At 70.4% G+C, this 115,343-nt stretch carries 103 protein-coding genes (2 of these 103 running past the window's edge); 63 read left to right on the top strand and 40 right to left on the bottom strand.

Translation table 11 applies throughout. The features are described from left to right. Positions 1-1,092, top strand: the final stretch of a protein-coding gene (locus B0I29_RS24110) for a putative bifunctional diguanylate cyclase/phosphodiesterase (RefSeq protein ID WP_245972707.1). 1,194 nt of this gene lie to the left of the window's left edge; only the last 1,092 of its 2,286 coding nucleotides appear in the window; its start codon lies beyond the left edge, outside the window; its stop codon occupies positions 1,090-1,092. 44 nt (positions 1,093-1,136) lie between these two features. Further along, positions 1,137-2,474, top strand: coding sequence for an MFS transporter (locus B0I29_RS24105; protein WP_111651303.1), 1,338 nt, complete (start codon positions 1,137-1,139; stop codon positions 2,472-2,474). Between the two features lie 13 nt (positions 2,475-2,487). On the opposite strand, the gene gndA is transcribed toward B0I29_RS24105, so the two are convergent. Then, entirely contained in the window at positions 2,488-3,927 is a 1,440-nt protein-coding gene (gndA, locus tag B0I29_RS24100; protein ID WP_111651302.1) for an NADP-dependent phosphogluconate dehydrogenase, read from the bottom strand. A 152-nt stretch (positions 3,928-4,079) separates the two neighbouring features. Here gndA and B0I29_RS24095 point away from each other — a divergent pair, with 152 nt between their 5' ends. The 6 genes from B0I29_RS24095 (at position 4,080) to B0I29_RS24070 (ending at position 12,196) form a co-directional block, all read left to right on the top strand. Beyond that, the gene (locus B0I29_RS24095) at positions 4,080-5,486 is read left to right on the top strand and encodes a GGDEF domain-containing protein (protein ID WP_111651301.1); all 1,407 of its coding nucleotides are present in this window, start codon (positions 4,080-4,082) and stop codon (positions 5,484-5,486) included. A gap of 102 nt (positions 5,487-5,588) precedes the next feature. Continuing rightward, positions 5,589-5,903 carry a type II toxin-antitoxin system PemK/MazF family toxin gene (locus B0I29_RS24090; RefSeq protein ID WP_111651300.1) on the top strand — a complete coding sequence of 105 codons (315 nt, stop codon included), beginning with the start codon at positions 5,589-5,591 and terminating at the stop codon, positions 5,901-5,903. Positions 5,904-6,075: 172 nt separating this feature from the next. Further along, complete coding sequence (locus B0I29_RS24085) at positions 6,076-7,953, top strand: SpoIIE family protein phosphatase (RefSeq protein ID WP_245972706.1); 1,878 nt, start codon at positions 6,076-6,078, stop codon at positions 7,951-7,953. After that, positions 7,950-9,218: an erythromycin esterase family protein gene (locus B0I29_RS24080; RefSeq protein ID WP_111651299.1), complete on the top strand. Its 1,269-nt coding sequence runs from the start codon at positions 7,950-7,952 to the stop codon at positions 9,216-9,218. Before B0I29_RS24085 ends, B0I29_RS24080 begins: the two co-directional genes overlap by 4 nt. Positions 9,219-9,385: 167 nt before the next feature. After that, complete coding sequence (locus tag B0I29_RS24075) at positions 9,386-10,489, top strand: alpha/beta fold hydrolase (protein ID WP_111651298.1); 1,104 nt, start codon at positions 9,386-9,388, stop codon at positions 10,487-10,489. A gap of 102 nt (positions 10,490-10,591) precedes the next feature. Then, positions 10,592-12,196 (top strand): methyl-accepting chemotaxis protein, encoded by a 1,605-nt coding sequence (locus B0I29_RS24070; protein WP_245972716.1) that lies wholly within the window; start codon positions 10,592-10,594, stop codon positions 12,194-12,196. A 1-nt stretch (position 12,197) separates the two neighbouring features. On the opposite strand, the gene B0I29_RS24065 is transcribed toward B0I29_RS24070, so the two are convergent. Together B0I29_RS24065 and B0I29_RS24060 are read right to left on the bottom strand one after the other, a co-directional pair. Continuing rightward, entirely contained in the window at positions 12,198-13,256 is a 1,059-nt protein-coding gene (locus B0I29_RS24065) for a spore photoproduct lyase family protein (RefSeq protein ID WP_111651296.1), read from the bottom strand. A 57-nt stretch (positions 13,257-13,313) separates the two neighbouring features. Then, on the bottom strand, positions 13,314-14,660 hold the full coding sequence (locus B0I29_RS24060; RefSeq protein WP_111651349.1) for an MFS transporter: 1,347 nt from the start codon (positions 14,658-14,660) through the stop codon (positions 13,314-13,316). A gap of 134 nt (positions 14,661-14,794) precedes the next feature. On the opposite strand from B0I29_RS24060, the gene glgX reads away from it, so the two are divergent. Continuing rightward, a complete protein-coding gene (gene glgX, locus B0I29_RS24055; RefSeq protein WP_111651295.1) occupies positions 14,795-16,903 on the top strand; it encodes a glycogen debranching protein GlgX in 2,109 nt (702 codons plus the stop codon). A 6-nt stretch (positions 16,904-16,909) separates the two neighbouring features. Here the strand turns inward: glgX and B0I29_RS24050 are convergent, their stop codons facing one another. Both B0I29_RS24050 and B0I29_RS24045 read right to left on the bottom strand, forming a co-directional pair. Continuing rightward, positions 16,910-17,269, bottom strand: a complete 360-nt coding sequence (locus B0I29_RS24050) for a VOC family protein (RefSeq protein WP_245972705.1) — start codon at positions 17,267-17,269, stop codon at positions 16,910-16,912. After that, positions 17,242-17,604, bottom strand: a complete 363-nt coding sequence (locus tag B0I29_RS24045; RefSeq protein ID WP_111651347.1) for a MerR family transcriptional regulator — start codon at positions 17,602-17,604, stop codon at positions 17,242-17,244. Before B0I29_RS24045 ends, B0I29_RS24050 begins: the two co-directional genes overlap by 28 nt. A gap of 71 nt (positions 17,605-17,675) precedes the next feature. Here B0I29_RS24045 and B0I29_RS24040 point away from each other — a divergent pair, with 71 nt between their 5' ends. The 10 genes from B0I29_RS24040 (at position 17,676) to B0I29_RS23995 (ending at position 30,296) form a co-directional block, all read left to right on the top strand. Then, entirely contained in the window at positions 17,676-18,248 is a 573-nt protein-coding gene (locus B0I29_RS24040) for a hypothetical protein (RefSeq protein WP_111651294.1), read from the top strand. Between the two features lie 42 nt (positions 18,249-18,290). Next, positions 18,291-19,235 carry an aldo/keto reductase gene (locus tag B0I29_RS24035; protein ID WP_111651293.1) on the top strand — a complete coding sequence of 315 codons (945 nt, stop codon included), beginning with the start codon at positions 18,291-18,293 and terminating at the stop codon, positions 19,233-19,235. Between the two features lie 174 nt (positions 19,236-19,409). Next, on the top strand, positions 19,410-20,588 hold the full coding sequence (locus B0I29_RS24030; RefSeq protein WP_111651292.1) for a sensor histidine kinase: 1,179 nt from the start codon (positions 19,410-19,412) through the stop codon (positions 20,586-20,588). Then, positions 20,585-21,265, top strand: coding sequence for a response regulator (locus B0I29_RS24025; RefSeq protein WP_111651291.1), 681 nt, complete (start codon positions 20,585-20,587; stop codon positions 21,263-21,265). The genes B0I29_RS24030 and B0I29_RS24025 overlap by 4 nt, the downstream gene beginning before the upstream one ends. Before the next feature lie 123 nt (positions 21,266-21,388). Continuing rightward, positions 21,389-24,406, top strand: a complete 3,018-nt coding sequence (locus B0I29_RS24020; RefSeq protein ID WP_111651290.1) for an efflux RND transporter permease subunit — start codon at positions 21,389-21,391, stop codon at positions 24,404-24,406. A gap of 139 nt (positions 24,407-24,545) precedes the next feature. Continuing rightward, positions 24,546-27,470, top strand: coding sequence for a M36 family metallopeptidase (locus B0I29_RS24015; RefSeq protein WP_111651289.1), 2,925 nt, complete (start codon positions 24,546-24,548; stop codon positions 27,468-27,470). 51 nt (positions 27,471-27,521) lie between these two features. After that, positions 27,522-28,343 carry an SDR family oxidoreductase gene (locus B0I29_RS24010; protein ID WP_111651288.1) on the top strand — a complete coding sequence of 274 codons (822 nt, stop codon included), beginning with the start codon at positions 27,522-27,524 and terminating at the stop codon, positions 28,341-28,343. A gap of 45 nt (positions 28,344-28,388) precedes the next feature. Then, entirely contained in the window at positions 28,389-29,336 is a 948-nt protein-coding gene (locus B0I29_RS24005; RefSeq protein WP_111651287.1) for a glycoside hydrolase family 32 protein, read from the top strand. Positions 29,337-29,378: 42 nt separating this feature from the next. After that, positions 29,379-29,789, top strand: coding sequence for a DUF1810 domain-containing protein (locus tag B0I29_RS24000; protein WP_111651286.1), 411 nt, complete (start codon positions 29,379-29,381; stop codon positions 29,787-29,789). A gap of 9 nt (positions 29,790-29,798) precedes the next feature. Then, a complete protein-coding gene (locus tag B0I29_RS23995) occupies positions 29,799-30,296 on the top strand; it encodes a DUF1707 and DUF4190 domain-containing protein (RefSeq protein WP_111651285.1) in 498 nt (165 codons plus the stop codon). On the opposite strand, the gene B0I29_RS23990 is transcribed toward B0I29_RS23995, so the two are convergent. Further along, positions 30,273-31,118, bottom strand: a complete 846-nt coding sequence (locus tag B0I29_RS23990; RefSeq protein WP_111651284.1) for an NmrA family NAD(P)-binding protein — start codon at positions 31,116-31,118, stop codon at positions 30,273-30,275. The genes B0I29_RS23995 and B0I29_RS23990 overlap by 24 nt on opposite strands. An 82-nt stretch (positions 31,119-31,200) precedes the next feature. Here B0I29_RS23990 and B0I29_RS23985 point away from each other — a divergent pair, with 82 nt between their 5' ends. The 4 genes from B0I29_RS23985 to B0I29_RS23970 all read left to right on the top strand — a co-directional run bounded on the left by B0I29_RS23985 (position 31,201) and on the right by B0I29_RS23970 (position 34,712). Continuing rightward, the gene (locus B0I29_RS23985) at positions 31,201-32,145 is read left to right on the top strand and encodes an AraC family transcriptional regulator (RefSeq protein WP_111651283.1); all 945 of its coding nucleotides are present in this window, start codon (positions 31,201-31,203) and stop codon (positions 32,143-32,145) included. A gap of 257 nt (positions 32,146-32,402) precedes the next feature. Then, positions 32,403-33,443 carry a discoidin domain-containing protein gene (locus tag B0I29_RS23980; protein WP_181557954.1) on the top strand — a complete coding sequence of 347 codons (1,041 nt, stop codon included), beginning with the start codon at positions 32,403-32,405 and terminating at the stop codon, positions 33,441-33,443. 118 nt (positions 33,444-33,561) lie between these two features. Continuing rightward, positions 33,562-34,050, top strand: a complete 489-nt coding sequence (locus tag B0I29_RS23975; RefSeq protein WP_111651281.1) for a hypothetical protein — start codon at positions 33,562-33,564, stop codon at positions 34,048-34,050. Between the two features lie 41 nt (positions 34,051-34,091). Continuing rightward, positions 34,092-34,712, top strand: a complete 621-nt coding sequence (locus B0I29_RS23970; protein ID WP_111651280.1) for a 2'-5' RNA ligase family protein — start codon at positions 34,092-34,094, stop codon at positions 34,710-34,712. Between the two features lie 347 nt (positions 34,713-35,059). On the opposite strand, the gene B0I29_RS23965 is transcribed toward B0I29_RS23970, so the two are convergent. Next, positions 35,060-35,779, bottom strand: coding sequence for a GNAT family N-acetyltransferase (locus B0I29_RS23965; RefSeq protein ID WP_181557953.1), 720 nt, complete (start codon positions 35,777-35,779; stop codon positions 35,060-35,062). A gap of 176 nt (positions 35,780-35,955) precedes the next feature. On the opposite strand from B0I29_RS23965, the gene B0I29_RS23960 reads away from it, so the two are divergent. After that, on the top strand, positions 35,956-36,591 hold the full coding sequence (locus B0I29_RS23960; RefSeq protein ID WP_181557952.1) for an HNH endonuclease family protein: 636 nt from the start codon (positions 35,956-35,958) through the stop codon (positions 36,589-36,591). 258 nt (positions 36,592-36,849) lie between these two features. On the opposite strand, the gene B0I29_RS23955 is transcribed toward B0I29_RS23960, so the two are convergent. From B0I29_RS23955 to B0I29_RS23940, 4 genes are all read right to left on the bottom strand, one after another. Beyond that, positions 36,850-37,176, bottom strand: coding sequence for a hypothetical protein (locus B0I29_RS23955; RefSeq protein WP_111651278.1), 327 nt, complete (start codon positions 37,174-37,176; stop codon positions 36,850-36,852). Positions 37,177-37,274: 98 nt separating this feature from the next. Further along, positions 37,275-37,685: a VOC family protein gene (locus B0I29_RS23950; protein ID WP_111651345.1), complete on the bottom strand. Its 411-nt coding sequence runs from the start codon at positions 37,683-37,685 to the stop codon at positions 37,275-37,277. A gap of 10 nt (positions 37,686-37,695) precedes the next feature. Continuing rightward, positions 37,696-38,070, bottom strand: coding sequence for a helix-turn-helix transcriptional regulator (locus B0I29_RS23945; protein WP_245972715.1), 375 nt, complete (start codon positions 38,068-38,070; stop codon positions 37,696-37,698). A gap of 81 nt (positions 38,071-38,151) precedes the next feature. After that, positions 38,152-39,768, bottom strand: coding sequence for a GGDEF domain-containing protein (locus tag B0I29_RS23940; protein WP_111651276.1), 1,617 nt, complete (start codon positions 39,766-39,768; stop codon positions 38,152-38,154). 84 nt (positions 39,769-39,852) lie between these two features. Between B0I29_RS23940 and B0I29_RS23935 the strand changes: the two genes are divergently transcribed. Beyond that, positions 39,853-41,046, top strand: coding sequence for an MFS transporter (locus tag B0I29_RS23935; protein WP_111651275.1), 1,194 nt, complete (start codon positions 39,853-39,855; stop codon positions 41,044-41,046). A 94-nt stretch (positions 41,047-41,140) separates the two neighbouring features. Next, complete coding sequence (locus B0I29_RS23930; protein WP_111651274.1) at positions 41,141-42,214, top strand: endo-1,4-beta-xylanase; 1,074 nt, start codon at positions 41,141-41,143, stop codon at positions 42,212-42,214. Here the strand turns inward: B0I29_RS23930 and B0I29_RS23925 are convergent. Next, complete coding sequence (locus B0I29_RS23925) at positions 42,200-43,582, bottom strand: GGDEF domain-containing protein (RefSeq protein WP_111651273.1); 1,383 nt, start codon at positions 43,580-43,582, stop codon at positions 42,200-42,202. The two genes, B0I29_RS23930 and B0I29_RS23925, sit on opposite strands and share 15 nt — an antisense overlap. Before the next feature lies 1 nt (position 43,583). After that, positions 43,584-44,759: an FIST signal transduction protein gene (locus tag B0I29_RS23920; protein ID WP_181557951.1), complete on the bottom strand. Its 1,176-nt coding sequence runs from the start codon at positions 44,757-44,759 to the stop codon at positions 43,584-43,586. A gap of 81 nt (positions 44,760-44,840) precedes the next feature. Here B0I29_RS23920 and B0I29_RS23915 point away from each other — a divergent pair, with 81 nt between their 5' ends. From B0I29_RS23915 to B0I29_RS23905, 3 genes are all read left to right on the top strand, one after another. After that, entirely contained in the window at positions 44,841-45,491 is a 651-nt protein-coding gene (locus B0I29_RS23915; protein WP_245972704.1) for a uridine kinase family protein, read from the top strand. After that, on the top strand, positions 45,488-45,910 hold the full coding sequence (locus tag B0I29_RS23910; RefSeq protein WP_111651271.1) for a DUF4362 domain-containing protein: 423 nt from the start codon (positions 45,488-45,490) through the stop codon (positions 45,908-45,910). The genes B0I29_RS23915 and B0I29_RS23910 overlap by 4 nt, the downstream gene beginning before the upstream one ends. Before the next feature lie 151 nt (positions 45,911-46,061). Continuing rightward, positions 46,062-47,540, top strand: coding sequence for a hypothetical protein (locus B0I29_RS23905; protein ID WP_146616880.1), 1,479 nt, complete (start codon positions 46,062-46,064; stop codon positions 47,538-47,540). An 805-nt stretch (positions 47,541-48,345) separates the two neighbouring features. Here the strand turns inward: B0I29_RS23905 and B0I29_RS23900 are convergent. Together B0I29_RS23900 and B0I29_RS23895 are read right to left on the bottom strand one after the other, a co-directional pair. Next, positions 48,346-50,667 (bottom strand): rhamnogalacturonan lyase family protein, encoded by a 2,322-nt coding sequence (locus tag B0I29_RS23900; protein WP_220091401.1) that lies wholly within the window; start codon positions 50,665-50,667, stop codon positions 48,346-48,348. Between the two features lie 90 nt (positions 50,668-50,757). Beyond that, positions 50,758-52,215: a GGDEF domain-containing protein gene (locus tag B0I29_RS23895; RefSeq protein WP_111651342.1), complete on the bottom strand. Its 1,458-nt coding sequence runs from the start codon at positions 52,213-52,215 to the stop codon at positions 50,758-50,760. A 139-nt stretch (positions 52,216-52,354) separates the two neighbouring features. On the opposite strand from B0I29_RS23895, the gene B0I29_RS23890 reads away from it, so the two are divergent. Both B0I29_RS23890 and B0I29_RS23885 read left to right on the top strand, forming a co-directional pair. Beyond that, positions 52,355-53,521, top strand: coding sequence for an acyl-CoA dehydrogenase family protein (locus tag B0I29_RS23890; protein ID WP_111651269.1), 1,167 nt, complete (start codon positions 52,355-52,357; stop codon positions 53,519-53,521). Positions 53,522-54,632: 1,111 nt separating this feature from the next. After that, complete coding sequence (locus B0I29_RS23885) at positions 54,633-55,046, top strand: VOC family protein (protein WP_111651268.1); 414 nt, start codon at positions 54,633-54,635, stop codon at positions 55,044-55,046. A 286-nt stretch (positions 55,047-55,332) separates the two neighbouring features. On the opposite strand, the gene B0I29_RS23880 is transcribed toward B0I29_RS23885, so the two are convergent. The 5 genes from B0I29_RS23880 to B0I29_RS23860 all read right to left on the bottom strand — a co-directional run bounded on the left by B0I29_RS23880 (position 55,333) and on the right by B0I29_RS23860 (position 63,166). Beyond that, positions 55,333-56,001 (bottom strand): GNAT family N-acetyltransferase, encoded by a 669-nt coding sequence (locus B0I29_RS23880; protein ID WP_111651267.1) that lies wholly within the window; start codon positions 55,999-56,001, stop codon positions 55,333-55,335. 120 nt (positions 56,002-56,121) lie between these two features. After that, a complete protein-coding gene (locus B0I29_RS23875; protein WP_245972703.1) occupies positions 56,122-59,166 on the bottom strand; it encodes a putative bifunctional diguanylate cyclase/phosphodiesterase in 3,045 nt (1,014 codons plus the stop codon). A gap of 73 nt (positions 59,167-59,239) precedes the next feature. Beyond that, a complete protein-coding gene (locus tag B0I29_RS23870; protein WP_111651340.1) occupies positions 59,240-60,148 on the bottom strand; it encodes a 5'-3' exonuclease in 909 nt (302 codons plus the stop codon). A 10-nt stretch (positions 60,149-60,158) separates the two neighbouring features. Then, positions 60,159-62,477 (bottom strand): ABC transporter permease, encoded by a 2,319-nt coding sequence (locus tag B0I29_RS23865; RefSeq protein ID WP_245972702.1) that lies wholly within the window; start codon positions 62,475-62,477, stop codon positions 60,159-60,161. Next, entirely contained in the window at positions 62,474-63,166 is a 693-nt protein-coding gene (locus B0I29_RS23860; protein WP_111651266.1) for an ABC transporter ATP-binding protein, read from the bottom strand. The genes B0I29_RS23865 and B0I29_RS23860 overlap by 4 nt, the downstream gene beginning before the upstream one ends. Before the next feature lie 229 nt (positions 63,167-63,395). On the opposite strand from B0I29_RS23860, the gene B0I29_RS23855 reads away from it, so the two are divergent. The 4 genes from B0I29_RS23855 (at position 63,396) to B0I29_RS23835 (ending at position 66,555) form a co-directional block, all read left to right on the top strand. Continuing rightward, on the top strand, positions 63,396-64,175 hold the full coding sequence (locus B0I29_RS23855; RefSeq protein WP_111651265.1) for a sensor histidine kinase: 780 nt from the start codon (positions 63,396-63,398) through the stop codon (positions 64,173-64,175). Continuing rightward, positions 64,168-64,827 carry a response regulator gene (locus tag B0I29_RS23850; protein WP_111651264.1) on the top strand — a complete coding sequence of 220 codons (660 nt, stop codon included), beginning with the start codon at positions 64,168-64,170 and terminating at the stop codon, positions 64,825-64,827. The genes B0I29_RS23855 and B0I29_RS23850 overlap by 8 nt, the downstream gene beginning before the upstream one ends. 21 nt (positions 64,828-64,848) lie before the next feature. Further along, positions 64,849-65,988 (top strand): acyl-CoA dehydrogenase family protein, encoded by a 1,140-nt coding sequence (locus B0I29_RS23845; protein ID WP_111651263.1) that lies wholly within the window; start codon positions 64,849-64,851, stop codon positions 65,986-65,988. Between the two features lie 117 nt (positions 65,989-66,105). Beyond that, a complete protein-coding gene (locus tag B0I29_RS23835) occupies positions 66,106-66,555 on the top strand; it encodes an Lrp/AsnC family transcriptional regulator (RefSeq protein ID WP_111651262.1) in 450 nt (149 codons plus the stop codon). On the opposite strand, the gene B0I29_RS23830 is transcribed toward B0I29_RS23835, so the two are convergent. Beyond that, positions 66,552-67,481 carry a GNAT family N-acetyltransferase gene (locus B0I29_RS23830; protein WP_220091400.1) on the bottom strand — a complete coding sequence of 310 codons (930 nt, stop codon included), beginning with the start codon at positions 67,479-67,481 and terminating at the stop codon, positions 66,552-66,554. The two genes, B0I29_RS23835 and B0I29_RS23830, sit on opposite strands and share 4 nt — an antisense overlap. Before the next feature lie 988 nt (positions 67,482-68,469). Further along, the gene (locus tag B0I29_RS23825) at positions 68,470-69,321 is read right to left on the bottom strand and encodes a LysR family transcriptional regulator (RefSeq protein WP_111651261.1); all 852 of its coding nucleotides are present in this window, start codon (positions 69,319-69,321) and stop codon (positions 68,470-68,472) included. Between the two features lie 166 nt (positions 69,322-69,487). Between B0I29_RS23825 and B0I29_RS23820 the strand changes: the two genes are divergently transcribed. Then, the gene (locus B0I29_RS23820; protein ID WP_311733623.1) at positions 69,488-70,471 is read left to right on the top strand and encodes an EamA family transporter; all 984 of its coding nucleotides are present in this window, start codon (positions 69,488-69,490) and stop codon (positions 70,469-70,471) included. On the opposite strand, the gene B0I29_RS23815 is transcribed toward B0I29_RS23820, so the two are convergent. After that, positions 70,392-71,096, bottom strand: a complete 705-nt coding sequence (locus B0I29_RS23815; RefSeq protein ID WP_111651337.1) for a class I SAM-dependent methyltransferase — start codon at positions 71,094-71,096, stop codon at positions 70,392-70,394. The genes B0I29_RS23820 and B0I29_RS23815 overlap by 80 nt on opposite strands. 117 nt (positions 71,097-71,213) lie before the next feature. Here B0I29_RS23815 and B0I29_RS23810 point away from each other — a divergent pair, with 117 nt between their 5' ends. Continuing rightward, positions 71,214-71,405, top strand: a complete 192-nt coding sequence (locus B0I29_RS23810; RefSeq protein ID WP_111651259.1) for a CsbD family protein — start codon at positions 71,214-71,216, stop codon at positions 71,403-71,405. 46 nt (positions 71,406-71,451) lie between these two features. Here the strand turns inward: B0I29_RS23810 and B0I29_RS23805 are convergent, their stop codons facing one another. Then, entirely contained in the window at positions 71,452-72,807 is a 1,356-nt protein-coding gene (locus B0I29_RS23805) for a KamA family radical SAM protein (RefSeq protein ID WP_111651258.1), read from the bottom strand. A 138-nt stretch (positions 72,808-72,945) separates the two neighbouring features. Here B0I29_RS23805 and kdd point away from each other — a divergent pair, with 138 nt between their 5' ends. From kdd to B0I29_RS45270, 7 genes are all read left to right on the top strand, one after another. Further along, on the top strand, positions 72,946-73,965 hold the full coding sequence (kdd, locus tag B0I29_RS23800) for an L-erythro-3,5-diaminohexanoate dehydrogenase (protein WP_111651257.1): 1,020 nt from the start codon (positions 72,946-72,948) through the stop codon (positions 73,963-73,965). 5 nt (positions 73,966-73,970) lie between these two features. Beyond that, complete coding sequence (locus B0I29_RS23795) at positions 73,971-75,509, top strand: amidohydrolase (protein WP_111651256.1); 1,539 nt, start codon at positions 73,971-73,973, stop codon at positions 75,507-75,509. Positions 75,510-75,519: 10 nt separating this feature from the next. Further along, positions 75,520-77,076, top strand: coding sequence for a lysine 5,6-aminomutase subunit alpha (gene kamD, locus B0I29_RS23790; protein ID WP_111651336.1), 1,557 nt, complete (start codon positions 75,520-75,522; stop codon positions 77,074-77,076). Continuing rightward, a complete protein-coding gene (gene kamE, locus B0I29_RS23785; protein WP_111651255.1) occupies positions 77,073-77,813 on the top strand; it encodes a lysine 5,6-aminomutase subunit beta in 741 nt (246 codons plus the stop codon). Before kamD ends, kamE begins: the two co-directional genes overlap by 4 nt. Further along, positions 77,810-78,175 (top strand): 3-aminobutyryl-CoA ammonia lyase, encoded by a 366-nt coding sequence (gene kal / locus B0I29_RS23780; protein ID WP_111651254.1) that lies wholly within the window; start codon positions 77,810-77,812, stop codon positions 78,173-78,175. Before kamE ends, kal begins: the two co-directional genes overlap by 4 nt. Then, entirely contained in the window at positions 78,172-79,473 is a 1,302-nt protein-coding gene (locus B0I29_RS23775; protein WP_111651253.1) for a glutamate mutase L, read from the top strand. The genes kal and B0I29_RS23775 overlap by 4 nt, the downstream gene beginning before the upstream one ends. 438 nt (positions 79,474-79,911) lie before the next feature. After that, positions 79,912-80,151 carry a hypothetical protein gene (locus B0I29_RS45270; RefSeq protein WP_146616879.1) on the top strand — a complete coding sequence of 80 codons (240 nt, stop codon included), beginning with the start codon at positions 79,912-79,914 and terminating at the stop codon, positions 80,149-80,151. Positions 80,152-80,202: 51 nt separating this feature from the next. Here B0I29_RS45270 and B0I29_RS23765 read toward each other — a convergent pair whose 3' ends face one another. Further along, entirely contained in the window at positions 80,203-80,604 is a 402-nt protein-coding gene (locus tag B0I29_RS23765; protein WP_111651251.1) for a hypothetical protein, read from the bottom strand. A gap of 145 nt (positions 80,605-80,749) precedes the next feature. Continuing rightward, on the bottom strand, positions 80,750-80,932 hold the full coding sequence (locus tag B0I29_RS23760; RefSeq protein ID WP_111651250.1) for a hypothetical protein: 183 nt from the start codon (positions 80,930-80,932) through the stop codon (positions 80,750-80,752). Between the two features lie 236 nt (positions 80,933-81,168). Between B0I29_RS23760 and B0I29_RS23755 the strand changes: the two genes are divergently transcribed. From B0I29_RS23755 to B0I29_RS23735, 5 genes are all read left to right on the top strand, one after another. After that, a complete protein-coding gene (locus B0I29_RS23755; RefSeq protein WP_111651249.1) occupies positions 81,169-82,974 on the top strand; it encodes a hypothetical protein in 1,806 nt (601 codons plus the stop codon). A gap of 119 nt (positions 82,975-83,093) precedes the next feature. After that, complete coding sequence (gene helR, locus B0I29_RS23750; protein WP_111651248.1) at positions 83,094-85,208, top strand: RNA polymerase recycling motor ATPase HelR; 2,115 nt, start codon at positions 83,094-83,096, stop codon at positions 85,206-85,208. A gap of 429 nt (positions 85,209-85,637) precedes the next feature. After that, on the top strand, positions 85,638-87,257 hold the full coding sequence (lnt, locus tag B0I29_RS23745; RefSeq protein WP_111651247.1) for an apolipoprotein N-acyltransferase: 1,620 nt from the start codon (positions 85,638-85,640) through the stop codon (positions 87,255-87,257). Further along, complete coding sequence (locus B0I29_RS23740; protein ID WP_111651246.1) at positions 87,254-88,033, top strand: polyprenol monophosphomannose synthase; 780 nt, start codon at positions 87,254-87,256, stop codon at positions 88,031-88,033. The genes lnt and B0I29_RS23740 overlap by 4 nt, the downstream gene beginning before the upstream one ends. A 57-nt stretch (positions 88,034-88,090) precedes the next feature. Beyond that, on the top strand, positions 88,091-88,618 hold the full coding sequence (locus B0I29_RS23735; RefSeq protein ID WP_111651335.1) for an FxsA family protein: 528 nt from the start codon (positions 88,091-88,093) through the stop codon (positions 88,616-88,618). An 857-nt stretch (positions 88,619-89,475) separates the two neighbouring features. On the opposite strand, the gene B0I29_RS23730 is transcribed toward B0I29_RS23735, so the two are convergent. Beyond that, a complete protein-coding gene (locus B0I29_RS23730) occupies positions 89,476-89,814 on the bottom strand; it encodes an RNA polymerase-binding protein RbpA (protein ID WP_111651245.1) in 339 nt (112 codons plus the stop codon). Between the two features lie 407 nt (positions 89,815-90,221). Next, complete coding sequence (locus B0I29_RS23725) at positions 90,222-91,349, bottom strand: coiled-coil domain-containing protein (RefSeq protein WP_111651244.1); 1,128 nt, start codon at positions 91,347-91,349, stop codon at positions 90,222-90,224. A 144-nt stretch (positions 91,350-91,493) separates the two neighbouring features. Between B0I29_RS23725 and B0I29_RS23720 the strand changes: the two genes are divergently transcribed. After that, entirely contained in the window at positions 91,494-91,745 is a 252-nt protein-coding gene (locus tag B0I29_RS23720; protein WP_111651243.1) for a hypothetical protein, read from the top strand. On the opposite strand, the gene B0I29_RS23715 is transcribed toward B0I29_RS23720, so the two are convergent. Beyond that, entirely contained in the window at positions 91,742-91,960 is a 219-nt protein-coding gene (locus B0I29_RS23715) for a hypothetical protein (RefSeq protein WP_111651242.1), read from the bottom strand. The genes B0I29_RS23720 and B0I29_RS23715 overlap by 4 nt on opposite strands. A gap of 111 nt (positions 91,961-92,071) precedes the next feature. Here B0I29_RS23715 and B0I29_RS23710 point away from each other — a divergent pair, with 111 nt between their 5' ends. The 6 genes from B0I29_RS23710 to B0I29_RS23685 all read left to right on the top strand — a co-directional run bounded on the left by B0I29_RS23710 (position 92,072) and on the right by B0I29_RS23685 (position 99,246). Beyond that, a complete protein-coding gene (locus tag B0I29_RS23710; protein WP_111651241.1) occupies positions 92,072-92,422 on the top strand; it encodes a PadR family transcriptional regulator in 351 nt (116 codons plus the stop codon). After that, on the top strand, positions 92,419-93,561 hold the full coding sequence (locus B0I29_RS23705) for a hypothetical protein (RefSeq protein ID WP_111651240.1): 1,143 nt from the start codon (positions 92,419-92,421) through the stop codon (positions 93,559-93,561). Before B0I29_RS23710 ends, B0I29_RS23705 begins: the two co-directional genes overlap by 4 nt. Before the next feature lie 21 nt (positions 93,562-93,582). After that, positions 93,583-94,749, top strand: coding sequence for an ROK family transcriptional regulator (locus B0I29_RS23700; protein WP_111651239.1), 1,167 nt, complete (start codon positions 93,583-93,585; stop codon positions 94,747-94,749). Between the two features lie 105 nt (positions 94,750-94,854). After that, positions 94,855-95,940, top strand: a complete 1,086-nt coding sequence (locus tag B0I29_RS23695; protein WP_111651238.1) for a DUF3500 domain-containing protein — start codon at positions 94,855-94,857, stop codon at positions 95,938-95,940. Between the two features lie 14 nt (positions 95,941-95,954). Next, positions 95,955-97,454, top strand: coding sequence for a sulfite exporter TauE/SafE family protein (locus tag B0I29_RS23690; RefSeq protein WP_146616878.1), 1,500 nt, complete (start codon positions 95,955-95,957; stop codon positions 97,452-97,454). Between the two features lie 1,054 nt (positions 97,455-98,508). Further along, complete coding sequence (locus B0I29_RS23685; protein WP_111651236.1) at positions 98,509-99,246, top strand: dienelactone hydrolase family protein; 738 nt, start codon at positions 98,509-98,511, stop codon at positions 99,244-99,246. Between the two features lie 5 nt (positions 99,247-99,251). On the opposite strand, the gene B0I29_RS23680 is transcribed toward B0I29_RS23685, so the two are convergent. Further along, positions 99,252-100,103: a hypothetical protein gene (locus B0I29_RS23680; protein ID WP_146616877.1), complete on the bottom strand. Its 852-nt coding sequence runs from the start codon at positions 100,101-100,103 to the stop codon at positions 99,252-99,254. Then, on the bottom strand, positions 100,012-101,298 hold the full coding sequence (locus tag B0I29_RS23675) for an MFS transporter (protein ID WP_111651234.1): 1,287 nt from the start codon (positions 101,296-101,298) through the stop codon (positions 100,012-100,014). The genes B0I29_RS23680 and B0I29_RS23675 overlap by 92 nt, the downstream gene beginning before the upstream one ends. Positions 101,299-101,393: 95 nt before the next feature. On the opposite strand from B0I29_RS23675, the gene B0I29_RS23670 reads away from it, so the two are divergent. After that, positions 101,394-101,768 carry a BlaI/MecI/CopY family transcriptional regulator gene (locus tag B0I29_RS23670; protein WP_111651233.1) on the top strand — a complete coding sequence of 125 codons (375 nt, stop codon included), beginning with the start codon at positions 101,394-101,396 and terminating at the stop codon, positions 101,766-101,768. A 94-nt stretch (positions 101,769-101,862) separates the two neighbouring features. Here B0I29_RS23670 and B0I29_RS23660 read toward each other — a convergent pair whose 3' ends face one another. The 7 genes from B0I29_RS23660 to B0I29_RS47505 all read right to left on the bottom strand — a co-directional run bounded on the left by B0I29_RS23660 (position 101,863) and on the right by B0I29_RS47505 (position 109,744). Continuing rightward, entirely contained in the window at positions 101,863-102,789 is a 927-nt protein-coding gene (locus B0I29_RS23660; protein ID WP_111651232.1) for a M56 family metallopeptidase, read from the bottom strand. Between the two features lie 67 nt (positions 102,790-102,856). Beyond that, positions 102,857-104,848 (bottom strand): PAS domain-containing sensor histidine kinase, encoded by a 1,992-nt coding sequence (locus B0I29_RS23655; RefSeq protein WP_245972699.1) that lies wholly within the window; start codon positions 104,846-104,848, stop codon positions 102,857-102,859. 83 nt (positions 104,849-104,931) lie between these two features. Continuing rightward, entirely contained in the window at positions 104,932-106,146 is a 1,215-nt protein-coding gene (locus tag B0I29_RS23650) for an RNA polymerase sigma factor (protein ID WP_375790651.1), read from the bottom strand. Positions 106,147-106,148: 2 nt separating this feature from the next. After that, entirely contained in the window at positions 106,149-106,526 is a 378-nt protein-coding gene (locus B0I29_RS23645) for a YciI family protein (protein ID WP_111651231.1), read from the bottom strand. Positions 106,527-106,538: 12 nt separating this feature from the next. Further along, a complete protein-coding gene (locus tag B0I29_RS23640) occupies positions 106,539-107,156 on the bottom strand; it encodes a DUF998 domain-containing protein (protein ID WP_111651230.1) in 618 nt (205 codons plus the stop codon). 93 nt (positions 107,157-107,249) lie between these two features. Further along, positions 107,250-109,040, bottom strand: a complete 1,791-nt coding sequence (locus B0I29_RS23635; RefSeq protein ID WP_111651229.1) for a flavin-containing monooxygenase — start codon at positions 109,038-109,040, stop codon at positions 107,250-107,252. A gap of 68 nt (positions 109,041-109,108) precedes the next feature. Further along, positions 109,109-109,744, bottom strand: a complete 636-nt coding sequence (locus tag B0I29_RS47505; RefSeq protein WP_111651228.1) for a TetR/AcrR family transcriptional regulator — start codon at positions 109,742-109,744, stop codon at positions 109,109-109,111. Between the two features lie 195 nt (positions 109,745-109,939). Between B0I29_RS47505 and B0I29_RS23625 the strand changes: the two genes are divergently transcribed. Together B0I29_RS23625 and B0I29_RS23620 are read left to right on the top strand one after the other, a co-directional pair. After that, entirely contained in the window at positions 109,940-110,257 is a 318-nt protein-coding gene (locus B0I29_RS23625; RefSeq protein WP_111651227.1) for an ArsR/SmtB family transcription factor, read from the top strand. 77 nt (positions 110,258-110,334) lie between these two features. Then, positions 110,335-111,405: an alkene reductase gene (locus B0I29_RS23620; RefSeq protein ID WP_111651226.1), complete on the top strand. Its 1,071-nt coding sequence runs from the start codon at positions 110,335-110,337 to the stop codon at positions 111,403-111,405. A 19-nt stretch (positions 111,406-111,424) separates the two neighbouring features. On the opposite strand, the gene B0I29_RS23615 is transcribed toward B0I29_RS23620, so the two are convergent. Then, the gene (locus B0I29_RS23615) at positions 111,425-112,237 is read right to left on the bottom strand and encodes a DUF1963 domain-containing protein (protein WP_146616876.1); all 813 of its coding nucleotides are present in this window, start codon (positions 112,235-112,237) and stop codon (positions 111,425-111,427) included. 132 nt (positions 112,238-112,369) lie between these two features. On the opposite strand from B0I29_RS23615, the gene B0I29_RS45890 reads away from it, so the two are divergent. Both B0I29_RS45890 and B0I29_RS45265 read left to right on the top strand, forming a co-directional pair. Further along, positions 112,370-112,624: a three-helix bundle dimerization domain-containing protein gene (locus B0I29_RS45890; RefSeq protein ID WP_111651224.1), complete on the top strand. Its 255-nt coding sequence runs from the start codon at positions 112,370-112,372 to the stop codon at positions 112,622-112,624. A 36-nt stretch (positions 112,625-112,660) separates the two neighbouring features. Continuing rightward, entirely contained in the window at positions 112,661-113,176 is a 516-nt protein-coding gene (locus tag B0I29_RS45265; RefSeq protein ID WP_181557950.1) for a hypothetical protein, read from the top strand. Positions 113,177-113,542: 366 nt separating this feature from the next. Here the strand turns inward: B0I29_RS45265 and B0I29_RS23600 are convergent, their stop codons facing one another. Beyond that, complete coding sequence (locus B0I29_RS23600; protein ID WP_220091399.1) at positions 113,543-114,220, bottom strand: response regulator; 678 nt, start codon at positions 114,218-114,220, stop codon at positions 113,543-113,545. 133 nt (positions 114,221-114,353) lie between these two features. On the opposite strand from B0I29_RS23600, the gene B0I29_RS23595 reads away from it, so the two are divergent. Beyond that, positions 114,354-114,872 carry a hypothetical protein gene (locus B0I29_RS23595; protein WP_111651223.1) on the top strand — a complete coding sequence of 173 codons (519 nt, stop codon included), beginning with the start codon at positions 114,354-114,356 and terminating at the stop codon, positions 114,870-114,872. 28 nt (positions 114,873-114,900) lie between these two features. Continuing rightward, on the top strand, positions 114,901-115,343 hold the start of the coding sequence (locus B0I29_RS23590; protein ID WP_111651222.1) for a sensor histidine kinase. It continues 688 nt past the right edge of the window; 443 of the gene's 1,131 nt are visible here — the first part of the coding sequence; it begins with the start codon at positions 114,901-114,903; its stop codon lies beyond the right edge, outside the window.

The following is a 115,343-nucleotide window of genomic DNA, read 5'->3' as shown; positions in this document are numbered from 1 at the left end:
TGCCAGACCGGGGAACTGCCGGCCCGGCTCGGCGGCGACGAGTTCGCCGTGCTGCTGCCGCTCGACGATCCGGCGGCGGCCGAAGCCGCCGCGGGCCGGCTGCTGGCCGCGCTCGCCGACCCGTTCCACCTCGGTGACCAGCATCTGCTGCTGCACGCCAGCGCCGGCATCGCGATCGCCGACACCGGCGAGACGGCCGACGAGGTGCTGCGCAACGCCGACATCGCCATGTACGCCGCCAAGGAGGCCGGCAAGGCCTCCTGGATACGGTTCGAGCCGCAGATGCGCCAGGACATGGTCAGCCATGCCCGGGTCGCCAGCGAGCTGCGCAACGCCATCATCCGCGGCGAGCTGCGGCTGCTCTACCAGCCCGTCTTCGACCTGGTCACCGGCCGGCTGCACGGCGCCGAGGCGCTGGTCCGCTGGCAGCACCCGCAGCGCGGGTTCGTCTCGCCGGCCGAGTTCATCCCGGTCGCCGAACGCTCCGGCCTGATCGTGCCGCTCGGCGCGTGGGTGCTCCGGGAGGCCTGCGAGCAGCTCGCCCGCTGGCGTGCCGAGCACGGCGCCGGCGCGATCGAGGCGATCAACGTCAACGTCGCGGTCCGGCAGCTGCGCGAGGCCGGCCTGGTCGACGAGGTGGCGGCGGTGCTCAGCGAGACCGGGCTGACCCCGATCAACCTGATCCTGGAGGTCACCGAGTCGTCGGTGGTCGACGGCTGGCAGGTCCGGGAGACCCTGGAGCAGCTGCACGACATGGGTGTGCGGCTCGCGCTCGACGACTTCGGTACCGGGCAGTCGTCGCTGAGCCTGCTCCGGGCGTTCCCGGTCGACGTGCTGAAGCTGGACAAGTCGTTCGTCGACGGCATCGCCGACGGTGAGGATCGTGGCCGGCTCGCGGTGGCCGGCGCGGTCGCCCAGCTCGCCGAGCATCTGCAGCTCAAGGCGGTCGCCGAGGGCATCGAGAGCCAGGCGCAGATGGACCGGCTGCGGGCGCTGGGTTATCGGTACGGCCAGGGGTTCTTCATGGCCAAGCCGCTGCCGGCCGACGAGTGCGGCGCGCTGATGGCCGCCGATCCGGTGCGCGCTGCCTGAATTCGCTGGACCTCGACCGCCCTTGAGGTCGTACCTTGTCATGCATGACCGTCGTCCAGGGCCATGTGAAGACCTTCTACCAGATCCTCGTGAACACGCTGCTGGTGTCGGTCATGAACTTCACCGCCTGGTTCGCGGTGACGTTCTGGGTCTATCTGCAGACCAGGTCGGTCTTCGCCACCGGCGTGATCTCCGGGATCTTCCTGGTGCTCACCGCGGCGACCGGCATCTGGTTCGGCAGCATCGTGGACGGCCACCGCAAGAAGACCGCGCTGCAGGCCTCGGCGTTCGCGTCGCTGCTCTTCTACGCCGGCGCTCTCACGGTCTACCTGGTCACCCCGGCGGATGAATTCCACGATCCGGCGGGCGTCCAGCTGTGGGTGCTGATCCTGCTGATCATGTTCGGCGTGATCGCCGGCAACATCCGGACGATCGCGCTGCCCACCCTGGTCACGCTGCTGATCGAGGAGGACACCCGGGACCGGGCGAACGGCCTGGTGGGTACGGTCACCGGCACCACGTTCCTGACCACGTCGGTGATCAGTGGTGTGCTGGTGGCGTTCGACGGGATGCGCTCGGTGCTGATCCTGGGGATCGCGTCGCTCGTGCTGGCGATGGTGCACCTGTCGTTCGTGACGATCCCGGAGCGGGTGGTCGTTCCCGGCGAGACGCCGGACAAGGGCGGCGTCGACCTCCGCGGCACGCTGCGGATCATCGCGGGTGTTCCGGGGCTGACCGCGCTGATCCTGTTCAGCACGTTCAACAACTTCCTCGGCGGGGTGTTCATGGCCCTCGCCGACGCGTACGGACTGTCGCTCGTCTCGGTGCAGTCGTGGGGCCTGCTCTGGGGTGTGCTCAGCACCGGCATGATCGTCGGCGGGCTCGCGGTGTCGCGGACCGGGCTCGGCCGCCGACCGGTGCGCCTGCTCCTGCTGATCAACGTGGTGCTCTGGGCGATCATCATCGTGTTCCCGCTGCGCGCGTCGATCTGGTGGCTCGCCGTCGGGCTGTACCTGTACATGCTGCTGATGCCGTACGCGGAGGCCGCCGAGCAGACCATCCTGCAGAAGGTGGTGCCGTACGAGCGGCAGGGCCGGGTCTTCGGGCTGGCGCAGAGCGCCGAGCAGGCCGCGTCGCCGCTGACCGCGTTCCTGATCTCGCCGATCACCCAGTTCGTGTTCATCCCGTTCATGACCGACGGGTGGGGCGCGCGGGAGCTGGGGCCGTGGTTCGGCACCGGCGCGGACCGGGGGATCGCGCTGGTGTTCGTGCTGACCGGCATCATCGGGGTGATCGCGACGGGGCTCGCGCTGGTGAGCCGCCCCTATCGCCGGCTGAACAGCAGGGCGACGGCCGAACAGGCCGCCGCCCCAGTGAGCTGAATCAGTCAGCGAATCAGGCGTCGACCTCGGGGCGGTTCTCCGCTGCCCAGAGGGTGTGGAACGCGCCCGGCTTGTCCACCCGCTGGTAGGTGTGCGCGCCGAAGAAGTCCCGCTGGCCCTGGATCAGGGCGGCCGGCAGGCGCTTGGCCCGCAGGCCGTCGTAGTACGCCAGCGCCGACGAGAAACCGGGCGCCGGGATGCCCTGCTGCGCCGCCGTCACCACGACCCGCCGCCAGGCGTCCTGCGCACCCGAGACGGCGTCCAGGAAGTACTCGTCGACGAGCAGCGTCGGGAGTGCCGGCTGCTTGTCGTACGCCTGCTTGATGAAGTCCAGGAACTTGGCCCGGATGATGCAGCCGGCCCGCCAGATCTTCGCCATCGCGCCGGGGTCGATGTCCCAGCCGTACTCCGCGCTGGCCGCCTGGACCTGCTGGAAGCCCTGCGCGTACGCGACGATCTTGGAGGCGAACAGCGCCTGCTCGACGTCGGCGACCAGGTCACCGGCGTGCAGGCCGGCGCTGGCGCCCGGACCGGGGAGACCGGCCGAGGCGGCCGCGTCCCGCACGTCCGCGCCACCGGAGAGCGCCCGGGCGAAGACCGACTCGGCGATGCCGGAGACCGGGACACCGAGGTCGAGAGCCGCCTGTACGGTCCAGCGGCCGGTGCCCTTCTGCTCGGCCCGGTCCACCACGACGTCGACGAACGGCTTGCCGGTCGCCGCGTCGGTCTGCTTCAGCACCTCAGCGGTGATCTCGATGAGGTACGACCCGAGCCGCCCCTCGTTCCACCCCTGGAAGACCTCGGCGATCTCGGCCGGGGTGTGCCCGCCCACCTGGCGCAGCAGGTCGTACGCCTCGGCGATGAGCTGCATGTCGGCGTACTCGATGCCGTTGTGCACCATCTTCACGAAGTGGCCGGCGCCGTCCGGGCCGACGTGCACGCAGCACGGCTCGCCGTCCACCTTCGCCGAGATGTCCTCCAGCAGCGGGCCGAGCGCCTGGTACGACTCCTTCGAGCCGCCCGGCATGATGCTCGGGCCGTGCAGCGCGCCCTCCTCGCCGCCGGACACGCCGGTGCCGACGAAGTGCAGGCCCTGCTCCTTGAGCGCGGCCTCCCGCCGGCGGGTGTCCGCGAAGTGGGCGTTACCCGCGTCGATGAGCATGTCGCCCTCTTCGAGCAGCGGGGCGAACTCGTCGATCACGGCGTCGGTGGCGGGACCGGCCTTGACCATGATGACGACGCGACGGGGGCGCTCGAGGCTCGCGACGAACTGCTCGGCGGTCTCGGCCGGCAGGAACGTGCCCTCGTGACCGAACTCCTCGACCAGCTCCTTGGTGCGGCCGTAGGACCGGTTGTGCACCGCCACGGTGTGACCGTGCCGAGCGAAGTTACGAGCCAGGTTGCGGCCCATCACCGCCAGGCCGGTGACTCCGATCTGCGCCTTCTGCGACATCACTACGTCCTTCCTCGTTACCCGCGGTGTTACGGGTCCCGCGGTCATTCTTACGGGAACCGGGCCGCGGCGGTTCGATCACGTCCACGGGTTGAGCAGCAGTCTCAGGTCCAGCCCTCAGGTTGAGCCTTTCACAACCGATGGATGGGCTCGTGACCCGTTTCCCCGGCGTGTCCGTCTACCTTGCCGTGACGGGCGCGCTGACCGCAGCCATGCCACTGGCATCCCCGGCCGGGCGGCACCTGCTGATGCTGCTGGTCTCGGTGGTGGCCCTGGCGGCGGTTCTCGGTGTTCTGCCGCGGGTGGCGGGCGCCGAGCGGTACCCGTACCGATTCCTGGCTCTGGGTCTCGGCTGGCTGGTCGTCGCCAATGCGATAAGCCTGTCCACCGGGCACCCCCGTGGCGCGGTCGGCGACGTGCTGGTGGCGATCAGCCATGTGCATCTGCTGGTCGCGGCGGTCTCGCTGGTGCTGCGGCGCGGCCGCAACGACGTCGGCGGGCTGATCGACTCCAGCGTGGTGGCGATCGTGGTGGCCGCGCTCACCTGGACCGCGCTGCTGCAGCCCGGCTTGAACGCCGCGGAGATCGTGGTGGGCCGGCAGACCATCCTGCTCACCACGGTTCTGCTGCTCGCCGGCGTGCTCGGCGCGCTGCTCCGGCTCGTGCTCATGGTGCGGCGCCCGCCGCTGCCGCTGGTGCTGCTCACCGGCGCGATCGTGCTGGACCTGACCGGCACCACCGCGGCGGTCACCGCGACCGGCTCGATCACCGCGACGTCCTCGGCGTGGCGCGAGATGCTCTTCATGGTCTGCTACCTGCTGGTTGGCCTCGCCGCGATGCTGCCCAGTGCGCACCGGATGGCGCAGCCCGGCCCGACGCCGAAGGAACGCCCGTTCCGCAAGCGGGTGATCTTCCTGACCGCGGCGGTCACGGTCGTGCCGCTGGTCTCGGCGATCCGTGAGCTGCTCGGCGTGCGCGGTGACACCGCGCTGCTCACCGTCGGCAACCTGCTGATCGTCGTGCTGGTCGCGATCCGGGTCTCCCGGCTCGCCGACCAGCGTGAGCAGGCCGAGGCCCGGATGCGGCACCAGGCCACCCACGACCTGCTGACCGGCCTGCCGAACCGGGCCGAGCTGTGGACCCGCCTCGACGCCGCCCTGGCTCGGGAGCGCACGTCCGGCGGTCCCGAGGTGGTCCTGCTCTTCTGCGACCTCAACGGGTTCAAGGAGGTCAACGACCGGCTCGGTCACCTCGCCGGCGACCAGCTGCTCGCCGAGGTCGCGGACCGGCTGCGCGCGGGCCTCGCGCCCGGTGACACGGTGGCCCGTTACGGCGGCGACGAGTTCGTCCTGCTGTCCGCGGGCGAGGGCGCCGACCGGCGCCTGGAGGACCATGTCCGGGTCGCGCTGAGCGCTCCCGTCCCGGTCATGACCGAGTGGGTACGCGTCGGAGCAAGCGTCGGCACGGCCCGTTCCGGCGGCGGGCTGGACGCCGACGAGCTGATCCGCCGCGCCGATCAGGCGATGTACCGGGAGAAGGCGTCGAGTCGCGTGGCGTGAGCTTTCGACGCGCCCGGCGGGGTGACGTCTGCGGAGATCGGGGCGACGGTACGCTTCCAGCCATGCCGAGCCGGATAATCCTGACCTCAGGATTGTGCTGACGTGCGTCGCGGCGAGATCTGGACCATCGGCGACCGTTCCGACCTGCGATACCGCGTTCTCGTCCTCTCCGGCGACAGTTACAACGAGCGCGGCAACGCCTCCCCGTTCTGCGCGCCGATCGTGCGCCAGCGCGGTGTCACCGAGCTACCGCCGTACGCGGTGGCGCTCACCGAGCAGGACCCGATCACCGGTGTCGTGGTGATAAACCGGATGCGCCGGCTGCCCGCGTCGACCGGCGCCGAACGGATCGGCATGGTGACCGGGGCGAGCATGGTCCGCCTGACCGACGCGATGCGCTCCCTCTTCGAACTCTGACCGGCCCCTCGCAGGCTCTTTACGGCCCGCCGGTTTCCCCGAACGCCCGACGCCCGACCGGGTGACCCGTTATGCGCAATGCCGCAGGCGGGAGGCCTGCCCGGATGATCGGGGGATGCGGTGCGGGCGCGGCCTGGGTTAAGCAGGAACTCCGAGCGGGCGGAGGTCGCTGGTGGGTGGTCAGGCGTACGCGCAGGCGGTGAGCACGCTGCTCCCCGAGCCGGGTGACGAGTCAGCCGACGAGGTGCGGATCAGGGTGGAACGAGCCGTCGGGCTGCTCGCCGGCCGGGCACGCTGCCGGCTCGCCGAGGCGCACCGTCACCTCGTGAGGATGGCGGCCGAGCAGCACTGCGACCTGGCCGAGATGGCCGGCCGGGTGATCAGGCTGCTGGACACCGCGCAGGAGCTCACCGATCCGTCCCTTCCGGAGATCATCACGTCGCTGCCGCGGGCCGAGGCCGGTGGCCGCCGGTTCACGCCGTGGCTGACCACGGTGCAGGGTGTGCTCGACGCGCTGCCGGGCATGTCCGGTTACCTGCTGCCGGAACGGGACGACTCCGGCCGGCTGATCGACCTGACCTGGGCCGCGGCCAGCCCGGACGCGGTCGCCCCGGACGGCCGCCGCGGCGCCCAGCTGCTCGGCCAGCCGATCAGCCGGCATTACCCGCAGGTGATCGGCGAGGAGCGCTGGCAGCTGTACCAGCGGGTGCTGGACACCGGGGAGCCGGCCGACCTGGGGTCGCTGCTGGTGGGCGACGACGAGTTCACCGTGCGGGCCCGGCTGCTCGGGCCCGGGTTGCTGATGAGCTGGCAGCGCCGCGACGACCCGTTCCGGGGGCGCGACCGCCTCGACGGCATGGAGGAGCTCGGCAAGCTCGGCTGGGGCGAGTGGGACCTGGTCAGCGGTGAGATCTACTGGTCGCCGCAGATCTACCGGATCTACGACCGGGACCCGCGGCTCGGGCCGCTGAGCCAGGACGAGGCGCAGCGGGCCGCGGTCGCCGACGACCAGCCGCTGCGGCTCGCCGCGCTGGACGCGTTCCGCCGGTCGGAACGGGTCGACCTGATCACCCGGGTCCGGATCGGCGGCGTGGTCAAGCACGTGCGCACGGTCGCCGACGCGGTCCGCGACGCCGACGGCCGGCCGCTGCGGATCTTCGGCATCGTCCAGGACGTCACCGACCAGCAGGCCGGCGCCGCGCGGCTCGCCGAGGTGGAGAGCGAGCTGGACGAGCAGCGCCGGACCTTCGCGGCCGAGCACGACCTCGCCGCCCGCCTGCAGAAGATCATTCTGCCGATCCCGGACGAGCCGATCGAGCTGCCCGGGCTCAAGGCGGCGGTGCGTTATCTGCCGGCGACCGAGGAGACCATGGTCGGCGGCGACTGGTACCACGCGGCCGCGCTGCGCGACGGCTCGGTGCTGCTCGCGGTCGGCGACGTCGCCGGGCACGGCACCCAGGCCGCCACCACGATGGCGCAGCTGCGGCACGCGCTGCGCGCCCTCTCGGTGATCACCAGCGATCCCGGCGTCCTGCTCGGGTACCTCAACCAGCTCACCTGCGAGCTCGCGCAGCAGACCCCCGAGCTCGCGGCCACCGCGGTGATCGCCCGGTTCGACCCGGCCAGCGGCGAGCTGGTCTGGGCGCAGGCCGGGCATCCGCCGCCGATGCTGAACCGGGGTGGGCGGACCCGGACCCTCGCCCGCCCGCCCGGGTCGATGCTCGGGGTGGTCGACGGCGCCACCTATCCGGACGCGGTCACCGACTTCCTCCCCGACGACGTGCTGCTGCTCTACACCGACGGGCTGGTCGAGCACCGCGGGCAGAGCCTCGACGCCGGTCTGGACACGGTGATCGCCACTGTCGACGAGGCGGTCCGGGCCGCGCCGCTGCGCCCGCTCGCCGAGCTGGTGGCCCGATTACGCCGGGCCAACCCGGATGACGACACCTGCATCCTCGCGGCGCGGCCTGTCTGCTCGCCCTCCGCGACGGGTCCCGCTTCTAAAGTCGGATGTATGGGGCATCTCCCCCGGGGTACCGCATCAGGATGATCCGGTACGGCGATGACGTGGCGTCGATGGCCCGGCCGTTGCGTGACCCGGGCGACCTGGAGATCCTCCTGGATCGGGCGGCCGGCGCGCGCGTCGTGCAGATCGGCGAGGCCACCCACGGGACCCACGAGTTCTACGCCTGGCGGGCCGCGCTGACCCGCCGCCTGATCGAGGAACGTGGCTTCTCGTTCGTCGCGGTCGAAGGGGACTGGCCGGACTGCGACCGGGTCGACGCCGCGGTGCGGTGCGCGCCGGGCGCGCCGGACGACCCGCGGGCCGCGCTGGTCCGGTACGACCGTTGGCCCACCTGGATGTGGGCCAACGAGGAGACCGTCGACTTCACCCGCTGGCTGCGCGGCTTCAACGCCGGCCGGCCGGCGGACGACCGGGCCGGTTTCCACGGCCTCGACGTCTACTCGCTCTGGGAGTCGATGCACCAGATCCTGACCTGGCTGCGCGAGCACGACCCGGAGCTGGTGCCGGCGGCGCTCGATGCCTACCGGTGCTTCGAGCCGTACGCCGAGGACCCGAACGCGTACGCGTGGTCCACCCAGTTCGTGGCACCCGGCTGCGAGGACCGGGTGGCGCGGATGCTCGCCGAGCTGACGGACCGTGACTTCGGGGTGGGGCAGAACGCCGCGGTGGTGGCCGGCGCCGAGGGCTATTACCGGAACATGGTGAAGGGCGGGCCGGACGCCTGGAACATCCGGGACCGGCACATGGACCAGACTCTCGACCGGCTGCTGAACCGGTACGGGCCGACGTCGAAAGCCGTCGTCTGGGCGCACAACACGCACGTCGGCGACGCCCGCGCCACCGACCAGTCGATCTATGGCGAGGTCACCCTGGGCCAGCTCGCCCGCGAACGGTACGGCGACGACGAGGTGGTACTGGTCGGGTTCGGGACGTACCGGGGAACCGTGGTGGCCGGACCGTCCTGGGGTGGGCACATGGAGGTGATGGGCGTGCCGGAGGCGCGGCCGGGCTCCCTGGAGGACGTGCTGCACGCGACCGCGCCGGCCAGCGGGCTGCTCGTCTTCCCGGCCGGCTGGGAGGTCCCCGATCTGCTCGCGACCGATCTGGCCCATCGCGCCATCGGCGTGGTGTACGACCCGCGCAAGGAACGCCGGGCCAACTACGTCCCGACCATCCTCGGCAGCCGGTACGACGCGTTCCTCTGGTTCGACGAGACGCACGCGCTGCGGCCGCTGCACACCCTGCGGGTCGACACCCGGGAGCCGGAGACCTACCCGTCCGGCGTCTGAATTCGTGGCGTCGCTTAAATGGATCTTCGCTTTGCCGCAACCGCCGAGTCCACATCGGATAGGTGGTCAGGCATCTGTGTACCTGAATACGGATACGACTCGTGGTGATCGGTTTTAGGCTGGGCGCTCGATCACTACAGGGATCATTTCAGGGAACGGGGTCGTTCATGAAAACTGCGTCACGCGTGTTGCTGGCGGTGCTTCTCGCCGTCATCGGCACGGCCGCCGCGGCCGCCTCACCAGCGTCCGCGGCAACACTGCCCGGCCTGGTGCTGACCAACTCGGCCGCCACCCTGCCGGCCGAACTGACACCGCTGGCAACCGGTCGCCGCATTCAATATCTGACCACCTCGGTGACCGGAAGTGTCATCACCGCGACCGGGCTGGTGATCACTCCGAAAACCGGCAAGAACAACAAGATCGTCGCCTGGGGGCACGGCACGACCGGGCTCGCCGACATTTGCGCGCCCTCCAACAATCTTCCGGTCTTCTGGCCCGAGGCGCGGATCGCGATCGCCGAACTGCTCAGCCGCGGATGGACGGTCGCCGCTCCGGACTACCCCGGCCTGGGTACGCCCCAGGCCCACCCGTACCTCATCGGGGCGAGCGCCGGCCGCTCCCTGATCGACAGCGTCCGCGCGGCGCGCAGCCTGGACGGCACGCTCGGCCTGCAGTACGTCGTCGACGGGCACTCGCAGGGCGGGCAGGGCGCGCTCTTCGCGAGTCAGCTGGCGCCGTCGTACGACGGGACGCTGGTGCTCAAGGGGACGGCCAGCATCGCGCCGGTCTCCAACACCGAGGAGATCATTCCGTACATCGCCGGGACCGAGGGGCAGGGTTACCTGGTGATGGCGCTGTACGGGCTGGCGGCCGTGGAGCCGACGTTCCACCCGTACTCGGTGCTCGCCGCGCCGGCCGAGGCGAAGACCGGGGTGCTGAACACCGGATGCCTCTACCAGATCCTCAACACCTACAAGAACTTCACCGCGGCCCAGCTCGTCTCCGGCGGGACGGTCCCGACGTCGGTGGTCACCAAGCTGGCGTCGTACAACAACCCGGCGCAGACGGCGCCGAGCGCGCCGGTGCTGATCGTGCACGGCACCCTGGACGAGGCGGTCCCGTTCTCGCTCTCGTCCGAGCTGCTCGTCCCGAAGATCCAGGAGTACGGCGTCGCGACGACGTTCCTCGGCCTGGAAGGCGTCAACCATGACCAGGCGGTGATCGATTCCGCGGATTACGTGGCGGACTGGATCGCGGCCCGCTTCGCCTGATTCCACCCCTTGTTCCCCGGGAGCCCGGCGGTGACCCCGCCGGGCTCTTTCATGTTCCGTACGCGAGCGGGTGCGAGGCCATACGGTGAACCTGTGAGTTCGATGAGCGCGGGCACGCGGCGATGGTCTCTCGCGGACATCAGCGTGAAGATCAAGATTCTCGGCGCGGTCGGGGTGGCTGCCGTCGTGGCGCTGATCGTCGGTCTCGTCGGCCTCTCCGCGCTGAGCGAGATCAGCGACAAGGCGAAGATGATCTACGAGAGCAACGTGGCGAGCATCAAGGCCGTGGGGCAGATCAAGGCCACGGTGTTGCAGACCCGCTCGGACGTCGCGAACCAGGCGCTCTCGCCGGACCAGGCGTCGGTCACGAAATTCACCGAGGCGTATAAGACGGACGTCACGGCGTTCGCCGCGGCGATGACGGCGTATCGGGACAGCATGCCGGCCGGCAACCCGGACACCATCGACCACCTGCAGACGCAATGGGACAGCTACGTCGACATCGTGGAGACGAAGATGTTGCCCGCCGGCGCCGCGAACAAGCTGACCACGTGGTCCAAGATCCGGGATGAGGAGTCCATCCCGGTCCTGCAGACGATCTACGACGACATGACCGAGCTGGACACCAGCGAGACCGCCGACGCGGCCAGGAACGCGAAGGCCGCCACGGACGCCTACGAGACGAACCGCCTGGTGCAGATCATCACGATGGTGATCGGGGTCGGGCTGGCGCTCGCCCTGGGGTTCTACGTCGCTTCCCGGATCGTGCGGTCGCTCACCGCCGTACAGAAGGTCTGTGAAGGTCTTGAGGCTTTTGATCTGACCCGCCGGACCGGGCTCACCAGCAACGACGAGACCGGCCGGATGGGCCGATCGCTGGACGCCGCCACCGCCTCGCTGCGGGACGCGGTCTCGACGATCGAAGGCTCCGCCGCGTCCCTCGCGGGCGCCAGCGAGCAGATGACCAGCACAGCGGCGCAGATCGCCGGTTCGGCGCAGGAGACCTCGGATCAGTCGGCCGCGGTCTCCAGCGCCGCCGAGGAGATCTCCCGCAGCGTCGACACCGTCTCGGCCGGCAGCGAGGAGATGGGCGCGTCGATCCGGGAGATCTCGCAGAACGCCGCCGAGGCCGCCCAGGTCGCCGCCGAGGCGGTCGGCCTCGCCGCGGTCACCTCCAGCACCATGAACAAGCTGGGCGACTCGTCCGCCGAGATCGGCAACGTGATCAAGACGATCACCGCGATCGCGGAGCAGACGAACCTGCTCGCCCTGAACGCGACGATCGAGGCGGCGCGGGCCGGTGAGATGGGCAAGGGCTTCGCTGTGGTCGCGTCCGAGGTGAAGGATCTGGCGCAGGAGACCGCGCGGGCCACCGAGGACATCTCCCGCCGGGTCCAGGCCATTCAGGTCGACACCGAGGGCGCGGTCGAGGCCATCGAACGGATCTCCACGGTGATCGGCCGGATCAGCGACTTCCAGACGACGATCGCCTCGGCCGTGGAGGAGCAGACCGCGACGACGGCCGAGATGAACCGCAGCGTCTCCGAGGCGGCGTCCGGGACCGGCGAGATCTCGCGCAGCATCGTCGGGGTCGCGCAGGCGGCGCAGAGCACCAGCCACGGCGTCGCCGAGACCCAGCAGGCGATCGCGGAACTGGCCCGGATGTCCACCGACCTGAATTCGCTGGTGTCGCGTTTCCGGGTCTGACTCAGAATGCGTATCGGACTTTCAGGTAGGGCGTTCGTTGTGCGATCAGATCGGTGAGCGCCCGGACGTAGGCGCCTTTCTCGCCGGTGCGGTAACGGACGTTCAGATCGCCGTTCTGGGACCGTTTCACCTGTTGCAGATCGGGGCGCCAGAGCAGGTCCTCGGCTTTCGGGTGCCAGCCCAGGTTCACCTCGTGCAGGCCGCGATTGTGGGTCAGGAAGATGATTTCGGCGGCCAGCTGTTTCTTCGCGGCCGGGCCGATTCCGGCGTCCAGATGGTCGAGCAGATCACGCCAATCCTCCAGCCAGCCGTTGCGGACCACGACCGGGCTGAAATTGACGTGCACCTCGTACCCGGCGGCGACGAAATCGTCGATCGCGGCGATTCTCTCGCCGATTCCGCTGGTGCGGATGTCCAGGATCTTCGCGTCGGCCGGTGGCATCAGGGAGAAGCGGACCCGGGTCCGGCCGCGCGGATCCCAGTCCAGCAGGTCGCGGTTGACGTGCTTGGTGGCGAAACTGGCCTTTGCTGACGGCAGATCGCGGAACAGCGTGACCAGGTCGCGGACGTTGTCGCTGATCCGGGCGTCCAGCGCGCAGTCGGAATTCTCGCCGATGTCATAGACCCAGCTCACCGGGTCGCACTCATTCGCGTCCGGCTTGCTGCCCTGTTTCAGCACATGCTTTTTGGTGTACGCGAGAATGCGCTCGATGTTCGCGAAAACGGTGATCGGGTTGCTGTAGCCCTTGTGCCGGGGGACGTAACAATAGGCACAGGCCATGGCGCAGCCGTTCGCGGTGGACGGCGCGATGAAATCGGCGGAGCGCCCGTTCGGCCGGGCCGTCATCGTCTTCTTCACGCCGACGACGAGCGCCTCCTGTTTGATCCGGACCCAGCGCCGCACGTTCGTCTCGTCGCCGTACAGCTCCGGGATCCGCTGGTGACTCTCCACCTCGACGATCGTGGCGTCCGGGTAACGGTCGAGGATCTCCCGGCCACGGTAGAGGTCGGCGGCGGCGGGTTCGAGGTAGATGCGCCGGATGTCCAGGAGGTCGGTCACCGGTTCATTGTCGCTTTGCCATGCCCTTGCGAGCGGTGCGGCCGGCCGCGGTTCCGTTCATGCGGGGAGTTTTTCGGCGTACCCATGCTCGGCAGTGGCCTGCGCCCAACGGCCTGTGCTGAAGCGACCGAGAGTGAGCACCGCCAGGCCCAGCGCGAAGAGGATCCACCAGCCGGCGTGCCCTCCGGTGGGTGAGGCGGCGGAGGCGACCACCGCGCCGATGACGGCGACGCCGAGGGCACTGCCCACCTGGCGGCTGGTCGAGGCGATCGCGGCGGCGACGCCGGCCTGAGCGCGGGGCATGCCGGAGACGGCCGTGTTGGTGATCGGGGTGTTGACCATGCCGAAGCCGAAACCGAAGAGCAGGTAGCCGAGGAAGAGCGGCCAGACCGGGGTGTCCGCACCGGCCGTCGTCAGCGGGAGCATGCCGAGCGCCATCGCGGTGCCGGCGATCGTCAGCGGCAGGCGGGTGCCGCGGGCGGCGACCAGACGGCCGGAGAGCGGCGAGGCGATCACGGTCATCGCTGCCATCGGCAGGGTGTAGAGGCCGGCGTGCAGGGCGGACAGGCCGCGTTCGGTCTGCAGGTAGAGCGTGTTGAGGAAGAGAAAACCGCCGAGCGCGGCGAACGCGCAGACCGCGATCAGAGTGGCGCCGCTGAACGGCGCGCTGCGGAAGAATTTCAGCTCGATCAGCGGTTCGGCGCGGCGCGGCTCCCACCACAGCAGGCCGCCGAGGGCGGCAAGACCCAGCGCGAAGCAACTCACTGTCTGCGCGGACGTCCAGCCCGCGTCCGGTCCCTCGATGATGGCGTACGTGATACCGGCCAGCACGGTCAGCACCAGGACCTGACCGACCGGGTCGAGACGGCGCGGATGGTCCGCCCGGGACTCCGGGATGAATCGCCAGGCCAGCAGGAACGCCGCGATGCCGACCGGCACGTTGATCCAGAAGATGGACCGCCAGCCGAACGAGTGGACCAGCACACCGCCGGCGAGCGGTCCCAGCGCCATGCTGAAACCGGTCACCGCGCCCCAGACGCCGATGGCGCGGGCCCGCTCCTTCGGCTCGGTGAACGTGTTCGTGATGATCGACATGGCGACCGGGTTGAGCATCGAGCCGCCGACGGCCTGCAGCATCCGGAAGAAGATCAGCCAGCCCAATGACGGGGCGACGCTGCACAGCAGCGAACCGAGCGTGAACAGCGCCAGACCGGCCTGGAAGACCTTGCGCCGGCCGATCCGGTCGGCTGTCGAACCGGCCAGGACCAGCAGGCTCGCCAGGACCAGGGTGTACGCGTCGATGGTCCACTGCAGTCCGGAGAGCGGGGCGTCGAGCTCCTCGCCGATCGCGGGCAGGGCGATGTTCACGATCGTGACGTCCAGGCTGATGATCAGCAGACTCATGCAGCAGATCGCGAGGATGAGGTAGCGGCGTGGCACCCCTGAGTTCTACCCCTGGCCAGGGCATTCGATCCGCAGGACGTTGGTCACATCGACCCGGTGTTTTCCCGCGCGGGGTAATTGGGCATCGTGGGCGCATGAAAATCTGGCCTGGCAACCCGTATCCGCTGGGTGCGACATACGACGGCGGCGGAACGAACTTCGCCATCTTCTCCGAGGCGGCGACCCGCGTCGAGCTGTGTCTCTTCGACGACGACGGCACCGAGACCCGGGTCGACCTGCCGGAACGCGAAGCGCTCGTGTGGCACGGGTACCTGCCGCGGGTGGTGCCGGGGCAGCGGTACGGCTACCGGGTGCACGGGCCGTACGACCCGTCGCGGGGTCTGCGCTGCAACCCGTCGAAGCTGCTCCTCGACCCGTACGCCAAGGCGATCGACGGGGACTTCAAGTGGGACCAGGCGTTGTTCTCGTACAACTTCGGGGATCCGAGTTCGTACAACGACGCTGACTCGGCGCCGTTCGCCGCCCGGTCCGTGGTGATCAACCCGTTCTTCGACTGGGGTAACGACCGGCCGCTGAAGGTCCCGATGTGGCAGACGGTGATCTACGAGGCGCACGTGAAGGGCATGACGGTCGCGCATCCGGACATCCCGGAGGACGTGCAGGGGACGTACTCCGGCCTCGCCCACCCAGCGATGATCAAGTACTTGAAGAACCTCGGGGTCACCGCGGTCGAGCTGATGCCGGTGCACCAGTTCGTGCACGACAGCGGGCTGATCGAGAAGGGCCTCACGAACTACTGGGGTTACAACACGATCGGGTTCTTCGCGCCGCACAACGACTACTCGTCGTTCGGTGGCAGCGGCGGCCAGGTCCAGGAGTTCAAGGCCATGGTCAAGGCGCTGCACGCGGCCGGCATGGAGGTCATCCTGGACGTGGTCTACAACCACACGGCCGAGGGCAACCACCTGGGCCCGACCCTGTCGTTCCGCGGCATCGACAACCCGGCGTACTACCGCCTGGTCGACTCCGACAAGTCCTACTACTACGACACCACGGGTACGGGAAACAGCCTGAACGTCCGGCACCACGAATCGCTGCGACTCATCATGGACTCGCTGCGGTACTGGGTGACCGAGATGCACGTGGACGGGTTCCGGTTCGACCTGGCCGCCGCCCTGGCTCGCGAGTTCCACGAGGTGGACCGGCTGGCCGCGTTCTTCGACCTGGTCAACCAGGACCCCGTCGTGTCACAGGTGAAGCTGATCGCCGAGCCCTGGGACGTCGGCGACGGCGGTTACCAGGTCGGTGGCTTCCCGCCGAACTGGACCGAGTGGAACGGCAAGTACCGCGACTCGGTCCGCGACTTCTGGCGTGGTGAGCAGTGGAGCCTCGGCGAGTTCGCGTCCCGCTTCACCGGCAGCTCGGACCTGTACCAGGACGACGGCCGGCGGCCCATCGCGTCGATCAACTTCGTGACGGCGCACGACGGGTTCACCCTGCACGACCTGGTGTCGTACAACGAGAAGCACAACGACGCGAACGGTGAGGGCAACCGGGACGGCGAGAGCCACAACCGGTCCTGGAACTGCGGCATCGAAGGGCCGACCGACGACGCCGAGGTCGTCATGATGCGCGAGCGGCAGAAGCGCAACTTCCTGGCGACGCTGCTGCTCAGCCAGGGCGTGCCGATGATCGCGCACGGCGACGAGCTGGGACGCACCCAGGACGGCAACAACAACGTCTACTGCCAGGACGGCCCGATCTCCTGGGTCGACTGGAAGGATTCCCGCAACTTCGACGTGCTGACCGGGTTCACCCGGCGGCTGCTCGAACTGCGCGCCGAGCACCCGATCTTCCGCCGCCGGCGATTCTTCACCGGCGAGCCGGCCGGCGACTCGAAGCTGCCGGACATCGCCTGGCTGCGCCGCGACGGCGAGATCATGACCGACGAGGACTGGAACACCCGCAGCGGAATGACGATGACCGTCTTCCTGAACGGGCACGGTCTGCCGGAACGGGACGCCCTCGGTGAGGAGATCAAGGACGACTCGTTCCTGCTGCTGTTCAACCCGCTCGACGAGGATGTCTCGTTCACACTGCCGGGCCGGGATTACGGCCGGACGTGGGAGGTCGTGGCGAACACGGCTGATCCGCTGCTCGCCGGGCGGCGTCGGACCGCCAAGGCCGGGAGTCAGAAGAGCGTGATGCGGCACAGCCTCGTCGTGATGCGCTGCCGTTACTAGGGTTTTTTAACTCTCCACGCAGAAGATGTTGCCCTCGGGGTCGGCCATCACGGTCAGCTCGCCCGGCGTCACCACGGTGGCGCCGAGCGAGCTGAGCCGGGCCACCTCGGCGGGCACGTCACCGCCCGGGGCGCGCAGGTCGAAGTGCATCCGGTTCTTCGCCACCGACGGCTCCGGGACGCGCTGGAACCACAGGTTCGGGCCACCCCAGCCGGGCGCCTCGATGTACGCCTTCTCCGCTGTCGCGTCCTCGTCCAGCTCGCCGCCGAGCGCGGCAGCCCAGAACCGCGCGACCACCAGGGCGTCGGCGCAGTCGAACGTGATGCTCTTGACGTACGTCAGTGTTCCGCTACCGACCGGTACCACGCGATCTTCTCCCGTACTCGCTTCTGTTCGAGTCGCAGCTGGGCGACCTTCTCGTCGATTTCCCGATCATGCTCCTCGAGGAGCGCCGCGCGCAGCCCCGCGTTCTCGTCGCCACCCTCCAGGAGCTCGGCGAATTTCCGCAGGCGCGCGATCGGCATGCCGGAGTCACGCAGGCAGCGCAGCAGCCCGAGCCGGGACAGGTCGTGATCGGAGAAGACCCGCCGGCCGACGGAGTCCCGCTGGACCCCGCTCATCAGGCCGATCCTCTCGTAATAGCGAATCGTGTCGATGCTGACCCCGATCCGTCCGGCCACCTCACCCGGCGTGTACGGCACGCTTCCTCCCCCGGCTCGCGTTGCGCGTCCGGCCTACCATATCGACAGCGAATGGTTGAAGGAGTGGGCCCATGAGCCTGCCGGTGCGCTGCGGGAGATGCGGTGCGATCTATTCCTCGGGAATCATTCTGCCGCCGTCCGCCGCGGCCCGGCTGCTGGGTGACGGAGAGCCGGTTCCCCTCGGTGAACCCGTTCATTGCGCCGTGTGCCGACGGGAGATCGACCGTACGGATGTGGCGAAGACGCTTGAGGCTCTCACGTTGATCATCGCTGATCAGCCGACCGCCTCGCAGGTCCGCGAGCTTCGAGAGTTGATCGACAGCCTGTTGCGCGCCCGGGCACCGGAAGATCAGGTGCGCTCTGAGGTCGAGGCCGAAGCCAAGGCGTTCCCTCGATTGCGCGCGGGCCTTCCGAAGTCGAGAGCGGAACTGTACGGAATGCTCGCCCTCGTCGTCGCCCTGACCACGCTTGCCGAGCAGATCCTGGCGGACCTCCCGGCGCTCGACACGTTGCTCGACAAACTGCTGGGAAGAGGAGGTGCGGGCAGGCCGGAGAAGCCCGCTCCCACGACGGACCCGAACGTCCCGCCCGGATACACGTCGATAAACAGCTTCGTCCCCCAGAACAATCCGTGGGGTTGGTGAGCGCTTGACCTGGAGCGCGCTCCAGGCGACAGGGTAGCGGGCATGGCAACGGACATCACGCTGGTTCTCGGCGCCCTTTCGTTCGGCACCCGTATCGACGAGGCGCAATCCTTCGACCTGCTGGACCAGTATCGGGAGGCCGGCGGCGAATGGATCGACACCGCCGACAACTATGCGTGGTGGGCGCACCCGAGCGGTTTCGGCGGGCAGAGCGAGACGGTCATCGGCCGGTGGCTGGACCAGCGGCCGGGCGCCCGTGGTGACGTCCGGATCAGCACCAAGGGCGGTGCCGAGCCGACGACGCCGAACGGCTACCCCGATCACGTCGAGGGACTGTCCGCCTCAGCCCTGGAGGAGGCGTTGACCGGAAGCCTGGAGCGGCTGCGGACCGATCGGGTCGACCTGTACTGGTCACACATCGAGGATCGGTCGGTCGACCTCGGGGAAACCGTGCGAACGCTCGACGGGTTCGTCGCGGACGGGCGGGTCAAACGACTGGGCGCCTCGAACCACCCGATGTGGCGTGTGGAGCAGGCCCGAAATATTGCCTTTGACCACGCTATCGAGCCTTATCGCGCTATCCAGCTGCGGTGGTCGTATCTGCAGCCTCTGCCCGGCGTGGCGCTGCCACAGAGCGGGCACGTGCACGCCACGAGCGAGACGTTCGACTACCTGCGCGGCAACGACGACGTCTGGCTCTGGGTCTACAACACGCTGCTCGACGGCGGATACACCCGGGCGGACCGGCCGCTGCCGGACGCCTACGACCACCCGGGCACCCGGCGGCGGCTCGCGGTGCTCGACGCGGTGGCCGCCGAGACCGGCGCGACCCGCAACCAGGTCGTGCTGTCCTGGCTGGCCGGCGGCCCGCTGAAGATCTCCCCGATCGTCGGCGTGACCACCCCCGCCCAGATCACCGAGGCACTGGCCGCCCGCACCCTGACCCTCACCCCGGACCAGAGGACGCGCCTGGACACGGCCGCCTGACCGAGCATCCGTCCAGCGGGGGTGCGAGGCCTGCGCCGGCCTGGCTTTCGGCCTGTCGGGGGCGCGAGGACGGCGGTGGGCGCATGCGGCTTGGGTCCGGGGCGGGCGGCGGCGGGGTGGGAAATACCGCGGTTGGACGACGTCGGGGCGGCGGGGCGTCGTTACCGTGGAGGCATGATCGTGGCGGGGACCCGGTCCGGCCCGCTCCGCCGGTTCATCGTGGGTCATCCGTACCTCGCTGACCTGGGGCTGGCCTTGGTGCTGACCGGGTTGCCGATCGCCGGGTACTTCGCGGGCACTACCAAGGACGCCGGTCAGCCGTTGACCGGGCCGCTGGCGCTGGGGGTGTTCGCCGCCTTCGTGGCGATCACGTTGCGCAGCCGCTGGCCGTGGCAGGTTCTGGTGGCCAGCAGCGCCGCGATGATCTGGTACACCGCCGTGGACGGGGAGCGGCATCCGCTGCTGATCGTGGCGGCGGCCGTGGCGGCGTACACGACGGCGCTCAGCATGTCGCGCCGGCGCGGGCTGGTCGTGGTCGTGGGGTGTGGGCTGGGGTTGTACCTGGGTGACCTGATCACGTACCAGAGCGCCTCGATCGTGCCGTTGCTGACGTTCATCGCGATGGCGACGGCGTTCGGTGACGCCACCCGCAACCGGCGGGCCTATCTCGCCGAGGTGGAGGAGCGGGCCCGCCGGGCCGAGCTGACCCGCGAGGAGGAGGCGCAGCGCCGGGTCATCCAGGAGCGGCTGCGGATCGCCCGGGAGCTGCACGACGTGGTCGCCCACCACATCGCGGTGATCAACGTGCAGGCCGCGGCGGCGAGCCACCTGGTCGACAAGCGTCCCGATCAGGTGCGGCCGGCGCTGAACCACATCCGGCACGCCGGGGACACCGTCCTGAAGGAGCTGGGGTCGATCGTCGGGGTGCTGCGGCAGTCCGACGATCCTGACTCGGCCGAGCCGACCCGGGGCCTGGCCCGGCTGCCCGAGCTCCTGGAGGCGATGGCGGCGGCCGGGCTGCGGGTCGAGCACCACCGGGCCGGCGACGAGCGGGATCTGCCGGCGATGGTGGACCTGGCCGCGTACCGGATCGTGCAGGAGGCGCTCACCAACGCGCACAAGCACGGCACCGGCGAGGCGTCGCTGACCGTCACGTACACGGCGCAGGCGATCGGGATCGAAGTGGAGAACATCGTCGCGACCGGCCACGACGGCGGCGGATCCGGGTACGGCATCGTGGGCATGCGCGAGCGCGCGGCCGCCGCGGATGGGACATTTCAGACGTGTACCGAGCCGGACGGCCGGTTCACCGTGAGAGCACTGCTGCCCGCACCGATCGAGGAACCGAAATGACCATCCGTGTCCTGCTCGCCGACGACCAGCCGCTGATCCGGGCGGGTTACCGGATGATCCTCGACTCCGAACCCGACCTGGAGATCGTCGGGGAGGCGGTGAACGGCCGGGAGGCCGTGGATCTCGCCCGGACCCGCCGTGCCGACGTGGTGCTGATGGACATCCGCATGCCCGGCGTCGACGGGATCGAGGCGACGCGGCTCATCGCCGCGGACGACGACCTGGCCGGGGTACGCGTCCTCGTGCTCACCACGTTCGAACAGGACGACAACGTGATGCTCGCGCTGCGCGCCGGCGCCAGTGGATTCCTCGGCAAGGGTGTCGGCCCGGACGACCTGATCAGCGCCGTCCGGGCGGTCGCCGCCGGTGAGGCGATGCTGTCGCCGAAAGCCACCCGTGGACTGCTCGACCACCTGCTCAGCCAGCCCGAGACCGGCCCGCCGCCGTCCGAGGAGAAACTCGCCGAGCTGACCCACCGGGAACGCGAGGTGCTGGTGCTGGTGGCGCACGGCATGTCCAACGACGCCATCGCCGAGCGGCTGTTCCTGTCCCCGCTGACCGCGAAGACCCACGTGAACCGGGCGATGGCGAAACTCGGGGTCCGGGACCGCGCCCAGCTGGTCGTCGTCGCGTACCAAAGTGGTCTTGTCCGTCCGGGGAGTCCGCAGGCGCGGTAGGCGAGGGCGCTCAGTACCGCGGACGGAGTAGTCGCACGGACCGCCGCCGGACGACGCGCGGCACACCCCCGCACGCCAAGACTGGGCCCGCCCAATCTTTGTCGATGCCGAACGGGGTCCCTGGTGTCCTTGCTGTCCCGGATCAGTCTCACGAACCGGAAGCTGGTGGCCCTGGTCACCGTGCTCCTGGTCGCGCTCGGCGTGTACGCCACGTCGTCGCTGAAACAGCAGCTGCTGCCCGATCTGTCGTTCCCGGCGGTGACCGTTGTCGCGTCCTACCCGGGCGCCGCTCCGGAGGTGGTCGAGCAGCAGGTCACGGTACCGATCGAGACCGCCGTCAAGGGTATCGACGGGGTGGAGAGCATGACCTCCACGTCGACGCAGGGCTCGGCCGTGGTGCTGCTGTCGTTCGCGTTCGGCACCGAGATCGGTGACGCGGCCGGCGACATCGAGCAGGCCGTCTCGAAGATCTCCCGGCAGCTGCCGGCCGGCGTCGACCCGCAGGTGATGACCGGCAGCACCGGCGACATGCCGACGATGGTCCTGGCCGCGACCGCCGACGGCGACCAGCGAGCGCTCGCCGCGACGCTGACAAGCGAGGTGGTGCCCGCGCTGCAGGCCGTCGACGGCGTCAACGAGGTGTCCGTCTCCGGCACCCAGGACCAGATCATCACGGTGACGCCGACGAAGAAGGAGCAGACCCAGGCGATCATCACCGCGCTGACCGGCCTCGGCGGCACCCAGTCGGCCGGCTCGATCACCACCGACGGCCGAGACCTGAGTCTCGCGGTCGGCGCCGCGGTCACCTCGGTCGAGCAGGTCCGCAACCTGTGGCTGCCGGGCCCGGTCCAGCTCAAGGACGTCGCCACGGTGAAGCTGGAGGATGCGCCGAGCACCTCGATCACGCGCACCGACGGCAGGCCCAGCCTCGGCGTGTCGATCACGATGGACCACGGCGGCAGCGCGGCGTCGATCTCCTCGGACGTCACCGATCAGCTCGGCGAGCTGCAGACCCAGCTCGGCGCCGGCGCGAAGCTGACCGTCGTGTCGGACAGCGGCCCGCAGGTCCGCGAGTCGGTGAACGGCCTGCTCGAAGAGGGCGCTCTCGGCCTGCTGATGGCCATCGTGGTGATCCTGGTGTTCCTGCGCTCGGCACGGTCCACCCTGGTCACGGCCGTGTCGATCCCGGTGTCGCTGCTGATCGCGCTGACCGCGCTCTGGACGCAGGATTACTCGCTCAACATCCTCACCCTGGGCGGCCTCACCATCGCGGTGGGCCGCGTCGTCGACGACTCCATCGTCGTGCTGGAGAACATCAAACGCCATCTCGGGTACGGCGAACCGCGCCGCCAGGCCATCCTGACCGCCGTGCGGGAGGTGTCGTCGGCGGTGACCTCGTCGACGCTGACCACGGTCGCGGTGTTCCTGCCGATCGCGTTCGTCAGCGGTTTCGTCGGCGAGCTGTTCGGACCGTTCTCGATCACCGTGACGGCGGCGATGCTGGCGTCGCTGATCGTGTCGCTGACGATCGTGCCGGTGCTGGCGTACTGGTTCCTGAAGGCCCCCGCGACCGGCGTCTCCCGTGCGGAGGCCGAGGCCGAGGAACGGCGGGGCTTCCTGCCGCGGGTGTACCTGCCGGTGATCGCCTGGTCGGTGCGGCGCCGCAAGACCGTGCTGGCCGGCGCGGTGCTGCTGCTGGTCGCCACGGTCGCGATGGCCGGCGCGCTGAAGACCAGCTTCCTCGGCGACTCCGCCGAGCAGAGCCTGAGCATCAGCCAGGAGTTGCCGCCCGGTACTGATCTCGCGACCACCGACGCGGCGGCACAGAAGGTGGAGAAGGTGCTGGCCACGACGGCCGGTGTCGAGTCCTATCAGGTGGTGATCGGCTCGTCCGGTGGCTTCCTGGGTGGTGGCGGTGGCGCGAACACCGTCTCCTACAGCGTCAACCTCGCCGAGGACGCTGACCCGGACGCGATCGAGAAGGCTCTCGAAAGTGCCGGGGACCTGACCTTCGGCTCCGGCGGCGGCAGCCTCGGCGGTACCGACATCGAGGTCTCGGTACGCGCCGCCGACGACACCGTCCTGACCACCGCCACCGAGCAGGTGGAGAAGGCCCTGACCGGCGTCTCCGCGGTCACCGGCGTCACCAGCGACCTGAGCGCCAGCGCCCCGCAGATCAGCATCGTGCCCAAGGGCGAGGCCGCGGCCCGGTACGGCGTCACCGACCAGACGATCGTGTCCACGCTGCGCACCGCCGTGCAGGGCGTCACCACCAGCCGGGTCGGCGCGAACGACGTCGTGGTGACGACGAGCGCCACGGCTCCGGACAGCCTCGCCGAGGTCAAGGAGCTGACCGTCACCACACCGACCGGCCCGGTACGCCTCGACAAGGTCGCCACGGTGACCCAGGTCGACGGCCCGGTCCAGCGGGTCCGCGCCGACGGCGACCGCACCACCACGGTCACCGCCACGCCGGCCGGGGACGACACGGGCGCGGCCGGCACCGCCGTGCAGGAGGCCCTGGACGCCCTCACCCTGCCGGCCGGCGCGTCGTACGAGACCGGCGGGGTGACCGCGCAGCAGGACGAGGCGTTCGGTCAGCTGTTCCTCGCCATCGCCGCCGCCATCGCGCTGGTGTTCCTGATCCTGGTCGCGGTGTTCCGCAGCATCCGGCAGACGCTGATCCTGCTGGTGTCGATCCCGTTCGCGTTCGTCGGCGCGATCACCCTGCTGCTGGTCACCGGCACCCCGATGGGCGTGGCCGCGCTGATCGGCATCCTGATGCTGATCGGCATCGTGGTCACCAACGCGATCGTGCTGATGGACCTGATCAACCAGTACCGGGAACGCGGCATGACGGTCACCGAAGCGGTCGTCGAGGGTGGCCTGCGCCGGCTGCGGCCGATCCTGATGACCGCCCTCGCCACGATCTTCGCGCTGATCCCGATGGCGCTCGGGATCACCGGCTCGGGCGGGTTCATCTCGCAGCCCCTGGCGGTCGTGGTGATCGGCGGACTGGTCAGTTCGACGATGCTCACGCTGGTGCTGATCCCGGTCCTCTACACGATGGTGGAAAGCCGTCGCGAGAAGCGTCCGCAGGCTCTCGACCAGCCAGAACGCGAGCTCGAACCGGTCGGCTGAGGCCGCCGGACGGCCCCGGTGACATCGACGGGCATCGCAATTGATCAACATCGATTGTGGATGTTCGGCCCATGTCGCCGGGGCCGTTCGACTGATCGGATGCAGTGGATCGGTAAACGCCGTCCACAGAGGAGGTACCGTGCGCACAGCATCCCGTGCGTCGGCGGCATCCACCACAGCGTTCGTCGCGGCCGCGCTCATTCTCGTTCCGGGGACCGGGAGCAGCGCCGCGCCCGCCGCTCCGGCCCGGGCCGAGCGGGCTCATGACGACCATGACCACGAGAGGACAACGGACAACCGGCGCGGCTCGCTCGCGCCGACCTCGGCACAGCGCAGGGGCGCCGCCGAGACGGGCGCCCTGACCCGCTGGAACACTCTCGGCACTCCCGCCGCGCTCACGGCGGTCGACCAGCCCCTGGCCTCCGGGCTCCCGGCCGAACCGGTGGCCGCCGCGAAGGCGTACGTCGCGTCGAACCTCGACGTGCTCGGCCTCACCGCGAGCGGCGCCGATGCTCTGGAAGTGCTCACCGAGCAGAAACTCGGCGAGGGTGCCGTCGTCATCCTCCGGCAGCGCTTCGGCGACCTGCCCGCGGGCCGCGACGGCCTGCTCTCGGTCGGCCTGCGCGCCGGCGAGGTGTGGAGTGTGAGCTCCTCCCTGGCCCGCGACGCGGCCGCGCCCGCGCCCGCCACCCTCAGCAAGGCCGACGCCGAGCGGATCGCCGCCACCGACGCCGGTCTCACCGCGCCCACGGTGCTCGGCACCGAACTGGTCGCGGTTCCCACCCCGCAGCAGGGTGCGCGCGCCGCCTACCAGGTGACGCTCGGACAGGACATGACCGGGGCGGACCCGGTCGCGTACACCACCTGGGTCGACGCCCGGGACGGCGCCGTGCTGGTCAGCGAGAGCATCGTCGACTCGGACAGCGACAACCCCGAGTGGGACGTCTTCCCGAACTCGCCGCCGGTCAGCAACTCGTCGGCGGACACCCGCAAGACCTGGTGCTTCCTGCCGTCGCGTCGCTGTGACGAATCGGTCGGCACGCCGGCGTCCCCGCAGGCATGGGACGTCGACCCGGCCACCGACCTGCCGACGTTCACGACCCGGGGCAACAACGCGATCGCGGTGCACAACTGGAACTCCAACGACCCGTTCACGGTCGGCACCGAGACCGCCACCCCGAGCCCCACCCGCGAGTACCAGTACCCCTGGACCAACCAGTGGTACGAGGAGCAGTGCGCGCCGACCACGTTCGAGTCGGCCGCCCGCAACGACATCGACGCGGCCCGGGCCAACCTGTTCGCCCAGCACAACCGGATGCACGACTGGTCGTACCACCTCGGGTTCACCGAGGAGACCTGGAACATGCAGGCCGAGAACGCCTCCGGCGCCGGGCTGGGCAACGACTACGAGCAGGGCAACGCGCAGGCCGGTGGCATCAGCGGCGGCCCGCCGGACTTCGCGGCCCGCAACAACGCCAACCAGATCACGCCGCCGGACGGCCAGGCGCCGATCACGAACATGTACCTGTGGCAGCCGATCGCCGGCGCGTTCTACGGCTCCTGCGTCGACGGCGACTACGACATGTCGGTGATCGCGCACGAGTACACGCACGCCATCACGAACCGCATGATCGCCGGGCCGGCCGCGGGCCTGAGCTCGCCGCAGGGCATGAGCGAGAGCTGGTCCGACCTGCTCGCGATCGAGTACCTGTACGAGCACGGCTACATACCGAAGGGCAGCAGCGCGTACACCGTCGGCGAGTACGTGACCGGTGACGGCGGGGCGGGCATCCGCAACTTCAACATGAGCCGCAGCCCGCTCAACTACAGCCACGTCGACTACGACTTCGTCGGCCTGCAGGTGCACGCCTCCGGCGAGGTCTGGAGCGTGTCCAACTTCGACGTCCGGGCCGCCTTCATGAAGCGGTACGGCACCGGCAGTGCGGCCCTGCAGAAGGCCTGCGCCAACGGCAAGGTCGCGGTCACCAAGTGCCCCGGCAACCGCCGCTGGATCCAGCTGGTGTTCGACTCCTTCCTGCTGCTGGCGAACAGTGCCAACAGCCAGGTCGACGCCCGTGACGCGCTGATCGCCGCCGACCGGATCCGGTTCGGTGGCAAGAATCAGGACATCATCTGGAACGCGTTCGCGAAGCGTGGACTCGGCGAGACGGCGCTCAGCAACGGCGCCGGCGACGTCGACCCGCGGCCGAGCTTCAGCTCGCCGTACGCGAACGAGTCGACGGTGACCTTCCGGCCGCTGGACGAGAAGGGTCAGGTCGTTCCCGGAGCGAAGCTGTTCGTCGGTGACTACCAGGCCCGCGCGGTCGCGGTCGCCGACACCGACCCGGCCACCACCCTGCCGGACACGGTCGACCTGGTCGCCGGGAAGTACACGTTCATCGCTCAGGCGCCCGGGCACGGCGCGGCGAAGGTCAAGGCCACCGAGTTCAAGGCCGGCCGCGACCGGACCCTGACCGTGAAACTGCCCACCAACCTGGCGTCCGGCACGAGCGGTGCCACGGCGACCGGCGACGGTGTGAACGTGGCCGCGCTGATCGACGACGACGAGGCGACGAACTGGGCCTCGCTGGCCAGCCCGATCGCCGGCAAGGGCGTCTCCGTCGACCTGGCCGGTGACCGGCAGCGGATCAAGCGGGTACAGGTCAGCGCGATGCTGCGCCCGGCCATCGCCGGCAATGCGGACCCGCTCGGCCAGAGCCGGTTCTCCGCGCTGCGGCAGTTCACGGTCCTCGCCTGCACGGCGTCGGCCACGAACGACTGCGTCGAGGTGACCGACTACCGCAGGGTGTACGTCAGCAAGCGGGACGCGTTCCCGTCCGGGCAGCCCCGGCCGCGGGCTCCGGAGCTGATCGTCCGGGACTTCGACATCCCGGACACGACCGCCACCCACCTGCGGGTCGAGGTCGTCACCAACCAGTGCACGGGCGCGCCGGCGTACGCCGGTGAGCAGGACGCCGACCCGCGGGCCAACACGGACTGCGCGACGGCCAGCCCGCAGGCGCAGAACGTGCGCATCGCCGAGTTCCAGGCGTACGCGCGATAGAAGTTCCTCCTGCCGGGGCGCACCACCCTTGCGCCCCGGCAGGATGGACCCATGAGTCGTGAAACAATCGCCGTCACCGGGTCGACCGGTCAGCTGGGTGGACGCATCGCCCTGAAACTGACCGCGCTGGGCGTACCCCTGAAGTTGCTCGTGCGAGACGCGGCGCGCGCGCCGCAACTGCCCGGCGCTGAGGCGGCGGTCGCGCCCTATGACGACGGGCCGGCCGTGCGCAAGGCCCTCGACGGGGTGCGGACGGCGCTGATGGTGTCGGCGTCGGAGGCGCCGGACCGGGTGGCGCAGCATCACACGTTCGTCGACGCGGCCGCCGAGGCCGGTGTCGAGCATCTGGTCTACATCTCGTTCGCGGGCGCGGCGCCGGACGCCACCTTCACCCTTGCCCGGGATCATTGGGCCACCGAGCAGCGCATTCGCGAGCGCGGGCTGAGCGCGACGTTCCTGCGCGACAATCTGTACGCCGACTTCCTGCCGCATCTGGCCGGCGCCGACGGGGTGATCCGCGGGCCGGCCGGTGACGGGCGGGTGGCCGCCGTGGCGCAGGACGACATCGCCGACGCGGCCGTGGCCGTGCTCGGTGACCCGGCCGCGCACGCCGGGAAGGCCTACGAGCTGACCGGGCCGGAAGCGCTCAGCCTCGCCGAGATCGCCGAGATCCTCGGAGCGCGGTACCACGACGAGACCGTCGAGGAGGCGTACGAGTCCCGCGCGGTCTACGACGCGCCGCGCTGGCAGCTCGACGCCTGGGTCTCCACGTACCTGGCCATCGCCGCCGGTGAACTGGCCACCGTGACCACGCACATCGCCGACCTGACCGGCCACCCGCCGATCGGTTTCCCGCAACTGCTGCGAAAGTGACCTGGCGCCGGCCGGAAAACCGGACGACCGGTGCTAGGCATAGACATGGAACCCGTGCCCGCACCCCGGCTGCACTTCACCCCGCGTGACAGCGAGGTCGGCGAGATCTACGGCGTGCTGCGCTCCGGCGGGCGGTACCAGGTGTTCTACGAGACGCAGCCCGGCGGTCTCGGGCAGGCCAGCTCCGACGACCTGGTGATCTGGTGGGAGCAGCCGTCGCCCGGCACGCTCGGTGACATCGGCTGTGGATCGGTCGTGGACGGGCCGGCGTTCTTCGTCACGCGTACCCCTGGGGTGATCGTGCGGGCGACGGCCGCGACCGGCTCGCCTGGCTGGACCACCGACCAGGTCCTCGCCGTTGATCCGGACCTGCGCGACCCTTACGTGTGGCACGACGGCGACGCGTGGCGGATGCTGCTCGCCGGCACCGACCGCATCGTGCAATATCGATCGACCGATCAGCTGACCTGGTCTTTCGTCTCCGATCTGGTCGCGTGGCAAGGCGCGCGCTGCCCGCGGCTTTTCCCGCTCGACGGCGCGTGGGTGCTGCTCGTCGACGGTTCCTACGCGGTCGGCGATTACGACGGCCGCGTCTTCACGCCCGCGAATCAGGGCGTTTTCGGTCGCGGCCGTCTCGGACCGGTGGCCACCTTCGCGGACACGGCGGGGCGGCGCTGCGCGCTCGCCCATCTCACGGGTCAGGCCAGTGCCTTCAGTCTCCCCTGGGTTCTTTCGGTACGCGGACAGAGGCTCGTCGCCACTCCGCACCCCCACCTCGACCCGTACCTGACCAGCGGCGCCGCCGGACTGACCGCCGCCGGGGGAGAGGTACGCGACAACGGCGAGCTGATCCTGCGGATGCCACCCGGCGGCGAGACCCTGGTGCTGGCCGACGCCGACATCGTCGAGGTGACGGTCGAGGGGGTGAGCGGGCTCGGCGTGGCCCGGCGCAGCGTGCCGGGGTTGTCCGGGCTGCGGATCGGCCGGCTGTGAGCTGATCCGTTTGTGAATGCCCCGGCCGGGAATTGTCGGGTCATGGAGCGATTCGTGCGGGCGCAAGAGGGTGTCTACGACCGTGCCCTCGCGGAGATCGTCGACGGGAAGAAGCGGAGCCACTGGATGTGGTTCATCTTCCCGCAGCTCGCCGGCCTCGGCTCCAGCCCGACCGCCCAGCAGTACGCGATCCGCGACCTCGCCGAGGCGCGTGAATTCATGGCGCATCCGCTGCTCGGCCCGCGCCTGGTGTCGTGCTCGTCGGCGCTGCTGGCCCACCCGGACAAGAGCGCCAACCAGATCTTCGGCTTCCCCGACGACCTGAAGCTGCGGTCGTCGATGACGCTGTTCTCCCGGTCGGCGGACCACCCGACCGTTTTCCATCAGGTGATAGATCTGTTCTACGAGGGACCTGACGAGCGTACGCTCGCGCTTCTTGACCGGCCTGGATAGTCTCCGGGCATGTACCGCGAACCCCACATGCGGGTTTCCGACGCCGACCGTGAGGCGATCGTGGCCCGGCTGAACCAGGCGACCGCCGAGGGCCGTCTGTCCATCGAGGAGTTCAGCGAGCGGGCCCGGCAGGCGTACGCGTGCCGGACCTGGGGCGAGCTCTCCGAGGTGGTGTGGGACCTGCCGGCACCGGTCGGCAGGTACCCGGTGGTGCCGGTCGCGCCGCCGCGGCCGCCGCCTCCCGCCCCGCCGGTCGGTGGTCTGCCGCTGGTCTCGTTGATACTCGGCATCCTGTCGCTGCCGGCGACGATGTGTGTACCGGTCGGCCCGGTCTTCTCGATCACGGCGATCATCACCGGTGTTCTCGGGTTGCGACCGCCGCCGCGGGGTGCCGCCTACGGCCGGGGGATGGCCGTCACGGGGATCGCGCTCGGCATCCTGGGGCTGATCGCGCAGATAGCGTTCGTGTTCTTCTTCGCGGTGTCATCCACGGGTGACGATTTCTAGCGTTTCCTCGATAGGTGTCGTGCCGGTGATCGTCCGGTCGCCGCGGGGCTGGAGCTTGTTGTCGGCGTCGGCCGCGTAGAGGGCGACCAGTTCGGTGGCGAGCTGGGGCGGGACGCCGCCGGTGGTGAGGGTGTCGTGCCAGGCCTCGCGGGGGATGGTGATCGTTTTCAGCGGCTTGCCGAGGGTCGTGGCGAGGGCTTCGGCGACCTGGCGTTCGGTGTAGGCGGGGGCGTCGAGGACGACAATTTCGGATTTGTCCGCTTTTTCGGTTTGCTTCGTCAGCTCCTGTGCGATCGCCTCGCCGATGTCGCGGGTCGCGATCATCGGGATCGGTGTGTCGGCTTCGTCGGCGAAGACCGGGTAGATGCCGGCGCCTCGTGCCGCGTCCAGGACCGTCTCGACCTTCTCCTGGAAGTGCGGTGAACGGATCGCGGTGAGCCGGGTGCCGGTCGCGCGCAGCCGGTTCTCCAGGTCGTGCAGCCAGCGGATCGGGCCGGTGCCCTCGGCGAGATCCGCGCCCCAGGACGACAGCATGACGACGTGCGGGATGCCGCTCGCCTCCACCGCGGCGGCCATCGAGGCGATCAGCTCCTGATGTGCCGCGTCGGTGAACGGCGGCACGGTGGGCAGCAGCAGGAACGCGCCCGCACAGCCGTCGAGGGCCTTGGTGAGGGCGGCGGTGTCAGCGAGGTCGGCTTGTGTCCCGCCGGGCTGTGGCCGGCGGGAGATGCCGCGGACCAGGTGGTTCGCGGCTTTCAACGCGCGGGCGGTCGCGCCGCCGACGTGTCCGGTGACGCCGGTGATGGCGTAGGTGTCAGTCATGTCTCCAGTGAAATCGCCGTTGGTGAGACGATCCATGTTCGTACGCCTCAATCGCATGTTTGAGCGTCTACGCTGCGATGCCATGGACCCGCTCGGAGACCTCCTGGACGGGGTACGCGCCCGGACCGCCGCGTTCTGCCGCTCGGTGCTCGACCCGCCCTGGTCGCTGCGGATCTGCGACGAGGCGCCGCTCGGCCTGGCCACCCCGGTGCGCGGGCACGCCTGGATCGTGCCGGACGAGGGCGAGCCCACCCTGATCGAGACGGGCGACGTGGCGATCGTGCAGGGGCCGGCGCCGTACACGGTCGCCGATGCGGTGGCGACCACGCCGACCGTTTTCGTTCACCCCGGCAACCGGCTGATCACGGCCGATGGTGAGGACATCACCGCCGCCACCCGGCTCGGGCCCGGCACCAGCACGCTCGGACTCGGCTCCGGATCGGCCACGGTGATCGCCAGCGGGTCCTATCAGGTCTCCAGCTTCGTCTCCGGTCGTCTGCTCGCGACCCTGCCGCCGGTCGTCCACGTGCCGCGCGACCAGGTCCCATCCCCGATCATGGACCTTCTGTACGCCGAGATGGACCGCGACGAGCCCGGCCAGCAGGTCGTCCTCGACCGGTTGCTCGACCTCGCCCTGATCGCGGCGCTGCGCGGCTGGTTCGCCCGGCCCGCCGCCGACCCACCCGGCTGGTACCGCGCCCACGGCGACCCCTGCGTCGGCCACGCGCTGCGGGCCATCCACGAGGAGCCGTCCCGGCAGTGGACGGTCGCCGGCCTCGCCGCCGCCACCGGTGTGTCCCGGGCCGCGTTCGCCCGCCGGTTCACCACGCTGGTCGGCCAGCCGCCGATGACGTACCTGACCCACTGGCGCCTCGACCTCGCCGCCGCGTCGCTGCGCGACACCGAGGCGACCGTCAGCTCGATCGCCCGCCAGGTCGGTTACGCCAACGCGTTCGCGCTCACTGTCGCCTTCAAACGGGTACGCGGAACGACCCCGCAGCGGTTCCGCGCGGGCCTCGCCGCGTAGGCGTCGTCCACGCGCCGCGCCGGCGTTGGGTGCTGGCGTTGTGTGCTGGTGTCCATCCTGTCCGTGTTCATTCATGAATCCTTCCTATCGCGACACGCAAGAGTGATGGGCATCACTGGGGTGGTATTCGCCCAGCAGGACCGCATTCCTGTGGATCACCGGGGCTTCGGGGTGCTTTTCCGGACATGGACATGCGCCAAGATACGGCGCTGCGGCCGCAGAACGCGCGCCGGACAAGCGACAGGGGAGCGACAAGGGTGAACGGGTTCGAGCCCACCGCCAGCAAGCCCGGGCCGCCGGACGATGCCGCCTCCGCGCAGGAGCGTGGTGCGGCAGGAGAGCGGCGGCCGTCCCGCGCGGAGAACCTGCGCCTGACGCGCATGCCGCAGCGCCCGGCGCCGCGAACCAGCGCCGCTCCTACGCCCGGGGTTTCCGGCTTATCCGGGGCTTCTGGTCTGGGCGGAGCTTCGGGTCTGGCCGGTGGTCCGGGCGGGGCCGGCGCCTCCAGCCCGCCCGGCGATTTTTCCGGCAAATCTGGAAAATCGGTAGATGAGGGCGTCGCCGGTGGGGCTCGGAAGCGGTGGGGGCGGTGGGTGGTGTTCGCCGTCGTGGTGGTGCTGCTGGCCGGGGCTGGGGTCGGCTGGGCGTACCGAAGGGGTCTGGAGAAAGAGGGCAGCGGGCCCGCGCCCCTGCGGGTGGCCGAGCCGGTCGCGAGCGAGGTGGGGTTTCCTGCGGTGACTGGGGGTAGCGTCGAGGTGGCCGCACCGGTCACTGAGGGTGTTGCTGCTTCGGTGAGCGTCGTGCCGAGCGTGGCCGCCAGTGCGTCGCCGAGGGTGGCGGCGAGCGCTTCCGCGAGTGTGGCCGCGGCATCCGCTGCGACCAGCCCGGCTGTCGTCGGGAAAGCCAATCCGAAGGGCGTCAATCTCGCGCTCGCCGGAGCCGCCACCGCGTCGGCGGTCGAGGGGGATCCGTGGCTGCCGGCGAACGCGATCGACGGGGACGCGACGAGTCGCTGGTCGAGTGGCTTCTCCGACCCGCAGTGGATCATCGTCGACCTGAAGGAGCAGTGGCAGCTGTCTCAGGTGACGCTCGAATGGGAGCACGCCTACGGTGTCAGCTACCGGATCGAGACCTCGATCGACGGCAAGAAGTGGACGGCGATCTACAGTACGAAAGCCGGCAAGGGCGGCTCCGTGACCGTCGACGCGTCGGCGGCCGTCGCTCGGTATGTGCGGATGTACGGCACCGAGCGCAACAGCATCTACGGTTACTCTCTGTTGGAGCTGGAGGTTCGCTGAGCAAGAAGTTCTTGCTCTCCGTGACATCGGCATCGCAGTGGGTCTATTCGGACGATATAGGTCACAAACCCCCAGCCGGAGGCGGGGCGGCGCGGGGCGGATCGGTAACCTGCCGGACATGCGCGCAACCACCGCAGCGATCGCCACAAGCGTCCTGCTGACCTTTGCTCTGACCGGCTGTGCCGGCAACGACGGCACCACTACCGCACCGGGAGCCGCCACCGCGGCGTCGGCAGCGGACCTGTCCGGCCTCGACGAGAGCACCGCGACCGCCTGCACGCTGGCGGAGAACGCGGTCCTCGGCAAAGCCGGCCACGACCTGGACCTGGAGTCCGCGAACCAGATCATCACGGCCGGGAAGACGGCGAAGAGCACGATGATCTCGACTCAGGCGAACGTTCTGGAGGTCAGCGTCCGCAAGGCCGAGGCCTCCGTCGGCGACGCGGACGAGCAGATCCTGGTCGCCGCGGTGAGCAGTGGCATCCTGAAGTTCCGTACGGTCTGCCAGGATGTCGAGGCTCTGAAGGCCAGCATCCCGAAGGCGACCACGGGTGGGTCGGGCGCGAGCTCGGACCCGGACGAGCCGGTCGACCGTAGCGTCAGCTGAGGTTTTCCCGGGTACGGCGGTGACCTTCTAGAGTTGCCGCCGTGAAACCCTTCGTGTTCCGGCATGGCACCGGAAAATGGCCGGAGGGGGAGACCCTCCTGCACGTTTATGCCATTCCCGACCTCGCCCGGGACCGGGAGCTCGGTGAACTCGTGGCCGGCTGCCGGACCGCGCTGGCGGAGTATCCGCTGACGTTCGTCGAGGATCGCTGGCTGCACATCACGATCTCGCAGATCACTGACGCTTTCGGTACGGGGTATTCGGCGTCGTCCCGGGCCGAGCTGGCTTCGGCACTTTCTGCTGATTTGGCGGGATTCGGGACTTTTGAGCTGACGATCGGTAGTTGTCTCGCGCAGTCGTCGGTCGTGATGTTCGACGTGCATCCCGACGAGCGGATCGGGGCGCTGGGGTCAGCGGTGCACGCGACGATCGGGCGGGTGCGGGGTGAGGCGGCACTGGGTTACAACGCCGGGGTGCCGCACATGTCGCTGGCGTATGCGAATGGTGTGGCGGACAACGCCGACATCCAGCGCGATCTGCGGCGGGTGCGGCCCGGTCACGCGGTGATGCGGATCAGCTCGGTGTTTCTGGTGGAGGTGACGGTATCCGCCGCGGCGAAGACGGTGACGTGGAGCCCGATAGCCGAGATCCCCCTCGACTGAGCCCGCGGGGGTGATCCTGGCGGGGTCGGCCCAGATGGTGACCGCGGGCCGCTGTTTCGGCGGTGCGCGGGTGACCGTTTTCGGATGGCCGCGCATGATCGACTCCAGCTGAGCGGCATTGTCCCGAGTCGGCTGTACGTGGCGGTCGCCATGCCGTACAGCCGGCAGCCGTGAGCGACAGCCGGCCGGAGCCGGCGGCCTCCTCCGCGCGACCATGAGCGCGAGCCGGCCTGGTTCGGCTTGTGCTTGTGGTCGTTAACGCGGCTTTTGCGCGACCACGAGCGCTGGCCGGGCGGGTTTGGCTTGTGCTTGTGGTTGTTGGGTTGGCTTGTGGGCGACCGTGGGCGCTAGCCGGCCTTCGCTGGGTGCGGCGGCGGCTGTGGTTGTTGCACGGGTGGGCGGGTTTGCCAGGTTGTGGTGGTGGCTGTGGTGAAGCCCAGGGATTCGTAGAGAGGGCGGCCTGCCTCGGTGGCGACCAGGGTGAACGGGCGGTCGGGGCGGGCGGCTATCGCTGTGCTGAGGATTGCCCGGGCGGCACCTCGGGAGCGGTGCTCGGGCATTGTCGCGAGCCAATAGACGCCGGTGGTGGTGCCGTCGTCGAATGTGTAGGCGGCTGCTGCTGGTGAACTGTCGATGCGGGCCAGCCAGAACTGCCAGCCCGGGTTCCGCAGCAGGCTCGGTGGAAGCGCCTGCCCCGGTGACCACGGCTGGTATGCCGGGAACGGGAATCCGTCGACCATCACTTGTTCGGCCACGGCCAGTTCTTCGGGATCGGTGGCTTCGGTTACGCGTACCCCAGAAGGGGTGAGGGTGGGCGGGTGCTGAGGGTCACGGATCATGATGGGCATGCGGAGGGTTCCGCCGGGGAGGATGCCGAAGGCGTCCTCGATCAGCAGCGGGCGGTTCGGGGCCAGGGCCAGGACTTTCTCGGGGCTGGCGGTCGCGTCGAGCAGGATCGCGCGGGCTCCGGCGGGGTGTTCGGTCAGGAAGTAGCCGTCACCGCGTGTCGCGCCGGGGTGCCGTGAGGCCCACATCGACGCGGCGTTCTCCAGGTGGAGTTCGATCATGGACGGATCGTAGCCGTGTGTGAAACGGAAACCCTTGCGCAACATGAACACGCGAACTGGGCGATTGTTCTTGTTTGTTCAGACACAAGAAATTCACGTGCGTCGACGTCTTGTGACGTTTGGCTTCCGTAATTCTATGCGTGTCCAGCACGGACATCATGTCGATGGGAGCCAATATGCGCCTGTCCCTCCGTCCCCTCATCCCCGCTGTCCTGACCGGTGTTCTGGTCAGTCTTTTCCTCGGCGCCCCGGCCGAGGCGGCGCCGACCGGAATCCCCACCAAGGCGACCGCGCAGACCTACCTCAACGCGCTGACCGTGGGCGCCGAGGCGAACGCCAGCACGTATGACCGTGATCTGTTCCCGCACTGGATCACGATCAGTGGCACCTGTAACACCCGCGAGACCGTGCTCAAGCGGGACGGCAGCAACGTGGTGACGAGTTCGGCGTGTGCGGCGACGTCCGGTTCGTGGTTCTCGCCGTATGACGGTGCGACCTGGACGGCGGCTTCGGACGTGGACATCGACCACGTGGTGCCGCTCGCCGAGGCGTGGCGGTCCGGTGCCAGCGCGTGGACCACCGCCAAGCGGCAGCTCTTCGCGAACGACCTGACGCGTCCGCAGCTGATCGCGGTGACCGACAACGTCAACCAGTCGAAGAGTGACCAGGACCCGTCGACCTGGCAGCCTTCGGTCACGTCGTACCGGTGCACGTACGCCCGGATGTGGATCGCGGTGAAGTACTACTGGGCGCTGAAGCTTCAGTCGACGGAGAAGACGGCGCTTCAGACGATGTTGAACACCTGCAGCTGACCTGGTAAATGCTGATAAAGGCGATAAGTCTGGCGCGCCAGCGCCGGACTTATCGCCTTTGGGGTTGTGGGTTGTCGGGGTGGGCTGGCGAGGGTCTTCGTCTGCCGGGGCGCCTGCTTGGGCTTCGTCCCGCCTGCTTGCGGCTTCGTCCCGGGAGACTGCGGCTTTCTCCGGGGTGACTGCGCCTTCCTCCGGGGTGATTGCCGGGGCTATTGTCCGAGCTCCTGCCCGGGTGGTGTCGCTGGGGGGCCCGGCGTTTCACGCGATTTCGCGGACGGTGCCGGTCGTGCGCTCGTAGACGAACGCCCGCAACGGCTGCGCCGAGACCGGCGCGATGCTGGTCGCCGCGAAAGCGGTGGTCGTAGTGGACCCGGTGCCGGCGAGACCGCCGGCGAGAGCGCCGGTCCCGGTCACCGCGGGCGCAACGGCCGCGCCGTGGTCGGCCAGGCGGACGGCCGCCGTGGAGCCGGCGGTGCCGAGTACGAACGCCGCTGCCATCGCCGCGCCGCGCAGGCGCCAGCTGATCGGCGTCACGGCGACGGTGGAGGACTGGGTCTGCGGGAGGCGGATCGCGATGTCGGTCATGAGAACTACTGTCGGTCCTGCTCTTGGCCCTGACCCATGAGTGATCTGTGCGATTCCTGTGCGTGCCGGCCCGGAGAACGCCGGGCCGGCGAAGGCCGTCACTTCTTCTTCTGGTTGATCCGGATCATGTTGCCGGCCGGGTCGCGGAAGGCGCAGTCCCGCACCCCGTACGGCTGGTCGATCGGCTCCTGCAGCACCTCGCCGCCGGCCGAGCGCACCCTCTCGAACGCGCCGTCCACGTCGTCCGTGGTGAAGATGACGCCCCGCAGCAGACCCTTGGCGAGCAGCTCGGCCAGGGTGTCGCGGTCGGCGGGTGAGGCGTTCGGGTCGGCCAGCGGCGGCTCCAGGACGATCTCCACGTCCTGGCCGGGCGCGCCGAGCGTGATCCAGCGCATGCCCTCGAACCCGACGTCGTTGCGGACCTCCAGGCCCAGCGCGTCGCGGTAGAAGGAGAGCGCCTTGTCGTGGTCGTCGACGGCGATGAACGTCTGCGCGATGGTGATTGTCATGCGGTCCACGCTACGGACGAGGCACGCGGCCGGCTTCTCCGTTCCTGACGGGTCTCGTGTAAATCTTGGCGTAGCAGGCCGGGATCGCCGCGCCGGCCTCGTGACCACGGGCCCGATAGGCGCTGGGGCTCTCCCCGACGAGCTCGGTGAACCGGGTGCTGAACGAGCCGAGCGACGTACAGCCGACGGCGAAGCACACCTCGGTCACCGACAGGTCGCCACGCCGCAGCAGCGCCTTGGCCCGCTCGATGCGGCGGGTCATCAGGTAGCTGTACGGCGTCTCGCCGAACGCGGCCCGGAAACTGCGGGAGAAATGACCGGCCGACATCAGGGCCTCGCGCGCGAGCGCCGGGACGTCCAGCGGCTCGGCGTAGTCACGGTCCATCCGGTCCCGGACCCGCCTCAGCCGGACCAGGTCGTCGAGGGTCACCCCGAAACCATCGCACACATTTCCGTACGCACGAAGTCAGCCGGCGCGCTGCAAAGCCTGCGCCGCCTCGCTGGCCTGGACCCCCGCCAAGGCCGGCGTATAGCTGCGCCAGCAGCCCTTACCGGCATGTTTGGCGGCATACATCGCGATGTCGGCGTCGCGCAGCAGCGTCTCGATGTCGGCGTCCGGTCCCGCTGTGGCCGCGCCGATGCTCGCGTTCGCCCTGGTCATCGCGCCGTTGCCGACCGGCAGCGGGGTTTCCAGGGAGCGCAGGATGCGGCGCGCGGTGTGTTCGGCGGCGGTCGTGTCGCACTCGCGCAGCAGCACCGCGAACTCGTCGCCGCCGAGCCGGGCCACCAGGTCGTTGCCGCGTACCGACTCGGTCAGCCGGCGTGCCACCCCGGCGAGAAGGGCGTCACCGGCAGGGTGACCGAGGGTGTCGTTGACGGCTTTGAAGCCGTCCAGGTCGATCAGGAGCAGCGAGACCGTGCCCGGCTGGTGGCCGTCGAGGGCCTCGGCCATCTCCTCCTGCAGGTGGGTACGGTTCGCCAGCCCGGTGAGGCCGTCGGTGTTCGCCTGGTGCCGCAGCCGGATCTCGTGCTCGCGCAGTTCGGCGAGGGTGTGGTCGAGTTCCTTGATCAGCCGGGTGTTGTCGTGGAACGCGACCAGCTGCCGCCCGGCGACCAGCGCGATGATCACGCCGAGGCCGATGATCACACCCCAGAGGCGGCTCTCGTCGACGTTCTGAAAGCTGCTCTCGTCGCTGAGCAGCACCACCAGGGCGGTGAAGACGACCGCGATCGAGCCGTAGGGGAGCAGGCTGTAGGGCTTGCGACGCTTGGCGCCGAACGCCGTCTGGTCGAATCGGGCGATGATCTCTTGGGTACGGGGACCGGCGGCGATCAGCAGCGACGGAAGGAACCGGATCGCGAAGACATAAGCGGGCAGGGTGGCCGCGCTTCCCGGGGCGAGGAAGAAGCCGACGCTGTTGAAGGCGCTGGAGATGACCATCGGCAGGACGGCGGCCTTGTGCATCGGGGCGTTGCCGTTGAGGCTCATCTTGGCGGAGGCGAAGGCGGCGGTGAGGATGACGCCGCCGGCCGCCAGGTTGGCGATCAGGTCAGCGGTCGAGCCGCTGGTGTCCGCCGTGAAACACCACGCCACGACCGCGCCACCGACCATCACGGTGGCCGAGTCGAGCCAGAACGCGAGCCGTTCCCGGCCGGAGCGCTGCGGGTGCGGGTGGGCCAGCATCGCGACGATCAGCGCGGCGAGACCGACCCCGAAGCAGGCGGTCTGTACGGTGCCGCCGTTGGTCAGCCCCTGGCCGCCGTTGAGCAGCACGGTGATCGTCTGCGTGGTGTCGCCGATGACGAACAGCAGGCCGGCCAGCGTCAGGACGCGCCAGAACCGCCGGGTGGGTCCGGTCGCGACGCGGGAGACCCGCCACGACGAGTACGCGAGCAGCACGTCGAGCGGCACCTGGAACGCCCAGAAGACGCGTACCTGGGACTCGGTGTGCCCGGCGAGGGTGAACAGCAGGATCACCGCGAGGATGGTCCACCAGGTGGCCGCGGTCAGCAGAGGGTCATGACGCAGCGCGGGCGCGATGATCTCGCGGCGCCGCTCCGCGGCCTTCGATGACCTTTCCACTCTTGCGTTATCGGCCGCTGCCGAGGCGCTATGAGGTTTAGAGGGATGTGTACACGCGTACATAGCGTATGTACGATCGTACGCATGTCCGTCCCCACCCGTACCGCGCCGGCGCGCGAGGCGCGACTGGCCCGCATGGCCGTCGCGCTGGTGTTCCTCACCAACGGCGCGCTCTACGCGAACGTCGTACCCCGGTTTCCGCAGCTCAAAGCGGAACTCGGCCTGACCAACGCCGCTCTCGGGTCGGCGATCGCGGCGATGCCGCTCGGCGCGCTGATCGCCGGGTTGTTCGCCGCCACGATCATCCGGCGGTTCCGGTCGGCGCGGGTCGCGTCGCTCGGCATCGTCCTGCTCGCCGTGCTGGTGCTGCTCGTCGCGTTCGCGCCGAACGTCTGGGTGCTGGGTGCGGTGTTCTTCGCGGCGGGCGCGCTGGACGCGATCGTCGACGTGGCGCAGAACGCGCACGGGCTGCGGGTGCAGCGGATCTACGGCCGGTCGATCCTGAACTCGCTGCACGGGCTGTGGAGCGTCGGCGCGGTCCTGGGCGGGCTGATGGGATCGGCAGCGGCCGGGCTCGCGTTGTCCCTGCCCCTGCATCTCACGATCTCCGCGGTCATCTTCAGCGTTGTCGCGATTTTCGCGCTCAAGTTCATGCTGCCCGGACCGGACGGTGCGGTTGTCACCTCCGAGACCCCCGCTAAGAAGGGCTCCTACTCCGCGCACGCCGTCCGGATGCTCGCCGTTCTCGGCGTCCTGGCCGCCTGTGGCGCTCTCGTCGAGGACGCCGGTTCCTCGTGGGGTGCTCTCTACATGCGCAACGAGCTGCTCACCAGCGCCGCCGTGGCCGGCCTCGCGTTCGTGGCGCTCCAGGTCGCGATGACCGCCGGCCGGCTGACCGGCGACCGGGTCGTCGACCGGTTCGGCCAGCGGACCGTGGTGCGCGCCGGCGGTGCGATCGCCGCGCTCGGCATGGGCCTCGCTCTCGCGTTCCCCTCGGTGCCGGCCACGCTGATCGGTTTCGCTCTCGCCGGTCTCGGTACGGCGACCCTGGTGCCCGCCGCGATGCACAGCGCCGACGAGCTGCCCGGCCTGCCGGAGGGTGTGGGCCTGACCGTGTCGAGCTGGCTGCTGCGGGCCGGGTTCCTGCTGTCGGCGCCACTGGTCGGCGCGATCGCCGACCTGTCCAGCCTGCGGATCGGCCTGCTGACCGTGGTCGCGGCCGGGCTGATCACCGTGGTGTGTTCCCGGGTTCTGGTGAACCGGACCGGAGAGCACTGATCGACTTCGATTGACGGGCGGGAGCTTCGGGGCCTAACTTACGACTCAGCTCCGTAAGTTTCGTCGCTCCTGCTGTCCATCGAAGGAGTTCCCCGTGAGAAAGGCACTGCTGGCCGTCCTCGCCACCGCGGCCGTCCTCATCCCTGCCACCCCACCCGCCCAGGCCGGCGACCGTTCGCTGCGAGACGCCGCGCCCCGATACTTGCGGATCGGTTCCGCTGTTGCCGGCGGCGGCCACCACGTCGACCAGCCCTATCCGGACCCGTTCCCCAACGATCGGGCGTACCGCAAGGTCCTGGCCCGGGAGTTCAGCTCGGTCTCGCCGGAGAACCAGATGAAGTGGGAGTTCATCCACCCCGGCCGCTACGAGTACCACTTCGGCCCGGCCGACGCGATCGTCGCGTTCGCCCGCAAGAACGGCCAGGTCGTCCGCGGTCACACCCTGCTGTGGCACAGCCAGAACCCGGACTGGCTGACCGAGGGCACGTTCACCAAGGCCGAGCTCCGGACGATCCTGCGGGACCACATCTTCACCGTGGTCGGCCACTACCGCGGCAGGATCCAGCAGTGGGACGTCGCCAACGAGATCTTCAACGAGAACGGCGAGTACCGGCAGGAGAACATCTTCATCCGCGAGCTCGGGCCGGGCATCGTCGCCGACGCGTTCCGCTGGGCGCACCAGGCCGACCCGCGCGCGCAGCTGTTCCTCAACGATTACGGGGTCGACTGGCCGGGGGTGAAGGTCGACGCGTACCACGCGCTCGCCCAGCAGCTGCTGGCCGCGCGGGTGCCGCTGCACGGTTTCGCCTCGCAGGCGCATCTGAGCACCCGGTACGGCGCTCCGGACCAGCTCGCGGGCGTGCTGCAGCGGTTCGACGACCTCGGCCTGCACACCGCGATCACCGAGCTGGACGTGCGGATGGACCTCCCCGCCACCGGGGTTCCCACCGCCGAGCAGCTGGCGACCCAGGCCGTTTACTACAAGACCGTGCTCGACGCCTGCCTCGCCGTCGACGGCTGCAACTCGTTCACCCTCTGGGGCTTCACCGACAAGTACTCCTGGGTGCCGGTGTTCTTCCCCGCCGAGGGCGCGGCCACGGTGATGTGGGACGACTTCGGCAAGAAGCCGGCGTACTACACGCTGCTGCGGACGCTAGCTCGCGCGTAGCAGATCGTCGGTGCGCATCCGGGGGTCGTACGCCCGGCAGGTACCGGGCCGGGACCGCTTGGCCCGGTACATCGCCAGGTCCGCGTCCTCGAGCAGCTCCTCGGCGGTCCGGACCCCGTCGCTGTACGCGATCCCGACGCTGGCCCGGGTGCGCACCATCCGTCCGGAAATGGCGAACGGCTGGGATATCGAGTCGATCACCCGCTGAGCGATCTCCACCGCTTGCTCAGTGCCGGTGATCGGCTCGAGCAGCACCGCGAACTCGTCGCCACCGAACCGGGCGGCCATGTCCGAGTCCCGGATCGCGCCGCGGATCCGGTCGGCGACCCCGCGCAGCAGCTCGTCGCCGACGCTGTGCCCCAGGGTGTCGTTGACCTGCTTGAACAGGTCCAGGTCGAGGTAGAGCAGCGCGGCCGGATCGGCGCCGACCACCTGCTCGACGCGGTTGAGGAAGAGTTTGCGGTTCGGCAGCCGGGTCAGCGAGTCGTGGTGCGCCTCGTGCACCGCGGCCAGGGTGTGCGCGCCGGTCAGCGCGAGGCTGGCCTGCTCCGCGAACGCCTCCAGGATCTCCTGTCCGTCCCCGGCGATGACGAAGGCGCCGGCATAGTCCTCCCCGATCTTGACCGGGGCGGCGAGAACGGAACCGTCGGCTACCGGGGCCTTCTCGGCCAATGACTGAGTGGCGGCGGCGACCAGCACCTCGACGCGTACATCGGTGCCCCGGCTCATCGACGCGACCGTGAGTGTCGCGCCGTCCCGCAGCACCAGCGCCGTCGTGGCCTCGGCCAGCAGCGACCGTGCCCCGTCGGTGATCGCGTCCAGGGTCTCGTCCACCGGCGTACGCGGATTCACCATCCGCTGCACGCGCAGCAACGTCTCCAGCAGCCGCTCGCGGCGCTCCAGAGCTTCGAGCAGCTCCAGCCGCGACGCGGCCTCCCGCTCCCGTTCGCGGCGCAGCTCCCGCTCGGTCTCCAGGGTGCGCAGCCCGCGCAGGGCCAGGCCCAGCACCCGGGCCATGCCCTGGAGCATCTGCCGCTCCTCGGGCTCGAACGCGTCGCCGGCCCGGGCCACCAGGATGCGGTCGCCGGTGTCGCGGTCCAGCGGGTGCACGGTCAGGTGCATCGGGCCGAGACCGGGGAAGTCCGCGATGTCGTCGCCGGCCGGCAACCCGGTGAACAGCGCCACGTCGGGGGAGCGGCCCAGCCCCACCGAGGCGGGCACGGTGTCGCCGCAGACCACCGCGGCCAGTTCGGCGTCGGTGGCCTCGGCCGCGCGCTGCACCGCGATCCGGGTCGCCGCGGCGACGTCGCCGGCCCGGGTGATCGCGCTGAAGAACTCGGTGAGCTGCAGCGAGGACCAGCCGGGCATGTCAGCTCACCGCGAGCGCGGCCACGGACAGGTGGTGCATGCCCTTCGCGTTGGCGCGGCGGACGATCTCACCGTTGGAGAAGAAGCCGCTGTACGGGACCGGCTTGAGCACGTCGCGTACCCGCTCGCCGGCCAGGTCGACGCCGTCGCCGCCGAGCGCGATCAGGCGTACCGAGCAGTCGAAGACCAGCACGCCGATCGCGTCGCCGCCGAGTTCGCCGATCGCCTCGCGGGTGGCGACGGCCGCCGCGTCGACGACGTTCTCCCGGTCGCCCTCCATGAACCAGACCATCGCGCCCTCCGGCGTGTCGGCCAGCCCGGAGATCGACCGTACGGCCGGGTCGGCCTCGAAGATGATCCGGATGTCCTCACCGGTGCGCCGGGCCAGCCCGAGCGGGCGTACCGCCGCGAAGGTCAGGAACGCGCCCGGGTCGTCGCCGAGGTCCGGTGCGCCGCCGGTACGCCGCAGGTAGGTGTCGAGCGCCGGCTCGCCGTCCAGCTCGTAGATCTTGCCGCCCTCGCTGCGGGTCACCACCATCGGCTCGCCGATCTTGTGCCAGCCGTGCGCCAGCCCGACACCCAGCGGGGACGGCGAGCCCAGGGCGGCGCCGAGGACCGCGTTCGGGAGCACGCGTACCGTCGTGCCGTCGCTGAAGAAGCTGACCGTGCCGGTCTGGGTGAGGTCGTCGGCCGCGCAGGCACCGACCAGCGGCACCCCGGCGCCGGCCACCGAATAGGCGCCGCGGACCATCTCCTGCTGGTCGCCGCTGCGGCCGTCACCGAGCAGCAGCACCACCCGGTGCTCGGCGTCGATGTCGTCGAGGCTGGACGCGGCGGTCACCCCGGCTTCGTACAGGTCCATGCTGTCGTGCTCGATCGCGCGTACCGAAGCGGTGAAACCGGGACCGCCCAGAGCGGTCACGACGACGCCGCTGCCACGGCCGTCGCTGGTGAACTCACCCGCCGTGGAACAGCCGATCATCAGCACGTCGCCGCCGGCCGCCGCGTGCACCGCCTCGGCCATCGCCGGGGTCGAGTGCCGCAGCGCGGCGAAGACGAGCAGCAGCGTGGGTTGCCGCCCGGCGGTCGCCTCCCGGCATGCCTGCGCGCCGGCCTCGGCGGGGTCCTCCAGAAGGCTGCGCCCGACACCGAACCAGCGCTCATCCACGTTGTGCATCTCGGGTCCCTCTCCGCGTCTCTCTCCGGGTGGGTGCATCGGCGGCCTCGGCGAAAAACTGAGCAAGAGTACGGTCCAAGGGTGAAACTTGGCCCGGACGAACCACTCGCAGGTCCCTGGCAGGAGCAGACGCCGATCGATGTCGCGGCGTCGGTGCTGGCCGCGGCGGGGTCACCGGCCGGGCGTCCGCGCCTGATCGCCGTCGACGGCCGGGGCGGCAGTGGCAAGTCGACCCTCGCGGGCCTGCTGAGCGACCTGACGCCGGACTCGGCGGTCGTGCACACCGACGACGTGGCCTGGTGGCACTCCCGCTTCGGCTGGGCGCCTCTGATGATCTCCGGCGTGCTGGACCCGCTGCACGCCGGTCTCGGGGTGCGGTTCCGCCCACCGGCCTGGGAGCAGCGCGGCCGGGACGGGTTCATCGAGGTGCCGGCCGGCTGCTCGGTGGTCTTCGTCGAAGGCGTCGGCGCGTCCCGCCGCGAGCTGCTGCCCCTGCTCGACGCCGCGATCTGGGTGCAGTCCGATTTCGCCGAGGCCGAGCGGCGGGGCATTGAGCGTGACCTGCCGCTGAAGAACATCGACCAGCAGGCAGCGAAGCGCGAGTGGGACGAGTGGATGGCCGAGGAGATCCCGTTTCTCAGCGCCGACCGCCCGTGGGAACGCGCCGATCTTCTCGTCCGGGGTACCGGCGGCGGAACGCCCGGGACGATCACCACGTCGAAGCGGGCATGAGACGGATTCCTCTGCTGCTTGCCGTGGCCTGCCTGGCCGCCTGCGGTGATGGTGCACCCGCCGCCGCGCCGTACACACCCGGCGCCTCGCACTTCGCCGCGACGACCGATGACTGCGGCACGTTCGACCTCGACCAGGGCGAGGATGTTCCGGAGGACGCGGCGACCTGCCTGCTCGACGCCTTCACGGCCCAACGCGTGGTGACCATGAAGGCGACCTTCCCGACCACCGAGGGCGACCCGATCCCGGTCACGTACACCACCCGCGCCGACGGCCGGATCGACGTCACCACCGACTCCCGCGCCGACGGGCTCGGCACCCCGATCATCGAACGGGAGACCTGCTCAGCCCTCACCTGGGACGAACGCGACGGCCTCCGCACCGACGGATGCGACGAACCGGTACGCGTCGAGGAGTGACCGATGCCGGCCCTGCCAGCGGCCGGCACGTCGTAAAGTGTCGACCCATGTCGATCCGTACGGTTGTCCTCGATGTCGGTGGGGTGTTGCCGGTGAACCGGCCCGGGCCACGGGTGGCGCTGCCGGCCGACATCGACGGGTGGCCGGGCCGGTGAGCGGGTTCGTGGAACAGTTCGTCAGCTACTGCCAGTACCAGATCTTCTCCGGCGAGGGCGGCGACGGCCTGGAGATCTACACCGTCGGCGACGAGCTGCTGCACGTCGGCGGCCCGGACGAGTGCACCGCATTCACCGGCCTGCACACCGGCACGATCGAGATGCGCATCGAGGCCTTCCCGTCCGAGCCGCCGCTGTTGTCCGGCGACGACTGGGACGCGACCTCGGAGACCACGCTCTGGTGCCCCACGGGGTCCCTCACCGTGAACGGCCTGATGTCCGACACCTACACCGAGGTGCCCCTCGCGGGGCCCGGATTGGCGAGGGTACGCGTCTACGCCCGCAACCGGATCCACGAGGGCCTCCGCACCGACGCCGACCCGGCCGAGCAGCATGAGCTGCACGTCTGGCCGGTGTCCGAGGAGACCGGCCTGGCGACGGTCGCCGACGACGGCACCCTGAGCACGTGGGCCCAGAAACCTGCCCACGCCGCCACCTGGGCGATGTCCCGCCTCCTGACCACCGACCCGGCGGACGCGGGCTCGGCGCGGGTGGCTGTGGTGCGGTGCCGCGACGTGCCGACGGGTGAGGGCTGGGCGCGGCCGGGTGAGGGTCGGGCTTCGTCGGGTGGGGGTTGGGCGCCGCCGGAGACGATCTTCGCCGGTGACCTGGAGATCCGGCTGCGCGCGGCCGGCGACGGCACGTGGACCTTCACGTGGGCGCTCGCCGACCGGCCGATCTCCCCGTCGCCGGCGACAACCCTGCCGGACGCCTCGCCGAGCACGGTCCGGGTGGTCGTCGACGAGGACGGGACGCTGACCGTGCGGCACGAGGGCGTACCCGGTCATCAGGCCGTCCTGCTCGGCCTGATCTGGGACCACCTGCTGGACCTGCCCGCCGGCGTACCGGTCGCCTGGGAACAACCGATGCGCGCCAAGGCGGCCGAGGCGACCCGGCGCGCCGAGAAGAAGCAGCGCGAGCGCGCCGAACGGGAGATGGCGGCCTGGGGTGGTACCCCGCCGACCGAGCGGCTGCGCGGGCTGGCGGCACGCGCGAAAGCCCTGGCCAACCTGGACCGCCCGCTCCTGGACCGCCTGGAGCAGCTGCCGCCGGAGCGCCAGCGCGAAGTAGCCTGCTGGGCCGCCCGCCGCGCCATGGAAGCCGCCGGCCTGGACCAGGTCGGCTGGATAGCCGCGGCCCTGGAAGCGGTGGATGCCGGCGACCAGCTGCCCGCAGCCTTCACCGACCATGGCGAGGTGTACCGCCGCCTCCTGGATGACCCCGAGGTGCCCCAGACGATCCTCGCTGTCCGAGGCGCGTCCTCCCGCATGCTCCACCAGGCGGTGGCGTTCCCCGCGCTGCTGGCCCTGAACGAGGACGACCCCCTGGCAGCGGCGATAGAGGCGATCTGGGCGGCGGCAGCAGCCCACGGCAACGACTTCCCCACATTCCTGGCAGCCGCCCACAACGCCTGACCCCCGACGGCCGAACTGCGCCAGCCACCCAATCCGGCTGTCACCCACGGCTGCCGGCTGTCGTCCACGGCGACCGTGGCGTTAAGCCGCCGGAAGCTGGCTGTCGCTCAGGGCTGCCGGCTGTCGTCTATGGCGGCCGTGGCGTTCAGCCGATGTCGGCTGTCGCTCAGGGCTGACCCCGCTGGCGTGGTCCCCGGACCGCAGCCCGGCGGGAACGGCGGCCCGAGCTCGCGCGGATCCAACGGGTGTGTCGATTTCGGGTTCGATACGCGCCTTAATTCGACACGCACTGGGCGGGGTGCTCGCGGTGTGATGCCGTCGGCCCCGCCAGGCGAACAGGACCCGGCCGCCCGGCGTCCCGGCCGCCCGACACGACACCCCTGCCGCCCGACGGGCCTGCCGCTGGGCGATCCGGCGGCTGGGCGATCCGGTGGCCGGGCGAGCCGTAGCTCAGATAGGTCATCGGACGGTTTTGAGGTGTCTGAGCTACGGCTGGTGAGGGCGAGCCGTAGGCCAGATAGGTCATCGCACCCTCATGGCCTGTCGGAGCTACGGCTCGCGCCCGCGGCGACTAGACCTAGGGCGGTCGAACACAGCTGGCCGCTGTTCGGCGTCACGCGTTTCCGGTGGGGGCTGGTTGTGCACCACGGTTTCTGGGGAGCGGGACCATGCGCCGGTAGCGATGGGCGCGCAGCGGCCTGGAGTGGGCAGCGGGGTCGCGGTGGACTCTCGAATACCCCGGTGGTGCGTTTGTGGAGGGCGGTTACGCGTACCCGATGAAGGGAGCGCAACCGCCCACCTGCCGTCAGCGAACGTAGATGGTGGGTTGGGGCGGGGTGGTCATGCCGTTGCCGAGGAAGAAGCTCGGGTGGGGCGGCTGGTTGTAGGCGGTGTTCTGCCAGGCGATCGCTACGCGGTATTGGGAGTCGTGCATCAACGTGTGGATGCGGCGGTCTGTGAGCGTCGGGGTGCTGTAGATGCGCAGGGCGGACGAGTCCGCGAGGCGCCAGACGATCTCTTCGCGCCAGTCGCCCAGGATGTCGCCGGAGACGGCCGGGGTTTGTTTCGTGCTGTTGTTTGACGCTACGCCTGAGGCCGTGAGCAGGCGGGTGTCGCTGCTGGTGCCGTATTTGTCGACGCGGGTGGCGTCCACCAGTTCGCGGACCGGGTCGGCGTCCCACCAGGCCAGGAAGTTGGTGGAGGAGGGTTTGCGGCCTACGTTCTGGCCGGCGGTGTTGGAGAGGCCGTCGACTGATGATGACCAGGCTTCGGCGCCGGCGCTGCCGGCGTAGACGTCGCCGGCCACCGCGCGGCCGTTGTCGCAGCCGCAGGTGGCGTGCGACCAGATGATCGCGCCGGTCCGGGCGTCGAGCATCGCGTCGGTGGGCTGGGTCGTGCTCTCCGACGGGCGGTAGACCTCGAGGCCCGCGCGGGACGGGATCAGGTCGCCGACGTGCAGGGAGTCGCCGTGGCCGAGGCCGGAGCGCCACATCAGCGTGCCGTTGTCGTTGATCGCCGCGGCGCCGTAGATGATCTCGTCCTTGCCGTCCTGGTCGGCGTCGGCGATGGACAGCTGGTGGTTGCCCTGGCCGTAGGCGCCGGTGTTGCTGGTACCCGAGTCGTAGGTCCAGCGGCTGGTCAGGGTGCCGTTGCGGAAGTCCCAGGCGGCGACGACGGCCCGGGTGTAGTAGCCGCGGGCCATGATCAGCGAGGGCCTCGTGCCGTCCAGATACGCGGTGCCGGCCAGGAAGCGGTCGACCCGGTTGCCGTAGGAGTCGCCCCACGACGAGACGGTTCCGCGAGCCGGCGTGTAGTTGACCGTGGAGAGCGCCGCGCCGGTCTGACCGCTGAACATGGTCAGGTACTCCGGGCCGGACAGGATGTAGCCGGAGGAGTTGCGGTAGTCGGCCGTGGCCGAGCCGATGACCTTGCCGGTGCCGTCGACCGTGGCGTCCGCGGTCTTCATGGCTACCTCGGCCTTGCCGTCGCCGTCGTAGTCGTAGACCTGGAACTGGGTGTAGTGGGCGCCGGCCCGGATGTTGCGGCCCAGGTCGATGCGCCACAGACGCTGGCCCTGCAGGGTGTACGCGTCGACGAAGACGTTGCCGGTGACACCGGACTGGGAGTTGTCCTTGGAGTTGGACGGGTCCCACTTGAGGACGATCTCGTAATCGCCGTCGCCGTCCAGGTCGCCGACCGAGGCGTCGTTGGCGGAATAGGTGAAACCGGAACCGGCGGCCGGCACCGACAGCGGCACGTCGAGATAGCCGCTGCCGAACGAGAGGGAGTTCGGCGAGGCGGGTTGTTCGACGCCGTTGACCACGGCACGGACCGTGTACGCGACACCCGCGGCGGCCCCGGCATCCAGGTAGTTCGTCGAGTTCGTGATCGGGGTGGCGGTGATCTTGGTGCCGGCCCGGTAGACGTTGAAGCCGGTGGTGGACGCTTCGGTCCCGAGCAGACGCCAGGAGACCAGGTTGGCTGATCCGGAACGGACGCTGATCAGGCCGCGGTCAAGATCTTCCATCTGCCGGCCGGCGGTCGCCGGGGGAGTCGTGGTGGGTGCGGTGGTCGGCGTTGTCGGGCCGGAAATGTAGTTGAATGACCACTGCATTCGCGAAATATCCGAACATGTCTCCTCGACGATCGGGTTGTTCCCGGCCGTCGACCCGTCCTTGTCGCTGATGCACAGCCCGCTCGCCACACTCTTGATCAAGAACTTGCCCGCGGCCGCCGACGACGCCGCGAACGTCCACAACTGGTTCGTCTTCAGTCCGTCACCACAGCCGTACTGCTGCAACTGGGTGCCGGACACCGTCGACCCGCTCGGTACGTCCACACACCGGCCGCTGTTCCCGTTGACCAGGTTGAACTGCCCGCCGGCCTGCGCCACGGCCTTCCACTGCTGGGTGGTGGCCGTACCGCACGCCACCTGAACGAGCAGCGCCGAGTTCGCGGTCGACGAACCGACCACGTCGATGCATTTGCCGCTGGCGCCCGCGGCGAGGGTGTAGACGCCGTTCGCGACCGGGGTGACGGCAGCCGATGCGGGGATCATCGAGATGCCGAGGATGAGGGCCGGAATGGCGATGCCGCCGGCTAAGACGACGAGACGCCTTCGTTTCATGGTGCGTCCTTCCCTGGGGATGAGGACCGGCGGCGGGGGACCACCGATCCATCCCAGTAGATGTGACGCGACGTGCGGGACAACAGTTTTTCACGCGGCGATTTCCAGCGATTCCTGCCAGACCGCCCACCGGGTCGCCGGGCCGAGGCCCTTGGCCTTGTACATCGCCAGGTCGGCGCGGTGCACCAGCTCGTCGTGGGTCAGCTCGCCCGGGGCGGACACCGCGACACCGACGCTCGCGGCCAGGGTGATCAGCCGGCCTTCCACGGCGACCGGGCCCAGTGCGGCGGCGATCCGCCCGGCTACGTCGTACGCCTGCTGGGGTGATGTGAGGTCGGAGAGGACGACGGCGAATTCGTCACCGCCGAGACGGGCCGGCAGGCCCGGCGAGGGAACGCAGCGGCGCAGGACCTCGGCGAACGCGATCAGCACGAGATCGCCGGACTTGTGGCCGAGCGTGTCGTTGATCTCCTTGAAGCTGTTCATGTCGATCACCAGGATCGCCGAGTGCAGGCCGGTCCGTTTGCCCTGAGCGAGACCCTTGTAAGAGGTCGCCCGGAACCGGCTGCGGTTCGCGAGCCCGGTCAGCCCGTCGGTGAGCGCCTGCTCGTCGGACTCCCGCTGGACCAGGGTCTGCCGGAACAGCACGAGCGCGCTGAGCGTGGCGCCGCCGAGGGCGAGCCCGCCCCACGGGGAGAACGTCCCGGACTTCACCGCGGCGTCGAGCATCAGCGCGTGCGCGACCACGACCGCGAGGAACGGCAGGAACCGGCCGATCCGGACCGGGCGGAACACGAAACCGTTCGCGATCCGCGACCGGCTCTGCTCCACGGCGGCCGCGGCGAGCAGCGCGTCCGTGGTGATCCACCAGTAGAACTGCCAGGACGAGTGCAGGTAGAGCTGGTGGGCGTCCAGATATCCGTTCACCGCGTCGCCGAGGAACAGCACCAGCGTTGCGGCGGTGAGCAGCCGCAACGGCCGGCGTGCCGACTCGTTGGCGCCGCGCAGCAGCGCCCGGGAGACGCTGAACAGCAGCGCCAGGTCGCCGATCGGGTTGATCACGGCGCTCACCGCGACGTCCATGGTGAGCCGGTGGCTCTGCAGCAGCGGGTCGACGGCCGTGTACCAGAGCACCATCGAGCCGCCGACCAGCACGGTCATCGCGTCGAGGGCCGTCTTCCAGCCGTCCCGGCGGTTCATCGGGGCGAGCGGGAACCGCTGCAGCGCGATCAGCAGCGCCACCACGAACATCATGTGGATGACGTCGTTGGCGGTCGTCGAACCGTCCGGGTCGACCGTCAGCAGCACCGGAACGCTGATCACCAGGATGGCGAAGCAGCCGGCGACCGCGCCCCACGCCTGGCGCAGTCGTGGTGCGAGGTGCGGGAGCCGGGCCGCGCGTACTGCCGCGATCAGGCCGAACACGCCGAAGCTGAACCGGGCGACCTCGGCCACCCACTCGTTCACGTCGCTCGCGGCAGCCGTTCCGGCCAGCCCGATCATCGCGGCGACATAGAGCAGTCCCAGCGCCAGGTAGGAGCCGGACATCCGGCGTGGCTCCGGCACACGGTTCGTCCAGGTGTGCAAGGTTCCCCCTCCGCCGGTTCTGACCCGGGGCTGATCGGTTCCGGTCAGGACCTACTTGAGGAAGCGCTCGGTTGCGGAGCTGCACCCCTAGGATCGCGGCATGCTCACCCACGATCAGGCGGTCACCACTGCCCACCGGCTCGCCGCTGAACTCGAACCCGGCGCGATTCAGCGCGACCGCGACGGCGCCACGGTGATCCCGTCCGACGCACTGGCCGCGGTCGATGCCTCGGGACTGCTCGGCATCACGGTTCCGGCCGCTGACGGGGGTTCCGGCCTCGGTCCGCGTACCCTCGCCGAGGTCACCCGCATCCTGGCCGCCGCCGACCCGGCGATCGCCCAGGTCCCGCAGGGCCACTTCCTGATGATCGACATCCTGGCCGTGCACGGCTCTTCCGCCGTGCGCAAGTCGCTCTTCGCCGACGTCCTGGCCGGCAAGCGGATCGGCAACGGCCTGGCCGAGCGAGGCGGCAAGCACGCTCAAGACTTGAAGACGCGGATCTCCGACGGCGTTCTGAACGGCGTGAAGTACTACACCACCGGTGCCCTGACCAGTGCCTGGATCGCGGTCAGCGCCCTCGACGCCGCCGGCCGCCTGGTCCTGGCATTCGTGCCCCGCTCAGCCCCCGGCGTCACGGTCGACACCGATTGGGACGTGATCGGCCAGCGAGCGACGATCAGCGGAACGGCTACTTTCCGTGACGTGGCTGTCTCCCATGTGATCGACTACGCCTCCGCCTACGAAGTCCCGCAACAGCTGGGCGCCCGCGCTCAACTGGTGCACACCGCCATCGAGACGGGCATCGCCGGCGCGGCCCTGCGCGACGCCCGCTCTTATCTGCGCTCGACAGCCCGCCCCTCCAGCGAGACCATCCGCGCAGGTCACAACAGTGTCGCCGCCGACCCGCACGTCCGCCACCGCTACGGCCGCATCGCCAGCCGGGTCCAAGCGGCGGAGGCCCTGCTGGCCGCGGCCGCAGGCACTCTCGACGAGATCGGCCTGGTCCCGGCGTCAGCCGCCGACGCAGCCCGAGGATCACTCACCGTAGCGGCCGCCAAAGCCTTCGCCAGCGAGACAGCCCTGGAAGCCGCCTCCGAACTCTTCACCCTCTGCGGCACCAGCGCCGCCGCCGCCAAATGGGACCTCGACCGCCACTGGCGCAACGCCCGAACCCACAGCATCCACGACCCCATCGACTACAAATATGCCCACATAGGCGCATATGAACTCGCCGACGTCCTCCCACCCAACCACGGCCAAATCTAATTCTTGGATACGCCCAACGGCCTTCCCCAACCGCATCACCGTGGCCGGCGCCCCTTCCGCCCCTGACGAACTCCCCCCGGCGCACCCCGCCGCCATCCCCGGCGCGACTCGCCGTCATCCCCGGCGCCGGGTCCCGCCCATGGCCCACCACCCGCCCGCCGGGGCTTGCGCTCACGGCCACCCGCCCCGCGGGTGCTGAGAGCTGCAGGCTTTCGTCTCCAGGCTGTCGCGCGCGGCGACCGCGGATGACAGTCGGCCGTGTGGCCGGCTCGGCTGGCTGTCAGTGCTGTGTACTCCGCGGCCTGGCGGTCGGGCTGTACAGCGTGGCGACTGGCTGTACAGCGTGGCGGTCGGCTGTACGGCGTGGCGACCGCCCGCGCCAGCCGGCGACCGTCGGCGCCAGCCGGATTCTGACGGCTGTCGCTGACGGCTGCCGGCTGTCACGTATGGCGACCGTCCAGTACAGCCGAAATTCGCGGCTGGACCTCAGAGTTCCGGCTGGTCAGATGCGGCGACTGGCTGCACAGCATGGTGGCCGTTGCGGACAGCCGGCATTCGGCGGGTTCCGGATGGCTTGCGCTCGCGGTCGGCTTGCGCTCGCGGTCGGCTTGCGCTTGCGGTCGCAGGGTGCCCGTTTTGTGGTGCCGCGAGCGCAAGCCGGGTGTCGATGCTGATGCCCGGCTCGTGCTCGTGGTCGCAGCGGGCCTGTTTCAGCGACCGTGAGCGCTAGCCGGCCCGCCCGGAGTCGCCGGAGACGTGGCCGGCATCGACCCGGGCACACGGTGACCCCGGTTCGGGTAGATGAAGTCGCACACAACCGTTGCGTGCGACCTGGTCAACGCCCTGGCCGTGATGACGTCACACAGAACGCCACTGTGTGCCCGCATCCACGCGAAATCGAGCGAACGTGTGCCCCCATATCCACGCCCCTGGGTCCGCGTGTTGTCGAGCCGCGCCGGCAGACGATTGGCTGGGGCGGAGGCCGGCTGGCCGGCGCGGAATGCGGAGGCCGGGCAGGCCAGCGGGGAATGCGGAGGCTGGGCGGCTGGCGCGGGATGTGGAGGCTGGGCGGTCGGCGGGGAATGTCGTAGGGGAGTGGGAGGATCCGGGGATGGCATTGCGAATGGATCTGACGTTCGACACGGTGGACGCCGTGTCGCTGGCGGAGTTCTGGAAGCTGGCTCTCGGTTACGAGGACGAGCCGCCGCCGGCGCCGTTCGCGACGCGGGAGGAGTGGGCGGCCTCGTTCGGCGAGCCGGAGGAGGACGAGGGCGGCGGGGCATGGCTGCGCGATCCGGCCGGCGTCGGGCCGCGGCTCTGCCTCCTGGACGTGCCGGAGCCCAAGGTCGCCAAGAATCGGCTGCACATCGACGTTCGGGTGGGGAAGTCCGCCGACCAGTGGGAGCGGATCGTGGCGAAATCCGAGCAGCTCGTCGCGGCGGGCGGGCACGTGCGGGCGACCTTCGACGGCCACCACATCGTGATGACCGACCCGGAGGGCAACGAGTTCTGCGTCGCCGCCTGACCGCGCCCGCGAAACCGAGCGCCTGCGAGACCGGGCGCCTGCTAGACCGGGCGCCTGCGAAATAGCGCGTGCCGGCAAAGCGCGTAAAGGCCCGACCCACGTCGCGCCACGAGGCACACACTGGTGGGCTGCTCGCCTCCGGCCCACTGGGGCCGGAGGCGGTCGCGTCAGTCCCACCAGGGCCGGAGGTAATCGCGTCAGCCCACCGGGGCCGGAGGCGAGCACATCAGGCCCACCGGGGCCGGAGGCGAGCACATCAGGCCCACCGGGGCCGGAAGCTGTCGTGTCAGGAGGGCGCTGTGTTGCGGAACGTGGAGAAGACCACGTCGCCGCTGTGTTCGAAGCCGAGCCGACCATACAACCGGATCGCGTTCTCGTTGTCGTGGACCGTGTGCAGGAACGGGAGCTCGCCCCGGGCCAGGATGCCGGCGGCCACCGCGAGGGTCAGGCGTGCGCCCAGGCCCTGGCCGCGGAACTCCGGGTCGGTGCAGACCGCGCTCACCTCGGTCCACCCCGGCAGCCGGAAGCGTTCGCCGGCCATCGCGATCAGGCGGCCGTCCGAGCCGCGGATGCCCAGGTAGCGGCCCAGGTCGACGGTTCGTTTGCGGAACGGGCCGGGCTGGGCGCGGGCGACCAGGTCCAGCATCTCGGGGACGTCGGACTCGGTGAGGACCACCGCGTCCGGGTCGTCGACGCCGGTCATGCTCTGGCCGATCATCTGGACGCCGGCGAGGACCTCGGTGGTCTCCCAGCCGGCGAGCGGGTTGATGGACGGGCCGGTGAGCACCACCGTGTCGGCGATGGTGGACAGGTCGCGCCACCCTGCCGGGTCGGCGGGGTCACGCAGCGCGCCGAACGGCGCGATCTCGGGAGAGTAGCGGGCGGCGTCACCGGCGGCCTCGGCGAAACAGGCCTGCGGCCCGGAGAGGGCGGCCCACACGGGATTGTTCAGCACAGTTGCGACCCTGCCCCTTACCGCGTCACCGCGCCAGTGGATATCCAGGCTTCCACCCGCGCGGGACGCACACTTATCTGCCGGTTCTGTCAACGATCCGGCAGACAAGTGGGCAACGCCTCAACTCAGGGCGGCGAGGGTGGCCGACGCTTCGGTCAGCGCGGGGATGTCGGCCGGCCACTGCGGCTTGGCGAACAGGTACCCCTGGCCGTACTGGCAGCCCATGGTGTCCAGGGCCGTGTGCTGGCCGGACTCCTCGATGCCCTCGGCGACCACGGACAGATCCAGGTTGCCGGCGAGGGTGACGATGGCGTCGACGAGGGCGTGCTGCTGCCGGCTGTGCAGAATGTCGTCGATGAACGATTTGTCCAGCTTAAGCACGTCTACCGGCATCTGCCGCAAGTAACTGAGCGAGGAGTACCCCGTACCGAAGTCGTCGATCGCCACCCGCACCCCGAGGGCGCGCAGGGCCTTGAGATCGGCGAGCACCTTCTCCGCGTCCCGCAGCACCAGGCTCTCGGTGATCTCCAGGAGCAGCCACTCCGGGCGGGCGCCCGCGTCGGCGAGGGCCTGCCGGACCACGTCGGCGAAGTCCGGGCTGCGGAACTGGCGGGGCGACACGTTGACACTGACGTACCGAAGGGTGGTGGAACCGGAGGCGCGCCACTGCGCGAACTGGCGCAGCGCCTCGCGCATCACCCAGGTCCCGATGCCGACGATCGCGCCGCTCTCCTCGGCGGCCTCGATGAAGTGGTACGGCCCGAGCAGCCCGCGAACCGGGTGCTGCCAGCGCACGAGCGCCTCGACACCGGTGATCCGCTGGTCGGCGAGCTCGACGATCGGCTGGTACTGGAGCACGAACTGCTCGCCCTCGATCGCCTCGATCAGCTGGGTACGCATCTCCAGGCGCTGCACCATCGCGGTGTGCAGGTCGTTCTGGTACCGCTGCCAGCCGCCCTTGCCGAGCCCCTTGGCCAGGTACAGCGCCAGGTCGGCGTGGCGCAGCAGCTCGGTGGCGCTGGTCGCGTCGAGGTTGGTGGCGACACCGACGCTGGCGGCACCGCTGACCAGGTGGGTGCCGCCCTCACCGTCGGCCAGCTCGATCGGCGCGGCGAGCGCGGCGACCAGGCGGGCCGCGACGTCCTCGGCGGCGTCCGCGTTGTGGCTCGGCGCGACCATGACGGCGAACTCGTCGCCGCCCATCCGGGCCGCGGTGCCGCCGGCCCCGATGACCGCGGAGATCCGCTGCGCCACGGTGATCAGCAGCTGGTCACCGACGGCGTGCCCGAGGGTGTCGTTGATCTCCTTGAAGTCGTCCAGGTCGATGAAGAGCACGCCGAGGGTGGCGTCGCTCAGCGCGGCCAGGCTGAACGCCTGCTCCAGCCGGTTACGGAACAGCACCCGGTTGGCGAGCCCGGTCAGCGAGTCGTGGTACGCCTGATGGGTCAGGTCGTCCTCAAGCCGTCGTTGCTCGGTCACGTCCCGCATGGTGACGACGAGTCCGCGTACCGTCGGGTCCTCCCGGAGATCGCGCATGTCGCACTCGATCTCCACCCGCCGCTCGCCGCGGAGCGCGGCGAGCGCGACGCCTTCGAGGTCGCCGGAGCCGTGCGCGATCCGCGCGACGGCGACCCGCAGAGCGTCCTGCGCGTCCGGTGCGAACAGGTTCGCGAAGACGCCGTCGGTGGGATCGTCACCGTCGAACAGGTTGCCGGCGGACGGGCTGGCGTACCGGATGACGCCGTCCTCGTCGACGATCATGATGACGTCGGCCGCGGACTGGATGAGCGTACGGAAGTAGGCCTCGCTGTCGCGGCGGCTGACCTCCTCGGTGAGCGAGATCCGGTCCAGGACCACCGCGATCTGCGAGCTGAGTGTCTCGATGGAGCCCTGCACCGCGCGCAGCACCGCGTCCGGCGCGCCGAGCACGATGATCCCGAAACGGCCGCCGGGCAGCTGCTGCGGGCAGAAGAGGGTGTTGGCGAATCCGCCGCTGCTGACGTGGTCCGGCAGGTCGGCGGCGGCCACCCAGCGCAGCGCGACCTCGGCGTCGCCGGTCTGCGGTGCGGCGAGCTGGAGGTGGTACGGCTTGTCGGCGGGCATCAGCCGGGCGATGGCCTCCCGCACGCCGGCGGCGAGGTCCTTCGCGTTGGTGGCGGCGAAGAGCGCGGTGCCGGCCTCGCGCAGGGCGCGTTCCCGGGCGCTGGCCTGCCGCTGCGCCCACGCCAGGTCGCCGACCCGGGCCAGGACCAGCAGGAACATCAGGGCGGCGGCGGCCGCGATGACGGGCGCGTCGACGACACCGCCGCGGGAGATCTCGACCTCCTTGCCCTGCGCGTATTCCAGCGCGAGCACGCCGGGGGCGATCAGCGCGGCGGCGCTGAGCCAGAACAGCCGGTGCCGGCCCATGCCGGTCTCGGCGGTACGCGCGGCCGGCTCGGTGAGCAGGCCCATCGAGGGGTGCAGGGCGGCGAACGCCATCGAGGAGTAGAAGACGATCCAGCCGAAGTCGACCGGTCCGCCGAGTTCCCAGGCGCTGTTGAGCTGGGACTGGCCGTAGAAGATGTCGGAGATCAGCAGGCCGACCATGGCGACGCCGATGACGCCGACCGCGCGGGGCTTCTTGCCGGAGCCGGTCAGCATCCGCAGGATCATGGCGAGCACCAGGACGTCGCCGAGCGGGTACCCGATCGAGACGATCTTCTCCAGCGCGGACAGCTCGGCCGAGCGGGTGAACGGCGCGATCCAGTACACCCAGGCGAGCAGGCCGAGGCCGACCGTGGGCACCAGCGCGTCGAGCAGCGCCGCCTTGTCGCCGCCGCCCGACCGGGCCCGCACGAAGATCAGCAGGCCGGCCGTGAGCAGCGGGTACACCAGCAGGTAGAACAGGTCGGCCAGGCCGGGGAAGTCCGGCTGCTCGCCCATCGCGAGAACCAGGTTGTACCAGGTGTCGCCGGTGGTGAAGAACGCCAGCGCCGCGCTGATCAGGTACCAGGGCAGCCGCCGGGCGGGCTGGTGCAGCCGGACACCGGCGAGCACCATCGCGGCGCACGAGTATCCGAGCGCTGCCCAGGTGTAGAGATGCGCGTCCGGGAACATGTAGTAGAGCCCGGTGAGCACCACGACCCAGGCCGCGAAGCACGCGCGAACAACTCGCGTCTGCACAGCGCACTCCGATCGTCAGGCGGCGGGGTTGCCGACACGCGTATCGGAGGGGAAGGCCCTGTACCTGAGGAATTCAGAGGGCCAGGGCGTCAACCAGGCGTCGCGCGGACCCCGCCAGATTCCACCGTTCGGCGAGCGTGAGCAGGGATTTCTCGTCCAGCGGCGACGACGGCAGACGCGAATCGAACGACGGCAACGGCACGTCCAGGACGACCTTGCAGACCGGCAGCGCCCGGGCCAGGTAGTCGCGGGAGACGTCCAGCTTGGTACGGACACCGGGGGCGAAACCGGCGTCCGGGTCGTCGAGGGCGGCCAGGATCTGCTCGACGCCGCCGTACCGCTCGATCAGGCGGGCCGCGGTCTTCTCGCCGACGCCGGCCACACCGGGCAGGCCGTCGGAGGCGTCGCCGCGCATCGCCGCGAAGTCTGCGTACCACCGGGCCTCGACGCCGTACTTCGCGATGACCAGGGCCTCGTCGGCGTCCTCCAGCTTGGCGACGCCGCGGCCGCAGTAGAGCAGCCGGGTGCCGCGGGTGTCGTCGACGAGCTGGAACAGGTCGCGGTCGCCGGAGACCACCTCGACCGGGGCCGGCTGGGTCGCGGCGAGGGTGCCGAGCACGTCGTCGGCCTCGTACCCGGGCACCCCGAACGCCGGGATGCCGATCGCGGCGAGGACGTCGAGCAGCACCGGGACCTGCTTCTCCAGCGACGACGGCACCTCCTCGACGTCGCCGTGCGCGACCCGGTGCTGCTTGTAGCTGGGCACCAGGTCGACCCGCCAGGCCGGGCGCCAGTCCGCGTCGAGCGCGCAGACCAGCCGATCCGGACGCCGGGTCCGGATCAGCTGGGCGAGCATGTCGAGGAAGCCCCGGATCGCGTTGACCGGTTCGCCGTCCGCGGTCTGCGCCGCCTTCTCGGGAATGCCGTGGAAGGCCCGGAAGTACAGGCTCGGGGCGTCGACGGCCAGCAGAGGTTGACTCACGCCGAACACCCTATTCGTTGTGCAGCACCCGGGCGATCGTCAGCCTCGCCGCCGCGCGTGCCGGGATGAGCGCTCCGGCCACCGCGATCACCACGCCGCTGAACGCCAGCAGGGCCAGGGTGGCCGGGTCCCACACCTGCATGACGTACTCCGGCAGCCGGATCTTCGCGGCGTCCGCGGAGAGCGGCACGACGAGCCGGTGCGCGGCCAGGCCGAGCGGGATGCCGAGCAGCCCGGCGATCACGCCGAGCGCCGCCATCGAGGTCACCACCATGCTCACCACCTGCCGCGGGGTCATCCCGATCGACTTGAGCATGCCCAGGTCGCGGCGGCGTTCGGTGACGTTGAGCGCGACCGTGTTGAGTACGCCGAGGGCGGCCACCGTGGCGAGCAGCAGGGCGAGCACGGCGGCGAACCCGGTGACCACGGTGGAGAACGAGTCGCCGCCGGTGTTGTCCCAGGCGTCCAGGCCGGGGTCGGCGGCGCGGATCGACTGGGTGAACGCGCCGAGATCGGTGCCCTCGACGGTCTGCACCTGGTAGAAGAACGCGGCCGGGTCGAGATCGGGGAAGTCGCGCCAGGTGGCGAACGCGCCCTCCGGGCCGGGCAGCCCGCGGACCGTCTCGCCGACGATGGTGAACGTGGTCCAGGCGCCCTGCAGCGAGACGGTGACCTTCTCGCCGATCTCCAGGCCGCGTTCGTTGAGTAGCTGGGTCGGCAGCACCAGCTGATCAGGAGCGGTCATCCAGTGGCCCTCGTAGAGCTGTTGCTCGTACCCCATGGCCGCCGTGTCGCCGCGTACAAAGTTGATCATCAGGGGTTCGCTCTGGCCGGCGACCGACAGATCGCGGGCAACACCGACGCCGACCTGGGAGGTGCCGGGCAGCGCCCGCAGCATCTGCTCGATCTCGGTGTCCGAGCGCTGGGAGGCAGGCTGTTCGTCGCCACGCATCGGCCGCACGCCGATGTCCCCGGCGGCGATCTCGCCGACCTCGCTGATCCGGATGACCGAATCCGATAATCCCAGCGCGAACGTCACCGTCACCACACCGAGCAGCAGCGACGCCATGGTCAGGGCGGTCCTCGCCGGCCTGGCGAACGGCAGCCCGAGTCCGAGACTGACAGCGCGCGGCAGCCGTGATCCACTCAGGGCGCGTTGCACGCGCAGCCCGCGTCCACGCCGCGGCGCGCTCCCCGCGCTGATCGCCTGCGCCGCGGACAGGCGGTGGGCACGCAAGGCGGGAAGCAACGCCGCGATCAAAACCAGCGAGGGTACGCCCAGAAGCACGACCGTGATGACCCACGGCTGGACCGCCGCGTCCTGACCGAAGCCGAGCCCCCGGAACGTTTCGGTCAGCATCGGACGGACTGCCGCCCAGCCGAGTCCCGTACCCAGGATGGCGCCGGCGACGGCCGGGACCGACACCATCGTGAGGTAGACGGCGACCACCTGCCGCGGGGTGAAACCGAGCGCCTTGAGCACGCCGATGTGCCGGAAGCCGGAGACCACGGCGCCGCTCACCACGTTGCCCACGATGATCACCGCGACGAGCAGGCCGAGGATGCCGAACGTGCCGAGGAACGGCAGGTACACGCCGGGTCCGGCGGCCGCCTCCTCCTTCGTGACCAGGTACGGCTGGGCGGCGAGCAGCGCGTCTCCGGGGAGCCCCGTGGTCACTCCGGAGACGCGAGCCGCCAGGGCGTCGTGGGTGGAGACGTCGCCGGTGAACCGGTAGAGCATCTGGGTTCCGGTCGGGTGCAGCGCCGCGACCTGCGCCGGTGTCACCCAGCCGTCCGCCGAGCCGCTGACCGTGAACGCGAAGCCGACGATCCTCAGCGTTTTCCCGTTGGTGACCAGCTCGGTGACGCCGGCGAGCGGGCCCATGCTCAGGTCCTCGTCCGGCTGCGGCGGCTCGTTGAGCACGATCTCACCGGCCGCCGACGGCCAGCGCCCGTGCCACAGGTCGACCCGGTCGACAGCGCCGCCCGGATCGGCCCGCCCGACCACTGTCAGCGGCTGACTGAAAACTGGTCCGACGTCGTTCTGCGGCTCGACGATCACCTGGCCGAACGGGCCGGCCGACGCCTCGACGCCGGTGGTCGCCGCGGTGAGCCGCTCGTCGGTCACCTTCGCCGGGTCGTAGGTGACAACCGAGTGGGCGCCGTTCTGGCCGTCGAACGCCCGCTGGAACGGCGACCGGGCCGCGTCCAGCAGCGCCACCGAGATCAGGGCAGTGGCCGTGCAGACCAGTACGACCAGGAAGATCACGAAGGTCTGCACCCGGCGGCGGCGTACCGCGGCGCGGGAGGCCGTCCAGACGGCGCTCACACCCGGTCCAGCGCGGACTCGCGGGCGACCTGGCCGTCGGCGAGCTCGACGAGCCGGCTGGCGCACCGGTGGGCGAGCCGTTCGTCGTGGGTGACGATCAGCAGCGTCTGTCCGATCTGGTTCAGGTCGAGCAGCAGGTCCATCACCTGCTCGCCGGCCTTGCTGTCCAGCGCGCCGGTCGGCTCGTCGGCGAGCAGCAGCGCCGGCCGGTTCATCAGGGCCCGGGCCACCGCGACCCGCTGGCGTTCGCCGCCGCTGAGCGCGGCCGGGTACACGTTGCGGCGGGTCGCGATGCCGAGCTCGTCGAACAGCTCCAGCGCACGGCGCCGGGCGGTGCCCGCCGAGCTGCCGGTGAGCTGCGCGGCCAGGGCCACGTTGTCCAGCGCGGACAAGTCGTCGAGCAGGTTGAAGAACTGGAAGATCATGCCGAGGTGGTGGCGCCGGAACAGCGACAGCTTCGTCTCGTTCATCGTGTCCAGGCGCTCGCCGTGCACGGTGATCTCGCCGGCGGTCGGCTTGTCCAGCCCGGCGATCATGTTGAGCAGGGTGGATTTGCCGCAGCCGGACGGGCCCATCACGGCCACCGCCTCACCGGCGCGGATCTCGAGGGTGACGCCGTCGAGCGCCACGGTGTCGCCGTACTCCTTGCGGACGCCGTCGAGGCGTACGACGGGGGTCTCGGTTGTCATGGCTGTCCTGCCTTCGGCATGCCCTCATGGCCCTCGCGTGAGACGCCGTTGTTCGGTGCGGCTGGTTGCCGCTCGGTGCAATCGGTCATGCCAGGGACGCTACGGAGAGGCGTACGAAATAGGCATCCACCTCTGTATGCAACCACCCGGCGGCGTCATCCCCGGGATGTAGGGAGCGTCAGCTCCCGGGTGGATGACCCACGGGCGTCGATCTGACAGGGTGTGTCGCATGGGGACGACGGTGGCCGTGGGGCTGGTGGTGGCGGTGCTGGTCGCCGTGCCGTTCGCCGTCGCGCTGCGCCGGGCCCGGCAACGCCACGCCAAGGCCGTGGGGGAGCGGGGCTGGCTGCTGGAGCGTGAGCGGGAGAGCGCCACCCGCGCCGCCGTCGATGCCGAGCGCACCCGGATCGCCGGCGAGCTGCACGACATCGTGAGCCACAACGTCAGCGTCATGATCGTGCAGACGTCCGCCGCGCGCGAGGTGCTCCGGACCATGCCGGACGAGGCCCTCGCCGCGCTGGAGGCGGTGGAGACCGCCGGCCGGGACACGATGGCCGAGCTGCGGCACCTGCTCGACCTGCTCAATCCGGAGGCCGGCGACCTCGCCCCGCAGCCGGGTCTCGACGCGCTCGGACCGCTCGTCGACCGGATCGCGTTCGCCGGGATGCCGGTCGAGGTGCGGATCTCCGGCGAGCCGCGGCCGCTGCCGTCCGGCATCGGCGCCACGGCCTATCGCATCGTGCAGGAGGCGCTCACCAACGCGCTCAAGCACGGCAGCGGCGGCAAGGCGGAGGTGACCGTCCGATACGCGGAACGCACCCTGCGCGTCGAGGTGCTGACCACCGGTCCGAGCGTCCTGACCGGCGACGCTCCGGCTGTTAAAAACACCGGCGCGGGTCGCGGACTGCTCGGGCTGCGCGAGCGGGTCGCGGTGTACGGCGGCGACCTGGACGCGCGCCGGCGTCTCGGCGGCGGTTACCGAGTGAGGGCGAGGATCCCGCATGAGTGAGCCGCGCGTCCTGATCGTCGACGACCAGGAGCTGATCCGCACCGGCTTCCGGATGATCCTGACCGCTCGCGGCATCGACGTGGCCGGCGAGGCTTCCGACGGCCTGGCAGCGGTCGAGGCCGAGCGGCGCCTGCGCCCCGACGTGGTGCTGATGGACATCCGGATGCCGGTGATGGACGGCCTGGAGGCGACCCGGCGCATCCTGGCCCGCAACCCGGCCTGCCGGGTCCTCATGCTGACCACGTTCGACCTGGACAAATACGTCTACACGGCCCTCGCGATGGGCGCCAGCGGCTTCCTGCTCAAGGACGTCACGGCCGAGCACCTCGCGGCCGCGGTCCGTCTCGTCGGCACCGGGGACGCTCTGCTCGCCCCGTCGATCACCCGCCGGCTGGTGCAGAGGTTCGCCCGGTCCGACGACCCGCCGGCCGTGCACCGCGACCTCACCGCGCTCACACCCCGGGAGCGGGAGGTGCTGACGATGCTCGGCCGAGGCCTGTCCAACACCGAGCTGGCCGCCGAGCTGACCCTGAGCGAAGCGACCGTCAAGACGCATGTGGCCCGCATCTTTGCGAAGCTGGAACTGCGCGACCGGGCGCAGGCCGTGGTGCTGGCATACGAGACCGGGCTGGTGGCACCCTCCACTCACTGAACGTTCGTTAAGCTGTGGCGCATGACCGTCGATCGCATGCTTCCCACCCCTGAAGCGCACGACCTCCTGGACCTGACCCGGGAACTCGCCACCCGCGAGCTCGCCGGCAAGGTCGACGACTTCGAGGCACGCGGCGAGTTCCCCCGCGAGGTGCTGCGCACGCTGGGCCGTGCCGGGCTGCTCGGCCTGCCGTACCCGGAGGAGGCCGGTGGCGCCGGCCAGCCCTACGAGGTCTACGTCCAGGTCCTGGAGACCCTGGCGAACACCTGGCTGGGCATCGCCGAGGCGGTCAGCGTGCACACCCTGTCCTGCCTGCCCACCGCGTACTTCGGCACCCCGGAGCAGCGCAAGATGCTGCCCGACATGCTCGGCGGCGAGCTGCTCGGCGCGTTCGCCCTCTCCGAGCCGCAGGGCGGTTCCGACGCGGCCGGCCTCACCACCCGGGCGGTCGCCGACGGCGACACCTGGGTCGTCGACGGCACCAAGGCCTGGATCACGCACGGCGGCCAGGCCGACTTCTACAACATCTTCTGCCGTACCGGCGGCCCTGGCCCGAAGGGCATCTCCTGCCTGCTCGCCGACGCCGGAACCCCCGGCCTGCTGCCCCAGCAGCGAGAACGTCTGATGGGCCTGCGCTCCTCGGCGCCGGCGCAGATCGTCCTGGAACAGGCCCGGGTCCCGCGCGACCGCCTGGTCGGTGCGGAGGGCGAAGGCTTCGCCATCGCCATGAAAGCCCTCGACGCCGGGCGTCTCGGCATCGCGGCCTGCGCTGTCGGCCTCGCCCAGGCGGCCCTCGATCACGCCCTGGGGTACGCCCGGGAGCGCGAGCAGTTCGGCCAGCCGATCGGCAGATTCCAGGGACTCGGGTTCATGCTCGCCGACATGGGCACCCAGATCTCGGCGGCCCGCGCGCTGCTGCTCAACGCCGCCCGCCTGAAGGACGCCGGCCGGCCGTTCTCGATCGAGGCCGCCAAGGCGAAACTGTTCGCCACCGACGTCGCCATGCGGGTCACCACCGACGCCGTCCAGGTCCTCGGCGGCGCCGGTTACGTCAGCGACCACCCGGTCGAACGCTGGTTCCGGGAGGCCAAGGTGCTGCAGATCGTCGAGGGCACCAACCAGATCCAGCGGATGGTGATCGCCCGCGCGCTTCTTCAATGAGCCCTTTTCACCGTGGCGAGGGCCTCGCTCGCCGGCGCCGGACATCGGCCCGGCGGCTTCCGGCCCGATGCCAGGTTGAAGATTGCCCACCGAGGGCGCTCCCGTAGGGTTGTCCGCGTGGAAGAGATCGACCAGGCGATCGTGTCGGCGCTCACCGTGGACGGCCGGCTGTCGTACACCGACCTGGCCGAACGGGTGGGCCTGAGCGTCTCCGCCGTACACCAGCGGGTCCGGCGCCTCGAACAGCGCGGCGTGATCGCGGGTTACACCGCGCGCGTGTCGTACGAGGCACTCGACCTGCCGCTGACCGCGTTCGTGGCGATCCGGCCGTTCGACCCGTCCCAGCCGGACGACGCGCCGGAACGCCTCGCCCACCTCGCCGAGATCGACTCGTGTTACTCGGTGGCCGGCGAGGACTTCTACATGCTGCTCGTGCGGGTGAAGAGCCCGGCCGACCTGGAACGCCTGCTCCAGGAGATCCGGACCGCCGCGAACGTGACGACCCGGACCACGGTCGTGCTCTCCACCCCGTACGAGAGCCGTCCACCCCGTATCGGGGATCTTTAAACGACCGCCGGCCAGACCATGTCGATCTGGCGCTCGAAGGTGACGTAACCGCCGCGCGCGAACGCCTTCGCCATCGGCACGTTGCCGACGTCGGTGGCGGCCCGGATCCGGGGCACGTCCTGCCCGGCCAGCAGCCGGGTCCCCGCGGCGAGGATCTCGTCGATGTAACCCTTGCCGCGATGCGCCGGCACCACCCCGAGGTACGCGATGATCGGGTTGTAGCTGTTCCGCGCCGGAATCACGAAACCGACCGGCTCGCCGTCCGGCAGCGTGGCGATCCGCCACCAGTCGTGCGGGCTGGTGTACCGCTCCAGCTCGTCGTGGTACTGCTCGACCGCGGACTCCCGGGCGGACATCCGGGTCAGCTCGTCGCGGCTGTGCGCGTCGAGCGAACCCTCCACCACGAGCGTCATCAGATCGATCAGCTCGTCCGCGCCGCCCACCGGACGAAACGTGAGCCGGCCGCTGGGCTCGGGGATCGGCGTACCGGGCCGCCACTCCAGGCGCAGCCGCTCGACGAACAGTTTCGCCCCGGTCTTCTCCAGCGCGGCCATGTGATTGTCGACGAGCAGCCGGGTCTCCGGGCGGTCACGCCAGTCCGGCGGCAGGAACCGGAGGGACTCCGGCGGGGTGGTGTTGCCCGGTGCCATGACGGGCAGCGCGGCCGCGAGCAGCCGGACACCGTCCTCGACGTCATCAGCGATGTCGAAGATGTCCATGAGCTGCGGTTTCTCATCACCGGGCGCGGTCCACCAGCCGGCCCGGGCCACCACGCGGTCACCGCGCAGCGCGACCCACAGCCAGGACAGCCGCCGCCGGCCGGCCTCGAGGTCGGTGGCGATCTCGTCGTTCAGAACGTAGGGAAAGCTGTTGAAAAGGGGCAACTCGCTGGCCCCGGTGATCGGACGGATGGTCAGTTCAGTCAAGGCGTTTCCTTCACAGGATGCGCCCGGCCTGCTCCGGGATCAGCTCAGCTGCCGTCCCGGGAGGACACGAGCGCGTTTTTCGGTGCGGACATCGCTCAGCCTCCTTCCTTCAAGATCGAGACCCCTTTTGTACGCGTCCCGCCAGGCCCCGCGCAACCGATTTAACGTCCGAGCCCACCCACCTAGCCTCCTAGGACGCCGGAGGCGACGAGGGCTGGCTCTCGCCCCGACATTCCCCAGAACAACCCGCTCCCGACCAGAACCGCACGGCCCAAACTCGCCCGGTAAGGCAAGCGCCCGGAACCGCGGCCCACAGTCGTCCAGGTCAGGAAAGCGTGTCGATTAGGGGTTCAATACGCCCCCTAAGTCGACACGCAGGCTGCAACTTGCTCGCCTGTGTCGAGTTCGGGTTCGATACGCGCTTATTCGATACGCGCTCAAACTCGACACGCACAGGCACGCCGTTCGCGGAGTGTCGACTTCAGGCACATCCGAGCGGAAACCCGAGCCGTCCGCGGGCGACCCATCCGCGGGGCGAGCCGTTCGTGGGGCGAGCCGTTCGCGGCGCGAGCCGAGCCGTAGCTCAGCCCTGTCATCGGACCCGCGTAACGTGCCTGACCGACGGCCGAGGGGCGCGAGCCGTAGCTCAGCCACGTCATCGCGGGCCTATGGCATGGCTGAGCTACGGCTCGCCCTTCGGCGACGAGAACTACGGCACCCGAGCACGCCTCCACCCGGCGGGCCGTCGCGCCCTTGCCCACCACACGCCGGCCATCCGATCTTTGCCGGCGTGTTCCCACCGTCGTCAGCGCCGGTCGAGCCGGCCCCCGCCGCTCAAGCCTGCGTCGCTCAACTCCGTGCGGCTCAAGCCCGCGCCGGTCGAGCCGGCCGCGTTGCTCAAGCCCGCGTTGCTCAAGCCCGCGCTGCTCGGGCCGGGATTGATAAGCCTGCGCTGTTTGGGCTGCGTTGATCGGGGTGGTTGGGTTGGTCAGGCGGTTATGGATTGGGCCAGGGTTGCCAGGGCCAGCACCGCCGGGTGGCTCGGAGGGTTGTGCCAGGCCAGGTGGACCGGGACCGAGGGGGCGTCGGGGACCGGGATGTAGACGACCGCCGGGTGGCTGTACATGACCGGGGTCGCGGTGCTGGTCAGGCCTACCGCGCGGCCGGCGATGATGGTGGCCAGCCAGTCGTCGGTGTTGGTGACCTCGACCTTGGCGGCGGGCGTGATGCCGCTGGGCCACAGATCCAGGCCGGTGATGCCGGCGATGGTGTTCACCGCGATCGGCTCGCCGGACAGCTCGGCGAGGGTGAGCGACGGGCGGCCGGCCAGCGGGCTGTCCACCGGTACGGCGGCGAGCCGGCTCTCGGTGAACAACGGCAGCACCTCGGCACCCGGCAGCTCGGCGATACCGCGGACGATCGCCGCGTCCACCACGCCCCGGGCCAGGCCGGCGTCGCGTTCGTCGACGCGTAGCAGGTGGAGCGGGGTCTGCGGGTGTTCCTGCTTCCAGCGGCGCAGCAGCGTCGTGGTGTGCACCCCGAGCGCGGACCACGCGTGCCCGAGGCGCAACGGCCAGGTTCCGGCGCGGGCCGGGTCGAGTACGTCGTCGACGGCGGCGACCGCGGCGGCGGCCCGGATTCGGAAGGCCTGGCCGGCGGCGGTCAGCTCCAGATGATGGGTGGACCGGTCGACCAGGCGGAAGCCGAGATGCTCCTCCAGCTGGCGCAGCGTCCGGGACAGCGCCGGCTGGGTCACGTGCAGCTCCGCCGCAGCCCGGGTGATCGTGCCGCTCGCGGCGATCGCCAGAAAAGCCCGGAGATGCCGCAGATCAGCCGTCATGAGCCCGGCGCCCGCCGGACGGAAGCGGTCACGAGCGCGACGCCCGCCGGACGGAAGCGGGCATCAGCACGGCGCGTTCCAGGGAATGGCTGTCATAACCTCAGAGCATAACCGCGGCCGAATCGGCATTTCTCAGGCGCATGTACGAGCTGGAAACGTGGCGGACGTGCGTACGAAAAGTGGTCCTGTCCTGGTTCTTGGCAGTGTGTTGTCTCTGCAGTTCGGCGGCGCGGTCGCGGCGCTGCTCTTCCCTCGGGCCGGCGTGCACGGCGTCGTCGCGCTGCGCCTCGCGATCGCCGCGCTGATCCTGCTCGCGATCTGCCGGCCGAGAACGCGGGGTTACCGCCGGGCCGACTGGCTGTCGATCGCCGCGTTCGGGATTGCCCTGGCCGGCCTGAACACGCTCTTCTATCACGCGATCGACCGCATCCCGATGGGTACGGCCGTCACCCTCGAAGTGCTCGGCCCGCTCACCCTGTCGGTGATCACCGCCCGCAGCAGGCGCGGCTGGATGTGGGCCGGCCTGGCCCTGGCCGGCGTGGTCCTGCTGGGCCGGGGCGGGTTCGGAAGGCTGGACCCGGCCGGTGTCGGCTTCGCGCTCGGTGCCGCGGTGATGTGGGCCGCGTACATCGTGCTGAGCGCCCGGGTCGGCCACCGCTTCCCGAAAGCCGACGGTCTGGCCCTCGCGGTCGCCGCCTCCGCTGTGATCACGCTGCCGTTCGGTGTCGCGGAGGCCGGATCGGTGCTGCTGGAGCCTCGGATCCTGCTGATGGGCACGGTGGTGGCGGTGCTCGCGTCGGTACTGCCGTACAGCCTGGAGATGCTGGCGCTGCGCCGGATGCCGACGACGACGTTCGCCGTGCTGATGAGCCTCGGCCCGGCGGTGGCCGCGCTCGCCGGATTCCTCCTGCTCGGCCAGGCCCTCACCCTCCTGGAATGCCTCGCCATCCTCCTGGTGATCACCGCCGCGATGGGAGCGGTCACCGGAACGAAGCCCGCGCCGGGAGCGGTCACTGGAACGAGGCCCGCGCCGGGCGCGGTCGCCGGCACGAAGCCCGCACCGGGACCGGTCAGCCCAGCGTCGCCCGTGCGCACTCCGTCACGTACGGAAGCTCGTAGGACCCTCGCCCCAGCAACGCCGGATGCGTAGCGGTCAGCTGCCGGACCTGGGCCAGCACCGCGGCGCGCTCGTCGGCCGGCATCAGGATGATCCGGCTGCGGGACGCGACGAGATCCTGCAGAACGTCCGGCGCGACCGTGTGCGTCCACTCGAACGACGTGGTCTCGAACGCCACGTCCAGCCGCGGGCTGCGGTCCATCGGCTCGCTGCCGATGATCGCCCCGAGGCGGCGTACCCAATCGCTGCGCTCGTCGCGCACGTTCCAGATCAGCCCGAGCCGGCCGCCCGGTGTGAGCACGCGCGCGATCTCCGGCAGCGCCCGCGCCGGATCCACCCAGTGCCAGGCCTGCGCGACCAGCACGACGTCGACCGCGTTGTCCGGCAGCGGGATACTCTCGGCGCTGCCCAGCATGGCCGGCACGTCCGGCAGGACCCGGCGCAGCTCGGCCAGCATGCCGTCGGAGGGATCGACCGCGACGACGTCGAGGCCACGCTCGCGGACCTGACGGCTCAGCTTGCCGGTCCCGGCGCCAAGATCCAAAACCCGCGGCTCGCCGCCGGGCAGGAGCCAATCCAGCGCCTTGTGTGGGTACGCGGGACGGCCTCGCTCGTAAGCGTCGGCGGCCTCCCCGAACGAGCCGGCATGGGGGTCGATCACATTAATGATCTTAGCTAGCCGACTGTCCGGTCAGGCCGTACCGGTTGTGCGTTTGTTTCGAATCGGGTGATGGCGGGCAACCATCTTCGCGTAGGCACGACGACGGAGGTTGCTATGAGCTTCACCGATAAGGTCAAGAACAAGGCCGAGGAACTGACCGGCAAGGCGAAGCAGGGCATCGGCGACGCCACCAACAACGAGCGTCTTCAGGCCGAGGGCCAGGCGCAGGAAGCCGCCGCGCACGCCAAGCAGGCCGGCGAGCACGTGAAGGACGCGGGCCGCGACGTCCGCGACACCTTCAGCTGATCAGCACGAAGACTGGAAAGGGCCCGGCGGTTCGCCGGGCCCTTTCTCATGCCGTCTGCGGCTGCTCCTGCTGCTGCTTGCGCCACCAGTCCTGGCCGGACCCGGGCAGCGTGTCGATCGGGTCGTAGTACGCGTACTGCTTGGACAGCGCCTCGGTGTCCTCGGCCTCGATCGAGGTGCGGTAGTTCTTCGTCCAGTACGAGATGCCGTGCTCGCGGTCGTAGTCGGCGATCATGTGGACCCAGCGTTTGCCGACGAACGGCACGTCGCAGACGATCCGCGGGGTCGCGTACCCGGGCAGGTATCCCATCAGATCGTGCTGGAGCTGCTGGGCGTGCCAGACCGGCACCCGCCAGTGCTCGGCGTTCGGGATCATGTCGCACATGTAGAAGTAGTACGGCAGGATCCCGGCCTCGCCCTGCAGTGCGAAGCAGAGGTCGAGCAGGTCCGGGGCGGTGGCGTTGACGCCGCGCATCAGCACACCCTGGTTGCGCACGTCGCGCACACCGATCTCCAGCAGCGTGCGGGTGGCCTTGGCGACCAGCGGCGTCAGCGAGTTCACGTGGTTCACGTGGGTGTGCACGGCCAGGTTGACCCCGCGGCGCTCGGCGGTGACCGCGACCCGGTGCATGCCCTCGACCACGTCGTCCTGCAGCCAGTGCTGCGGCAGGCCCATCAGCGCCTTGGTGGCGAGCCGGATGTCGCGCACGGTCGGCACCGAGAGCAGACCCATCAGGTACGCCTCAAGCTGCTTCCACGGCACGTTCGCCACGTCGCCGCCGGAGACCACGACGTCGCGTACCCCGGGGTGGTTCTTGAGGTATTCGAGGTGGGCCGCGTACCGATCGACGGGCTTCTCCAGCAGCTTGAGCTTGCTGACGATCGGGGTGCTGTTGCCGACCAGGTCCATCCGGGTGCAGTGCCCGCAGTACTGCGGGCAGGTGCTGAGCAGCTCGGCGAGAACCTTGGTGGGGTACCGGTGGGTGAGGCCCTCGGCGACCCACATGTCGTGCTCGTGCAGCGAGTCCCGGGAGGCGTGCGGGTGTGACGGCCAGTCCAGCTGGCGGTCGGTGGCGACCGGGAGCATGTACCGCCGGATCGGGTCCGCGTAAAAGCTCTCCGTGCCCGGCACCTCGCCGGGGACCATGGTGTTGAGCATCTGCGGCGGCAGCAGCATCGACATGGTGGCGAGGCGCTGCTGGTCGGTCTCCAGGTCGGCGTAGAAGCTCTCGTCGAGCAGGTCGCCCATCACGGCGCGCAGCTGCTTCACGTTCTTCACGCAGTTGACCCGCTGCCACTGCGCGGAGGCCCACTGCGTGGCGGTGACGTTCTTCCACCCGGGGAATCGCGTCCAGTCCGGCTCGACGAGCTCGCGTCGCCGGTACTCGTAGGGCTGTTCCATGGAAAGCACGGATCCCCTCCAGGCATCGTTGGCTGGGCACACGCTAACGGATAATCTCCGGTGTAGTAACCATGTTGACGGAGGATTTACGGTAGGGCAGCGGTTCGAGACGATTGTTTAACGTGAGGAGGGTGTGACGTGACAGGATCTGTGGGTCTTGGCCGGGTGCTGGAGCCGAAAGGTGTCCTGCCGCAGGCGGCCTGGCGTCTGGACGCCGATCCGGCGATCGGGCCGGACGAGGTACGGATCCGGGTGCGCCGGCTCAACCTCGACGCCGCCAGCTATCGGCAACTCGCCGGCAAGCATGAGGGCGACGGCGCCGCGATCCGGGCCGAGGTCCTGGAGATCGTCGAGACGCGCGGCAAGATGCACAACCCGGTGACCGGCTCCGGCGGGATGCTGATCGGCGTGGTCGACGAGGTCGGCCCGGACTCCCCGCTGCCGGTGAAACCCGGTGACCTGGTCGCCACCCTCGTCTCGCTGACGCTCACCCCGCTGCGGATCACCGACGGCCTGGCCGGGTGGGACGGTCTCAGCGAGCAGGTGCCGGCCGGCGGCACCGCGATCCTGTTCGGCCGCTCGATCGTCGGGGTGCTCCCCGACGACCTGCCGCCGGAGCTGGCCCTGGCCGTCTACGACGTGTGCGGGGCTCCGGCGCTGGTCGACCGGGTCGTCCGCGGCTATCCGGGTACGCCGACAGTGGCCGTACTGGGTGGTGCCGGGAAGAGTGGATCGTTGTCTCTCGCGGCGGCGAAGCGGGCCGGTGCGCGTACCCACGCTGTGGTCGTCTCGGAAAAGGAGCGCGACGCGCTCCGGGGAGCGGGACTGGCCGACGAGATCGCGGTCGCGGACGCGCGGGACCCGGTCGCGGTGGCCGAGGCGATCGGTACGCCCGCCGACGTGACAGTGGTCTGCGTCGACGTGCCCGGCTGCGAGCACGGCGCGATCCTCGCCACGGCACCCGGCGGGACCGTGATCTTCTTCTCGATGGCGACCAGCTTCTCCGCTGCCGCCCTCGGCGCCGAAGGCCTCGCCGCGGACGTGACGATGCTGGTGGGGAACGGTTTCGTGCCCGGGCACGCCGAGTTCGCGGTCGGGCTCCTGCGCAGCGTGCCCGCGGTGCGTGCTCTCTTCGAAGCGCGGATCGCGGGAGACTGACCCGCATGAGCGAATCACCCTCCGCCCGGTACATCAACGGCCGCTTCTACTCCGCCGCCGACCCGCGCGCCACCGCGATGCTGGTCCGCGACGGGAAGATCGCCTGGCTCGGCCAGACCGCCGACGCGCCCGCCGCCGACCGGACCGTGGACCTGGACGGCACGCTGGTCACCCCGGCGTTCGTCGACGCGCACCTGCACGCCACCGACACCGGTCTGGCGTTCGACGGCCTGGACCTGTCCGGGGTGCGCTCGGCCGGTGAGCTGCTCGACGCGGTGGCGGCGTTCGCGGCGACCCGGGGGGCCGACGCGGTCGTGCACGGGCACGGCTGGGACGAGTCGACCTGGGCTGAGCAGACCCCGCCGACCGCCGCTGAGCTGGACCGGGCCGCCGGGGGACGCCGCGTCTACCTGTCACAGGCGTCGGTGCACTCGGCGCTGACCTCGTCGGCGCTGCTCCCGGCCGCGCGCGGGGTCGACGGATTCGACGAGTCGGGCTGGGTGCGCGAGCACGCCCACCACGCGGTCCGGGCCGTCGCGCTCGGCGCGCTCACCGACAGCCAGCGCACGGCCGCGCAGACCACCGCGCTGCGCAAGGCCGCCTCGATGGGCATCGCCGCCGTGCACGAGTGCGGCGGGCCGGGCACCTCCAGCGAGGCCGACTTCACCTCGGTGCTCGCGCTCTCCGGACAGAAACTGCCCCGAGTGTACGGCTACTGGGGCGAGCTCGGCGGCGCCGAGAAGGCCCGTGAGCTGGGCGCCCACGGCGCGGCCGGCGACCTGTACGCGGACGGCGCCCTCGGTTCGCGGACCGCGTCGGTGCGCATGCCATACCTCGACGGCGACCACGGCTGCGGCGAGGCGTTCCTGACCGCCGAGCAGGTCGGCGAGCACCTGCTCGACTGCGTCCGGATCGGGTTCCAGGGCGGTTTCCACGCCATCGGCGACGCCGCGATCGAGACGGTCCTGGACGGGTTCGCCATCGCCGCGAAGCAGGTCGGCGTCGACAGACTGCGCGAGGGACACCACCGCATCGAGCACGTCGAGCTGATCGACAAGGCGATGATCGCCCGGATGGTCGAGTTCGGCGTGATCGCCTCGGTGCAGCCGGTCTTCGACGCCCTCTGGGGCGGCACCGACCGGATGTACGCCCAGCGTCTCGGCGTCGAGCGTGCCCTGGCCAGCAACCCGATCGGCGCCATGCACGCGACCGGGGTGGCACTGGCGTTCGGCTCCGACTCGCCGGTCACCGCCCTCGACCCGTGGGCGATGGTGGTGGCCGCCGCCGCACCGCGCAACCCGATCTACCGGATGACCGTGCGCGCGGCGTTCGCGGCATCCAGCAAGGGCGGCTGGCGCGCCGCCGGAGTCGGCGACGCCGGCGTGCTCGCCCCGGGCGCCCAGGCCACGTTCGCGACCTGGACGACACCGGGCGGCACCCAGGCCGGGCTGCCGTCACTGCTGCCGGATGTCGACGGGGTGACACCGGAACGGCCGATCTGCCGTCGCACGGTCCTGTCCGGCGAGACGATTTTCGAAGAGTAGGGGAGTGGCCTTGTCCGGGAAGCTGGATCTTGACCCGCGCATCGTGGCGCGGGCCCGTGCGCTGGCGGCGCGGGCGGGACAGCCCGTCGTCGACCTGGCGCGGTCGCACACCACCGTGTCGGTGGAACGTGCGGTGCTGCGTCTGGCCGGCGTGACCGGCGCCGACCCGGACGGCATCCCCTGGGTGAACCGCCTGGTCGACGCGGTCCGCGCGGACGTCGGCCTGGAGCACGGGGTCGCGGTGCCGGCGTTTCACGCGTTGCTGTCGTCGGGGTCGGAGGATCTGACGACGCTGGCGCAGAAGGCGGCGGCCGGCTCGGTCCGGTTCACCCTCCCGTCTCGTAAAGGTGACATCTCGGCGGCCAGGCGCGCGGCGTCGAAGGCGGCGCGGGCCGGCATCAAGATCGTGGACCGGCAGCGGGTGGCGCGCGACCGGCTGATCAAACGGCATGGCAATCCGGCGCAACGGCCGTGGATCTATCTGATCGTCGCGACCGGGGACATCTACGAGGACATCCCACAGGCGCAGGCCGCCGCCCGGGCCGGCGCCGACGTCATCGCGGTGATCCGGTCCACCGGGCAGTCGCTGCTGGACTATGTGCCCGAGGGCGCCACCCGGGAGGGGTTCGCCGGCACCTATGCCACCCAGGAGAACTTCCGGCTGATGCGGGCGGCGCTGGACGAGACATCCCGCGAATTAGGACGATATATCCGGCTGACGAACTACGCGTCCGGGCTGTGCATGCCGGAGATCGCGGCGCTCGCCGGCATGGAACGCCTCGACATGATGCTCAACGACTCGATGTACGGGATCCTCTTCCGCGACATCAACCCGATCCGTACGTTCGTCGACCAGCGGTTCTCCCGTCAGGTGCACGCCCGCGCCGGCATCATCATCAACACCGGCGAGGACAACTACCTGACCACCGCCGACGCCGTGGACGCCGCGCACACGGTGACGGTGTCGCAGCTGCTCAACGAGTTCTTCGCGCACGAGGCGGGTCTGGAGGACTGGCAGCTCGGGCTGGGGCACGCGTTCGAGATCAACCCGGATCTGCCGGACTCGTTCCGCCTGGAGCTCGCGCACGCGCTGCTCGCCCGCGAACTGTTCCCGGACGCGCCCCTGAAATGGATGCCGCCGACCAAGCACATGACCGGCGACGTCTTCCGGGGCAACCTGCTCGACGGCTTCTTCAACCTGGCCGGGGCGCTCACCGGGCAGGGCATCCTGCTCGTCGGCATGATGACCGAGGCCGTGGTCACCCCGTGGCTGTCCGACCGCGACATCGCCCTGCAGAACGTGCGGTACGTGCTCAACGGCGCCGGCAACCTGCACGAGGACTTCACCCCCGGCCCGTTCATCCGGGGCCGGGCCAACCAGGTTCTCGGCGAGGCGATCGACCTGCTGGAGAAGATCGTCGACGACACCCTGCTGGACGCCATCGCCGACGGCACCTTCGGCATCATGAAACGCCCCGCGGACCGGGGGAAGGGCTTGGACGGCGTGGCTCGTCATGCCGGCGGTTACTTCAACCCGGTGACCTCGATCCTGGAGGAGGTCGCGTGAGCATCGTCCGGCCTTACGGGGACACCACCGGCGACGGCATGGTGCAGCTCTCCTTCACCCTGCCGATCCCGCACGACAAACGCGCCGAGGGCGCCGCGCTGCAGCTCGCCGGCAAGATGGGCATGGAACCGGCGATGCTCGTGCACGCCAAACAGATGGGTGACGGGTTCACCTTCTTCGTCGTCTACGGCAAGGTGGCCCACCTCGTCGACACCGAGCAGGTGCAAGTCGTCGAACGTGACTTCCCGCTGCTCAGCGCCAAAGAGGTCAACGCGGCCATCAAGAAGGGCCTGCGCCGCCGGCTCAACGTGGTCGGCGCCTGCATCGGCACCGACGCGCACACCGTCGGCATCGACGCGATCCTCAACCTCAAGGGCATCGCCGGGGAGAAGGGCCTGGAGTACTACTCCGAGCTCTCCGTCACCAACATGGGCGCCCAGGTCTCGGTGCCCGAACTCGTCGAGACCGCCCGGGAACGCAACGCCGACGCGGTACTGGTCTCCCAGGTCGTCACCCAGCGCGACGCGCACCTGCAGAACACCCGGGCCATGTCGGCCGCGTTCCGCGAGGCCCTGCCCGCCGGGCGGCGGCCGCTGCTGATCGTCGGCGGGCCGCGCTTCGACGAGCTGATGACCGGTGAGCTCGGCGTCGATCGGATCTTCGGGCGGGGCACCACGCCGCGCGAGGTCGCCTCCTATCTCGTCCACGCCCTTCTGACCGCGGGGAGCAAGAGTTGATCACTGTCACGCATCGCCGTTATGTGCCGTACTCGCATGCCCACTACGCGGGGAATCTCGTCGACGGGGCGTACTCGCTCGGCCTGTTCGGCGACGTCGCCACCGAGGTGTGCATTCAACTCGACGGCGACGAGGGGCTGTTCGCGTCCTACTCCGACGTGCAGTTCAAGGCGCCGGTGCAGGCCGGCGACGTCCTCGAGATCACCGGGAACGTCGTGCACATGGGCAACCGGTCGCGGCGCATCTACTTCGAGTCCAAGGTCGTCTGCCGGGGCACCTCGGGGTCGGCCGCTCAGGTCCTCGACGAGCCGATCGTCGCGGTGACCGCCGTCGGGACGGTCGTCGTGCCTGCCCACTCGTGAGTTCTGTGGTCTGTGTGGATGTCGGGTCCACGTACACGAAAGCCGCGAAGATCGACCTCGACGGCGCGCGACTGATCCGCCGCGCTGAGGTTCCGACGACCTCCGCGACCGACGTGCTGCACGGCCTGGATGCCGCCGTCGCCGCCGTGGGCGGCGACGGCGATCTCTACGTGTGTTCCTCCGCGGGAGGCGGGCTGCGGCTCGCGGTCATCGGGTACGAGTCACTGGTCACCGCCGAGGCCGGGCACCGCGTCGGGCTGTCGGCCGGAGCGCAGGTGGTGCACGTCGCGGCGGGCCCGCTCTCCGGGCCGGGTCTGGCAGCCGTGCGCGCGGCCCGGCCGGACGTGGTCCTGCTGGTGGGCGGCACCGACGGCGGCGACGCAGCAACACTGCTGCACAACGCCCGGCGGCTGGCGGCGGCGCGCTTCCGGGTGCCGGTCGTGGTGGCGGGCAACGCGTCGGTGGGACCGTCGGTGGCGTCGCTGCTTCGCTCGCGGGGTGTGCCGGTCACGCTGACCAGCAACGTGCTGCCGCGCATCGGCGTGCTCGATCCGCTGCCGGCCCGCACCGCGATCCGGGAGGTGTTCCTGCGCCACGTGATCGGCGGCAAGCGCCTGTCGAAGGGGCCGCGGTTCGGCTCGCTGGTCCGCTCGGCGACCCCGGACGCCGTCCTCGCCGGGGTGGAGCTGCTGGCCGACCTCACGGGGTACGGAGTACTCGTGGTCGATGTCGGCGGGGCGACCACCGATGTGTACTCGGCGCTGATCCCGGACGCGGAGAGCGAGACCGGCCCCCGGCGGGACGTGGCCGGGACGTTGTGGCGCTCCCGGACGGTCGAGGGCGATCTCGGGGTGGCCGTGGGAGCGGACGGGACCCGGGCGGCGGCAGCGGCGGAGAAGCTCTCTTTAGCCGGTGCTCCCGCCTCGCGGGGTGCCGTCTCGGGGGGTCCGGCTCTGCTTCACGCCCGTGGTGAGGAGCAACAGCTGGCGGCGGCAGCGGCGGTCGTCGCACTGCGGCGGCACGCGCGCGGCCACTCCGCCGGGCCGGGACAGCCCCGAACCGGCGGCCGCGACCTGCGCGACGTGCGGCTGGTAATCGGCTCCGGGGGAGTGCTCCGGCACGGCGGCGGCGAGCACGTCCTCGGCGCGGTCCTGGGCGACCTGGCCGGCGGCTGGGCCATGCCGGAGCAGGCCCGCACGGTGGTCGACGCGGAGTACGTCCTGGCAGCGGCGGGCCTGCTATCCGCGGACCACCCGGAGGCAGCCGCCGGCCTGCTGAACACCCTGCTGAAAGCCTGAGCCGCCAGCCGCTCGCTTCCAGGCGTCCCGGCGGCCGGCTCGTCCCGCTGCCGACTTGTCCCGACTGCCAGCTCGTCTCGGCCGCCCGGGGCCGGATTCCGCCCGGTGAGGCCGAGGACGACGCGCCGTGAGCATCCCCGCCCGGTGTGTGTCGAGTTGAGGTGGGTATCGAACCCGTAATCGACACAGAGCAGGCGATCCGCGGGGTGCGTGTCTAGTTTGGGGGCGTAGCTAACCCGAAATCGACACGCCCGTCTCGGGCCTGGGCGATCTTGGGCCGCCGTTCCCGCCAGGGTGTGGTTAGGGGACCACGATCGCCGCGGGAGGACTGAGGCGGGAAGGCGATCAAGACCTAACGTCCGCTGCCTGCGGGATTTCCTTTAACCGGCAGGGTCAGTACTGACTCGCGAGCCTTGTGGCAGTGCTGAGAGCCGGCTCGTGCCGTTCCGATACCGCTCGGCTGTCGCTCATGGCTGCCGGCTGTACGGCGTGGCGACCGCCAGCGACAGCCGGTTTCTGCAGGCTGTCGCTCACGGCTGCCGGCTGTCGCGTATGGCGACCGCTGTGTACAGCTGGTTCTGGGCCAATGCCGCCCGGACGGCGCAATGGCGCAACGGCGCAACGGCGCGGCGGCGCAACGGCGCGGCGGCCTGGCGGCGCGGCGGTGTGGCGGTCTGACGGCGCGGCGGTGTGGCGGTGCGGGTGCGGGCGGTGGTTGGGGGTGTGGGGTCAGTCGTTGAATTCGAGGGTGGCTTTGCCGCCGGCTACTGGGGTGTACCAGGTGGCGTCGCGGGTCAGGACGTCGACGTTCGCGTCCAGGGCCAGCATTGCCGCTGAGGCTCGGTCCGGTGTGCCTACCAGGCCTCGGAGGGTTGCCAGGGCCTGCCAGTCCTGGGGGTCGTCGGAGAGCAGGTAGACCGCGCGGTGGGCGATCAGCGCGTCCAGCCGTAGCTGTTCCAGCAGGCCGGTGAGGTGGGCGGCCTCGATCAGGCAGGGCAGCGGCAGGACGACCGCGCCGTGCTCGTCGTCGATCTCGGCGATCAGCTCGCCGACCGCCAGCGAACCGCGGGTCCAGGCGACCACCGCCGACGTGTCGATCACCAGCCGGACCGTGCGAGGCTCGTCGGTCACGCGACCGACACCAGCCGGACGCCGCCGGCCCTGGCGGTCACGCGGCCGTCACCGGTCGTGCGGGCGGCCTCAATTAGCCGGCTGTCGCCGTGCGGGTGGCCGGGGCCGGTCGGGTGGGTGGGATCGGGCGGGTGGGTGGGCCGGGTCACGCTGCTGCGGGGCGGGAGCGGATTTCGGCCAGGAAGGCTGCTCGAGTGGTGTGGTCGCGGCGGGCGTCGGCCTCCTGGAGGCGGGCGCGGGCGCGGGCCTTGCCCTCGGCGGTGACCGTGACACCGAGCTCGGCGAGGACGTCGGTCATGCTGCGCTGGGCGCTGGTGTCCTGCTCCATGCCTAGAGGGTAGCCGCCACCGGGCGGAACCGGGAGCCTCCGATCTCGCACGGGTGTGCCAGGCCTCGGGTCTGTCCGGCCTACCCCACCCGGCCGGGTGGGTGGAGTGGGATCCGCCGAGCCGTCTGACTTTTCCGGCACCGAGGCTACAAGCGGAAATAGGGCGATAATTCGCCATCGACGAGCACCTACCGTCTCACCCGGTTTCGTTTCCGGTTCGAGAGTGGGTTCGTCGCGTGGGTGGCAAACGTCGGGTCAGCCTGTTCGGCCTGGCCGTCGCGGTTCTGAGCACAATCCTGGTGGTACCTTCCGGCCCGGCCCTGGCGGCCACCGCGTCGAAGGTCACCGCCTCGATCCCGGCGGACATGCGGACCGGGGCCACCGCCTCGGTGACCGGGAAGCTGACGCCCGGCAAGAATCGGACGGTACGCCTGGAACGGAACTCGGGCGGCAAATGGTCCGTCCTGGCGACCGCCCGCACCGGGTCCAGCGGCCAGTTCACGCTGAAGGTACGCCCGGCGGCGGCCGGCACCTGGACGGTCCGGGTCTACGCGCCCGCCTCCGGCAGCTACCGGGCCGTCGCCTCGGCGCAGCGGGCCGTGCGGCTGTGGACCGCGACGACGGCCACCACGGCGTTCAGCCCGGCCACCGCGACGGTCGGCAAGGCGCTCGCACTCACCGGCCGGCTGACCCCGGGGGACTTGGGCCGGGCCGTGACCGCACAGCGGTGGAACGGCCGTTCCTGGGAGACCGCGGGACGGGCCACGAGCACGTCGGGCGGGCAGTTCCGGATCACGGTGAAGGCACCGGCCCAGGCCGGACGCACGTCGTGGCGGGTCACCGTGGCGGCGACGAAGAGCCGGGGCGGGTACACCGGCCCGGTCCGGACGCTGATCACCCAGGCGGCACCCAGCACGCCCCCGGCGACCCAGCCGACGCCCACGCCAACAACGGGCCCGACGACCGGACCGACGACGGGACCGACAGCGCCGACGACGGGACCCACCGCGCCCACGACGGAGCCGGCAACGGGTCCGACCGCCCCCACGACCGAGCCCACGGCCGGGCCGACGACGCAGCCGCCGATCCCGCCGACCACCGCACCGACGACGCAGCCGACCCCGGCGCCGACGGAGACGCCGAGCGGCGGATACCTGTTTGCCGCCTCCAATGGCACGATCCACACCGTCGAGATGGCCGCTCCGCACCGCGCCACCGCCCTCGTCACCGGTGACTACGTCGCCTCGGCCTCGACCGGACGCCTGCTCTACCGCGGACCCGCCGCCGACCCCGGCCTCTTCCTCACCGGCGCCGGCCTGACCACCCGCCGTCTCGCCGCCGAGTCCGCCACCGCCTGCGTGATGAACGCGGCCCTGGACGCCTCCGGCCGCTACGCCACCTGGATGACCGGCCGGCCCGCTCCGCTGACCGACGGGACCATGGTGTGCGCGGCGACCACGGACGTCCGGCTCTTCGACGCGACCACCGGCACCACCACGGTGATCACCATGCCGAAGGGTGTGCCCGGTACCTCGTCGGTGACCATGCGGGCCGGTTTCACCCGGGACAGCGGCCACCTGGCCGTCGTGGACACCGACCACGCGCTGTACGTCTACGCCCTGGGCACCGGCCGCTGGACCCAGCCGGCCCGGCCCGCCACGGGCTCGATGACCCTCGTCGACATCCCCGCCCCGGCCGGCTACCTCGCCGTGGAGGAGAAGAAGGCCACGACCTGCGTCTCCGGCCGCTGGTACGTCAAGGCGGACGGCACCGCACCCTCGACCTGCACCGACAGCAAGGGCACGGTCAGCCCGGACGGATCGCGGACCCTGTGGACCGCAACGGCCGGCGGTACCACCCACGTGTTCGTCGGTGACGCCGCGTACCAGTCGGTGACCGATCTCGGCGTCGTCGCCGCGGGCACCACACCAGCCTTCGCCGGCGACAACGCGGTGACGTGGAACGGCGGGATCACGCCTCTCGACGGCTCAGCGGCCTGGACCATGCCGGCGGGCTGGAGCATCCAAGGGGCACAAAAATAGGGCAATTCCCTTGCCCTCTTTAACGTATAACACAGAGGGGGCCTTGCCACAAGACCCGGTTCGTGCAGCAAAATCGCAGCTCACCGCTGTTTTCTGCCGCATGGGAGTCTCGAGTGACCATGAGCCTGTTCGCGCTGGGCGAGGCCAGCGCCAAGGCCGACCCGAACCTGATCGGTGAGGACGAGAAGCACTTCGCGGCGATCGCGGAGAGCCTGGATCGGTCCATCGGTGAGCTCGCCGAGCGTCTCGAAACGGTCCGCCGGGCGCCCGCCGGCAAGGGCCGCCAGGCGGTCGACCGGGACGACGAGGTGCGGCGGCTCACCTCCCGTCTCGAACTGCTGCGCCGGTACGGGGTGGACCTCTGCCTGGGCCGGATGGTCGGCGACGACGGCGGCGAGCCGGTGTACATCGGCCGCCGCGGCCTGACCGACGACACCGGGCGGCGGCTGCTGCTGGACTGGCGGTCGCCGGCCGCCGAGCCGTTCTTCGGGGCGACCCACGCGAACCCGATGGGCCTGGTGTTCCGGCGCCGGTACCGGTGGAGCGGCGGCCGGATCACCGATTACTGGGACGAGGTGTTCGACGCCGGCGGGTTCGCGGGGCACGCCGCGGCGCTCGACGACCAGTCCGCGTTCATCGCGAGCCTCGGCGGCGTCCGCACCGACCGGATGCGCGACGTGCTCGGCACCATCCAGGCCGACCAGGACGCGATCATCCGGGCCGGGTCGCGGGGCGCGCTGGTCGTCGACGGCGGGCCGGGCACCGGGAAGACCGTGGTGGCCCTGCACCGCACCGCGTACCTGCTCTACTCCGATCCGCGGCTGGGCAACCGGCGCGGCGGGGTGCTGTTCGTCGGGCCGCACGAGCCCTATCTGGCGTACGTGTCCGACGTGCTGCCCAGCCTCGGTGAGGACGACGTGCAGACCTGCACGGTGCGTGACCTGGTGCCGGAGGGCGCCGGTGCGCTGCCCGAGGCGGACGCCGTGGTGGCCGCGCTCAAGGCCGAGGCGCGGATGGTGGGCGCGGTCGAGGCGGCGGTCCGGTTCTACGAGGAGCCGCCGGGTCCGACCACCCTGGACGAATGCGTGGTGACCGCCGCGGACTGGGCGGCCGCGTTCGACGCGGTGGAGCCGGGTACCCCGCACAACGAGGCGCGGGAGCAGATCTGGGCGGAGCTGACCGCCATCCTCGCCGAGAAGCACGACCTCACCGAGCGGGAACTGGACCGCCACCGGGATCTGCGGGCCGCGCTGAACCGGGCCTGGCCGATGCTGTCGGCCCCGGATCTGATCGGTGACCTGTGGGCTGTCCCCGCGTACCTGCGCAGATGCGCCCCCTGGCTGGAGGCCGGGCAGGTGAGCGCGTTGCAGCGCGCCGCGGCCCAGGCCTGGACCGTCGCCGACCTGCCGCTGCTCGACGCGGCCCGGCAGCGGCTCGGTGACGCGGGGGCCGCGGAGAGGAACCGGAGACGCGACGCCGACGTGGCGGCCGGGCGGGAGCGGATGGACCGGGTCGTCGACGACCTGATCGCCTCGTCGGTGCACGACGACGGTGAGGGCCTGATGAAGATGCTGGTCCAGCAGGACCTGCGGGAGAACCTGGCGGACGGCCTCGTCGTGCCGGACAGCGACGGGCCGGAGCTGCTCACCGGTCCGTACGCGCACATCGTCGTCGACGAGGCGCAGGAGCTGACCGACGCCGAGTGGCAGATGCTGCTGCAGCGCTGCCCGTCGCGCAGTTTCACGATCGTCGGGGATCGGGCGCAGGCCCGGCACGGGTTCACCGAGTCGTGGCAGGAACGCCTGGAGCGGATCGGGCTGGACCGGGTCAGCCTGGCGTCGCTGACCATCAACTACCGCACGCCGCGGGAAATCATGGAGGAGGCAGCGCCGGTGATCCGGGCCGTGCTGCCCGATGCGAACGTGCCGATGTCGATCCGCAGCAGCGGGCTTCCGGTCGTACACGGGAATGTTCTTGATCTTGAAGAGATCTTGCGCACGCATGGCGAGGGGCTGGCGTGTGTCATCGGGGATCCGGCGTTTGCCGGCACGGACCGTGTCCGGTCGCTCACGCCGTCGCTCGCGAAGGGCCTGGAATTCGATCTCGTGGTGCTGATCGACCCGGACGAGTTCGGCGAAGGTATCGAAGGAGCTGTTGATCGTTATGTCGCGATGACCCGTGCGACGCGGCAGCTGGTGGTCCTGAGCAGCGCAAACAGCAGCGCGAACACCTGAACATCAGGTGACACGCCGACGAATGCGACACGCCGGAGCACAAGCCAGGTGGTTGACAGGCCACCGGTGTCCGGACGTACCGTCTTCAGGTCTTTGTTCACGGCGAGCAGCCCAGATTCGCTTCGTCCCTCTACCCACTGGCCCGCAGTCCTCGCTGGGGTCGCGCGTTCAGCCAGGTCCAGGGGGTGGAGGTGCGCGGGGCGGGGCGGACCCGGCCGCGTTCAGGTGGCGACTCCGGTGACTCCGGTGACGGCCAGTAGACAACGGCACGACGCGGGCAGCCGGCTCGCGGCGCGTCGGTCCGAAGGTCGTCGCCATGTCACCGGGCCCACCGGCCTGGAACAGTGACACCAGATGTACTCACGGGGCGCAGCCATAGGCGGGCTGCGCCCCTCCGTCGTTCGTGCGGGTAGCCTCCCACCCGTGGAAATGACTTTGCCGCCGCGAGAGCTCGTGTCACCCGAGCCCGGACGGGTGCTCGGCGAGCCGCTGCGGCTGCCACTCGCCGCGGCGCTGGCGGTGGCCGCGGGCGTGGCGCTTCTTCTCGCGCTGCCGCCTTATGACCTGTGGTGGCTCTCGCCGGTCGGCGTGGCGCTGATGGCCGCGGCGGTGCACCGGCGGCGGCTGCGTGCCGGGTTCGGGCTCGGTTTCCTCACCGGCGTGACGCTGTTCTTCCCTCTGCTCTGGTGGACCACGATCGGCGCCGGCTGGCTGCCCTGGGCGATGCTCTCGGTCGCCCAGGCCGTGATCATCGGAATCGCCGGGATGGCCGGCGCGTGGCTGTCACCGCTGGCGGATCGGTGGCGGTGGTCGTGGCCGCTGCTGGCCGGGTTGCTCTGGACCGCTCAGGAAGCGCTGCGGGACCGGGCGCCGTTCGGCGGTTTCCCGTGGGGCCGGCTCGCTTTCAGCCAGGGCGACGCGCCCACGTTGCGCCTCGCGGCCTACGGCGGCGCGCCACTGGTCACGTTCGTGGTCGCCGCCGCCGGCGGCGCGCTGGTCGCGCTGGCATTGCACCTCGCGCATTCCAAGATCAAGAGCAACATCGTGGGTACGGCCGGATTCGCCCTCACCGCCGCCGTGCTCCTGTTCGGACCGGCCGCCCTGCCGCTGACCGAGCCCGCCGGGCCGACCAGCACGATCGCCATCGTCCAGGGCAACGTCCCGCGTCTCGGCCTCGACTTCAACGCCCAGCGCCGCGCCGTCCTGGACAACCACGTCAGCGCCACCCGCCAGCTCGCCGCCGACGTGGCGGCCGGCAAGCAGAAACAGCCCGACCTGGTGGTCTGGCCGGAGAACTCCAGCGACATCGACCCGCTGCGCAACGACGACGCCGGCGACGAGATCTCCGCGGCTGCCGACCTGATCAAGGCGCCGATCCTGGTCGGCACGCTGCAGCGCACCGACGACCCGGAGGACATCTACAACGTCGGCATCCTCTGGTGGCCGCGTACCGGGCCGGATCTGGACCAGCAGTACGCGAAACGGCACCCGGTGCCGTTCGCCGAGTACATGCCGCTGCGCCCGATCGCCCGGCTGGTCACCGACAAGGTCGACCTGGTCCGCAACATGCTCCCCGGCGACCACCCCGGTGTGATCAACACGGGCTCGGTCATCCTCGGGGACGTGATCTGCTTCGAAGTCGCGTACGACGGGATCGTTCGTGACACCGTCGACGGTGGGGCTCAGTTGCTGGCCGTGCAGACCAACAACGCCACGTTCAACGAGGCCGAGGCGCTGCAACAGCTCGCGATGGTACGGCTGCGTGCCGTCGAGCACGGCCGGGAGGCGCTGATGGTCTCGACCGTCGGCGTGTCCGGATTCGTGGATGGAACGGGCGAGGTGCACGGTGCGACCGGCTTCAACACGGCGGCCGTGGTGGTGCGTGACATAGCGACTGAGGGACCGCGTACGCTGGCGACTCGTTCGGGCAACTGGCCCGAGGTGGTGGCCGTCGCTCTGATGGTCGCTGCCCTCGCCGGCGTGCTGCCCTTGCGCCGACGGCGTGCGAACATCGGCAATGACGGCGATAAGGTTTCGGAGGAACGGTGAGCGAGTACCCCGGCGTGGGACGCGTCCTCGTGATCATCCCAACGTACAACGAGGCTGACAACGTACGGGTGATTACCGATCGGGTACGCAAGGCTGTCCCCGAGGTGGACATCCTGGTGACCGACGACAACTCGCCGGACGGAACCGGAGCCATCGCCGACGAGCTCGCTCTCGCCGACGACCACATCTTCGTCCTGCACCGGGCCGGTAAGGAAGGCCTCGGCGCGGCGTACAAGGCCGGGTTCGCCTGGGCCAAGGACAAGGGTTACGACGCGGTCGTCGAGATGGACGCGGACGGCTCGCACGCCCCCGAGGAGCTGCACAAGCTGCTCGACGCGCTGGGCAGCCACGACGTCGTGCTCGGCACCCGGTACATCCCCGGTGGCAGCGTGCACAACTGGCCGATCCACCGGCTGCTGCTCTCCCGGGGCGGCAACATCTACATCCGGATGGCCCTCGGCATGCCGTTCAAGGATGCGACGGGTGGCTACCGGGCGTACCGGATCGGCGTCCTCGACAAGATCGACGTCGGCACCATCGCGTCGACCGGTTACAGCTTCCAGGTCGAGATGGCCTGGCGCTCGTACCGTCAGGGTTACCGGATGGTCGAAGTGCCGATCACCTTCACCGAGCGCGAGCACGGCGTCAGCAAGATGAGCGGCAACATCTTCAAGGAACAGCTGCTCAGGGTGACGATCTGGGGAGCGCAGGCCCGAACTGAGAGTTTGCGTAAAGTCTTCGATCGCAAGCCTCGGCAGGGCTCTTCCTGGCCGTGAGGTGTCATATTTGAACCGGGCCCGTGTTTTCGGGCCCGGGACACCGGAGGTCGAATGATGCGCCGCTCCAGGCTGGCTTATGTTCCGCTGGCGATGCCACTGTGGGCGCTGGCCGAGTTCTTCGTCTTCCTCGCCGTTTCGCACGCGATCGGCGCGGGCTGGGCCATTCTCCTGCTCGCCGTCTCCACCCTCGCCGGCGTCGCCCTGCTGCGCCGCGAGGGGATCAAGGGCTGGCGTGCCTTCCAGCAGGCCGCTCAGGAAAACCGGCCGCCCGGCGCCGAGGTGGCCAACTCGCTGACCGGCCTGGGTGGGGCGCTGCTGCTCACGCTGCCCGGTTTCATCACCGCGGTGGCCGGCCTTCTCCTGCTGCTGCCGCCCGGCCGGGGTCTTGCCCGCCGCGGCATCGAGCGGTTCGCCGAGCGCAGCCTGGGCGGTGCCGCGACGGGTGACCTGTTCGGCCCGCGCAAGGTCAAGGTCCACTCCGGCGCCCCGGTGACCGTGGTGGTCGTCGACGAGCAGCCTGCCCCGAGTCACGGCGGCCGCACTCAGCCGCCGCCGGCCATCGAGGGCGAGATCGTCCGCTAACCCGGCACGCTTCAGTAACTTGTCGCACGGTACGCCCTTTCGCGCACCGTGCGATTTGCCGTTCGCCAGGGTGCCCGGCCAACGCCGAGTCGCTTGCGGCGCCGAGTTGCTTGTGGCGCCGAGTTGCTTGTGGCACCGAGTTGCTTGTGGCGCCGAGTTGCTTGCGGCGCCGAGTCGCTTGTGGCGCCGAGTTGCTTGCGGCGCCGAGTCGCTTGCGGCGCCGAGTCGCTTGTGGCACCGAGTTGTCTGTGGCGCCGAGTTTCTCGTGACGCCCGGTGCTCGTAGCGCCCTCGTGGTGTGCGATGGGTCCGTGGCGTGCGTTTGTCCTGGCCCTGCCCGCGATCTTGGTGAGTTCGGGTTGCTTGAGTATCGCCATTCTGTGGATCGGTCGCGGGTTTGCGTGGCCCGGCCCGTTGCCGTGGCGAGGTGCCGCACAGATCTTGTGCGGTTGGGCCGCCTGTTCGACCACAAACGCACGAGTTTCCGGGGTCGGCCGTCCCCGGCGGGTCGATGTCGGGTGGTTCGCGGGCGCTGTGGTTACGCGCTGTTGCCACAACGGTGGAAAGTTGCCGGATCTTGGAGCCCGGTGGGGCATAGAACACCCACGGGGTTCCAAGATTGGCCGGCGTCCTGGGTAGGCGCCCACCCTTCGTGACGGTTCGGGGTGACTGGTGACGCCAGCTGGCTATCCAGCCCTGGCGAGTGAGAATCGTGCGACCCGGCGGGAGTGGCTAGCGGCGGCGCGGGCGGGCACCCCGGCGGTGCGGGCGGGCTGCCGCCGGAGGTGTGGGCAGGGGGTGGGTTGGGAATGCGAAAGGCCACCCCGGAGAGGGGTGGCCTTTTCCATGCCGTAAGGACTAGCGGCCTCGACGGGTGCGGACTTCCTGGAGCCGCTCGTTGAGGATGTCCTCGAGTTCGGCGATCGAACGCCGCTCGAGCAGCATGTCCCAGTGGGTGCGCGGCGGCTTGGCCTTCTTCTGTTCCGGCTCGTTGCCGTCGACCAGGCGGGCCACGCTGCCGTCGAACTTGCACTCCCAGGTGACCGGCACCTCGGCGTCGACGGCGAACGGAACCTCGAACTGGTGACCCTTGACGCACAGGTACTCACGGGTCTGTCGGGGCGCCAGCTCGGTGTTACGGTCGGACTCGTAGCTGACCGCGCCTAGACGGCTGCCGCGCAGCATGCGTTCGCCCATGATCGGCTTTCCCCTCGCTCGTGGTGCTGCTCTCGTTGGTGTAACGAAAGTGACGGCCGCTGGATTCCTGATCCGGGCACGGAGCAGTGCCGGATCGGAAGTTCGGCTGCCGCCGAGATCTTGTCCGTACCGCCTGTATCGGCGGTGTTAACGCTATGAGCGTAACCGGCCACAGCCCTTACCCGGCAAATCGAACCCGTGTTCCCGTGGACCTTGGTCCACTTTGCGGGTATTTGCGACTTGTGCGGGTGGTGCGATGTCGGTCACTCCATGGCGTTCATCAGCAATTTACTCATCCGCCGGTCACCGGAGGGTGCCACTACGGTAGCGGCGTGGTAGCAATCACCCGTCCGATTTCGACCACTGGTTGCCGTTCTGTGGCTGGTTGGCCGTGAGATATGTCGCCGTCAGCTTTTCGGGCTCGATGTCTGGGGCGGAACCGCTGCCGGCCGCGCCGCACCGAGCGCCGCCAGCGCCGACGCAAGATCACTGACTTGTGATGTCAGCTGGGCCACCCGCTCCTGCGCCGAATCCGCGTCGGCACGAGCGGACGCCAGCCTGCGCTCCAGCTCGGCCCGCTCGCGCGACGCGCGCTCAGCGGTCCGTTCCAGATCATCATTGGTACGCGCAAGACGGTCCCGTTCAGCTACCACTCCCGCCAATTCCGCGGTCCCGGCCGCCACGCGTGCATCGGCATCGCTGACACTCTTGATCAGGGCGTCCCGCTCGCGTTCCGCCGCCACCGCCCGGGTGACCGCCTCGTCGGCCGCGGCCCGGGCCTGCCCCGTCTCCTCGGTGGCCTGCGATGCCTTTGCGTTCGCCAGCTCCAGAGCCTTGGCGGCCTCAGTTTGCGCCGCTGTTGCCGTACGGCGGAAGTCGGAGGAATCCTTGAGCGCGGCAGCGAGGTCTCGCTCGGCGGCGTCGCGGTTTTTCCGGACATCCGCCAATTCGTGGGTGGCGGTGTCGCGCTCGGCCTCGGCGCGTTCCCGCAGCGCGGCGGCTCCGGTCGCCGCACGCACCGCCTCGTCGCGGGCGGCAGCAGCTTCCTCGGCGCGCTTGCCCGCCTCCTCCGCCGACCGCTGGGCGTCCGCGGCGCGGTGCTGCGCCTCGTCACGCTCGGCCGTGGCCGCCACCGCGATCTGATGCGCGTTCGCCATCGCGGTCGCGGCCTGTTCGGCGTCGCGGCGCGCGTCGTCCCGCTCCGCGTGCGCGGACGCGACCTGCTGGGACGTGTCCGCGCGGACCTCGGCGACCTGGCGCTCGACACCGGCCGGCGACATCTCCGAGTGCAGCGCCTCGGTGAGCGTGCCGACCAGGGTGTCCAGGCGGTCGACGACCTCCCAGGTCCGCGCGACCGAACCGGCCAGGCCGGGGGAGGAGCGGTGCCGCATCCGCACGTTGCGCGAGGCGCGCTGGCACTCGCCGTCGTTGTCGCGGCAGTAGCGGAACGGGCGCCCGGCGGAGGCGCGCTGCGGGACGGGACGGCCGCAGTTCGCGCAGGGACGGGTTTCGTTGTCGGTATCAGGCGCAGTCATAGCGTGCTCAACCCTAGGGTTCCCGGTCGCTGTTGCCGATGATCCCCGTCGGCGCGCCTGCGATACTCCACCGGATATGGCTGTTCTTCTCATCGTGGCGGCGCTGGTGTACTTCGCCGGCGAGACGGTTCACACCGGACGTTCGTGCATGGCCTCGGCGCGTTCCTGGCCATTGCCGGCGGTAACGCGGCGATCGTGATGCTGCCCTGGTTCCGGGCTCTCGGCGTGGTAGGCCTCGCCGGGTTCGTTGCCTTCGTGGCGTTGCCCGGTGACTACAGCGGACTGCTGGAACGCATCGCTGTCTATCCGATTCTGATCACTCAGTTCATTGCCGGTGTCGCTGTGCTGAGGGCGCGTCCCGCGCGCCTGACCGGCGCGCGGGAGCCGCGGCTCTAGAGCTTCTGCGTCTCGGTGGTCGCCGGGTGCAGCTCGGTGGTCGTCTCCTTGACGAAGCGGCCGGTCGTCGTGCTGCGGTTCACTTCCTGGTCGCCGGTCTTGTCGCCACCGACGGTCTCGGTCGTGGTGGTGTCGGGGTTGCGCGCGACGGTGCTGTCCTTGACGAACTTGCCGGTGCGGGCGCTGCGGTTGACCTCGTGCTCGTTGCCAGCCATCGGGGGGTATCTCCTTCGTCAATGGGGGTGTCATTTCAGTGCCCGCTCCGGCGCCGGCAAAACCTGATGCATCGGTTGACGATACATATCGCCGGGCGTAGTGTCGGCCGCATGCAGGTACCGACGTTCTTGATCCTGGCCGCGCTGGCGGGCGAGCCCCGCCATGGTTACGGCATCGTGCAGACGGTGGTCGAGCTCTCCGCCGGCGAGGTGAGTCTGCGGCCCGGCACCCTCTATGGCGCGCTGGAGCGGCTCACCGAGCAGGGGCTGATCGAGCCGGACCACGAGGAGGCGGTGGAGGGGCGGCTGCGCCGTTACTACCGCCTCACTACGGACGGCGCGACCACCCTCGCCGCCGAGGCCGAGCGGTTGCAGCGCCATGCGGACGCGGCCCGCGAGCAGCTGCGCCGCCGGCCCGGCACCATCCCGGGTCTCGCTCGTCTTTCGGGGGGCCTTGCGTGACCGCCGGAGCGTGGCCGGCCGTCGACGAGCGGCTGGTGCGGCGGTACCGTCGCCTGCTCCTGGCCTACTCGGGCGGCTACCGGCGCCGGCACGGCACCGAAATGATCACCACGATGCTGGAGATGGCCGAGCCGGGCCGCTCCCGGCCGTCCGCCGGTGAGGCCTGGCACCTGATCGCCAGCGGCGTGCGGCAACGGTTCCGGCTGCCGTCCGGGCGCCCGTTCACGGTGGTCACCGCGGCGCTGGTGACCGTGGTGCTGGCGGTGTTCGGCGCGGCCGCCGGCAGCTGGCTCGGCGAGCAGACCTTCGCCGCCGTGCCGTCCGGTGCCGCCGCCGTGGAGCTGGTGAGCCCCGCTGTCGCGGATCCGAGGCAGGACGCGATCTTCACCTGGCGGAAATCCCTGCCCGGCCGGGCCGATGCCCTGAATTTCCATCTCTCACCGAAAGCGGCCTGGACCGTTGAGGAGGCCCGCGACGGTCTCACCGCGGCCGGGTGGACCATCACCGAGTTCACGGTCCACCCGCGCCCGGCGTCGATAATCTGCGCTCCCGACGACATCACCGGCGGCGAGTCCTGCACGTTCAGCTCCCGCGACGCGGCCCTGACCGCCCACCGCGACGGCCTCGTCCTGCACGGCACCGCCAACGACTTCCTGGCGAACGAGGCCGGCGACGCCTGGGTCGGCGGCGTCTACGGCGATCTCTACGCCGAGCGCAGCACCGCCTACCTCCCGCTGACCGTCATCGGCGGCCTGCTCGGCGCGCTGGCCGGCTGGCTGCTCACCGCCGCCCTGGCATATCGGATCCGCTCCCTGCCGCCCGGCGCCGGATCGCTGGCCGGCGCGTTCGCCGGCGTGGCCGTGACCGTCGCCGCGCCCGCAGTGTGGGCCGTCGTCGTCAACGCGGTCATGCTCGGCGGCCACCTCACCTACACCGGGCCGGTCTACGCCCTGCACTCGGCGTTCCGGCCCGGCTCACACCTCACCGAGGTGCCGTCCTGGCTGGTCCCCGGGTGCACCCTCGCCGCCGCGGCGGCAGCGGCCATCGCGGTGAGCGTCGTCTTCCTGAGCGGCGGCCGCGACCGTCCGACTGTGATCGAGAACAGGTTTTCCGCTGGTCCGGGCATCGCGGAGCACTGATGTCATAGGTTTGGCGACGGTATGCGTAGACACCGATCGAATCTCGGCACCCTGCTTCACCACGTTCACGTGAGCGGGCCGCTCTCCCGCGCCGCCCTCGCCGAGCGGATGGGTGTCAACCGCAGCACCATCCATGGCCTCACCGCCGAGCTGGCCGCCGCCGGCCTGGTCCGCGAGGAGCCGCCCACCGGCACCACCGGAGCGGGCCGGCCCTCGTTCGTCGTGGTCCCGGAGTCGCAGCGGGTCTCGGTGCTCGCCTTCGACGTGGCGGTGGACCGGCTCACCGCGGCCCGGGTCGGCCTCGGCGGGCCGATCCTGGACCGCCGGCAGGTGGCCCGGTCCCGGGCCGGCGCCGACCTCGACACGGTCGTGCGCGAGCTGGCCGGGATGGGTCGCGAGCTCCTCGACGCCGCGCCGGCCGGGACAACGGTCGCCGGCATCGGCGCCTCCTACTGCGGGATGATCCGCCCCGGCGACGGCATGGTCCGGTACGGCCCGGAGATGGGGTGGGTCGACCAGGCCTTCGGCACCGAGCTGGAGCGGGCGCTCGGGATCGGCCTGCCGGTGGCGGTCGGCAACGAGGCACACCTGGGCGCCCTCGCCGAGTACACCCGGGGCGCCGGCGTCGGCTCCCCGGACCTGATCTACCTGCACGGCGACGTCGGGGTGGGCGGCGGCATCCTGGTCGGCGGCAAGCCGCTCGGCGGCGAGGGCGGTTACGGCGCCGAGGTCGGCCACATGCTGGTCAACCCGGTCGGCGGGCGGCCCTGCCTGTGCGGCTCGGCGGGCTGCCTGGAAGCGGAGGCCGGGGAGTACGCGATCCTGGAAGCCGCCGGCCGGGCGGGCGAGTTCGGCCGGGAGGCCGTCCGCGCGGTGGCCCGGGACGCCGAGGCCGGGCATCTCGCGGCGGCCGCCGCCGTCGCGGGGATCGGCGACTGGCTCGGCATCGGCGTCGCCAACCTGATCAACCTGTTCAACCCCAGCGTGGTGATCTTCGGCGGGGTGCTGCGGGAGATCTACGAGGTGGCGGCCCCGGAAGTGGAGTCCCGGATCGCCCAGCACGCGATGCCGGTGTCCCGGGAGCGGGCGAAACTGCGGGTCTCCGGCCTGGCCGACGACGCGACGCTGCTCGGAGCGGCCGACCGCGGGTTCGCCGCCCTGCTCCACAATCCCCTCAAAGTGGAATAGAAACCTAAAAAGCGGACGAGTGGTACGACCCGGCGCTACCTTCCGGGCGGGTGCACTTCACGCGGCACGGATGCCGCGCACCCGCAACCGCGACAGGAGACACGGATGCCCACACCACGCCGGGCGTTTACCGCCGGCACCGTTGCCCTGCTACTCACGCTGACCGCCGGCTGCGGAGGCGACGACGACGAGACCACGGCGACCAGCACCGCGACCCCGGCCACCGCGACATCGGCCACGACCACGACGAGCAGCGGCGGCACCGAGGACGTCCTGAACGCCACCACCGCGTTCCTCGCGCTCCTCGACGACACCGAGAAGACCGCCGTTGCCGGGGAACGGACCACCGTCAACCTCGCCCAGTGGTCCAACCTGCCCGACCAGCTCTTCAAGCGGTCCGGGCTGCGGATGGACGCGCTCTCCACCGACCAGCAGGCCGCCGTCCTCAAGATCCTCCAGGCCGCGCTGAGCTCCGACGGGTACGCCCAGGTCACCGGCATCACCACCGGCGACGGCGTGCTCAAGGACTCCGGCGGGATGGACCTCGACTTCGGCGCCGACCACTACTGGATCCGGATCCTCGGCACACCGTCCGAATCGGAGATCTGGACGATCCAGTACGGCGGGCACCACCTGGCGGTGAACATCTCGATCAAGGGTGACGAGATGACCATGGCGCCGACCCTCTGGGGCGCGCAGCCGGCCTCGTACACCACGTCCGGCACCACTGTCGAACCCCTCGCCGGTGAGACGACCGCCGCCTTCGCCGTGATGAACGCGCTCGACGACGAGCAGCAGGAAGCCGCGCGGCTGGACACCACGATCACCGAGATCGTGCTCGGCGCGCAGCAGGACGGCAAGACCCTCGCCGACGAGGGTGTGAAGGTCTCGACGTTCACCGAGGAGCAGAAGGAACTGCTCATGGCGCTGATCACCGAATGGACCAGCCCGCTGGCGCCCGACCAGGCCCAGTCGAAGATCACCGAGGCCGAGGACAACCTCGACAAGACCTGGTTCGCGTGGTCCGGCGAGACCACCGTCGGCCAGCCGATCTACTACCGGATCCAGGGTCCGTCGCTGACCATCGAGTTCGCCCACCAGCAGGGTCAGGGCGCCAATGCCGGCGGCATCACCCACATCCACTCCATCTACCGCGAGCCGGACAACGACTACGGGGCCGAACTCAGTTGATCAAGAAGATCGCCGTGGTACTGGCAGCGTTCTGTGCCCTGCCGGCCACGCCCGCCTCCGCCCACCCGCTCGACGAGGTCCTCCAGCAGGTCTATCTCACCCCGGCCGCGACCACGCTCGACATGCAGATCGACATCGTCGCGGGCACCCTTGTCGCGCCGGGCTTCGCCCGGTCGCTCGACACTGACGGTGACCGCCGGCTGAGTGCCTCCGAGACCTCAGCCCACGATGTACGCGTCCGGACCGCGCTGGCCGTGGCCACCGACGACGTACCCGCCGACGTGACGATCACCAGCTCGACGTACCCGGAGTACGACCTCCTGGCAGCCGGCGGCGGCACCATCACGGTCCGCGCCACCGCGCCCCTGCCCACCACCTCCGGAGCCTTCGCGGTCACCGACGGTTACATCGCCGACCAGAAGACCCGCATCCAGTTGAGCGTTCTCGTCGCGAAGGACGCCGGCCGCGCCGCCGGCTCGATCCGCCGCGGCCACGAGGGACGCGCCATCGCCGTCGGCCTCACCCCGGCTGCGGCGGCCGCGGACACCGACGCCGGCAAACCCAGCGAGGGTACGGGAACAGCGATGTTCGCCGCCCTGAAGAAGCCCGTGGGCTCACCGTGGGCCCTGGCTCTGCTGATCGCGGTGTGCGCGCTGCTCGGGGCGTTGCACGCGCTGACGCCGGGACACGGTAAGGCGATGCTGGCGGCGTACCTGGTGGGTTCGCGCGGCACACCCCGCCAGGCGATCGCGCTGGGCGGCGTGGTGACCGTGACACACACCGGGTCGGTGCTGCTGCTCGGCGCGGCGGTGCTGGCGGCCGGGCACTACGTGATGCCGGCCCTGCTGGTGCCGGCGTTGAAGGTGATCACCGGGGTTGTCGTGCTGTTCCTGGGTCTGCGGATCCTGCGGCGGCGGCTGCGGGGGGAGTCGCTCGGGCATTCCCATGCTCATTCCCACCCGCATGATCGTTTTGAGGAGGACGACCGCTGGGAGTCCGACGAGGACGACCACTGGGACGAGGAGGACGCCTTCGAACGCGACCGCGCGCACTGGCACGCCGCCGGCCGCGACTTCGACCGCGACCTGGAACCGGTCGGGGCACACTCCGGTGAATACGAGGAGTTCCGTTCGCCGGTGCGGGTTGCCGAGCGTACCGAGGTCGTTCACGCGTACCCGATGAAGGAACGCACTGAGGTCTCCACCGGCACCCGGCGAGAGATCGCCGCGATGGGCGCCGCAGGCGGCCTGATCCCGTGCCCGGAGGCGCTCGGCGTGCTGATCCTCGCGGTAGGCCTGAACCGCACCGCACTGGGCCTCGCGATGATCGTCGCCTTCAGCGCCGGCCTGGGCGCCGTCCTGATCGGCCTCGGGCTGATCCTGGTGACCGCCCGCGAGCGCTTCACCGACGTCCGCCCGGGCCCGCTCCTCCGCCGCCTGCCGGTGATCTCCGCGGCGCTGGTGGTGATCCTGGGCGCGGTGATGACCGTGAGTGGGACGCTGGCCGTCCTCTGACCAGCCCCAACCCACCCGCCGCCTGCCCGATCGTCGCCCGTCCGTCGGTCGCCCGTCTCCCACCCGTGTTCCGCAGCCCGCTCGTCGCCCACCGCCTGCCGTCGCCCGCCCCTGTAACGCCGCCTGCCGTCGCCCGCCCGTCTCCCGCCCGTCTCCCGCCCGTCGTCCACCGCCCGGCCGCCGGCCCTGCCGTCCGGCACCGGCACCGGCACCGGCACCGGCACCGGCACCGGCACCGGCACCGGCACCGGCATTGGCGGGCTCACGGGCGGTCTCTGGATCTTGAGCGACTTTGCACGTTCTGATGTTGAGAATCACTCAAGATCGGCAGCCGCGGCCGCAGCCGCAGCTGGCGATGGCACGGCGGTGAAGTGGTGGCGGCGTGACGTTGGTGTCGCGGACTTTGGCGCGGGTCTCGGCCGCCGATTGTTTGCCGGCTCCTTAGTGGGAGGGCCAACGGCCTGGGGCGCCCGCGTCGCCACGAATCTGGGGATGGGCACAGCGAACGGTCGGAACTGTGTCGACTACGGGTGCGGATTGCGCCTGAAGTCGACACGCACTGTGGGGCTGGCCTACCCGGGCGCGCTCGTCGTGGCGGCGGGCTCGCGGCTGCCTTCTGCGGTTCCGGAGAAGCAGGGTGAAGGCACACCGTGGGCTTGGAGCAACGTGGCGCGTGGACGGGGCGCACGGATTCTCGGTTCAGCGTGGACGGGGGCGCACGGAAGCTCGGTCCAGCGTGGACGGGGGCGCACGGTTGCGGTCTGTGTGACTTCGTCACGGCCAGGGCGTGGACTCGGGCACACGGTGGCGTTGTGTGCGACCTGATCCACCCCGGCTACAGGGTCCGGCTGGCTCCCGGTGCTGTCTCAGGTGCCTTGTGATAGCTAAGCCAGTCCAGTCCAGCCGAGCCGAGTCGAGCCGAGTCCAGCCGAGCCGAGTCGAGCCGAGTCCAGCCCAGCCAGCCGGGTGGGATTTGGCTCTGGCCTCTGCGTCGGTGGGGGACAGGTGGGGGAGTTGGGGGCTGGTGTCTGGTTGTGGAAGTAGGGTCCGGATCATGAAACTGGTTGAGGACGTTGTCTCGGTGCCGTCGGCGGCCGGGGGGATCCGGACGGCTGTGATCGCGCCCGTCGGTGGTGGGCGGTGGCCCGGGGTGCTGCTCTACACCGACATCTTTCAGCTGACCGAGTCGACGCTGCGGACCGCGCGACGGCTGGCGGCCTCCGGGTTTGTCGTGGTGGTGCCGGAGATCTATCCGCACGGGGCGGTTGCCGGGGTGGCGCTGGAGTTCGACGACGCCGGGAAGAAGGCGGGGCTCGACGCCGCGGCGGCGACCACTACGGCGGCGTTCGATGCTGACCGGGTGGCTGTTCTTGACTGGATGGCGGCTCGGGACGACGTCACCGCGTTGTATGCCACCGGGTTCTGTCTCGGCGGGCATCTGGCGTTCCGGGCCGCTTTTGATCAGCGGGTGGAGGCTACCGTCTGCTTCTATCCGACCGGGCTGCAGAACGGGTCGCTCGGTGCCGACGACGCCGGTTCGCTCGCGCGGGCGGGCGACATCGCGGGGCGGTTGCTGATCGTTTTCGGGTCGAACGATCCGCATGTGCCGGCGGACGCCCGGTTGCGGATCGTCGAAGCGCTCTATGCGGCCGGGCACGACGACGTCGAGTTGCACGTCTACCGGGGTGGTGAGCACGCGTTCATGCGGGATGTCGGCCCGCGGCACGACCCGGAGCTGACCGACCTCGCTCTCGCCGAGGCGGTGTCGTTCTTCGCCGCACGATCAGCCTGAAAAAATCAAGGGACCTTGCAGATCCGCCGCAGCATGGTGTCGAGGGCGCTCTTGTCGTCCTCGTCCACCGGCACCGTGCTGACGAGCGGCTCGGCGTCGTCCAGGGCGACGTGCACCGGGAACTCGAACGGCTTCTTCACCTCGGCGAACGCGTGCGGGTCGCAACGCAGCGGCGTCACCACGATGTCGATGGCCGCCGCCGGCTGGGCGGCGGTCACCTCGGCTGCTACCGAACCGGGGAACGCCAGGCGGTAGAGCACGTTGCCGTCCAATTCGGTCACCCGGATGGTGCCGGTGGCGGCGGCGGTGCGTTCGGCCACGAGGCTGCCGCGCACCCCGCCGGCACCCAGGTCCTGCCATGAGCCGAAGCGGAGCGTCACGCTCTCGCGTACCTTCTGGGCCGCGCAATCGATGGCAAGCAGCTTGTCCAGCAGCGGGTTGGGGTTCGGCAGGTCGAGCGTGACGCGCTGCCAGGCCGTCGCGCCCTCCGGGCGCGCGTCCACGATCACCTGCGACGGCGCGGCCTGGGTGGGTGCGCAGCCTCCGGTGCCGAAGGGTACGGGAACATCGACCCGGAGCCCGCCGACCGGCAGCACCGCATCGGTGTCGGCCGGGGTCTCACCGTCGAACGACGGCAGGACCGGCTCGACCCGTCTGACCTGGACCGGGACCGGGCCGTTGTTGTGCAGCGCGATCGCCAGCTGCCGGTTGACCTCGTGGACGCGCCACTGTTCGGCGGTGACGCTGAGATCGAGCGGCGGTGAGTCACCGGTCCCCGCGCCGCACCCGGCGAGCAGCAGCAGACCCGGCAGCATCAGACCGGCCAGCAGCAGGCGGGGGGACGGAAGCAGCCGCATTCCCGGCACTGTAGTCGGCCTCTCCGGCACGGCGCAGGCCCCGGACGGCCGGAATCAGCAGCAGGGCCGCGCAGCCGAGCACACCGACCACGACCGAGGTGCCGAGGACCCGTTCCGCACCGGCCGCCGCGGCGACCGGGCCGGCCAGGGCCTGTCCGATCGGCAGGCTGCCGGTGGAGCCGAGCACCTCGTAGGAGGTGACCCGGTTGAGCACGTCCGGCGGCACCTGGGTCTGCACGCTGGTCTGCCACTGGATCGACCAGAACGCCCAGGCGAACCCGTTCACCGCGGCCGCCATGAGCAGCACCGGCAGACCGGTGTGCAGTGCGATCGCCAGCGGCAGCAGCATGAAACCGAACAGCACGACGGCGCCGGCCGCGAGCGGCCGTTGCGCCTTGAGGCGCAGCGCGGCGAGACCTCCGAGGATCGTTCCGGCTCCGACCGCCGACTGCATCCATCCGTACGCGGGAGCGCCGAGCCCTTCACTGACCAGCACCGCACCGAGCGGGATGAGCGGGCCGAACAGGAAGACGCCGAAGAACACCCAGACCAGAATGACGCTCCAGATCCAGGTCCGCGATCGGAACTCGTGCCAGCCGTCCCGCAGGTCCGCCAGTGTGGAGTTCGCGGCCCGGCTGACCTTGTCGACGCGCAGGCCGGCCAGGCAGAGCGCGCTGATCGCGAAGGTCGCCGCGTCGACGGCGTAGACCGGGCCGGCGCCGAAGAATCCGAACAGGACGCCGGCCACGGCCGGGCCGAGCAGTTCGGCGACCGCGTTCGCCATCCGGATCGTGGCGTTGGCCCGGTGCGGGTCGGTGGACACCTGCGGGACGATGCCGTTCACGCCGGGCTGGAACATCGCGGCGGCGGTGCCGCTCACCGCGGAGCAGACGACGAGCAGCCACAGCGAGGGCGTGCCGGTGAAGAACGCGACCGCGACGACGGCCTGGGCCACGGTCCGGATGACGTCGGCGCCGAGCATCAGCGGGCGGGCGCCGATCCGGTCCGCGAACACCCCGCCGAACAGGATGAACCCGAGGAACGGCACCATCCAGGCGGCGAGGACCACGCCGACGCCGGTGGCGCCGTACACCTGGCCGACGGCGAGGGCCGCGGCCACGGTCAGCATCGCGTCGCCGAAGACCGAGACCGCCCGGGCGACGAAGTATCGGGTGAAGGTGGCGGTCCAGAACATCAGCCGATTCTGTCGTACTGAAAGGACTCCTAACAAAGGGGTTTTCCCAGCAACTCCTGATCTTCGAGATATCGCCGGGCGGCTATGCTGCCGGGGTGCCGCCCGAAGAGGAATCACCGGCGCGCCGGCCGGCCGGCGCCCTCGAGTCCGAGGTGCTTCGTGTCCTCGTCGCGGCGTCCGAGCCGCTCACCCCGCGCGATGTCCTCGCCCGGCTGACCTCGGCGTTGTCGTACAGCACGGTGGTGACGATCCTGACCCGGATGCACGACAAGGGCATGGCCGCGCGGTACCGCGACGGGCGCTCGTTCCGGTACGCGCCACTGACCGACGAGGCCTCGGTGGCGGCGCAGCGGATGAACGCGGCGCTCGGCGCCGGAACGGATCGGGCCACCGTGCTGCGCCGGTTCGTGGCCGGGTTACGGCCGGGCGATGAGGACCTGTTGCGCCGGCTGCTGGACGACGAAAGCTGATTCAGTGAGCAATTTTCAACCTGGCATCGGGCCTGAGGCTGCCGGGCCGTTGTCCGGCGCCAGGATGCGAGGCCCTCGCCACGGTGAAAAAGGCTCAGTGGTGGGCCGCGACCAGCAGCTCGCCCAGGTCCAGCACACACTCGGCGGTCCAGGCCAGCGAGAACGCGGCGACCGCGGCCGGGAGCAGCAGCGGCAGCAGTGAGCGGGCCCGGCGCGGGGCGATCAGCGACGCCACCCGGCGCGGCACGGCTCCGGCCCGGCGCAGGTCACGGCGCGACGGCGCGATCCGCAGGCTGCCGGCGCGGTGGGTGTGCTCGGACACCAGCGCGGCGGCGCCGATGGCGTGGGCGACCACCCGCCGGTCGTCGACCTCGGTGGCGGCCCGTTCGTCGGCGGCCCGTTCGATCAGGTAGTCGAAGGGGCGTACCAGCAGGCGGAACGCGGGGTGGACGGCGGCCGACAGGTGCACGAGCAGCACCATGACGTGATGCCGGGCGGTCAGGTGGGCGCGTTCGTGGGCGAGCAGGGCCGCGTACCGGGCGTCGTCGAGGGCCGCGCGCATGCCGGTGGTGACGACGATCCGGCCGGGCGCGCCGGGCACCGCGAACGCCTCGGCCCGCTCGTCGTCGAGCAGCACGACGCCGTCCCCGGCGACCGGCAGGCCGGCGAACCGGCGGGCGTACGCCGCATCGCGGCGATGGGTACGCCAGACCCGGACGATGCCGGCGACGGCGGCGACCAGCAGCACCAGGGAGAGCCACGACACCCACGGCTCGCGGGCGGTGTCGGCGCGTACGTAGGCGGCGGAGATGTTCAACGGTGACGCGGCGAACGGCAGCTCGGCGACGGCCTTGAGCGCGAACGCGGCGAGCGTGAGCAGGCAGCCCGCCGCGGTGGCGACCAGCGACGTGACCAGGAAGATCGCGGCGGCCTCGGGGCGCAGCCGATCGGCCAGCAAGCGGATCACCACGGCGATCAGGGCCGGACAGATCACGACTTCCCAGACGAAGTGGTCGAACATCGCGGGCTCCCTCGCAGGTGGAAGCCGCAGTCTCGCACGGCCCGGCGAGCCCTGGACAGCGCGCGGGTCAGCGCGGTGACGGATCGAACGGCAGGTGTACGGAGACCACGGTGCCCACCGGCTCGTTCGCGGCCAGGGTGATCGTGCCGTGGTGCAGGCGCACGATCGCGCGGGCCAGGCTGAGCCCGAGGCCGCTGCCGGGTACGCCGTGATGGCGGACGTTGCTGGCCCGGTAGAAGCGTTCGAAGACCTGGTCCTGCTCGCCGGCCGGGGTGCCGATGCCGTGGTCGGCGATGTGCAGCTCGGCGCCGGGGCCGGCGACGCGCAGGCCGACGCTGACCTCCGCGCCGGCCGGGCTGTACTTCACCGCGTTGGACAACAGGTCGTCGACGACCTGGCGGAGCCGTGGCCCGTCGCCCGGCACCATCAGGTGCTCCGGAAGGTCCGTGCTGAGCCGGACTCCCGCTTCGGCGGCGGTGAGCCGGATCGCGGTGACCGCGCCGGCGACCACCCCGGCCAGATCGACCCGGTCGTCGGCGAGCTGCTCGTGGCCGGATTCGAGGGCGGCCAGGTCGAGCAGCGCGTCGACGATCCGCTGGAGCATCCCGGTGTTGCGGGCGACGGTGTCCATCATCTGCCGCAGCTCCGGGTCCAGACCGACGGCCTCCTCGGTGAGCATGGCGACGTTCGCGGTGATCGCGGTGAGCGGGGTCCGCAACTCGTGGCCGATCAGATCGAGGAAGTCGTCCTGCGACCGGCGCAGCTGCCGGGCCAGTTCCTCGGCACGGCGCAGCGCGACGTACACACCGATCTGCGCGGCGACCCCGTCGAGGAGCAGGGTCAGCAGCTCCTCGTCGACCTCCGGCAGGCCGGAGTAACAGGTGAGCACCCCGAGCAGGGTCCCCCCGTCGCGGACCGGGACGGCCAGCGCGGTCCGGATGCCGTGCCGGGAGCACATCTCGACCCGCTCCTGCTCGTACGGGGTGACCAGGTCGGCGTGGGCGCTGACGTCCGGCACCCACAGGGCCTCCCCGGTCTGCCACACCCGGCCGGTGACGCCCTGGCCTCGCCGGGGCGTGTGACCGAACAGCTCGTCCGGCTCCGCACCCGTGTGACTGTGGTGCCCGACCGCGTGCAGCCCGCCGGTGGCCTCGTTGATGACGAACAACTCCGCACACGGCCAGCCCAGCGCCGCGGTGACCGCGCTCAGCACCGCCGGAGCGGCCTCGGCGATCGACGACGACGCGCGCAGGGCCTGCTCGACGTCCTTGCGGCAGGAGCCGAATCGTTCCGCCCGTCGTAACGCGGTGACCTCGTGCGCCACCGCCACCCCGCCGAGGCGCCGCCCGTCGCGGCCGATGATCGGCTGCGCGGCCGACGCGAACGTCAGCAGCCGGTCGTCCGGGGCACGGGCCATCAGGTCGAGGCCGCTGACGTGCTCGCCCCGAAGGGCCCGCATCACCGGCGTCTGTTCCCAGGTCAGGGGACGCATCGAGGTGTCGTACAGGTAGTCCGGGATCGCCCGGGGAACGTCGGTGGGCGCGCGGTGCTGGACCTGGCGCAGCGCCCGGTTGACCACGATCACCTTGCCCTCGTCGTCGACCGCGATCACGCCGACGGACAGGCTGTCGAGCAGCGCCGTCAGGAATCCCGCGTCCCGGTCGGCGGTGACCTCGGCGGACAGGTCGGTGAGAAACACGCAAGCGAGAGCGCCGGAGGTGCCCTGCGCCACCGACAGCGAAGCCCGGGTGGTCACCCGGTGGCCGTCGTGGTGCCGGACCGTGAGCTCGCGGACGACCGGGCGGGCCGGGCCGGCCGCGAACAGCCGTTCCAGGGCCGGGGCGATCGGTTCCCCGTCGCACTCGGGCGACAGCGTCTCGTCCAGGTGGTGCTCGTACACCTCCGAGGTGGTGAAGCCCAGCAGCTCCCGGGCGGCCCGGTTGAAGCCGCGGATCACCCCGCCGGGGTCGACCGCGAAGTACGCCTCCTGGATGCTGTCCAGCAGCGCGGCGCTGCTCAGTGGCGGGTCCGCGGGTAGTGCCTTGTCGGGTCCGGACACGCGCTACCTCCCCAGCCGACTGAGCGATATGACCGAATGCCCATGTATAAACGGTTGAACCCGGCAGATCGGCTAAATCACTTCTATTCGCCTGCCCGCGCCGTGAAGATGCTCCTCTCGCGGGCGTTGCCGGTCATCGCGGCGGCCCGGCGGAACTCGGCGCGGGCCTCGTCGGCGCGGCCCAGCTTCTCCAGGAGGTCGCCGCGGACGGCCGGGAGCAGCGGATAACCCGGCAGCACCAGGGTGTCGACGATCGCGAGCGCGCGGGCCGGCCCCTCGGCGTGCCCGATCGCCACGGCCCGGTTGAGGTCCACCACCGGCGACGGCGAGACGTAGGACAGGACTTCGTAGAGGGCGGCTACGCGTACCCAATCGGTGTCGCCGGGCGTGCGCGCCCGGGCGTGGCAGGCAGCGATCTCGGCCTGCAGGACGTAGGGGCCGTAGGTGCCCGCGGCGCGGGCCAGGGCGTCCAGGCCGCGCCGGACGAGCAGCCGGTCCCAGCGGCGCCGGTCCTGATCCTGGAGCAGCACCGGGGCGCCGTCCGCGGTGGTCCGCGCGGGGATCCGCGACGACTGGAGCTCCATCAGGGCGACCAGGCCGTGCACCTCGGGCTCGTCCGGCGCGAGCCCGGCCAGGATGCGGCCGAGGCGCAGCGCCTCGGTGCAGAGCGCCGGCCGGGTCCAGTCGTCGCCGGCGGTCGCCGCGTACCCCTCGTTGAAGATCAGATAGATGACCTTGAGGACCGAGGCGAGCCGGGCGGCGGCCTCGGCGGGTGGCGGCAGCTCGATCGGCACCCGTTTCTCGGCGAGGGTCCGCTTCGCCCGGGTGATCCGTTTGCCGACCGTCGGTTCCGGCACCAGGCAGGCGCGGGCGATCTCCCCGGTGCTGAGCCCGCCGAGCAGCCGCAGGGTGAGCGCCACCCGGGACTCGGTGGACAGCACCGGATGGCAGGTCGTGAAGATCAGCCGCAGCAGGTCGTCACGGACGTAGTCGTCGGCGTCCGCCGCCAGATCGGGATCGTCGTGCGGTGCCGTGGACCGGCCGATCTCGGCGAGTTTCTCCCGGTACCGGCTCTGCCGGCGGAGCAGGTCGACGGCCCGGTGCTTCGCGGTCGCCATCAGCCAGGACGCGGGATTCTCGGGTACGCCGTCAGCGGGCCATTGTTCGAGCGCGATGACCAGGGTGTCCTGGGCGAGCTCCTCGGCCAGCCCGACGTCGCGGACCAGCCGGGCCAGGGTGGCGACGATCTTGGCAGACTCCATCCGCCAGACCGTCTCCACCACGACATGGGGATCCACCGTCAGCCGAAGTCCTCCGGGCCGAAGTCCTCCGGGCCGAGCACCTTGAGGATCTCGGTGTCGCCGGACCAGCCCGGCCACATGTCCCGGTGCAGGACGAGGAACCGGGAGGCCCACTCGACGGCCTCTTCTTTCGAGCGCACCTCGTACAGCGCGTAGCTGATCGTCTCCTTCGCCTCGGTGAACGGGCCGTCGGTGACGCTGAGGTCGCCGCCCGTGAGGGATACCCGGGCGCCGGCGACGCTGGGGGCCAGGCCGGCGGTGTCCAGCAGCACGCCCGCCGCCGTGGCGTCGCCGCCGAGCTTCATGATCGCCTCCATCAGGCCGGGCGGCGGCGGGCCGGCCGGCGGGGCCGCTTTCAGGATCATCAGATAACGCATGGCCGGATCCTCTCAGGCGAGAGCGCGGTAGTAGTGGACGGAAACGGTCGCGAGCCAGGTCCAGGCGAGCAGCACCGCGGCCACGAACGCCAGTGTCGTCGGCCCGTGCGAGCCGCTCGCGATGCCGGCGAACGCGGCGAGGAAGACGACACCGGTGACCCGGGAGAACCAGGCCAGGCCGGTGTGCCCCTCGCGCGCGAACCGGGAGCCGAGGACCAGGCACGCGGCGATCAGGCAGAGGAAGCCGATCCCGCCGAGCATGAAGTGCAGCAGACCGTGCCAGCTCACCGTGGTCGTCTCCGGCGTGCCGGCGGGGAACCCCTGTGCCGGATCGGCGGTGAAGATGCCCGCGGCGATCAGGCTCAGGGCGTACCCAAGAAGCAGTCGCGGAGCCCAGCCACCCACGGCCCGGCGCAGGCCGAAGGCCGCGACGGCCGTCATCAGACCGGTCAGGATGAAGTTGGTGATCTGGATCCAGCCGAGCGAGCCGTTCTGGAGCAGGCTCCAGGCGTGCTCGTCCAGGCGGAAGCCGTCGCGGGTGAGCGCCTGCGCGAGGCTGACGGTGACGTAGAACGCGCCGGCGAGAACGCCGTAACCGAGAAGCGAGCGGGTGGTCTGGTCCGGGGTCATCGTGATCTCCTTCAGTCGTGTCTTTACCAGCTCCTCGAACGGCAGGAGCTGGTTCGGACACGACTTCCAGATTATTTTCGGAAAAACTCCGGGTCACATCACTTCGTCGAAACCACCCTCGGTACGCCAGCGGCGCAGCAGGTCGTGGAAGGCGACCGGACCGGGGCCGTAGGAGTTGTTGACCGGGCGCGGGTTGCCCTCGCCGTTGTAGTACCCGGGGGTGCACTCGGCCTGGAAGTCAACGTTGACCGGTGCGGTCTCCCGGATGGTGGCGATCCAGCGTTCCTCGGCCTCGGCGGTGGGCTCGATCTTGCCGACGCCCCGGGCGGTGGCCTCGGCGACCAGCGCGCCGATGTGGGTGGCCTGCTCCTGGAGCACGTGCACGAAGTTGACCGAGGCGGCGTTCTGCAGCGAGCCCAGGTGGAACAGGTTGGGGAAGCCGTGGCTGTAGAAACCGTGCAGACTGCGCGGGCCGTTGCGCCAGTGGCCGAGCAGCGGCAAACCGCCGCGCCCGGTCACCGGCAGGGTGCCGGAGATGACGCCGGAGATGCCGACCTCGAAACCGGTGGCGAAGATGACGCAGTCGACCTCGTACTCGGTGTCACCGACCACGATGGACGTGGCGGTCATCCGGGTGATGCCGCCGGTGTCCGCCGTGTCGACCAGGGTGACCCCGGGTGAGTTGAAGGCCTGCAGGTAGTGGTCGCTGAACGTGGGCCGCTTGCACATGTAGCGGTACCAGGGCTTGAGGGCCTCGGCGGTGGCCGGGTCCTCGACGACGGCGTCGACGCGGGCCCGGATCTCGTCCATCTTGCGGAAGTCGGCGAGCTCGTCGAGGTACTCACGCTCGGCGGCCGGCAGGTTCGGGTCGACGGATCCGGTCAGCATCTGCCGCTGCAGCTTGGCCGTGCCGGTCCAGCCGTCGGCGATCAGGTCGTGCTCGGCGTACCCGCCGGTGACGATCGTGAGGAAGTTGTCCATCCGTTCCTGCTGCCAGCCGGGCTGCAGGGAGGCGGCCCACTCGGGGTCGGTCCGCCGGTTGTCGCGGACGTCCACCGAGGACGGGGTGCGCTGGAAGACGTAGAGGTGCTCGGCGTCGCGGGCCAGGTGCGGGACGACCTGGATGCCGGTGGCGCCGGTGCCGACCACGGCGACCTTCTTGCCGGCGAGCTTGTGCAGGCCGCCGTTCTGGTCGCCGCCGGTGTACCCGTAGTCCCAGCGGCTGGTGTGGAAGGTGTGACCCTGGAAGTCCTCGATGCCGGGGATGCCGGGGAGTTTCGGCTGGGAGAGCGTGCCGGAGGAGATGACGACATAGCGGGATTTAAACGAACCGCCGCGATCGGTGGTGACAGTCCACTCTTCTTGTGAATCGTCCCACTTGAGGTCGACCACCCTCGTATGGAACAGCACGTCGTCGTAGAGATCGAACTTCTTTGCCAATGCGATGCAGTGCTGCCGGATCTCCTCGCCGGGCGCGTACCGCCACTGCGGGACGTATCCGACCTCTTCCAGCAACGGCATGTAGACCGTCGCCTCGATGTCGCAGTGGATGCCCGGGTACCGGTTCCAGTACCACGTGCCGCCGAAATCGCCGGCCTCGTCGATCATCCGCAGGCTCCGGACGCCGGCCTGCCGCAACCGGACACCGCTCAGCAGCCCGCCGAACCCGCCGCCGATGACGACGGCCTCGACGCGATCCTCCACGGGGTCGCGCGAAACGCGCTCGGTGTAGGGATCAGCGGCGTAGTACCCGAACTCACCGGCTGCCCGCTGATATTGGGTCGCCCCATCCGGGCGTATCCGGCGATCACGTTCCGCGCGGTAACGCGCACGCAGCGCGTCCAGGTCCGCGGGTTTGAGCCGGTGGGGGATGAATGCGGACACGACGGGGCCCTTTCGCCGGGGATCATGCGAAGTCAGGGCACAATTTAAAGCACGTGCATGACGAAAAGTCAGCCCCCGTGCCTCAGAGTCCGTTGTGCCTGGAAAAGGCCCTCCACCGCGTCCACCAGACTGGTCGCGGTCGCCGTCCAATCAGGAGTGCCGGCCCGCTCACGCTGCGCACAGAAGTGCACGATCAGCGTGTGCGCCATGTCCTCCCGCTCCCGGCACACCTCGTCCGGCAGCGCCGGCAGACATCGCTGCAGCGCCTCACTCACCGCCGCGAGCATCGGCGCGTCCCGCAACTCCTCGGCCGCGAGCTGCCGCAACCCCGGATCGGCGATCACCTGGGCGGCGAATCGCGCGTACCACGTGGGCGCGTCCAGCGTCCCGAGATGTTCGGTGTAGGGGCACACCACACACGTGACGAAATCCCGCAGCTCGACACTGTCGCGATGCTGCTCGAACAGCGCTCGCCGCACGTCCTCCATCGGCAGCGCGTGCCGCCGGATCACCGCCCGGACCAGGTCGGTCTTCGACCCGAAGTGATAACCGACAGCGGCGTTGTTGCCCTGCCCGGCAGCCTCGCTGATCTGCCGGCTCGACACCGCCGCCACACCGAGCTCCGCGAAGAGCCGCTCAGCGGCGTCCAGAATGCTCGCCCGGGTAGCCGCGACCTGCACGTCGCGCGTCCTGCGCAGCGCCATCACCACGCTCCGTGACCGACGAAAGGAAGTCGCCACGATACACCGACGGGCGCGCCAGGCGCGCCGCTTGCGCTCCTTGCGAGGGTACGCGCAAAGCCCGGCCGGTCCTGGGCTGACCGCTTCCTGGGAGACTGAGGAACTTTCCTGCTCGGCGGTGCGACTCTTGCGGCAGGAAGACAACGGCAAGGGGCGATCATGCGCGGCACTCAGGCACCCTCACTCGACGACGTCGAGCTGCCGACCGTGCTCGACGCGCTCGCCGACCCGGTCCGCCTGGAGGTGATCCGGCAGCTGGCGGCGTCGAACGGCGTCGTCACCGGCCGTTTCCAGGTCAGCGTCACGATGTCGACGCTTTCGCATCATCTGGGCGTTCTCCTCACCAGCGGCCTGGTCCGGGTCACCCAGGAGGGCCGCTTCCGCCGCTGCGAACTGCGCCTCACCGAGATGGAACAACGCTTCCCCGGCGTCCTGACCGCCGTTCTCGCCATCGTCTGCGGCGGCGGCACGGTGTAGGCCCTTGTCAGGTGCCAGGAGAAGACCGACCGGGAACTTCCGGTCATCCAGCTGGCACTCTCCACCGAGGACGTGACATGACTACCGCATTCGACGCGTACGACCTGGCTGGGACGACTCTGGCCAACCGGATTGTGATGGCGCCGATGACGCGCAGCCGGGCGTACGGTCCGGGGCTGAGCCCGACCGACATGGTGGCGACGTACTACGCGCAGCGCGCCGGCGCCGGGCTGATCATCACCGAGGGTACGCAGCCGTCGGTGATCGGGCAGGGCTACACCAACACGCCCGGCCTGCACTCCGAGGAGCAGATCGCGGGCTGGCGCACCGTTACCGACAAGGTGCACGCTGAGGGCGGCGTGATCTTCGCCCAGCTCATGCACACCGGGCGGATCGGGCACCCGGACATCCTGCCGGACGGGCTGCACCCGGTCGGTCCGTCGGCCGTGAAGCCGGCCGGGCAGATCTTCACGCACACCGGTGCGCAGGAGTTCGAGACGCCGCGGGAGCTCACCACCGGCGAGATCGAGCAGACCGTCGCCGACTTCGCGGAGGCCGCACGCAACGCCGTGGCGGCGGGCTTCGACGGTGTCGAGATCCACGGGGCGAACGGGTATCTCGTTCAGCAGTTCCTGTCGAGCAGCGCGAATAGGCGTACCGATGAATGGGGTGGAACGGTCGAAGGCCGCAGCCGGTTCGCGATCGCGGTCGCGGCCGCAGCGGCGGCCGCGATCGGCGGGGAGAGGGTGGGTATCCGGATCTCGCCGGCGAACCCCTACAACGACATGGCCGAGGAGCGGGTCGACGAGCTGTACACCGCGCTGCTCGGCGGGCTGGCGCCGCTCGGGCTGGCTTACCTGCACGTGGTGGAGAGCCCGGACCGCGACCTGACTCGCCGGCTGCGGGCGCAGTGGCCGGGAACGCTCATCCTGAACCCGTTCACCCACCCGCAGCCGACCGGCCCGGAAGCGCTCGCCCTGATCGACGAGGGCATCGCCGACCTGATCTCTTACGGTGCGTTGTTCCTGGCCAACCCGGATCTGCCGGCGCGACTGGCGGCCGGTGGGCCGTTCAACGCGATGGAGCGGTCGACCGCGTTCGGCGGCGATCACCAGGGATTCATCGACTATCCGGCGCTCGCGGGCTGACCGTTTCTCACGCTTCTTCTTACGGGTTCCAGTCGACGAGGACGCGGGCATTCTCGAAGCGGTGGGTTGCCAGGTCGGCGCGGCGGATCATCCAGAAGATCGTCGCGCCGCCCTGGCGGCCGCCGTGGAACTCGCCGAGCAGGAGCCAGTCCGCGGTGTTCTCCTCGTCCTCGACGCCTTCCATCTCCTCGACGAATCGGAGGACCGCCTGGACCGGGTCGGCGCCGTTGTCCTCGGTGCCGAATCCGCCGAGCAGCATCGGCGTCCGGGACCCGTGGTGCGCGAAGATGCCGTCGGCCTCGCTGCCCAGGACCTTCCGCCAGACGCTTGTCAGCTCCTCGGCGTGGTGATGACCGGGCACCGGCCCCATGTAGGGCAGCGAGACGTCGGCCGTCAGACGCAGATCACTCGGCGGCAGTTCGGCGTAGACCTCGGCGTACTCGGGCTCCTCGGGCGGGAAGTTCTCCGGGTACCGCGGGCGCTCGCGGGTGGGCACGCCGGCCGGGACGTATCTGACCTCGCCCCAGCCGTCCTCCTCCGGCCAGCCGAACAGCAGCAGCTGCCCGTCAGGCGGCAGCGGGAGATCGGTCACCCCGGCCGGCAGCGCGGCACAGTCGACGGTGACGATCAAGGGAAGGCCGGGGTCGGGGACGTCGTCGGGCAGCAGCACCGGCCCACGGACCGCGCCGACCACCGGCCCCGCACCGTTCTGCGTCAGCAGCGCACACGGCCGGGTCAGCTCCAGCCACCGCTCCACATCGGCCGCCGGGATGTCCCGCAGCAACGCCTCAGCCCGAAATAGATCGACGATCTTCTCATTACGACTATTCACGGCAGGAACCATAGAGCGAGGGTCCGACACCTTTCCGAGGCTGTTTGAACTTTCGGTGAACGGGGGCGTGAGCGGTGCTGTGCCGGGGCACCAGCCGGGGGAGAAGGTGAGAGCCGTGAGATGGGGTGTGTGATGACTGAACCGGCCGGCAGTGACGGCATCGTCGACCCGGAGATCGCGCTGAAGCGGGAGGTCGAGACGCTGGCGCAGCGTTTCCCCGACGTGGAGCGCGCGGATCTCGATGAGCGGGTACACGAGGCGTACGACAAGCTCAAGGATGAGGCGACCATCGACTCGCACCTGGTGGCGATGACCGAGAACCGGGTGACCGAGGACCTGCGCGCCGAGGGCGAGACCGTGCATGTGCGGGGTGAGGACGCCGGCTGAGCGCGGGCGTTTTGCGGGGCCTTCTAGGCTGCGGCCATGGTCGTGCGGGGGAGACGCTGGTGGGCGGCGGGTGCCGCGGCGGTCGTCGTGGCCGGGGTGGCGGTGGTGGCGGTGGCGCTCGCTTCTCGCGGCGGGGGTGTGGACGACCTTCCACCGGCGGTGCGGGCGCAGCTGGCGATCTCGGCGCGGGACGCGCTGGAGGGCGGGGCCGACCCCGTTCAGCGGCCGGATGTCGGGCGGCAGGCCTGCGCGGTCCGGGTGCTCGGCGCCGACCCGGAAGGGATCACCAGCGCGGACCAGGCGCGGACCGTCTACGTGGACGCGTGGTGCGCCTGGATCGACACCGAGGTGCAGACCGAGTCGGCGATCCCGGAAGCCGTGCGCCTCACCGATCCGCCGGTCGCGGAATCCCCGGGTGACGGGTCGCTCTACGGCCCGGACATCGAGCGGATCTTCCCGGAGCGACTCCAGGACGCGGTCTTCGACGGCGGCGACCCGGACGAGATGGACACCCGCCTGCGCGAGCGGATCGCCGAGCGCAGGAGGACCTGACGACCCGGCCGTGCGTGCGCGGATCAGGGCGGCTGTGTCGACTTCGGGTCCGATTTGCCCCCAAAGTCGACACGGATCAGCGGGTTGCCCGGGGTGTGTCGACTCCGGCCCTCGCCAGGCGGAGCGGGACCCGACCGCGTGCCGGGCCGAGTCGGTGAGTGTGTCGAGCCGTAGCTCAGACGCGGAATCGGAGCTCGATAACGTGGCTGGACTACGGCCGAGGGGTGCGAGCCGTAGTCCAGCCACGTCATCGGGGTCTCATGGCATGGCTGGACTACGGCTCGCCCTTCGGCGACGAGAATTGCGGCACCCGGCGGCGCCGTGACCCTGGCGGTGTGGCCAGTCCGGTGAGTGGGCCGGCCGGGGTCAGGGGGAGTCGCGGGGGGCGAAGCCTGTTCGGTACGCGAGGACGACGGCCTGAACGCGGTCGCGGATGCCCAGTTTGGTGAGGATGCGGGCCACGTGGGTCTTCACCGTGGTCTCCGCGACGAAGAGGTCGGCGGCGATCTCCGCGTTGGACAGGCCCCGGGCGATCAGGCGCAGGACGTCGAGTTCGCGGTCGGTCAGTGCGGCCAGTTCCGGGGGCGGGCCGGTGGACGGTGCCGGGGCGGCGAAGCGTTCCAGCAGGCGGCGGGTGATCGACGGCTCGATCAGCGAGTCGCCGGTGGCAGCGGCGCGGACGGCGGCGATCAGGCGGCTCGACGGGGCGTCCTTCAGCAGGAAACCGGCTGCTCCGGCGTGCAGGGCGCGGTAGACGTACTCGTTCTGGTCGAACGTCGTCAGCACCACGATCGTCGGTGGGTCGGGGCGGCGCAGGATCTGCTCGGTGGCGGCCAGGCCGTCCAGCTCGGGCATCCGGATGTCCATCAGGATCACGTCCGGGGACGTTAGTTCGGACTGCCGGATCGCCTCGGTGCCGGTGTCCGCCTCGGCGACCACCTCGATGTCGTCCTCGGCTTCCAGGATCACCCGGAAACCCGTACGGACGAGAGTTTGATCGTCGGCGACCAGGACCCGGATCTTGCGAGGCAGACCATGCGGCACACCGCATTGTCTCGTACCCGGGTCATCCCTGAGGAGGAGCCGGGCCGCCGAAATCGTCATCCGGACAGACGAGGACTACGACCGCCGATCCCTAGCGTCGGAGGCATCCCAAGAGTCCAGCTAGGAGCAGACGATGAAGCCTTCCGATTACGTCCTCGCGGCCCTGTTCTCGGTGGCCGGCGCCGGCCTCATGATCATGAATATCAGCGGTCCGGCGGACCCGTCGCTGATCCACCCGGTGGATACCACGTCGTGGCTGACCGTGCCGGCGTTCCTGCTGGTCACGGTCCCGATCCTGTGGCGGCGGCGCAACATCGCGGCGGTGGTCGGTGTCACCGCCGCGATGGTTGCCCTGCACGTGCTGATCTTCGGGTACCTCACCCGGTGCGGTGTGGTGCTGCCGTTGTCGGCGGCTCTCGCGTACGCCGTGGCCCGGTTCGCCGGCAACCGCAACGAGCACCTGCTCGGCCTGGCCGGCATCGTGGTCGCGCAGGTCGTGATGCTGTGGCGGGATTCCTCCGCAGGGGTGACCGATGCCATGCCGATCGCGATTGCGCTCGCCGCGCTCTTCTACGGCGCCGGGCTGCTGGTCCAGAATCGACTCAGCAGGAAGCAGAAGCAGTCCGCTGCCGTCCAGCGCGCGGCCGCCTGACCCGGCCGGGCATGCGAGGAGCGCGATCATGAGTGAGGTCTTCCGCGGCGTGAAGCCCCGCGACTGGCTGGTCGCGGGAGCCCTCACCGTGCTGGGCGCCCTGCTGATGTCCGTCAACATCGGTGCCGCCGGTGAGCAGGACCCCACGATGTACCACCCGATCGAGAACCACTCGCCGTGGATGCTGCCGGTCTTCGCGGCGGCCACGGTCCCGGTGCTGTGGTGGCGGCGGGGTGCGCTGGCGGTCGCGCTGGTGTCGCTGGGCGCCCTGGTGCTGCATGACCTGGTGTTCGGCTGGGTCACCCGATGTGGAGCCGGGCTGCCACTCGCCTTCACTCTCGCGTTTCTCGGGGCGGTGTCGTTCACGCGTACGAAAGCATGGGTCTGTTGTGGGGTTGGATTTTTGATCGTGGTGGCGGTGCTGGTCCGGGACGCGTCGGCGGGGCCGTCGGCGATGGGGCTCGCGCTGCC

The organism is Actinoplanes lutulentus (genome assembly GCF_003259845.1).
Lineage (GTDB): Bacteria > Actinomycetota > Actinomycetes > Mycobacteriales > Micromonosporaceae > Actinoplanes > Actinoplanes lutulentus.
The sequence above is the reverse complement of the archived record's forward strand: the minus strand, read 5'-3'. Positions and strand labels throughout refer to the sequence as shown.

Excerpts from the sequence above, each read along its gene's own strand:
- B0I29_RS23660 (WP_111651232.1), bottom strand. The coding sequence starts at position 102,789 with ATGTTCGACCACTTCGTCTGGGAAGTCGTGATCTGTCCGGCCCTGATC.
- B0I29_RS23910 (WP_111651271.1), top strand. The coding sequence starts at position 45,488 with ATGAGACGGATTCCTCTGCTGCTTGCCGTGGCCTGCCTGGCCGCCTGC.
- helR (WP_111651248.1), top strand. The coding sequence starts at position 83,094 with ATGAGCCTGTTCGCGCTGGGCGAGGCCAGCGCCAAGGCCGACCCGAAC.
- B0I29_RS23710 (WP_111651241.1), top strand. The coding sequence starts at position 92,072 with ATGCAGGTACCGACGTTCTTGATCCTGGCCGCGCTGGCGGGCGAGCCC.
- B0I29_RS23975 (WP_111651281.1), top strand. The coding sequence starts at position 33,562 with ATGCGCGCAACCACCGCAGCGATCGCCACAAGCGTCCTGCTGACCTTT.
- B0I29_RS24075 (WP_111651298.1), top strand. The coding sequence starts at position 9,386 with ATGAAAACTGCGTCACGCGTGTTGCTGGCGGTGCTTCTCGCCGTCATC.
- B0I29_RS23700 (WP_111651239.1), top strand. The coding sequence starts at position 93,583 with ATGCGTAGACACCGATCGAATCTCGGCACCCTGCTTCACCACGTTCAC.
- B0I29_RS23965 (WP_181557953.1), bottom strand. The coding sequence starts at position 35,779 with ATGATCGAACTCCACCTGGAGAACGCCGCGTCGATGTGGGCCTCACGG.
- B0I29_RS23860 (WP_111651266.1), bottom strand. The coding sequence starts at position 63,166 with ATGACAACCGAGACCCCCGTCGTACGCCTCGACGGCGTCCGCAAGGAG.
- B0I29_RS23730 (WP_111651245.1), bottom strand. The coding sequence starts at position 89,814 with ATGGGCGAACGCATGCTGCGCGGCAGCCGTCTAGGCGCGGTCAGCTAC.
- B0I29_RS24030 (WP_111651292.1), top strand. The coding sequence starts at position 19,410 with ATGATCGTGGCGGGGACCCGGTCCGGCCCGCTCCGCCGGTTCATCGTG.
- B0I29_RS23685 (WP_111651236.1), top strand. The coding sequence starts at position 98,509 with ATGAAACTGGTTGAGGACGTTGTCTCGGTGCCGTCGGCGGCCGGGGGG.
- B0I29_RS23900 (WP_220091401.1), bottom strand. The coding sequence starts at position 50,667 with ATGAAACGAAGGCGTCTCGTCGTCTTAGCCGGCGGCATCGCCATTCCG.
- B0I29_RS23935 (WP_111651275.1), top strand. The coding sequence starts at position 39,853 with ATGTCCGTCCCCACCCGTACCGCGCCGGCGCGCGAGGCGCGACTGGCC.
- B0I29_RS23715 (WP_111651242.1), bottom strand. The coding sequence starts at position 91,960 with ATGGCTGGCAACGAGCACGAGGTCAACCGCAGCGCCCGCACCGGCAAG.
- B0I29_RS23925 (WP_111651273.1), bottom strand. The coding sequence starts at position 43,582 with ATGCCCGGCTGGTCCTCGCTGCAGCTCACCGAGTTCTTCAGCGCGATC.
- B0I29_RS24105 (WP_111651303.1), top strand. The coding sequence starts at position 1,137 with ATGACCGTCGTCCAGGGCCATGTGAAGACCTTCTACCAGATCCTCGTG.
- B0I29_RS23950 (WP_111651345.1), bottom strand. The coding sequence starts at position 37,685 with ATGACAATCACCATCGCGCAGACGTTCATCGCCGTCGACGACCACGAC.
- B0I29_RS24070 (WP_245972716.1), top strand. The coding sequence starts at position 10,592 with ATGAGCGCGGGCACGCGGCGATGGTCTCTCGCGGACATCAGCGTGAAG.
- B0I29_RS23595 (WP_111651223.1), top strand. The coding sequence starts at position 114,354 with ATGAAGCCTTCCGATTACGTCCTCGCGGCCCTGTTCTCGGTGGCCGGC.
- B0I29_RS23845 (WP_111651263.1), top strand. The coding sequence starts at position 64,849 with ATGACCGTCGATCGCATGCTTCCCACCCCTGAAGCGCACGACCTCCTG.
- B0I29_RS23810 (WP_111651259.1), top strand. The coding sequence starts at position 71,214 with ATGAGCTTCACCGATAAGGTCAAGAACAAGGCCGAGGAACTGACCGGC.
- B0I29_RS24080 (WP_111651299.1), top strand. The coding sequence starts at position 7,950 with ATGATCCGGTACGGCGATGACGTGGCGTCGATGGCCCGGCCGTTGCGT.
- B0I29_RS23995 (WP_111651285.1), top strand. The coding sequence starts at position 29,799 with ATGTACCGCGAACCCCACATGCGGGTTTCCGACGCCGACCGTGAGGCG.
- B0I29_RS23920 (WP_181557951.1), bottom strand. The coding sequence starts at position 44,759 with ATGCACAACGTGGATGAGCGCTGGTTCGGTGTCGGGCGCAGCCTTCTG.
- B0I29_RS23625 (WP_111651227.1), top strand. The coding sequence starts at position 109,940 with ATGCGCGGCACTCAGGCACCCTCACTCGACGACGTCGAGCTGCCGACC.
- B0I29_RS23955 (WP_111651278.1), bottom strand. The coding sequence starts at position 37,176 with ATGACCGACATCGCGATCCGCCTCCCGCAGACCCAGTCCTCCACCGTC.
- B0I29_RS23895 (WP_111651342.1), bottom strand. The coding sequence starts at position 52,215 with ATGTCCGGCTCCTACCTGGCGCTGGGACTGCTCTATGTCGCCGCGATG.
- B0I29_RS23675 (WP_111651234.1), bottom strand. The coding sequence starts at position 101,298 with ATGTTCTGGACCGCCACCTTCACCCGATACTTCGTCGCCCGGGCGGTC.
- B0I29_RS23885 (WP_111651268.1), top strand. The coding sequence starts at position 54,633 with ATGGCATTGCGAATGGATCTGACGTTCGACACGGTGGACGCCGTGTCG.
- B0I29_RS23985 (WP_111651283.1), top strand. The coding sequence starts at position 31,201 with ATGGACCCGCTCGGAGACCTCCTGGACGGGGTACGCGCCCGGACCGCC.
- B0I29_RS24025 (WP_111651291.1), top strand. The coding sequence starts at position 20,585 with ATGACCATCCGTGTCCTGCTCGCCGACGACCAGCCGCTGATCCGGGCG.
- B0I29_RS23620 (WP_111651226.1), top strand. The coding sequence starts at position 110,335 with ATGACTACCGCATTCGACGCGTACGACCTGGCTGGGACGACTCTGGCC.
- B0I29_RS24000 (WP_111651286.1), top strand. The coding sequence starts at position 29,379 with ATGGAGCGATTCGTGCGGGCGCAAGAGGGTGTCTACGACCGTGCCCTC.
- B0I29_RS23990 (WP_111651284.1), bottom strand. The coding sequence starts at position 31,118 with ATGACTGACACCTACGCCATCACCGGCGTCACCGGACACGTCGGCGGC.
- B0I29_RS47505 (WP_111651228.1), bottom strand. The coding sequence starts at position 109,744 with ATGGCGCTGCGCAGGACGCGCGACGTGCAGGTCGCGGCTACCCGGGCG.
- B0I29_RS24010 (WP_111651288.1), top strand. The coding sequence starts at position 27,522 with ATGAGTCGTGAAACAATCGCCGTCACCGGGTCGACCGGTCAGCTGGGT.
- B0I29_RS23795 (WP_111651256.1), top strand. The coding sequence starts at position 73,971 with ATGAGCGAATCACCCTCCGCCCGGTACATCAACGGCCGCTTCTACTCC.
- B0I29_RS23805 (WP_111651258.1), bottom strand. The coding sequence starts at position 72,807 with ATGGAACAGCCCTACGAGTACCGGCGACGCGAGCTCGTCGAGCCGGAC.
- B0I29_RS45890 (WP_111651224.1), top strand. The coding sequence starts at position 112,370 with ATGACTGAACCGGCCGGCAGTGACGGCATCGTCGACCCGGAGATCGCG.
- B0I29_RS23850 (WP_111651264.1), top strand. The coding sequence starts at position 64,168 with ATGAGTGAGCCGCGCGTCCTGATCGTCGACGACCAGGAGCTGATCCGC.
- B0I29_RS23760 (WP_111651250.1), bottom strand. The coding sequence starts at position 80,932 with ATGGAGCAGGACACCAGCGCCCAGCGCAGCATGACCGACGTCCTCGCC.
- B0I29_RS23695 (WP_111651238.1), top strand. The coding sequence starts at position 94,855 with ATGCCCACACCACGCCGGGCGTTTACCGCCGGCACCGTTGCCCTGCTA.
- B0I29_RS23855 (WP_111651265.1), top strand. The coding sequence starts at position 63,396 with ATGGGGACGACGGTGGCCGTGGGGCTGGTGGTGGCGGTGCTGGTCGCC.
- B0I29_RS23645 (WP_111651231.1), bottom strand. The coding sequence starts at position 106,526 with ATGCGTTATCTGATGATCCTGAAAGCGGCCCCGCCGGCCGGCCCGCCG.
- B0I29_RS23960 (WP_181557952.1), top strand. The coding sequence starts at position 35,956 with ATGCGCCTGTCCCTCCGTCCCCTCATCCCCGCTGTCCTGACCGGTGTT.
- B0I29_RS23945 (WP_245972715.1), bottom strand. The coding sequence starts at position 38,070 with ATGGACCGTGACTACGCCGAGCCGCTGGACGTCCCGGCGCTCGCGCGC.
- B0I29_RS23680 (WP_146616877.1), bottom strand. The coding sequence starts at position 100,103 with ATGCGGCTGCTTCCGTCCCCCCGCCTGCTGCTGGCCGGTCTGATGCTG.
- glgX (WP_111651295.1), top strand. The coding sequence starts at position 14,795 with ATGAAAATCTGGCCTGGCAACCCGTATCCGCTGGGTGCGACATACGAC.
- B0I29_RS24060 (WP_111651349.1), bottom strand. The coding sequence starts at position 14,660 with ATGAGTCTGCTGATCATCAGCCTGGACGTCACGATCGTGAACATCGCC.
- B0I29_RS23640 (WP_111651230.1), bottom strand. The coding sequence starts at position 107,156 with ATGACCCCGGACCAGACCACCCGCTCGCTTCTCGGTTACGGCGTTCTC.
- B0I29_RS23890 (WP_111651269.1), top strand. The coding sequence starts at position 52,355 with ATGCTCACCCACGATCAGGCGGTCACCACTGCCCACCGGCTCGCCGCT.
- B0I29_RS23825 (WP_111651261.1), bottom strand. The coding sequence starts at position 69,321 with ATGACGGCTGATCTGCGGCATCTCCGGGCTTTTCTGGCGATCGCCGCG.
- B0I29_RS24005 (WP_111651287.1), top strand. The coding sequence starts at position 28,389 with ATGGAACCCGTGCCCGCACCCCGGCTGCACTTCACCCCGCGTGACAGC.
- B0I29_RS24035 (WP_111651293.1), top strand. The coding sequence starts at position 18,291 with ATGGCAACGGACATCACGCTGGTTCTCGGCGCCCTTTCGTTCGGCACC.
- B0I29_RS23725 (WP_111651244.1), bottom strand. The coding sequence starts at position 91,349 with ATGACTGCGCCTGATACCGACAACGAAACCCGTCCCTGCGCGAACTGC.
- gndA (WP_111651302.1), bottom strand. The coding sequence starts at position 3,927 with ATGTCGCAGAAGGCGCAGATCGGAGTCACCGGCCTGGCGGTGATGGGC.
- B0I29_RS24040 (WP_111651294.1), top strand. The coding sequence starts at position 17,676 with ATGAGCCTGCCGGTGCGCTGCGGGAGATGCGGTGCGATCTATTCCTCG.
- B0I29_RS23735 (WP_111651335.1), top strand. The coding sequence starts at position 88,091 with ATGCGCCGCTCCAGGCTGGCTTATGTTCCGCTGGCGATGCCACTGTGG.
- lnt (WP_111651247.1), top strand. The coding sequence starts at position 85,638 with ATGACTTTGCCGCCGCGAGAGCTCGTGTCACCCGAGCCCGGACGGGTG.
- B0I29_RS45265 (WP_181557950.1), top strand. The coding sequence starts at position 112,661 with ATGGTCGTGCGGGGGAGACGCTGGTGGGCGGCGGGTGCCGCGGCGGTC.